102 protein-coding genes and 3 pseudogenes (2 of these 105 running past the window's edge) are annotated in these 111457 nt (G+C 64.8%); 49 read left to right on the top strand and 56 right to left on the bottom strand.

The window, feature by feature from the left end; genetic code table 11:
* A protein-coding gene (gene gcvP / locus ACVIIV_RS20025) for an aminomethyl-transferring glycine dehydrogenase (RefSeq protein WP_456745699.1) crosses the window boundary here: on the top strand, positions 1 to 1481 show its 3' portion. Its footprint begins 1402 nt before the window's first position; only the last 1481 of its 2883 coding nucleotides appear in the window; its start codon lies off the left edge, out of view; the stop codon is at positions 1479 to 1481.
* Between the two features lie 112 nt (positions 1482 to 1593).
* Here the strand turns inward: gcvP and ACVIIV_RS20020 are convergent, their stop codons facing one another.
* Both ACVIIV_RS20020 and recA read right to left on the bottom strand, forming a co-directional pair.
* Positions 1594 to 2568, bottom strand: a complete 975-nt coding sequence (locus ACVIIV_RS20020; RefSeq protein ID WP_456745698.1) for a hypothetical protein — start codon at positions 2566 to 2568, stop codon at positions 1594 to 1596.
* A 403-nt stretch (positions 2569 to 2971) separates the two neighbouring features.
* On the bottom strand, positions 2972 to 4060 hold the full coding sequence (gene recA / locus ACVIIV_RS20015) for a recombinase RecA (protein ID WP_025037325.1): 1089 nt from the start codon (positions 4058 to 4060) through the stop codon (positions 2972 to 2974).
* Between the two features lie 257 nt (positions 4061 to 4317).
* Here recA and ACVIIV_RS20010 point away from each other — a divergent pair, with 257 nt between their 5' ends.
* Complete coding sequence (locus ACVIIV_RS20010; RefSeq protein WP_456745697.1) at positions 4318 to 4488, top strand: hypothetical protein; 171 nt, start codon at positions 4318 to 4320, stop codon at positions 4486 to 4488.
* 715 nt (positions 4489 to 5203) lie between these two features.
* Here the strand turns inward: ACVIIV_RS20010 and ACVIIV_RS20005 are convergent.
* Positions 5204 to 5461 (bottom strand): DUF2798 domain-containing protein, encoded by a 258-nt coding sequence (locus ACVIIV_RS20005; protein ID WP_456745696.1) that lies wholly within the window; start codon positions 5459 to 5461, stop codon positions 5204 to 5206.
* Between the two features lie 219 nt (positions 5462 to 5680).
* Between ACVIIV_RS20005 and ACVIIV_RS20000 the strand changes: the two genes are divergently transcribed.
* Together ACVIIV_RS20000 and ACVIIV_RS19995 are read left to right on the top strand one after the other, a co-directional pair.
* Positions 5681 to 5869: a hypothetical protein gene (locus ACVIIV_RS20000; protein WP_456745695.1), complete on the top strand. Its 189-nt coding sequence runs from the start codon at positions 5681 to 5683 to the stop codon at positions 5867 to 5869.
* Between the two features lie 165 nt (positions 5870 to 6034).
* Complete coding sequence (locus ACVIIV_RS19995) at positions 6035 to 6268, top strand: DUF6894 family protein (protein WP_456745694.1); 234 nt, start codon at positions 6035 to 6037, stop codon at positions 6266 to 6268.
* Between the two features lie 125 nt (positions 6269 to 6393).
* Here ACVIIV_RS19995 and ACVIIV_RS19990 read toward each other — a convergent pair whose 3' ends face one another.
* Positions 6394 to 6648 carry a hypothetical protein gene (locus ACVIIV_RS19990; RefSeq protein WP_456745693.1) on the bottom strand — a complete coding sequence of 85 codons (255 nt, stop codon included), beginning with the start codon at positions 6646 to 6648 and terminating at the stop codon, positions 6394 to 6396.
* A gap of 106 nt (positions 6649 to 6754) precedes the next feature.
* Positions 6755 to 7051, bottom strand: coding sequence for a hypothetical protein (locus tag ACVIIV_RS19985; RefSeq protein ID WP_456745692.1), 297 nt, complete (start codon positions 7049 to 7051; stop codon positions 6755 to 6757).
* A gap of 376 nt (positions 7052 to 7427) precedes the next feature.
* Here ACVIIV_RS19985 and ACVIIV_RS19980 point away from each other — a divergent pair, with 376 nt between their 5' ends.
* Positions 7428 to 7892 (top strand): PaaI family thioesterase, encoded by a 465-nt coding sequence (locus ACVIIV_RS19980; protein WP_456745691.1) that lies wholly within the window; start codon positions 7428 to 7430, stop codon positions 7890 to 7892.
* 113 nt (positions 7893 to 8005) lie between these two features.
* On the opposite strand, the gene ACVIIV_RS19975 is transcribed toward ACVIIV_RS19980, so the two are convergent.
* Complete coding sequence (locus tag ACVIIV_RS19975; protein ID WP_456745690.1) at positions 8006 to 8299, bottom strand: HdeA family protein; 294 nt, start codon at positions 8297 to 8299, stop codon at positions 8006 to 8008.
* A 180-nt stretch (positions 8300 to 8479) separates the two neighbouring features.
* On the opposite strand from ACVIIV_RS19975, the gene ACVIIV_RS19970 reads away from it, so the two are divergent.
* Complete coding sequence (locus tag ACVIIV_RS19970; RefSeq protein ID WP_456745689.1) at positions 8480 to 8722, top strand: PilZ domain-containing protein; 243 nt, start codon at positions 8480 to 8482, stop codon at positions 8720 to 8722.
* Between the two features lie 44 nt (positions 8723 to 8766).
* Here the strand turns inward: ACVIIV_RS19970 and ACVIIV_RS19965 are convergent, their stop codons facing one another.
* Entirely contained in the window at positions 8767 to 10785 is a 2019-nt protein-coding gene (locus tag ACVIIV_RS19965; RefSeq protein WP_456748779.1) for a pyrroloquinoline quinone-dependent dehydrogenase, read from the bottom strand.
* A 31-nt stretch (positions 10786 to 10816) separates the two neighbouring features.
* Positions 10817 to 11041, bottom strand: a complete 225-nt coding sequence (locus tag ACVIIV_RS19960; RefSeq protein ID WP_456745688.1) for a hypothetical protein — start codon at positions 11039 to 11041, stop codon at positions 10817 to 10819.
* 152 nt (positions 11042 to 11193) lie between these two features.
* Between ACVIIV_RS19960 and ACVIIV_RS19955 the strand changes: the two genes are divergently transcribed.
* Complete coding sequence (locus ACVIIV_RS19955; protein WP_456745687.1) at positions 11194 to 11598, top strand: hypothetical protein; 405 nt, start codon at positions 11194 to 11196, stop codon at positions 11596 to 11598.
* A 104-nt stretch (positions 11599 to 11702) separates the two neighbouring features.
* Positions 11703 to 12038 (top strand): hypothetical protein, encoded by a 336-nt coding sequence (locus ACVIIV_RS19950; protein WP_456745686.1) that lies wholly within the window; start codon positions 11703 to 11705, stop codon positions 12036 to 12038.
* Between the two features lie 73 nt (positions 12039 to 12111).
* On the opposite strand, the gene ACVIIV_RS19945 is transcribed toward ACVIIV_RS19950, so the two are convergent.
* Positions 12112 to 12468 (bottom strand): carboxymuconolactone decarboxylase family protein, encoded by a 357-nt coding sequence (locus tag ACVIIV_RS19945; RefSeq protein WP_456745685.1) that lies wholly within the window; start codon positions 12466 to 12468, stop codon positions 12112 to 12114.
* A 181-nt stretch (positions 12469 to 12649) separates the two neighbouring features.
* On the opposite strand from ACVIIV_RS19945, the pseudogene ACVIIV_RS19940 reads away from it, so the two are divergent.
* From ACVIIV_RS19940 to ACVIIV_RS19930, 3 genes and pseudogenes are all read left to right on the top strand, one after another.
* Positions 12650 to 12883, top strand: a pseudogene (locus ACVIIV_RS19940) (ArsR/SmtB family transcription factor); the annotation flags it as partial.
* A gap of 43 nt (positions 12884 to 12926) precedes the next feature.
* Positions 12927 to 14366, top strand: coding sequence for a cytochrome c oxidase accessory protein CcoG (gene ccoG, locus ACVIIV_RS19935; protein WP_456745684.1), 1440 nt, complete (start codon positions 12927 to 12929; stop codon positions 14364 to 14366).
* A 151-nt stretch (positions 14367 to 14517) separates the two neighbouring features.
* Positions 14518 to 15687 carry a GNAT family N-acetyltransferase gene (locus ACVIIV_RS19930; protein WP_456745683.1) on the top strand — a complete coding sequence of 390 codons (1170 nt, stop codon included), beginning with the start codon at positions 14518 to 14520 and terminating at the stop codon, positions 15685 to 15687.
* A 7-nt stretch (positions 15688 to 15694) separates the two neighbouring features.
* Here the strand turns inward: ACVIIV_RS19930 and ACVIIV_RS19925 are convergent, their stop codons facing one another.
* Positions 15695 to 16360 carry a DsbA family oxidoreductase gene (locus tag ACVIIV_RS19925; protein ID WP_456745682.1) on the bottom strand — a complete coding sequence of 222 codons (666 nt, stop codon included), beginning with the start codon at positions 16358 to 16360 and terminating at the stop codon, positions 15695 to 15697.
* A gap of 169 nt (positions 16361 to 16529) precedes the next feature.
* Here ACVIIV_RS19925 and ACVIIV_RS19920 point away from each other — a divergent pair, with 169 nt between their 5' ends.
* Positions 16530 to 17330, top strand: coding sequence for a thioesterase family protein (locus tag ACVIIV_RS19920; RefSeq protein WP_456745681.1), 801 nt, complete (start codon positions 16530 to 16532; stop codon positions 17328 to 17330).
* Here the strand turns inward: ACVIIV_RS19920 and ACVIIV_RS19915 are convergent.
* The gene (locus tag ACVIIV_RS19915) at positions 17318 to 18142 is read right to left on the bottom strand and encodes a helix-turn-helix domain-containing protein (RefSeq protein WP_456745680.1); all 825 of its coding nucleotides are present in this window, start codon (positions 18140 to 18142) and stop codon (positions 17318 to 17320) included. The genes ACVIIV_RS19920 and ACVIIV_RS19915 overlap by 13 nt on opposite strands.
* 40 nt (positions 18143 to 18182) lie before the next feature.
* Positions 18183 to 19004 carry a helix-turn-helix domain-containing protein gene (locus tag ACVIIV_RS19910; protein ID WP_456745679.1) on the bottom strand — a complete coding sequence of 274 codons (822 nt, stop codon included), beginning with the start codon at positions 19002 to 19004 and terminating at the stop codon, positions 18183 to 18185.
* 101 nt (positions 19005 to 19105) lie between these two features.
* Here ACVIIV_RS19910 and ACVIIV_RS19905 point away from each other — a divergent pair, with 101 nt between their 5' ends.
* Together ACVIIV_RS19905 and ACVIIV_RS19900 are read left to right on the top strand one after the other, a co-directional pair.
* Positions 19106 to 19336, top strand: a complete 231-nt coding sequence (locus ACVIIV_RS19905) for a hypothetical protein (protein ID WP_456745678.1) — start codon at positions 19106 to 19108, stop codon at positions 19334 to 19336.
* Positions 19337 to 19373: 37 nt separating this feature from the next.
* Positions 19374 to 19772, top strand: coding sequence for a hypothetical protein (locus tag ACVIIV_RS19900; protein ID WP_456745677.1), 399 nt, complete (start codon positions 19374 to 19376; stop codon positions 19770 to 19772).
* Between the two features lie 162 nt (positions 19773 to 19934).
* Here the strand turns inward: ACVIIV_RS19900 and ACVIIV_RS19895 are convergent, their stop codons facing one another.
* On the bottom strand, positions 19935 to 20483 hold the full coding sequence (locus ACVIIV_RS19895; protein WP_456745676.1) for an SET domain-containing protein: 549 nt from the start codon (positions 20481 to 20483) through the stop codon (positions 19935 to 19937).
* 163 nt (positions 20484 to 20646) lie between these two features.
* Between ACVIIV_RS19895 and ACVIIV_RS19890 the strand changes: the two genes are divergently transcribed.
* Positions 20647 to 21252 carry a hypothetical protein gene (locus ACVIIV_RS19890; protein ID WP_456745675.1) on the top strand — a complete coding sequence of 202 codons (606 nt, stop codon included), beginning with the start codon at positions 20647 to 20649 and terminating at the stop codon, positions 21250 to 21252.
* A gap of 15 nt (positions 21253 to 21267) precedes the next feature.
* Here ACVIIV_RS19890 and ACVIIV_RS19885 read toward each other — a convergent pair whose 3' ends face one another.
* Positions 21268 to 21999 carry a TetR/AcrR family transcriptional regulator gene (locus tag ACVIIV_RS19885; protein WP_456745674.1) on the bottom strand — a complete coding sequence of 244 codons (732 nt, stop codon included), beginning with the start codon at positions 21997 to 21999 and terminating at the stop codon, positions 21268 to 21270.
* Positions 22000 to 22105: 106 nt separating this feature from the next.
* Here ACVIIV_RS19885 and ACVIIV_RS19880 point away from each other — a divergent pair, with 106 nt between their 5' ends.
* From ACVIIV_RS19880 to ACVIIV_RS19860, 5 genes are all read left to right on the top strand, one after another.
* The gene (locus ACVIIV_RS19880) at positions 22106 to 23503 is read left to right on the top strand and encodes a carotenoid oxygenase family protein (protein WP_456745673.1); all 1398 of its coding nucleotides are present in this window, start codon (positions 22106 to 22108) and stop codon (positions 23501 to 23503) included.
* A gap of 65 nt (positions 23504 to 23568) precedes the next feature.
* The gene (locus ACVIIV_RS19875) at positions 23569 to 23823 is read left to right on the top strand and encodes a hypothetical protein (RefSeq protein ID WP_456748778.1); all 255 of its coding nucleotides are present in this window, start codon (positions 23569 to 23571) and stop codon (positions 23821 to 23823) included.
* 76 nt (positions 23824 to 23899) lie between these two features.
* A complete protein-coding gene (locus tag ACVIIV_RS19870; protein ID WP_456745672.1) occupies positions 23900 to 24475 on the top strand; it encodes a hypothetical protein in 576 nt (191 codons plus the stop codon).
* Between the two features lie 12 nt (positions 24476 to 24487).
* Complete coding sequence (locus ACVIIV_RS19865; protein WP_456745671.1) at positions 24488 to 25042, top strand: inner membrane-spanning protein YciB; 555 nt, start codon at positions 24488 to 24490, stop codon at positions 25040 to 25042.
* Between the two features lie 104 nt (positions 25043 to 25146).
* The gene (locus ACVIIV_RS19860; protein WP_456745670.1) at positions 25147 to 25443 is read left to right on the top strand and encodes a hypothetical protein; all 297 of its coding nucleotides are present in this window, start codon (positions 25147 to 25149) and stop codon (positions 25441 to 25443) included.
* Positions 25444 to 25601: 158 nt separating this feature from the next.
* Here ACVIIV_RS19860 and ACVIIV_RS19855 read toward each other — a convergent pair whose 3' ends face one another.
* Positions 25602 to 27257 carry a fumarate hydratase gene (locus ACVIIV_RS19855; protein ID WP_456745669.1) on the bottom strand — a complete coding sequence of 552 codons (1656 nt, stop codon included), beginning with the start codon at positions 27255 to 27257 and terminating at the stop codon, positions 25602 to 25604.
* 211 nt (positions 27258 to 27468) lie between these two features.
* Between ACVIIV_RS19855 and ACVIIV_RS19850 the strand changes: the two genes are divergently transcribed.
* From ACVIIV_RS19850 to ACVIIV_RS19840, 3 genes are all read left to right on the top strand, one after another.
* A complete protein-coding gene (locus ACVIIV_RS19850; protein ID WP_456745668.1) occupies positions 27469 to 27942 on the top strand; it encodes a hypothetical protein in 474 nt (157 codons plus the stop codon).
* A gap of 305 nt (positions 27943 to 28247) precedes the next feature.
* The gene (locus ACVIIV_RS19845) at positions 28248 to 28421 is read left to right on the top strand and encodes a hypothetical protein (RefSeq protein ID WP_194393053.1); all 174 of its coding nucleotides are present in this window, start codon (positions 28248 to 28250) and stop codon (positions 28419 to 28421) included.
* Between the two features lie 117 nt (positions 28422 to 28538).
* Positions 28539 to 29213 (top strand): methyltransferase family protein, encoded by a 675-nt coding sequence (locus ACVIIV_RS19840; RefSeq protein WP_456745667.1) that lies wholly within the window; start codon positions 28539 to 28541, stop codon positions 29211 to 29213.
* 28 nt (positions 29214 to 29241) lie between these two features.
* Here ACVIIV_RS19840 and ACVIIV_RS19835 read toward each other — a convergent pair whose 3' ends face one another.
* From ACVIIV_RS19835 to flgB, 10 genes are all read right to left on the bottom strand, one after another.
* Positions 29242 to 29949, bottom strand: coding sequence for a glutathione S-transferase (locus ACVIIV_RS19835; protein WP_456745666.1), 708 nt, complete (start codon positions 29947 to 29949; stop codon positions 29242 to 29244).
* A gap of 200 nt (positions 29950 to 30149) precedes the next feature.
* A complete protein-coding gene (locus ACVIIV_RS19830) occupies positions 30150 to 30830 on the bottom strand; it encodes a lectin (RefSeq protein WP_456745665.1) in 681 nt (226 codons plus the stop codon).
* 144 nt (positions 30831 to 30974) lie between these two features.
* Entirely contained in the window at positions 30975 to 31988 is a 1014-nt protein-coding gene (locus ACVIIV_RS19825) for a Tim44 domain-containing protein (protein WP_456745664.1), read from the bottom strand.
* Positions 31989 to 32308: 320 nt separating this feature from the next.
* Complete coding sequence (gene cckA, locus ACVIIV_RS19820) at positions 32309 to 34891, bottom strand: cell cycle histidine kinase CckA (protein WP_456745663.1); 2583 nt, start codon at positions 34889 to 34891, stop codon at positions 32309 to 32311.
* Between the two features lie 154 nt (positions 34892 to 35045).
* The gene (flhB, locus tag ACVIIV_RS19815) at positions 35046 to 36125 is read right to left on the bottom strand and encodes a flagellar biosynthesis protein FlhB (protein WP_456745662.1); all 1080 of its coding nucleotides are present in this window, start codon (positions 36123 to 36125) and stop codon (positions 35046 to 35048) included.
* 13 nt (positions 36126 to 36138) lie between these two features.
* Positions 36139 to 36909 (bottom strand): flagellar biosynthetic protein FliR, encoded by a 771-nt coding sequence (gene fliR, locus ACVIIV_RS19810; RefSeq protein WP_027575944.1) that lies wholly within the window; start codon positions 36907 to 36909, stop codon positions 36139 to 36141.
* Positions 36910 to 36926: 17 nt separating this feature from the next.
* A complete protein-coding gene (fliQ, locus tag ACVIIV_RS19805) occupies positions 36927 to 37190 on the bottom strand; it encodes a flagellar biosynthesis protein FliQ (protein WP_011088555.1) in 264 nt (87 codons plus the stop codon).
* Between the two features lie 169 nt (positions 37191 to 37359).
* Complete coding sequence (gene fliE, locus ACVIIV_RS19800) at positions 37360 to 37668, bottom strand: flagellar hook-basal body complex protein FliE (protein WP_122402438.1); 309 nt, start codon at positions 37666 to 37668, stop codon at positions 37360 to 37362.
* Positions 37669 to 37685: 17 nt separating this feature from the next.
* A complete protein-coding gene (gene flgC, locus ACVIIV_RS19795) occupies positions 37686 to 38111 on the bottom strand; it encodes a flagellar basal body rod protein FlgC (protein WP_456745661.1) in 426 nt (141 codons plus the stop codon).
* Between the two features lie 36 nt (positions 38112 to 38147).
* Positions 38148 to 38552 (bottom strand): flagellar basal body rod protein FlgB, encoded by a 405-nt coding sequence (gene flgB / locus ACVIIV_RS19790; RefSeq protein ID WP_456745660.1) that lies wholly within the window; start codon positions 38550 to 38552, stop codon positions 38148 to 38150.
* A gap of 353 nt (positions 38553 to 38905) precedes the next feature.
* Here flgB and ACVIIV_RS19785 point away from each other — a divergent pair, with 353 nt between their 5' ends.
* Entirely contained in the window at positions 38906 to 39880 is a 975-nt protein-coding gene (locus ACVIIV_RS19785) for a flagellar biosynthetic protein FliO (RefSeq protein WP_456745659.1), read from the top strand.
* Entirely contained in the window at positions 39877 to 40635 is a 759-nt protein-coding gene (gene fliP / locus ACVIIV_RS19780) for a flagellar type III secretion system pore protein FliP (protein WP_456745658.1), read from the top strand. The genes ACVIIV_RS19785 and fliP overlap by 4 nt, the downstream gene beginning before the upstream one ends.
* Positions 40636 to 40828: 193 nt before the next feature.
* Here the strand turns inward: fliP and ACVIIV_RS19775 are convergent, their stop codons facing one another.
* The 3 genes from ACVIIV_RS19775 to ACVIIV_RS19765 form a co-directional block, all read right to left on the bottom strand.
* Positions 40829 to 44575 (bottom strand): tetratricopeptide repeat protein, encoded by a 3747-nt coding sequence (locus ACVIIV_RS19775; RefSeq protein ID WP_456748777.1) that lies wholly within the window; start codon positions 44573 to 44575, stop codon positions 40829 to 40831.
* Positions 44576 to 44807: 232 nt separating this feature from the next.
* Positions 44808 to 45659 (bottom strand): tetratricopeptide repeat protein, encoded by an 852-nt coding sequence (locus tag ACVIIV_RS19770; protein ID WP_456745657.1) that lies wholly within the window; start codon positions 45657 to 45659, stop codon positions 44808 to 44810.
* A gap of 97 nt (positions 45660 to 45756) precedes the next feature.
* A complete protein-coding gene (locus ACVIIV_RS19765; protein ID WP_456745656.1) occupies positions 45757 to 46383 on the bottom strand; it encodes a FecR family protein in 627 nt (208 codons plus the stop codon).
* 394 nt (positions 46384 to 46777) lie between these two features.
* On the opposite strand from ACVIIV_RS19765, the gene ACVIIV_RS19760 reads away from it, so the two are divergent.
* The gene (locus tag ACVIIV_RS19760) at positions 46778 to 50881 is read left to right on the top strand and encodes a VCBS domain-containing protein (protein ID WP_456745655.1); all 4104 of its coding nucleotides are present in this window, start codon (positions 46778 to 46780) and stop codon (positions 50879 to 50881) included.
* A gap of 24 nt (positions 50882 to 50905) precedes the next feature.
* Here the strand turns inward: ACVIIV_RS19760 and ACVIIV_RS19755 are convergent, their stop codons facing one another.
* The 5 genes from ACVIIV_RS19755 to fliL all read right to left on the bottom strand — a co-directional run bounded on the left by ACVIIV_RS19755 (position 50906) and on the right by fliL (position 54637).
* Positions 50906 to 51103 carry a hypothetical protein gene (locus ACVIIV_RS19755; protein ID WP_456745654.1) on the bottom strand — a complete coding sequence of 66 codons (198 nt, stop codon included), beginning with the start codon at positions 51101 to 51103 and terminating at the stop codon, positions 50906 to 50908.
* A gap of 600 nt (positions 51104 to 51703) precedes the next feature.
* A complete protein-coding gene (locus tag ACVIIV_RS19750; protein ID WP_456745653.1) occupies positions 51704 to 52465 on the bottom strand; it encodes a MotE family protein in 762 nt (253 codons plus the stop codon).
* A 9-nt stretch (positions 52466 to 52474) separates the two neighbouring features.
* Complete coding sequence (locus tag ACVIIV_RS19745; RefSeq protein WP_025037380.1) at positions 52475 to 52921, bottom strand: DUF6468 domain-containing protein; 447 nt, start codon at positions 52919 to 52921, stop codon at positions 52475 to 52477.
* On the bottom strand, positions 52918 to 54120 hold the full coding sequence (fliM, locus tag ACVIIV_RS19740) for a flagellar motor switch protein FliM (protein ID WP_456745652.1): 1203 nt from the start codon (positions 54118 to 54120) through the stop codon (positions 52918 to 52920). The genes ACVIIV_RS19745 and fliM overlap by 4 nt, the downstream gene beginning before the upstream one ends.
* A gap of 19 nt (positions 54121 to 54139) precedes the next feature.
* Complete coding sequence (fliL, locus tag ACVIIV_RS19735) at positions 54140 to 54637, bottom strand: flagellar basal body-associated protein FliL (RefSeq protein WP_456745651.1); 498 nt, start codon at positions 54635 to 54637, stop codon at positions 54140 to 54142.
* A 383-nt stretch (positions 54638 to 55020) separates the two neighbouring features.
* Between fliL and flgF the strand changes: the two genes are divergently transcribed.
* From flgF to flgH, 4 genes are read left to right on the top strand one after another with little or no spacing between them, the layout of a single operon-like run.
* A complete protein-coding gene (gene flgF, locus ACVIIV_RS19730; protein WP_456745650.1) occupies positions 55021 to 55782 on the top strand; it encodes a flagellar basal-body rod protein FlgF in 762 nt (253 codons plus the stop codon).
* Positions 55783 to 55798: 16 nt separating this feature from the next.
* Entirely contained in the window at positions 55799 to 56587 is a 789-nt protein-coding gene (gene flgG / locus ACVIIV_RS19725; RefSeq protein WP_456745649.1) for a flagellar basal-body rod protein FlgG, read from the top strand.
* A gap of 10 nt (positions 56588 to 56597) precedes the next feature.
* The gene (gene flgA, locus ACVIIV_RS19720; protein ID WP_456745648.1) at positions 56598 to 57737 is read left to right on the top strand and encodes a flagellar basal body P-ring formation chaperone FlgA; all 1140 of its coding nucleotides are present in this window, start codon (positions 56598 to 56600) and stop codon (positions 57735 to 57737) included.
* 3 nt (positions 57738 to 57740) lie between these two features.
* Positions 57741 to 58502: a flagellar basal body L-ring protein FlgH gene (gene flgH / locus ACVIIV_RS19715; RefSeq protein WP_456745647.1), complete on the top strand. Its 762-nt coding sequence runs from the start codon at positions 57741 to 57743 to the stop codon at positions 58500 to 58502.
* Positions 58503 to 58635: 133 nt separating this feature from the next.
* Here flgH and ACVIIV_RS19710 read toward each other — a convergent pair whose 3' ends face one another.
* From ACVIIV_RS19710 to ACVIIV_RS19695, 4 genes are all read right to left on the bottom strand, one after another.
* The gene (locus ACVIIV_RS19710; RefSeq protein ID WP_456745646.1) at positions 58636 to 59796 is read right to left on the bottom strand and encodes a PcfJ domain-containing protein; all 1161 of its coding nucleotides are present in this window, start codon (positions 59794 to 59796) and stop codon (positions 58636 to 58638) included.
* Between the two features lie 542 nt (positions 59797 to 60338).
* Positions 60339 to 61118 carry a 2-keto-4-pentenoate hydratase gene (locus ACVIIV_RS19705; RefSeq protein ID WP_456745645.1) on the bottom strand — a complete coding sequence of 260 codons (780 nt, stop codon included), beginning with the start codon at positions 61116 to 61118 and terminating at the stop codon, positions 60339 to 60341.
* A gap of 460 nt (positions 61119 to 61578) precedes the next feature.
* Positions 61579 to 61944 carry an RNA polymerase-binding protein DksA gene (gene dksA / locus ACVIIV_RS19700; protein WP_085966600.1) on the bottom strand — a complete coding sequence of 122 codons (366 nt, stop codon included), beginning with the start codon at positions 61942 to 61944 and terminating at the stop codon, positions 61579 to 61581.
* Between the two features lie 215 nt (positions 61945 to 62159).
* The gene (locus ACVIIV_RS19695) at positions 62160 to 62771 is read right to left on the bottom strand and encodes an NAD(P)-dependent oxidoreductase (protein WP_456745644.1); all 612 of its coding nucleotides are present in this window, start codon (positions 62769 to 62771) and stop codon (positions 62160 to 62162) included.
* A 163-nt stretch (positions 62772 to 62934) separates the two neighbouring features.
* Between ACVIIV_RS19695 and ACVIIV_RS19690 the strand changes: the two genes are divergently transcribed.
* Positions 62935 to 63306: a winged helix-turn-helix transcriptional regulator gene (locus ACVIIV_RS19690; protein WP_027552655.1), complete on the top strand. Its 372-nt coding sequence runs from the start codon at positions 62935 to 62937 to the stop codon at positions 63304 to 63306.
* A 170-nt stretch (positions 63307 to 63476) separates the two neighbouring features.
* Here the strand turns inward: ACVIIV_RS19690 and ACVIIV_RS19685 are convergent, their stop codons facing one another.
* Complete coding sequence (locus ACVIIV_RS19685) at positions 63477 to 63890, bottom strand: flagellar assembly protein FliX (RefSeq protein ID WP_456745643.1); 414 nt, start codon at positions 63888 to 63890, stop codon at positions 63477 to 63479.
* Between the two features lie 281 nt (positions 63891 to 64171).
* Here ACVIIV_RS19685 and ACVIIV_RS19680 point away from each other — a divergent pair, with 281 nt between their 5' ends.
* The 4 genes from ACVIIV_RS19680 to ACVIIV_RS19665 all read left to right on the top strand — a co-directional run bounded on the left by ACVIIV_RS19680 (position 64172) and on the right by ACVIIV_RS19665 (position 66693).
* On the top strand, positions 64172 to 65296 hold the full coding sequence (locus ACVIIV_RS19680) for a flagellar basal body P-ring protein FlgI (protein ID WP_456745642.1): 1125 nt from the start codon (positions 64172 to 64174) through the stop codon (positions 65294 to 65296).
* Positions 65296 to 65667 (top strand): flagellar assembly peptidoglycan hydrolase FlgJ, encoded by a 372-nt coding sequence (gene flgJ, locus ACVIIV_RS19675; protein WP_456745641.1) that lies wholly within the window; start codon positions 65296 to 65298, stop codon positions 65665 to 65667. Before ACVIIV_RS19680 ends, flgJ begins: the two co-directional genes overlap by 1 nt.
* 11 nt (positions 65668 to 65678) lie before the next feature.
* Complete coding sequence (locus ACVIIV_RS19670; protein WP_456745640.1) at positions 65679 to 66176, top strand: hypothetical protein; 498 nt, start codon at positions 65679 to 65681, stop codon at positions 66174 to 66176.
* A 157-nt stretch (positions 66177 to 66333) separates the two neighbouring features.
* Positions 66334 to 66693 (top strand): hypothetical protein, encoded by a 360-nt coding sequence (locus ACVIIV_RS19665; protein WP_456745639.1) that lies wholly within the window; start codon positions 66334 to 66336, stop codon positions 66691 to 66693.
* Positions 66694 to 66843: 150 nt separating this feature from the next.
* Here the strand turns inward: ACVIIV_RS19665 and flaF are convergent, their stop codons facing one another.
* The 5 genes and pseudogenes from flaF to ACVIIV_RS19640 form a co-directional block, all read right to left on the bottom strand.
* Positions 66844 to 67212, bottom strand: a complete 369-nt coding sequence (gene flaF / locus ACVIIV_RS19660; RefSeq protein WP_028181463.1) for a flagellar biosynthesis regulator FlaF — start codon at positions 67210 to 67212, stop codon at positions 66844 to 66846.
* A 291-nt stretch (positions 67213 to 67503) separates the two neighbouring features.
* The gene (locus tag ACVIIV_RS19655; RefSeq protein WP_456745638.1) at positions 67504 to 69792 is read right to left on the bottom strand and encodes a DUF1522 domain-containing protein; all 2289 of its coding nucleotides are present in this window, start codon (positions 69790 to 69792) and stop codon (positions 67504 to 67506) included.
* Between the two features lie 221 nt (positions 69793 to 70013).
* A complete protein-coding gene (locus ACVIIV_RS19650) occupies positions 70014 to 72284 on the bottom strand; it encodes a DUF1522 domain-containing protein (RefSeq protein WP_456745637.1) in 2271 nt (756 codons plus the stop codon).
* 325 nt (positions 72285 to 72609) lie between these two features.
* Entirely contained in the window at positions 72610 to 74880 is a 2271-nt protein-coding gene (locus ACVIIV_RS19645; RefSeq protein WP_456745636.1) for a DUF1522 domain-containing protein, read from the bottom strand.
* Between the two features lie 358 nt (positions 74881 to 75238).
* Positions 75239 to 77510, bottom strand: a pseudogene (locus ACVIIV_RS19640) (DUF1522 domain-containing protein).
* Between the two features lie 320 nt (positions 77511 to 77830).
* Here ACVIIV_RS19640 and flbT point away from each other — a divergent pair.
* Entirely contained in the window at positions 77831 to 78271 is a 441-nt protein-coding gene (gene flbT / locus ACVIIV_RS19635; protein WP_456745635.1) for a flagellar biosynthesis repressor FlbT, read from the top strand.
* 88 nt (positions 78272 to 78359) lie between these two features.
* On the opposite strand, the gene ACVIIV_RS19630 is transcribed toward flbT, so the two are convergent.
* The 9 genes from ACVIIV_RS19630 to ACVIIV_RS19590 form a co-directional block, all read right to left on the bottom strand.
* Positions 78360 to 79859: a pyridoxal phosphate-dependent decarboxylase family protein gene (locus tag ACVIIV_RS19630; RefSeq protein ID WP_456745634.1), complete on the bottom strand. Its 1500-nt coding sequence runs from the start codon at positions 79857 to 79859 to the stop codon at positions 78360 to 78362.
* Positions 79856 to 81109 (bottom strand): ATP-grasp domain-containing protein, encoded by a 1254-nt coding sequence (locus ACVIIV_RS19625; protein WP_456745633.1) that lies wholly within the window; start codon positions 81107 to 81109, stop codon positions 79856 to 79858. Before ACVIIV_RS19625 ends, ACVIIV_RS19630 begins: the two co-directional genes overlap by 4 nt.
* 1 nt (position 81110) lies before the next feature.
* Entirely contained in the window at positions 81111 to 82739 is a 1629-nt protein-coding gene (locus tag ACVIIV_RS19620) for a hypothetical protein (protein WP_456745632.1), read from the bottom strand.
* Positions 82740 to 82749: 10 nt separating this feature from the next.
* Entirely contained in the window at positions 82750 to 83535 is a 786-nt protein-coding gene (locus ACVIIV_RS19615; protein WP_100236769.1) for a hypothetical protein, read from the bottom strand.
* Positions 83536 to 83607: 72 nt separating this feature from the next.
* The gene (locus ACVIIV_RS19610; protein WP_456745631.1) at positions 83608 to 85491 is read right to left on the bottom strand and encodes a flagellar protein; all 1884 of its coding nucleotides are present in this window, start codon (positions 85489 to 85491) and stop codon (positions 83608 to 83610) included.
* A 21-nt stretch (positions 85492 to 85512) separates the two neighbouring features.
* Positions 85513 to 87396 carry a flagellar hook-associated protein FlgK gene (gene flgK / locus ACVIIV_RS19605; protein ID WP_456745630.1) on the bottom strand — a complete coding sequence of 628 codons (1884 nt, stop codon included), beginning with the start codon at positions 87394 to 87396 and terminating at the stop codon, positions 85513 to 85515.
* A 35-nt stretch (positions 87397 to 87431) separates the two neighbouring features.
* Positions 87432 to 89684 (bottom strand): flagellar hook-basal body complex protein, encoded by a 2253-nt coding sequence (locus ACVIIV_RS19600; protein WP_456745629.1) that lies wholly within the window; start codon positions 89682 to 89684, stop codon positions 87432 to 87434.
* Positions 89685 to 89975: 291 nt separating this feature from the next.
* Positions 89976 to 90488, bottom strand: a complete 513-nt coding sequence (gene msrB, locus ACVIIV_RS19595; protein ID WP_456745628.1) for a peptide-methionine (R)-S-oxide reductase MsrB — start codon at positions 90486 to 90488, stop codon at positions 89976 to 89978.
* Positions 90489 to 90576: 88 nt separating this feature from the next.
* Positions 90577 to 92046 carry an NAD(P)/FAD-dependent oxidoreductase gene (locus ACVIIV_RS19590; RefSeq protein ID WP_456745627.1) on the bottom strand — a complete coding sequence of 490 codons (1470 nt, stop codon included), beginning with the start codon at positions 92044 to 92046 and terminating at the stop codon, positions 90577 to 90579.
* Between the two features lie 92 nt (positions 92047 to 92138).
* On the opposite strand from ACVIIV_RS19590, the gene ACVIIV_RS19585 reads away from it, so the two are divergent.
* The 3 genes from ACVIIV_RS19585 to ACVIIV_RS19575 all read left to right on the top strand — a co-directional run bounded on the left by ACVIIV_RS19585 (position 92139) and on the right by ACVIIV_RS19575 (position 93685).
* A complete protein-coding gene (locus tag ACVIIV_RS19585) occupies positions 92139 to 92675 on the top strand; it encodes a SixA phosphatase family protein (protein ID WP_456745626.1) in 537 nt (178 codons plus the stop codon).
* 57 nt (positions 92676 to 92732) lie between these two features.
* On the top strand, positions 92733 to 93158 hold the full coding sequence (locus ACVIIV_RS19580) for a universal stress protein (RefSeq protein ID WP_456745625.1): 426 nt from the start codon (positions 92733 to 92735) through the stop codon (positions 93156 to 93158).
* A gap of 77 nt (positions 93159 to 93235) precedes the next feature.
* The gene (locus ACVIIV_RS19575) at positions 93236 to 93685 is read left to right on the top strand and encodes a hypothetical protein (protein ID WP_456745624.1); all 450 of its coding nucleotides are present in this window, start codon (positions 93236 to 93238) and stop codon (positions 93683 to 93685) included.
* 676 nt (positions 93686 to 94361) lie between these two features.
* Here the strand turns inward: ACVIIV_RS19575 and ACVIIV_RS19570 are convergent.
* Complete coding sequence (locus tag ACVIIV_RS19570; RefSeq protein ID WP_456745623.1) at positions 94362 to 94598, bottom strand: DUF1127 domain-containing protein; 237 nt, start codon at positions 94596 to 94598, stop codon at positions 94362 to 94364.
* A gap of 196 nt (positions 94599 to 94794) precedes the next feature.
* Here ACVIIV_RS19570 and ACVIIV_RS19565 point away from each other — a divergent pair, with 196 nt between their 5' ends.
* Positions 94795 to 96138 carry an aminotransferase-like domain-containing protein gene (locus tag ACVIIV_RS19565; RefSeq protein WP_456745622.1) on the top strand — a complete coding sequence of 448 codons (1344 nt, stop codon included), beginning with the start codon at positions 94795 to 94797 and terminating at the stop codon, positions 96136 to 96138.
* Positions 96139 to 96150: 12 nt separating this feature from the next.
* Here the strand turns inward: ACVIIV_RS19565 and ACVIIV_RS19560 are convergent, their stop codons facing one another.
* Positions 96151 to 96741 (bottom strand): hypothetical protein, encoded by a 591-nt coding sequence (locus ACVIIV_RS19560; RefSeq protein WP_456745621.1) that lies wholly within the window; start codon positions 96739 to 96741, stop codon positions 96151 to 96153.
* A 56-nt stretch (positions 96742 to 96797) separates the two neighbouring features.
* On the opposite strand from ACVIIV_RS19560, the gene ACVIIV_RS19555 reads away from it, so the two are divergent.
* On the top strand, positions 96798 to 97232 hold the full coding sequence (locus tag ACVIIV_RS19555; RefSeq protein ID WP_456745620.1) for a hypothetical protein: 435 nt from the start codon (positions 96798 to 96800) through the stop codon (positions 97230 to 97232).
* Between the two features lie 3 nt (positions 97233 to 97235).
* Here the strand turns inward: ACVIIV_RS19555 and ACVIIV_RS19550 are convergent, their stop codons facing one another.
* Together ACVIIV_RS19550 and ACVIIV_RS19545 are read right to left on the bottom strand one after the other, a co-directional pair.
* The gene (locus ACVIIV_RS19550) at positions 97236 to 99635 is read right to left on the bottom strand and encodes a bifunctional diguanylate cyclase/phosphodiesterase (RefSeq protein WP_456745619.1); all 2400 of its coding nucleotides are present in this window, start codon (positions 99633 to 99635) and stop codon (positions 97236 to 97238) included.
* Positions 99636 to 99850: 215 nt separating this feature from the next.
* The gene (locus tag ACVIIV_RS19545; RefSeq protein WP_456745618.1) at positions 99851 to 100357 is read right to left on the bottom strand and encodes a YciE/YciF ferroxidase family protein; all 507 of its coding nucleotides are present in this window, start codon (positions 100355 to 100357) and stop codon (positions 99851 to 99853) included.
* Between the two features lie 427 nt (positions 100358 to 100784).
* Here ACVIIV_RS19545 and ACVIIV_RS19540 point away from each other — a divergent pair, with 427 nt between their 5' ends.
* The 8 genes and pseudogenes from ACVIIV_RS19540 to garD form a co-directional block, all read left to right on the top strand.
* On the top strand, positions 100785 to 101867 hold the full coding sequence (locus tag ACVIIV_RS19540) for a lysylphosphatidylglycerol synthase transmembrane domain-containing protein (protein WP_456745617.1): 1083 nt from the start codon (positions 100785 to 100787) through the stop codon (positions 101865 to 101867).
* A 99-nt stretch (positions 101868 to 101966) separates the two neighbouring features.
* Positions 101967 to 103917 (top strand): annotated as a pseudogene (locus ACVIIV_RS19535) (hypothetical protein).
* Between the two features lie 320 nt (positions 103918 to 104237).
* Positions 104238 to 105590 (top strand): MFS transporter, encoded by a 1353-nt coding sequence (locus ACVIIV_RS19530; RefSeq protein WP_456745616.1) that lies wholly within the window; start codon positions 104238 to 104240, stop codon positions 105588 to 105590.
* 122 nt (positions 105591 to 105712) lie between these two features.
* A complete protein-coding gene (locus ACVIIV_RS19525; protein WP_456745615.1) occupies positions 105713 to 106618 on the top strand; it encodes a LysR substrate-binding domain-containing protein in 906 nt (301 codons plus the stop codon).
* A 123-nt stretch (positions 106619 to 106741) separates the two neighbouring features.
* Positions 106742 to 107686 (top strand): 5-dehydro-4-deoxyglucarate dehydratase, encoded by a 945-nt coding sequence (gene kdgD / locus ACVIIV_RS19520; RefSeq protein ID WP_456745614.1) that lies wholly within the window; start codon positions 106742 to 106744, stop codon positions 107684 to 107686.
* Positions 107687 to 107712: 26 nt separating this feature from the next.
* Positions 107713 to 109071 (top strand): glucarate dehydratase, encoded by a 1359-nt coding sequence (gene gudD, locus ACVIIV_RS19515; protein WP_456745613.1) that lies wholly within the window; start codon positions 107713 to 107715, stop codon positions 109069 to 109071.
* An 18-nt stretch (positions 109072 to 109089) separates the two neighbouring features.
* A complete protein-coding gene (locus ACVIIV_RS19510) occupies positions 109090 to 110538 on the top strand; it encodes an aldehyde dehydrogenase family protein (protein ID WP_456745612.1) in 1449 nt (482 codons plus the stop codon).
* A 122-nt stretch (positions 110539 to 110660) separates the two neighbouring features.
* On the top strand, positions 110661 to 111457 hold the 5' portion of the coding sequence (gene garD / locus ACVIIV_RS19505) for a galactarate dehydratase (RefSeq protein WP_456745611.1). 745 nt of this gene lie beyond the right edge of the window; only the first 797 of its 1542 coding nucleotides appear in the window; its start codon is at positions 110661 to 110663; its stop codon lies off the right edge, out of view.

Below are 111457 nucleotides of genomic sequence, written 5' to 3'. Positions count from 1 at the left end.
TGACCCATCCCGTCTTCCATGCGCATCGCTCGGAAACCGAGATGCTGCGCTACATGCGCAAGCTCAGTGACCGCGACCTCGCGCTCGACCGCGCCATGATCCCGCTGGGATCCTGCACCATGAAGCTGAACGCGACCACCGAGATGATGCCGCTGACCTGGCCGGAATTCGGCTCCCTGCATCCGTTCGTCCCGCGCGAGCAGGCGGCCGGCTATCACGCGCTGTTCGCGCGGCTGGAGAAGTGGCTGTGCGACATCACCGGCTATGACGCGATCTCGCTGCAGCCGAACTCGGGCGCGCAAGGCGAATATGCCGGGCTGCTCGCGATCCGCGGCTATCACGCCGCGCGCGGAGAGAGCCATCGCAAGATCTGCCTGATCCCCTCCTCCGCCCACGGCACCAACCCGGCCTCGGCCGCGATGGTCGGCATGGACGTGGTGGTGGTCGCCTGCGAGAAGAACGGCGACGTCGACGTTGGTGATCTCCGCGCCAAGGCGGAGAAGCATGCAAACGATCTCGCCGCGGTCATGATCACCTATCCCTCGACCCATGGCGTGTTCGAGGAGCACATAAGCGAGATCTGCGACATCGTGCACGGCCATGGCGGCCAGGTCTATCTCGACGGCGCCAACTTCAATGCGCAGGTCGGCCTCAGCAGGCCCGGCGATTACGGCGCCGACGTCAGCCATCTCAACCTGCACAAGACCTTCTGCATCCCGCATGGCGGTGGCGGCCCCGGCATGGGCCCGATCGGTGTCAAGGCGCATCTCGCCCCGTTCCTGCCAAGTCATCCTGGAAATCGCCACCCGGCGACGAAGGCGGATGCTCCGGTCGGTCCGGTCTCGGCCGCGCCGTTCGGCTCGGCCTCGATCCTCACCATCTCCTACATCTACATCCTGATGATGGGCGGCGAGGGCCTGAAGCGCGCCACCGAGATCGCGATCCTCAACGCCAATTACATCGCAGCGCGTCTCGATCCGCACTTCCCGGTGCTCTACAAGAACGCCAAGGGCCGCGTCGCGCATGAGTGCATCGTCGATCCGCGTCCGCTGAAGACAACGAGCGGCGTCACCGTCGATGACATCGCAAAACGCCTGATCGATTACGGCTTCCACGCCCCCACCATGAGCTTCCCGGTGCCGGGCACGTTGATGATCGAGCCGACCGAGTCGGAATCCAAGGCCGAGCTGGATCGTTTTTGCGATGCCATGATCGCGATCCGGAAAGAGATCGCCGAGGTCGAGGCCGGCCGCTTCAAGATCGAAGCCTCGCCTTTGCGCCACGCCCCGCACACCGTGCATGACATCGCCGATGACGATTGGAAGCGCGCCTACACCCGCAGCGAGGGTTGCTTCCCCGACGGCGTCTCGCGCACCGACAAATATTGGTCCCCGGTGGGCCGCGTCGACAACGTCTACGGCGATCGCAATTTGGTGTGCTCCTGCCCGCCGGTGAGCGATTACGCGGAAGCCGCGGAGTAGGAGGCAACGGAGGTTTCGTAGGGTGGGCAAAGCGGAGCGTGCCCACCACCTTTCGCCACGGTGGGCACGGCGCAAGTGCGCCTTTGCCCACCCTACAGCACTGAACACGCAGCTAAGGCGCAACCAACAATCGGCTCTCGCGATCCCATCGCCAGAGCTTTTCGTTGGTGAGCTCAGTCCCGCCCCACCAGCGTTTGATCTGGTTATGGCGCCACATGTCGTCTTCACGGGCGAGAAGTGAACGCCCGAGTTCAGTCAGCGTGAGCTTCCACTCGCTCCTGCCGAAGTAACGATCCTCATTGTCGAAGGCCGGATCGCCCAACAAGAGCGGCGGCGCCGAATACACCCCCAGTTCAAGCAAAGCGTCACGCGCGTCGTTTTCGTCGAATACATCGCGAAGCCATCTTGCATCTTCGACGAGCCTCGGGTCGGTTTGCCCGTCGTTCACACAATCCAGCAGATCCATTTCAGTTGCACCGAGTCCGGTCACGCTGTCCGGAAGCTCTTCGAGCACCGCAATCAGTGCCGATCGAAGTCTCGGCAAGATCATCAGATCCATCATCAGCAGGTCGAAACAGGGTTGTGGCGTGTCAGCCCGATAGGCGCGCCAGGCGCGGCTTGCCATCACCAAATGGTTCTCAGTCACCTTGAAGGCCGGCAGTTTCCATCTCGCGACAGACTCCGGAGCATAGTTGGCAATAGTATCGTCCGCATGCACCAGGCTCAGCTTGCTCGTGATCTCCTTATAAGGACGAATCAGGTCTAGCAGCCAGACGAGCACAAGCTGATCATTGGGCCGAGGATCGACCCATATTTCAATTGAGTCGAACTTCTCGCACAGCTCGAAGAAACCAATATCGCGCGTGCCGAAACCGTCGAGCGCACCGCTACAGACGTCATCGAGCCAATGATCGCCGGGATTGCAGTGCTTTTCCGATCGGCGCTCCAGCCCCCTCAAAAGCCGCTCGTCGGAAGGCAGTTTCCTCCAGACAAAACGCGGATAGAACCCGAGCGCGACGTTCGCAACGCCGGACTGGCGAAGTGTATCCTCCGCACGATCGTTCGTTGCCAGGATCAAATGTGACACGATTTCCTCTCGAAATGATACGCAATACAAGGACACTCTGAGCGAAGAGGTATGCACTAATCAGGCGCGATGAGTGAGAGGGCCTCGGGGTCCCACTGCCACAGCCGGTCGTTGGTCAGGTGGGTGCCGCCCCACCGGCGATCGATTCGGTTATGGCGGCAAAAGTTTTCATCGCCACCAAGGATCGCTTTGCCGAACGCGGTAAGCGACAAGCGGGATTGCTTGTACCGCTGGAGCCGGCTTGAATCGTTGTGCATCTCCAGGGAAAACGGGCCTTCGTCCAGTCCAGCGACCGCTGGCCTCTCGCATCGCGCGACAGCACAAAACAAAACGGGCACCGAAGACGTCGGCAACTCAACGTCCTCAGTGCCCGCTCCTCGCGAAAAACTGTTCGCGTTAGGTCTTACTCGTCCGCCGGCTCTTCGCCGTCGGCGTCACGCTCCGGGGTGCCGGCCAGAATCTGCTCGGCGATCAGGCCGGAGTTCTGGCGGATCGCGGTCTCGATCTTGGCGGTGATGTCGGGGTTGGCTTTCAGGAACGCTTTCGAGTTCTCGCGGCCCTGGCCGAGGCGCTGGCTGTCATAGGAGAACCAGGCGCCGGACTTCTCGACGATGCCGGCCTTGACGCCGAGATCGAGGATCTCGCCCATCTTGGAAACGCCCTCGCCGTACATGATGTCGAACTCGACCTGCTTGAAGGGCGGGGCCAGCTTGTTCTTGACCACCTTGACGCGCGTGGTGTTGCCGACCACCTCGTCGCGCTCCTTGATCGCGCCGATGCGGCGGATGTCGAGGCGGACGGAGGCGTAGAATTTCAGCGCATTGCCGCCGGTGGTGGTTTCCGGCGAGCCGTACATCACGCCGATCTTCATGCGGATCTGGTTGATGAAGATCACCATGGTGTTGGACTTGTTGATGGAGGCCGTGAGTTTGCGCAGCGCCTGGCTCATCAACCGCGCCTGCAGGCCCGGCAGCGCATCGCCCATCTCGCCCTCGAGCTCGGCCTTCGGCACCAAGGCCGCGACCGAATCGACCACCAGAACGTCGACGGCGCCAGAGCGCACCAGGGTGTCGCAGATCTCCAGCGCCTGCTCGCCGGTGTCGGGCTGCGAGATCAGGAGCTCGTCGATGTTGACGCCGAGCTTGCGGGCATAGACCGGGTCGAGCGCGTGCTCGGCGTCGATGAAGGCGCAAATGCCGCCCTTCTTCTGCGCCTCCGCCACCGTATGCAGCGCCAGCGTGGTCTTGCCCGAGGATTCCGGCCCGTAGATCTCGACGATGCGTCCCTTGGGCAGGCCGCCGATGCCGAGCGCGATATCGAGCCCGAGCGAGCCGGAGGACACCGCCTCGATGTCCATGGACCGGTCGTTCTTGCCGAGCTTCATCACCGAGCCCTTACCGAACTGGCGCTCGATCTGAGAGAGCGCGGCGGCCAGAGCTTTACTCTTGTCCATGGAAGATCCTTCGACGATACGCAGGGCAGTTGCGGACATTGGGTCGTGCTCCTTATGGCGAGGATTCGCTAGGGGGACAAACGATTGAGAGGCGGGCCGGCGATAAAACCAATGTACCCCATTTGTTCTAGGTTCGCAATATGTTCTTTTGCGGATTTGGCGGCGGCCCTCAATGCGACCGACGGCGGTCGCGCGGCCGGCGCGCCGTCATATTTCCGTAATCCTGCGGCACCGAACCTTTTCGCGGTCTCCGGCCTTCTGTGGGGATGGGACCGCAACTGTGGGGACCTTAAGTCATGACGGACAACGACACGCACCACGATGCGATCAGGCGCAATCCGCTGCTGGAGGCGGCGCGCGAGGAGATGGTGAAGTTCGAGCGCAAGGAGAACGAGTTCCGCAAGAAGGACCGTGAAGAGCGCGCCGCCGAGCTCCATCTTCCGCTGAACGAGATCAAGATCCACTAGGCGCCGCCAGGACCGGCTTTGCGGAGCGGGCTGAGGCCGCCCCGCGATGCGGCCGGCGGCGGGCGGTCCCCCCGGGCCGTGATTGCCTGATCTTGATTCGGCATCGCGGGTCGGGCATGGTCGCCAAGGCGGGCGCGCGGACGCTTCAGGTATCTAAATACTACTAGTAAGCCATGACGGATCAAGGAAATTGCCAAGCAGCCTACTGTGCATGGGGTTGTTTTCCACTTTTTTGAAGTCGCGGCGTGGGCAGTGCCACCCATCGGAGGGCACGGCCGCCATTCCCCGGGGCATACATACCCCGTCTACAGCACCGCCAGCAGCACCAGGCCGATCACCAGCACGACGAAGCCAGCCGCCGTCGCGGCGGCAAATGACCGCTCTACGTTATCCATGATGCCACCCCGTTTTCGGCGCGCCACGTTTCCCCCATGGCTGCGCCGAACGGATCAAATCTTGCCGACGGGTGTGTCCGCAGTGGTGCGAACGGATGTCGAAATTGGGACCGGTGCAGGGCCAGTCTGCGGCCTTTCGATCGCGTTCCTTCACGGCGCCCGATCCGCCCATCCGCCAGGCCAGGGCAGATCCGAACCCGCCGCCTGTCAGGCTGTCGTCAGCTGAGCCGGCTAGGGTCGCCCGGCTATGGTGTTGCAGCCCAGCACCTCAGCCTCCAATAACTCTCCGCCCCGCTTGGCTCTCCCCAGGCGGGGCTTTTTCATGCCTGCCGGCCGGCGCGCGGGTTCCTCTCGTCCTGGGTCAGGCGCAGCGAGAAGGCGCGGATCGCGGGCGCCGCCAGCAGCACGACCGGCAGCATCGCGGCCCATGCGATCAGCCACGACACCATCCAGTGCCGAATGAAGACGATCGGGCTGGCTGCGGGAAAGCTGGCGATCCCTGCCGCGATCAGCGAGGTCAGTCCGGACTGGATGACGCCGAAGACGAAATGAGAGTAGCGGCGGGGAATGCCGAGCATGAGGCGTCCATGGTTGCTTGCCGTCATCAGGCAAGCAAGGCACATGCCGTCACCTCAAGGGGCTCAGGAGTTCAGGAACTCTGTTCATGGTCGGAGAACCACGGAGTACCAGCGCCCGTCGCGTGTGATCCGCGGCCTGCGGCAGATTTTGCTTGTCTCCGGAATATTGCGACGACCAACATGTTTGCAGGCATGGAAGGTGAATCGTGGGAGGTGACCATGAATCACAGGGGCGTCGAGTTCACCGTGGCCAAGACCGCGATTCCCGGAGTCTGGCAGTGGCAGTTCCGCATCGGCGAGCAGATCAAGACCGGCAAGACCGAGACCAAGATTGACCTGCTGGCAATCCGGCGCGTGCAGCTGCGCATCGATCGGGAGCTGAAGGCGATCGAGCGAAGGACGGCCTGAACCGGCCGGGTGACATCGGTCCTGGCCGGGCGCCTCATGCGCCGCAGCACCCCACGGGGCGTGATCCGTAGCCGCCCGGAATTGATCTGACGGTGGTTTGGGATTGCACTGTGCCCGCCCAGGGGCCTTGGGGGCGAGGCATCATGCGCGCGATCGGTGCCAGCCATGCCGCTTTATTTCTTTCGAATCCGCAACGGCCGTTATTCCGGCTGCGCCGAGCAGGCGACGGAATTTGCTGATCGCAATGCGGCCTGGAAGGAGATGAGGAGTGTCTGCGCCGACATGAGCGCCGGCATTGCCCGCAAGCTCCAGGAAAATTCCGAATGGCACATGGAGCTGCTGGACGAGTCCAAGGAACCGGTGTTCCGGATCCGCATCGTTGCCGAAACCTTCGACTAAAGCGCGATGCGATTAGGATGAATCGTCATCGCGCTTTAGGTTATGTTTGAGCATGATCTTTTCGGAAAACCGCCGCACACTTTTCCGGATCATGCTCTCGCAAGGCGTTCCGGATCAGGCCAGCGTCAGTCCGCGCTGGGCAGCCGCCGCATGGTGAACTCGATGTCGCCGCCGGGCAGTTCGCGCCAGGTCTCGACCGCGCTCATATAGCCGGCCTTGGGGTAGCGGGCGAAGAAGGCCTGCGCCCTTTCCCGCGCCTCAGCGCGCGGCAGCGTGAAGGTCTCGCGCAGATAGCCGTCGCCGGCCGTCTGGGCCGGCTTGCCGGCCATCTTGCGCCGGCGCGCCATCCGCTCGGCGAGATCCCGCGGACGATCGGCCATGTCGTGCCCTCCTCTACGCGCTACGCTCAGCCAAATGTAGGGCGCTGGCCGGATCAAGAGGAGTCCCGTCCGAAAGGCGTTGTGCCGCCCCGAACGGAGCTTGCGGTCAGTTGGCCGCCGTGCCGCTCTTGGTCTTCTTCGGTGCGCTGGTTGCGGCCGATGCCTTCGGTGCCGCCGGCTGCTTCGGCGGATCGGAACGCATGCCGCCCCAGGGATCATTGGACGCCTTGGAATCCGGAATCTTCTTCAGCGTTTCCTTGTAGGCCTTTTCACGCTCGGCTTCGGCAGCCTTCTCCTCGGGGGTCTTGCCCGGCCCTTCCTGCAGCAAATTGAGATTGGGCATTTGCGCGTAGGCAGGTCCCGCCAGCACGGCCAGCACCGCGGCCAAACGGAAAAGCTTCATCGTCCACTCCTTAGATCATCCATGAGGCGCCGATCGCCCGCGCCGTGTCATCCTTGTCAGCCCCGCCGCGACCCGGGGCCGCTACGTGGGCCCGCTAGAGCCGATCCGATCTGCACGATTTGGGCGCATGCAGCCAGTCGTCCCAGATCGGACCGCATTTGGTGCACCCGCTCAGCGCGAGACCGAGCGCGGCCATGCAAAAGACGAGGACACACCGACGCAACATCATCCACCCGTACCCAAGCGAGGCATCATATCGGGCCAAGTCAGGCATTTTCAAGCCGAGGGGGCCGGCGCGAGACCGGGTGACTTTGCCGCGCCGATGCGCGCACAATGAGGGCGGAAACATCCGGCAATACAGGAGAGCGCGACAGCAATGCAGATGCAGCCAGAAGCCGAGTTCGGTCTCGCCGACGCCCGACGCATCCTCGGCGAGGTTTTTGCGCCCTGGGTCCAGGATCTCAACCTCGCGGTCGAGCGCATCGAGCATGCGCAGCCCGCAGACGTGCCGGACTGGCAACCGGGCGCGCTGCTGCGCATGCCGTTTTCGGAGCGACTGTGCCGGAACGGCGGCGTGGTCTGCGGCCAGGCCCTGATGGCGCTCGCCGACACCGCCATGGTGATCGCGATCCTCGCTGCCAATCGCGGCTACCGCCCGATGACCACGGTCGACCAGACCACGCATTTCATGCGCGCGGTCTCCTCAGTGGACGTGCTGGCGGACGCGCGCGTGGTGCGGCTCGGGCGCACCATGAGCTTTGGCCGCGTTACGCTGCTCTCCGCCGCCGACAGCAAGCCGGTCGCGATGGTGTCGAGCGCGTTCGCGATGCTGCCGGGGTGAGCGCGCTCTGAAAAGAAGAGAGCCGCGGGAAGCGCAAAGCGAAGCGCGGCTCTCGATGCAATCATGTCGCGACAGGAAACGCGATCGCGCTTCGCCTCGTCATCCCTGCGATGTTACTTGCCGAGGATCTCGTCGGCCGCGGTGACGACGCTGACGGTCGGATTCTTTCCACAATAGGAACCGAACTTCTTGGCGTTCTCGATGAAGACGTCGGTGTCGATGATCGCGTTGTCCTCGTCGCCCTTGTACCAGCCGTCCATCCAGGTCAGCACGACCGCGATGTTGTCTTCGCCGCTCTCGAGGAACTGCTTGCAGCTCATGGTCGAGAGGTCCCACTTCACGGCGTGGGCGGGCATCGATGACAGCGAGAGCGCTGCGACGAACAGAATCGAAAGCGAAGTCTTCATCAGTATCTCCATCGGCGCGTAACGCCATAAAAGAAAGGCTCGTAGGAAAGTTCGCGGAGCGGCTCTCCGCTCCAGCGTCGTAAACAAAGTCTGAAGCGCTGTGCAAGTAGCGCCAGTATTGAGTTTAGTTCAACGTAATTTTTATGCACTACTTCACAATCATCAGCAGGACTGACGCGGATGATCGAGAGGCGTGCAGCACAACGTCACCGTGTTTTCAAGGGTGGAACGATCACCTTCGAAAACAGCGGCATCCCTTGCACGGTGCGGAACATGTCGGCGGGCGGCGCGGCGATCGACCTGGACGCCCCCGTCATGTTGCCGCAATCGTTCACGCTCTCGATCGTGCGCGACGATTTCGTACGGCATTGTCGCACAGTTTGGCGCAGCGACAAGCGCGTCGGCCTCGCTTTCGTGCAATAGCACGCGCGATGTGAACGATGGTTCGCATCACATGCACAACACGATCATGATTGCTTGATACGACGACGGCGACGCCAGCGCAGGCTTGCGATCACGAGCATGATGATCGCGAGCGTGATCAATGATGAACCCGCAACGAATCGCCCGCCCGGACGATCGATCGTGTGCGACCAGAGCGACGGCGCCTCGTCCGGCCGCGCCAGGCGGAACGCAACCACGCTGTCGCCGATCGAGGTGCCGGCCTCGGAATGGCCGCCGGCGCCGATCGCGACATATTGCTCGCCCTTCCAGAGATAGGTCATGGGATTGGCGACGCCCGGCACCGGCAGCCGGCCCTGCCACAGCTCCTTGCCGCTGCGCGCATCGAAGGCGCGCAAGTAAGCATCCATCGCGCCGGTAAAGACGAGGCCGCCGGCGGTGACCGCGAGCCCGTTGACGAGCGGCGCGCCCCAGGACAGCGGCATGCCGAGCGGCGCCAGATCCTCGGTGGTGCCGACCGTCGAACGCCAGAGGATTTTTCCGCCTCTCAGATCGACCGCGACCATCTCACCCCAGGGCGGCTTGTTGCAGAGCAGCCCAAGCGGCGACGTCACCAACGCACGCGACATCGCGAACGGCGCGCCACGCTGCTGGCCGAAATCGTGGCCTGGCGGCGGATTGAATCCGGCCGCCTCGGCGCGCGGAATCAGCCTGATGAGATGAGCAGCGCGGCTGGTGTTGGCGTAGAGGATCTGGTTGACCGGGTCGAAGGCCGCGCTGCCCCAGTTCACGCCTCCGCCGGTGAATGGAAATTCAAGCGTGCCCTGCACCGAGGGCGGCGTGTACAGACCCTCGTTGCGTGCTTCGGCGAATTGACGTTCGCATGACGAACGGCCGAGGCCCGGCAATAGCGAGAGCGCATCGTCGGGCGAGATCGTCTGCGACGTCAGCGCCAGCACATGCGTCGGGAATGGCTGCGTCGGCGACAGCGCTTCGCCTTCCGCGCCGCCCTGCGGCACCGCGCGCTCTTCGACCGGCCAGACCGGCTTGCCGGTGTCGCGGTCGAGCACGAAGATAAAACCCTGCTTGGTCGGCTGGATCACGACGTCGCGCTGCCCCTCGCCGGTGTCGATGCGCGTGAGCGTCGGTTGCGCCGCCAGATCGTAATCCCAGACGTCGTGATGCACAGTCTGGAACGCCCACGCCAGCTCGCCGGTCTCGATGCGCAGCGCGATCACCGAATTGGCATGCTCATTGTTGCCCGGCCGCCTGCCGCCCCAAAAGTCCGGTGAGGGCGAGCTCGTCGGCAGAAAAACGAGCCCGCGCGTCTCGTCGACCGACATCGGCGCCCAGACATTGGCGTGGCCGGCCTCGATCCCGTCGCGCTGCAGCGGTTCGAAGCTCCAGCGCGGCTCACCGCTGCGCGCATCGAACGCGCGCACCACGCCGCTCGGAGCGTCGACGCGGCGGTTGTCGCCGATCGCGGAGCCGACCACGACGACACCGCGGCCGACAGCCGGTGGCGAGGTGATCTGGAATTCGCCGGGCCATTCCAGCCGCATACCTATCTCGAGCTTGATCTCACCGCCCTTACCGAAATCGGTACAGGGAATTCCCGTCTTCGCATCGAGCGCGATCAGGCGGACGTCGTTGGTGCCCACGAAGATCCGCGATCGGCAGACGGCATCCCGAGGTGCCCTGTCATCGATCCAGTACGTGACACCGCGGCAGACATAGCGATTGGCAGGACGCTGATTGGTAGCGATCTTGGGATCGAAGCGCCATTTCTGCGCGCCCGTGCCGGGATCGAGCGCAATCACCTCGTTGAAGGGGGAGCAGAAGATGAGGCTGTCTTCGACGAACAGCGGCGTCGCCTGGAATTTGGTCCGCCGCATCAGTTCGGGCGGGCGCGCCGTGAGATCGCCGGTGTGATATTCGAAAGCGCGGACGAGCTGCCCGACATTGTCCGGCGTGATCTGTCGCAATGCCGAAAAGCGCGAGCCGCCGACATCGCCGCCCCAGCTCTCCCAGGCGAAGCATGGCGGGGCGGCAAACAACAAGAGCCCAGCGAACAGAGCCGCGATCGGCTGGCGCGTCCGCAACGGCCGACTCGCTCTATTTGGATTTCTTGGCGGGTTCGCTCGGGCGGGCGCCGCCCCACGGGTCGTACTTGTCCTTGGGCTCAGGGATGCGCTCGAGCGCGGCCTTGTAGGCTTTCTCGTCGACCTTGGGCGTGTTGTCCGTCGGCTTGGCGCCGTCATTGGGCGGGCGCCGGCCCTGCGCCTGCGCCGAGGCCGCCGTCAGTGCCAAGACGGCGGCCGCTATGACCAGAATCCTCATCGGTGCAATCCCCCTGATGTGGGGTACCAAACTAGCCGGCTATCGCGGAATAGCAATGCCGCGGGTTCCAAGGCTTCAGCAAATCTTGATCGGCAGGGACTTCGCCGGATCGCATTCGTGCCTATCTGTTGGCCCGCAGGGGACCTCCACGGATGTTGCGGATTGTTGTTCATGCGGCGCTGCTGGCCGGCGCGCTTGCGCTCGGTGGCTGCGGCTTTGCCGACAGCCGTGCGCCGGTACCGGAGTTCATGCGCATCAAAGAGGCCGAGCAGCCGCCGCCCGAAGCGCCTCCCGACGTCAAGCGCGTGGTGCGCGAGCAGATCGACGTCGTCTTCCTCGCCACCTCCTATCCGCGCGAGGTGCACGTCGCCCCGCCCCATCGCGAGGTGCGAGGACCGGGCTGGACGGCGTGCGTCCGCGCGCAGCTCACCTCCGCGACCGGCACGTCGCTCGGTGCCCAGACCTATATCGTGACCATCAACGGCGGCAAGGTCGTGGACCGCCGGCGGGCGGAAGCCGACGACATCTGCGGGACGGAGACTTATGAGCGGATCTAGGAACCCGTCCTTGACGATGCGGTTCCGGGAAAAACCAGTATCGCGGCCGGGAACGATCGCCGCCTCCCCTTCTTGTTACCGCCGAGGGCAGTTTCGAGGAGGACATGATGAGGACGTTGACTATTGCGCTGTTGGCGGGCGTGGGTGCCTTGGCAGCCGCCTCGGGGGCCAAGGCTTCCGATATCTATACGAGCAGCGAGTACGCCAATCCGGATCTCGTCCAGCAGGTACGACTTGTCTGCGACGATTCCGGCCGCTGCTACCGCACGCGGAGCGGTTCGCGTGTGATCGTGCGCGATTCCTATAATTACATGCCGCGCGAACGCTATTACGAGCGCCGGAGCTATCATCGCGATTGGGATGACGGTCCGCGTGCCGGCGTCGGCATTCGCACACCTGGCGTCAGCGTCGGCGTGGGCGTCGGCGACGACCGCTGGTAATTGATCAAGGCCTTGATGGTCGGGACCGGACGAACATGTTCGTCCGGTCCCATCTCTATGAGACCAACCGCCGTCAGGCCGCGGCGGTTTGCTGCTGGAACTGCTCGTAGGCCGCGATCGCATCGGCGGCGTACATCAGCGACGGCCCGCCGCCCATATAGACGGCCATGCCGAGCGTCTCCTCGATCTCTTGGCGCGTTGCACCGAGCTTGACGAGCGCCTCGGTGTGAAAGCCGATGCAGCCGTCGCAATGTCCGGCAACGCCGAGCGCCAGCGCGATCAGCTCCTTGGTCTTCTTGTCCAGCGTGCCGTCACGCGTGGCAGCCTGCGCGAGTGCGGCAAATCCCTTCATGGTATCGGGAATGTCGCTCCGCAGCTTCTTCAGGTTGGCGGAGATCTGCCTGATAATCTCGGGGTAGTTCTTGTCCATGACTTACTCTTTCGCTGTGACTTCAGGTTTCGAGCGGATCGGCCGGCGTGACGAAGCGCGTCAATGACGGCAGGTGAGCGATGAAACGGGCGAGCACCATGCCGGCGCGCATTGCCGCAACGAAGATGACCGCGGAGAACGACCCGAATCCGAACGCGCGTGAGCAATCCGCCGACCTTATATGGGCAATCCCAAGCGGCTCCTGGTTCTCTGCAACATGCTGGACGGCGAAAAGTCCGTCGACGAACTCGCCGACATCGCAAGCCTATCATCGGCCGCGCTATCCCAGCATCTCGGAAAGATGCGCGCATTGAGCCTGGTCAAACCGAGGCGAGACGGCCAAACGATATACTACGGCATCGCGAGCCCCGAAGTCGGCGCAGTGCTGGAGACTCTGTACCGCCTCTTCTGCGCCAGCGAATGGGACTCTTGCTTTCGAAGGACGCGGGGAGCACAGGATGACCGACGACACCTTCATCGAGGGACCTCTCTATGAGAAGCGGAGGAAGGTCTATCCGCAGTCGGTCCATGGTCCCTTCCGCCGCATCAAATGGGCGATTCTCTGCGTCACGCTCGGGACCTATTATCTCTTGCCGTTCGTGCGCTGGAATCGCGGACCTGGCCTCCCGGACCAGGCCGTGCTGATCGACTTCCCGCATCGGCGCTTCTACTTCTTCTTCATCGAGCTGTGGCCGCAGGAGGTCTACTACTTCACCGGTCTCCTCATCATCGCGGCCATGGCACTGTTCCTGATGAACGCGGTCGCGGGGCGGCTGTGGTGCGGCTACATGTGTCCGCAAACCGTATGGACCGACCTGTTCTACGCGGTCGAGCGCTGGGTCGAAGGCGACCGGCGCCAGCGCATGCAGGGCGACAAGGAGTACTGGACATTCGGTCACATCCGGAAGGTCGCACTGAAGCACTTTCTCTGGATCATGATCGCCTGGTGGACCGGCGGCGCCTGGGTGCTCTATTTCTCCGACGCGCCGACGCTGGTGAAGGAGCTTGCCACCTTCCAGGCCCCGTTCATCGCCTATCTCTGGATCGGCATCCTCACCGCCACGACCTATGTCTTCGCCGGTCACGCCCGCGAGCAGATGTGCATCTACATGTGTCCGTGGCCGCGGATCCAGGCGGCGCTGACCGACGAATGGGCGCTCAACGTCACCTACCGACGCGACCGCGGCGAGCCGCGCATGTCGGTGAAGAAGGCGGATGCCGCGCGCGCCCACGGCGGTCCCGCCGGTGACTGCGTCGACTGCCACCAGTGCATCAATGTCTGCCCGACCGGGGTCGACATCCGCCACGGCATCCAGCTCGGCTGCATCCAGTGCGGCCTCTGCATCGACGCCTGCGACAACGTGATGCGCGAGATCGGCCGGCCCCCGGGCCTGATCGGCTACGACACCGACATCAACATGCAGCGCCGGCGCGAAGGCAAGCCGCCGATCTACCGCATCATCCGCCCGCGCACGCTGATCTATGCCGCGGCCATCGCCGTTGTGGGCACCATTATGCTCTACACTCTCGCCACGCGCGCGACCATGGACGTCAACGTGCTGCACGAGCGCAATCCCCTCTTCGTCCAGCTCTCGGATGGCGGGGTGCGCAACGACTACACCGTGCGCATCCTCAACAAGGGCGCACGGCGATCGTTTGCGCTTGAGGTGTCCGGTCTGCCGGGCGCGGTCATTCGCGTTACCGGCATCGAGGATGGCCCCAGCGGCAAGCCCATCATCGAGGTCGAGCAGGATCAGACGCGCGAGGTCAGGCTGTCGGTTCAGGTCGGGCCTGCCGATCTGCCGAAAATCTCGCACGACCTCGAGGTCACGATCACCGATACGGCCAGCGGTGGACGGGCGAGCGCCCGCGATCATTTCGTGCCGGGCGACAAGTAGAGTCTGCATCGAGCATCCGGCGCCGGATGCTCAATGAGACGTTAACATTACCGCTCGAATTGAAGCGGCGTCCCAACGGTATTTTCCATTCTTTGCGCTAACGATGGCTGCGTAACACGGGCTCAGCCCGCGTGAACGGGGACGACGGGACGTGGTCGACATCGCGCAGCAGGCAGCGATCCATCCGGCATCTGCAAAGGATGCAGGAGCCGCGCGCCCGCGCGCCCCGCTGGCGACGATCGACCCCGGCCAATGGCGCGCACTCGCGCAGCGCGCGATCGAGCCGAACGGATATTACCTGCCAGCCTGGGAGCTGGCCGTCAGTGCGACCGCGCGCGGCCGCAGCAATGCCTCGGCACTGCCCGCACTTGACGACTCTTCGGCGCGGCTGATCGGACTGATGCCAGTCATCTCGCTCTGGCGCGCCTGGAAGGTTCCCCTCCCCGCGCTGGTGAGCGCGCATCCCTACGGCACGCTGTGCAGCCCGCTGCTCGACCGCGACGCTCCGCTCGAGGCCGCCACGCGGCTGCTGCAGCAGGCGCGCGAGGCCGGCGCGCGTGCGCTCGTGCTGACCGACGTCGCGCTCGACGGCGCCGCGATGAACGCGCTTGCGCAGGTCCTGAACCGCGACGGCCTGAAGCCGCGCGTGCTGTCCTCCTACATCCGCGCCAGCCTCGATGCGACGCAGGATGCCGAGACGCTGCTGCGCGAGGCGCTCGGCACCAAGAAGCTCAAGGAGCTGCGCCGTCAGCGCCATCGCCTCGAAGAGCACGGCTCGATCGCATTCGACGTCGCACGCCGGCCCGACGAGATCGGGCCCGCACTCGAAACATTCCTGCAGCTCGAAGCCAGCGGCTGGAAAGGCAAGCGCGGCACCGCGCTGGTTCAGCATGCGGGTGATGCGGCCTTCATTCGCCGCGCCGTGCCGGGATTGGCGGAGACCGCGCAGTGCGAGATCGTCACGCTTCGCGCCGGCACGACACCGGTGGCCGCCGGCGTCGTGCTGCGCCATCAGGATCGCGCCTTCTTCTTCAAGCTCGGCATCGACGAGCGCTTCGCAAAATATTCGCCGGGCGTGCAGCTCACCCTCGAGCTCACCCGCCATCTCTGCGCCGATCCCGCCATCGCCAGCGCGGATTCCACGGCAAGCGCGGATCACCCCATGATCAACCCGATCTGGCGCGGGCGCTTCGCGGTCGGCGACGTGCTGATCCCGCTGCAGCGGCACGACCCGGTCGTGACGCTCATTCACGGAGCGCTGGTCGGCCTCAACGCCGCGCACGAGACCGCACGAACTCTGGTTCGCCGGCTCCGCAAATAAGCGAAAGCTACTCCGCCGCCTGCGCGTTGATCTCCGCCGAGACCTGGCGGATGGCGCGGGCGAGCAGGTTCGGATCCTGCGCGCCGGAGACGGCGTACTTTTGCGCAAAGACATAGGTCGGCACGCCGGAGATGCCCTTGTCGGCGGCTTCCTGCGCATCTGCCGAGACGCGCGCGACGTCCTCGTCGGTGGCAAGGCGCTTGCGCACGTCGTTGGCATCGAGGCCGATGTCGGCGGCCGCCTGCACCAGCACGTTCACGTCGGTGAGATCGCCGCCGTCGCGGAAATAGAGCTCCATCAGGCGCTGCTTCATCTCGGGTGCCTTGCCGATCGCTTCCGCCCACAGGATCAGGCGATGGCAGTCGGTCGTGTTGGGCTGGCGCGCGACCAGCTCGGGCTTGTAGACGAGCCCCTCTTCGCTCGCGGCCGCGACGACGCGCCCGGCAATGCCCTTATAGGCTTCCACCGAGCCGAACTTCTGAGTGAGATAGGCCTCGCGGCTGATGCCCTCGCGCGGCACCCAGGGATTGAGGAAGAAGGGACGGAAATTGAGCTTGACCGGAACATCGGGCACCAGCGCAAGCGCGCTCTCGATGCGGTGCTTGCCGATATAGCACCAGGGGCAGACCACGTCGGAGACGACGTCGATCTGGAGCGGTTTCAGCGTGCTCATGTCAGGCGCCTCCTTCGGGCATTCTACGGGTCGGTCGGAAGATAAGCCGAACCGGAGGCCGCGCAAGGCGCCCGTCCCGCATGGCTCACGACTTCACCTCTGCGGTTATTGTGGGACGTCTGCCCCGCCCCGATACTCGCGGCCACGATCGAACCAGCGGGAGACTGCAATGACAGCCATTTTCAAGCCGGAAGGCGATCTGTTCCGGGCCACCGAGCATGCCGGCGGTCCGTGGTCGCCGGACATGTTGCAGGGGAGCGCCACAACTGCCCTGATGGCCCGCGAGGTCGAGCATCTTGCCACCGAATCCGGCTTTGCGGTGCGGCGCCTGACCTTCGATCTGTGGCGGCCGGCGGGCCTGCGCCTGTTCAGGACCGTCACCGAGCTGCTGCGCGACGGCCGCAAGGCCAAGACATTGCAAGTGCGGCTGATGGACGGCGAGACCGAGATCGGCCGTTGCACGGCACTCCTGACGGCGCCGAGCGGAGAATCGCCGGTTGATCCCTTTGCGAGGTCCACGGCGGTCGACAAGGCGCCCGAGGCGGGCGCTCCACCGCCGGCCTTCGCGCAGAAATGGAGCCGCTATTTCCAGAACGTGTCGGTGCGCCTCATTGAGGGCGCGCTGGAGAAGCCGGGCCCGGCGGCGGCCTGGATGCGGCTCGATGCGCCGCTGGTCGAGGGCGAGCCGAACACGCCGCTCATCCAGGCCGTACAGGCCGCGGACTTTTCCAGCGGCGTCGCGCAGATCGTCGACATGCGCAGCTGGACCTTCATCAATCCCGAGATCAGCCTCTATTTCTTCCGTCCGCCGGAGGGCGAATGGATCCTGATCCGTGCCGCGACGCGCGTCGGCGCCCATGGCGCGGGCCTCACCACGGCGACACTGAGCGATCGCAACGGCCCATTTGCGGAGGTGATGCAGGCGATGAGCTTCGAGCGGCGCGACGCCGTGCAGGCTCAGGCCTCCTGAGTCGCCAGCGCGATCAGAGCGGCCTCGGATGCGGCGTCAACAGGCATGAACATCTCGACGCGAAGCTCCTGCAACGTCACGTCCTGCGGCGTGCCGAGCGTCAGGACCGCACCGATCAGGCCGATGCCGACTTCGCCCTTGCGCAAGCGCACCTCGCAGAGCGGCCCCGGCACGGCGTTATCCTCGCTCGCCGGCGCCGGAAGCTCCGGCAAGCGCATCAATTCGCGCCAGGTCGATTGCAAGGCCTCGTCGAGCGGCGCGGCCATCGCCTCATGCCGCGCCCGCGCCAGCAACGCGGCCGCAACAACGGGCCAGTTCTCGACGAACGGCTTGAGCTCGTCCGGGGCGAGGAACATGCGCATGTGATTGAGCGGCCGCTGCATGCGCTCTTGCCCAAGCAGCATGGTCATCAGGCGCGAGGCGGCGCGATTGGCCTGCATCACGTTCCAGCGCCGGTCGGTGACGATCGCCGGGAACGGCTCGTGACGACTGAGCAGAAGATCGATGGCACGCCGCGCCTCGGCAAGCTCCGGCGCCGACAGATCGCGCTCGCCATATTGCCGGGCGAAACCGCCGGCCTCGAGCAGCGCATTGCGATCACGCAACGACAGATCGAGGGCGGACGCAAGCTGCAGCAGGATGTCCCGGCTTGCCGCCGCCTTTCCGGTCTCGACATAGCTCAGATGCTTGACCGAAATGCCGGCCTCGAACGCCAACTCGGCCTGGCTCAGCGCACGGCGCATGCGCCAGCCGCGCAGGAGATCGCCGACGGGATTGGCCGGCCGCAATCGCCGGAAGGAGCGTGTGTCCATCTGCCGATTATGCGAGCGCCGCTGCGCGCTGTAAACGCCGCTATCGCAGCCCGGTCGCCATCAGCTTCAGCCGCGCGGCGGTGTGCTCGTCCGCCGGAAAGAACGTCTCCAGCGCCAGCTCCGAAAGTGTTATGTCGACTGGCGTGCCGAACACCATGGTGGTGGAGAAGAAGCTGAGGATCTCTCCGCCATGCCGCAGCTTGAAGGGGATCGCGACATTGTCGCTCGACAGCGGCGCCGAGCGCGCCGGAATGGGATAGCTCTTGAGGTCGTTATAGAGCTTGATCAATTCAGGATCGGCTGTCGCCTCGCATTGGCGGTGCAGGCGCTCCAACAGATGCCCGCACCATTCGGCGAGATTGACCGTGCGCGGCGCCAGCGCCTCGGGATGGAAGGCGAGCCTGAGCACATTGACGGGCTGGCCGAGCAGATGCTGCGGGATGCCGTCGAGCAGCGGCGCCACCATGCGGTTGGCAGAGACCAGGTTCCAGTGCCTGTCCACCGCAAGTGCGGGATTGGGCTCATGTGCTTTCAATACGAGGTCGATCGCCTGACGGGCTGATTTCAAGGCGGGATCCTCCAGCGGGCGCTGCGGAAAGGCCGGCGCGAAACCGGCGGCGACCAGCAGCACGTTGCGTTCGCGCAAGGGCACGTCGAGCCGCTCGGCAAGCCTCAACACCATATCGCGCGAGGGCGCGGCGCGGCCGGTCTCGACGAAGCTCAAATGCCGCGCCGAGATTTCGGCTTCGCCCGCGAGATCGAGCTGGCTCATGCGGCGGCGCTGCCGCCATTCGCGCAAATGATCGCCGATATGGATCGGCTGGCTGCGTTCGGCCTGGGCCGTGGATGCATGTGCGTTCATGATTAGAAACCTATCATGCGGATTTCGGCCCTTCCATTACCCGCGAGGTAATCGAATTAGGCGGTGCGGCGGCGCATCTTCGGTTGCAACAGGAGATGACCATGATCGCACTGCTGCTCTATCGGACCGTCGCAGACCACGTCTTGCCCTGGGCCATGGCATTCGCAACCCGGATGCTGGCGCGCAGTCTCAACATGCCCGAGCCGCTCGTGCATTCGACCGGCGACTATGTCGTCGCGCAGGTCATCGCCTTCGAGCACGGCGTCGGCAGGAGCCTCTGTCCGTACCGCCTCGCTCGCCTGCTCCGCGCCTGGTGGCGCGGATTGCGCTGAGTTCCACCCGAGTCCAACCCAACCAAGGAGACCCAAGATGATCGATGCATCCACCTTCCTGCGCCGCGCCCTCTTCGCCGACGCCATCTTCAGCGGCGTCGCCGCGCTCGGCTTCACCTTCGGCGCGAGCGCGTTCGCAGCGCTGTTCAACCTGCCCGAAGCGTTGCTGCGCGAGACCGGCCTGTTCCTGATCGCCTACACCGCCCTGGTCGGCTGGCTCGCGTCGCGCGCCGCGGTGCCGAAGCCGCTCGTCCTGCTGGTCGTGATCGGCAATGCGGCCTGGACCGTCGGCAGCATCGCGCTGCTGCTCTCGGGCGCGGTATCGCCGAACCTCGCCGGCGAACTCATGGTCGTCGCGCAAGCCATTGCCACCGGCGTGTTCGCCGAGCTGCAATATGTGGGATTGCGGAAGAGTGCGGGTGTGGTGGCGGCGTGAGGCCACATACTTGCTGTCGTCGCCCGGCCTTGTGCGCAATTGCGCACTGGATCGGGCGACTCAGTATTCCAGAGAAGTTCGTGGGGTACGGAGAAGCCGCGGCGTACTGGATGCCCCGGCCAAGCCAGGGCATGACAGCTGGGCTAGAGGAGCAAGCGCGGGCTACGCTCGCGCACGGCCGTTGGTCTTGCCGAGGGTGTGGCCGTTGAGCTTTTTCTTTTTGGACACCTTCGCGCCCGCCTTCTTGGCCTTGCGCGCCTTCACCGTGGCGCGTTCGGCCCGCGCCTCGGCACGCAGCTTCTTGCGCTTCTTCTCGCAGGAGTCGCACTTGCAGCCGATCGGCTTCAGATAGGCTTTGAAATAGTCGGTGCCGTAATCGTAGTTGATCTCGTCGCCCGGCTCGATGTTCCTGATGGCGCGGATATAGACCTTGCGCTCGCGCGGCCGGACATCCGATTCCGCGTTGGGGCGGCAGGAATGGTTGATGTAGCGCGCGAGGTTCTTGCGCACCGATCCGTCGATAGTCCAGCGCCCGTTGAGCTCGAACAGATATTTGTTCTCGATCTCGTCCTGCTCGGGAATCCGCGAGTCCAGGATCGGTCCGAAATAGCGGATGATCCGGGTACCCTTCTTGATCGGCTTGGTGGCGAAGAGGCCGAGCCCGGTCTTGGAGCGGCCGACGCGATAAGGTTTGTTCGAGGTGGCTGGCATGATCAGGAGAATGAGAACGCGAACGAGGCCGGATCGGCTTAAAGCGAAGCCGCTCTTCTAGAACGATTCCGCGCCGCTGTCAGGTATATCCCGACACTGTTTGAACCTTGCCCACAATCAAGACGTCTGATGGTACGGAGTTCCCACTGCATCGAAGCCGCATATGAACCGCATTACCAGCATCGGCTTGGCTGTCTTGATGACTTGCACCGGCCTGAACAGCGCCGAAGCCCAATCCGTGGGCAGCACCTACACCTCGACGGCACCAAAAGATTGCCGCCAGATCGGCAAGTCCAGCGCGCCCGACGGCAGCACCACGCGGGTGTGTCCGGGCAAGGACGGCCTGTTGGTGCTGATCGCCGAGGACGATCTTCGCGAGACCGTTTCGGTCGGTCGCAATCGCAAGCAAGCCGCCGAGGAACCGGCGGCCAAGGTCTGGTTCGCGCCGTTCAATTCCGCGGAGACCACCGTCGAGTGGCGCGCGGCCGGCGCAAAGCCGTTTGCGATCATCCAGCGCTGGCACATCGCCGACAATTCCGATCCCGACAAGCAGGGGCGGCCGAACACCAAGGCCATGCTGGTCGTAACCCGGCTGCCGCCGGGCCCGGTCTGCCACGTCGCCTATGTCGATGCGATCGCCAACCCGAACGCCAACGAGCTCGCGCGCAAGGCCGCGGACGATCTCGCCCGCGGCTTCGCTTGCGGCAAGGACGAGGTCAAGATCATCGGAACCCGCGGCCGCGCCGTCGAGCTTGCAACGATGCGCTAGGGCTCCGCGGGTCGATCAGCAGTTCGGCAGCTTCGCCGTGATGGGCGCGGTCAGCATCGCCTCCAGGAGCCGCTCGGCCGTGGTCCCTTCAGGCAGCCGCCCGAGAATATCCTTCAGCCGACCATCGAGCAGCAGCGTGGTGAAGCCGTGCACCATCGACCACGCCCGCGCGATCGCGGCGCCCTGGTTCAGCGTCAGCGCATCTTCGCTGATCTGCTCCTGCCGCATCATGCCGACCGCATTCGCAAGTCCGGCGAAGGAGGCTTCGGCCGCCTCGTGCAGCGAGGGCCTGGAATAATCAAGCCGCTCGGTGCGGAACATGATGCCGTACATGCCGGGATGAGCCTGCGCGTAGGCAACATAGGCTTTCGGGCGCGCCAGTGCATGCTCGAGCGGCGTGGAGGCCGCATTGGACGAAGCCGCCATTGCCGCGTTGAACTGGCGGAAGCCGACAGCCGCGAGCTCGCTGAGCAGCCCGGTGAGATCGCCGAAATGGTGCGTCGGCGCGGCATGCGAGACGCCGGCCTCGCGCGCCACCGCGCGCAATGTCAGGCCGGAAAGCCCGTCGCGCTCCAGCACCCGTTCGGCAGCCTGCAGCAGCGCCTCGCGCAACGCGCCATGATGATATGGCGTCTCGGTCTTCGCGCTCGCCGCGCGGCGCGAGGTGCGCGATGCAGCGGTCGACGTCGTTCTTGTTCGGGCACGCGCGCTTCGCGCCGCTTCGCCCTTGGTGTCGGTCTTGGCCATTTGCAAGCTATATGACGCAATATTGACAGTGTAAAGATTTCACTTGACCAAAGCTGCAATTGGGCCTATCCAATCTTTACGATGTAAAGATAGGGGAGGATTCGCCGTGCAGCATGACGCCATGGCCGAGCGCCGCAACAATCTCGCGCCGATCCCGTTCGAGGCCGACGCGCCCTTCCTGAAGATCGTCGGCGAATTGCCGCGCGAGCTGAACGGCACGCTCTATCGCAACGGCCCCAATCCGCAGTTCGATTCCCCCGGCGCGCACTGGTTCGTCGGCGATGGCATGCTGCACGCCTTTCATCTCGAAAACGGCCGCGCCAGCTACCGCAACCGTTGGGTCCGCACGCCGAAATGGCTCGCCGAACACGACGCCGGCCGCGCGCTGTTCGGTGGCTTCGGCCGCAAGCTGCCGGACGCCCCGGCCAAGCTCACTGACGGCGGCGTCGCCAACACCAACATCGTCTTCCATGCCGGCAAGCTGCTGGCACTCGAAGAAGCGCATCTGCCGACCGAGATCGAGCCAGGCTCACTCGCTACGCGCGGCTATCACAATTACCACGGCCGTGTTGCCGGCAGCTTCACCGCGCATCCGAAGATCGATCCCGTCACCGGCGAGCTCGTGTTCTTCGGCTACAACGCTGCGGGGCCGCTGACGCCTGCCCTCTCCTACGGATCGATCGACGCGTCCGGCAAGGCGACGCGCTTCGAACGTTTCGAGGCGCCCTATGCCAGCATGGTGCACGATTTCATCGTCACCGCGAGCCACGTGCTGTTTCCAATCCTGCCCATCACCGGCAGCATGGAGCGCGCGATGAGCGGACGGCCGCCCTATGCCTGGGAGCCGGACAAGGGCGCCTATGTCGGCGTGATGAAGCGCAGCGGCACGGCGAAGGACATCGTCTGGTTTCGTGCCGAGGCCTGCTACGTCTTCCACGTCATGAATGCGTGGGAGGACGGCGACCGCATCGTCGCCGACGTCATGCAGTTCGAGGAAGCGCCGCTGTTTCCGCATCCCGACGGCCGGCCGACGGATCCCGAGAAGTCGCGCGCCCGCCATTGCCGCTGGACCTTCGATCTCTCAGGGAATACCGACCGTTTCCAGCAAACATATCTCGACGATCTCACCGGCGAATTCCCCCGCATCGATGATCGCCGCGCCGGGCTGAAGAGCCGTCACGGCTGGTACGCCTGCGCCAATCCGAAACTGCCGATGTTCGGCGCGCTCTCAGGCATCGTCCATGTCGACGGCAACGGCCGGCGGCTCGGGCATTACCTGCTCCCTGCCGGCGACACCATCTCCGAGCCGGTGTTCGTCGAGCGGTCGAAAGATGCGGCCGAGGGCGAGGGCTGGCTGCTCGCAGTGGTCTGGCGCGCGCGGGAAAATCGCAGCGATCTCGCCGTGTTCAATGCGACCGATATCGAGGCCGGTCCAGCCGCATTGGTGCAGCTCGGTCACCGCGTGCCCGACGGCTTCCACGGCAATTGGGTGGGCGCAGCGTAGCCATCATCGTCATTCCGGGGCGCGCCACGTGGCGCGAGGCCGGGATGACGAAAAAGGAGTTTTCCATGTACATGCCCTCGATCACCGCAGGCGCGCTTGTCCTCCTCGCCCTGACCGGCGCTGCGCTCGCGTTCCAGATGATCCGGCTGCGGCGGAGCCGGCATACCGTCTTCAACGGCGGCATCTTGCTTTGCCTCGGTCTGTTAACCGCCGCCGCGCTGCCGCTCCTGCCCTGGGCGAAACTGACCGAGGAGGCATTGAACCAAGTCGTTGCGGCCCTTCATGTTTTGGAGGTCGCTTACGTCATTTTGACACTGTAAAGATTTTGCTTGACCCGACATCGCCCGCGTATTACCAATCTTTACATCGTAAAGATCGACACGACCGAGGCGGCCCATGGCGATTTTCCTGATCCTCGCGCCCTACGGCGCCTTCACCTTCCTGATGCTGGTGACGTCGGCCATGATCAGCGTGCTTGCGGCATCGGCGATCTGCCTTGCCACCGTCGCGATCGATGTCGCGCGCGAGCGTTCGGTGAAGATCCTGGCCGCGGGCTCGGCAATCGTATTCGTCGCGATCGGCCTCTATCTCGCGCTGGTCGATCCGCAGCTCGGCACGCTCGGCGTCAAGCTCTCGGTCGATATCGGCATCTTCCTGATTTCGCTCGGCTCGATCCTGGTCCGCCATCCGTTCACGCTGCAATATGCGCTTGAATCGGTGCCGGCCGAGACCGCGGCAATGCCGGGCTTTCTCCGCGCCAATTACATCATCACCGCCGCGTGGACAGCAGCAGCGCTGTTGATGGCGGCCGCCAATCTCGTGCTGCTCTACGTCCCCGGCCTGCCGCTTTGGTCGAGCCTTGCGGTCGCCTTCGCCGCCCGCAACAGTGCGATCTACTTCACAAAATGGTATCCTGAGTATCGCCAGATCAAGTACGGTACGCCCGCCCGCGCTCTTCCCGACGCCCGCTGAACAGGATCGACGATGAAGGTCGTATTTGCCCGTCTCGCCTCCGACCTCTTCTCCGTCATCGTCTTCCTGGTGGTCTATCTCGTCACCGACAACATCATCCTGGCGACCTCGGTGGCGATCGCCGGAGCGATCGCGCAGGTGATCTATGCCCGCATCAAAGGGCAGCAGCTCAACTACATGACGTATGCGAGCCTCGCGCTCGTCGTCGTGCTGGGCGCGATCACGCTGCTGACCAATGATCCGCGCTTCATGCTGGCAAAGCCCTCAATCGCGCATTTCGCGATCGGCCTCATCATGCTCAAGCGCGGCTGGATGCTGCGCTACATGCCGCCGATCGTCGCCGAGACCGTTCCGGAATATGTCACGGCTGCAGGCTATGCCTGGGCGGGGCTGATGTTCGTGATCGGCGCCGGCATGATCGTGGTCGCCTCCACGGGCGATCTGAAGCTGTGGGCGTTCTACATCACCGTGGTTGCCGGCGGCGCAAAGATCCTTGCCTTCGCCGTGCAGTATGTGGTGCTGCGGCTCGTCGTCACCAGCCGGCGGCGCGCCGCCGCCCGCGCCTAATTGCCCCATCGCAGGGTTAGGCAGGACCTGCGAGTTGGGCTATAGGCTCGCTCGGGACGGCCGCGGATCGTCGCGGACCGCCGAGATTTGTTCGGGAGACGGGAATGGCCGTAGAGGGCAACTGGAATCTGACGATGACGACGCCGATGGGCGAGCGCCAGGCAACGTTGAGCCTGAAGGCTGCGGGCGGCACGCTCACGGGCACGCAGGGCGCGGAAGGTAATACGACCGAGATCTTCGACGGCACCGTCTCCGGCGACAACGTCTCCTGGAAGGTCTCGATCACCAACCCGATGCCGCTCACGCTCGAATTCACCGGCACGGTCTCCGGCGACAGCATCAGCGGCGAGATGGGCATCGGTCCGATGGGCAGCTTCCCGTTCACGGGCGCGCGGGCTTGAGATCCGCGACGCTGTCATTCCGGGATGCGTGCGCAGCACGCAGGCCCGGAATCCATCCCTCTGCAAACCTTGGAGCCCGATGGATTCTCAGGTGCGCATTGCGCACCCTAGCTCGCGCCAAGAGGCGCGCCCCGGAATGACGGCTCTCGTATGCCGCCTCAGCCCAAATTCAACTCCTTGAAGAAGTCATTCCCCTTGTCATCGATGATGATGAAGGCCGGGAAGTCGATGACCTCGATGCGCCAGATGGCTTCCATTCCGAGCTCGGGATATTCGAGCACCTCGACCTTCTTGATGCAGTGCTCGGCGAGGTTCGCCGCGGCACCGCCGATCGAGCCGAGATAGAAGCCGCCATACTTCTTGCAGGCCTCGCGCACGGCCGGCGCGCGGTTGCCCTTGGCTACCATCACCATCGAGCCGCCGGCGGCCTGGAACTGGTCGACGAAGGAATCCATGCGGCCGGCGGTGGTCGGACCGAACGCGCCGGAGGCGTACCCCTCGGGCGTCTTGGCCGGGCCGGCGTAGTAGACCGGGTGATTCTTGAAGTAATCCGGCAGCGGCTCGCCCTTCTCCAGCCGCTCGCGCAGCTTGGCATGGGCGCTATCGCGCGCGACGATCATGGTGCCGGTCATCGAGACCCGCGTCTTGATCGGATATTTCGAGAACGTCGCCAGAATGTCCTTCATCGGCTGGTTGAGGTCGATCTTGACGACCTCGCCGCCGAGCGACTGCTCGACCTGCGGCAGGTACTGCGCCGGGTTGTGCTCGAGCTCCTCGAGATAGACGCCGTCCTTGGTGATCTTGCCCAGCACCTGGCGGTCGGCCGAGCAGGACACGCCAAGCCCGATCGGCAGCGAAGCACCGTGGCGCGGCATGCGGATCACCCGCACGTCGTGGCAGAAATATTTGCCGCCGAACTGCGCGCCGACGCCGAGCGACTGCGTCATCTTGTGAATTTCCTTTTCCATCTCGACGTCGCGGAAGGCGTTGCCGTCGGGCGAACCATGGGTCGGCAGCGCGTCGAGATAGCGGGCGGAGGCGAGCTTCACGGTCTTCATGCAGAGCTCGGCCGAGGTGCCGCCGATCACGATGGCGAGGTGATAGGGCGGGCACGCAGCGGTGCCGAGGGTCAGGATCTTTTCCTTCAGGAAGGCCAGCAGCCGGTCCTTGGTCAGCACCGAGGGCGTGGCCTGGAACAGAAAGCTCTTGTTGGCGCTGCCGCCGCCCTTCGCCATGAACATGAACTTGTAGGCATCATCGCCCTCGGCGTAGATCTCGCACTGCGCCGGCATGTTGTTGGCGGTGTTCTTCTCCTCGTACATCGAGAGCGGCGCGACCTGCGAATAGCGCAGATTGCGGCGCAGGTAAGCATCGCGCGCGCCTTCCGACAGCGCCGCCTCGTCGTCACCGTCGGTGATGACGTTGCAGCCCTTCTTGCCCATGATGATCGCGGTGCCGGTGTCCTGGCACATCGGCAGCACACCGCCGGCCGCGATATTGGCGTTCTTCAGAAAGTCCAGCGCGACGAACTTGTCGTTCGGGCTCGCCTCGCTGTCCTCCAGGATCGCGCGGAGCTGCTTCAGGTGCCCCGGGCGCAGGTAATGGTTGATGTCGCCGAAAGCAGCCTCCGACAGCGCCCGCAGCGCCTCGCGCGACACCACCAGCATGTCCTTGCCGAGGACCTTCTCCACCCTGACGCCCTCGGACGAGATCTTCTTGTAGGGCGTCTCGTCCTTGCCCAGCGGGAACAGCGGGGTGTGCTTGTAGGGCGGAACGGGCTTTGACTGGTCGGGAAAGGCGGTGGGAGCGTTCATGGGGCAAATCTCGGTGTTTTGGAGCCCTCGCGGGGCCTCGGCGTAGAAGCGTTCTAAGCGCATTTTGGCCAGAAAAGAAAGGGAGCGCTGCGCATCGGAGAGGTAGGCCGGGCTCAGGAAGGCATTGGCACAGCTCGTGGAAATGCCTTTGCCCACCCTTGCGCTTCGCGCCCGGCAACGGTTGAATGCGCGCCCTAAGGGGCTTTTCATCATGATTTTGAAACTGAACGTCCGCGGCGCGATCCTGGTCGCCGTCGCCATCACCGGCCTTGTGACCCTCACCTCGCCTGCCCGCGCCGATCGCTGTGACGACAGCGCCAAGGAGCTGGCGAACCAGATCGAGCGCCTCAAGGTGAATTTCCGCGCCGCCAACGTCGTCTATTTGACGCATCCGGCGGCCAAGGAGCTGTCGGTGGGTTGCCGCGGCGACAAATATTCCATCGAGCTCTATGCCAAGGGTGATCGCAAACCCAGGCCGGAGTTCTATGCGCTGATCGGATCGATGGCGGCGATCGTCTTCACCGTGACGAAGGACGACACCACGACGGGCGCGACACGCTGCCTGAAACGGATGGGCCTGTTGCGCGGCGACAAGATCAACATGCGCTATCGGCGGCTCAACATGGAATGCACGCGCACCAAGACGGAGGCTTCCATCGCCATCACGCGCGGCAAGGACGAATAGCCGGAGGCTCTCCTCCGCGCTTGCTGCGGGCGCAGCGCAACTGGGCCGCGACGCGGTCGGCCACGCACTCCGTCATTGCGAGCGCAGCGAAGCAATCCAGAGTCTTTCGGCGGAGGGATTCCGGATTGCTTCGCTACGCGCGCAATGACGAGGAAAAGGTCTCGTCATTTCACACAGACGGTCACGTACAGTAGCAAAAACGACCCATCCCCCCGCAAATTCCCTCGCATTTTATCAATTGCCTTGAAGGAAATTTCGCTCCTCGCAGGGCAGGCTCGATTGTTCCCATGTGTGAGGATTTGCGGATGAAGGTTTCCACCGTTGCGCCGCCGCCGATTGCGATCGTGGTACCAAACTACGACACGACCAAGCAGCAGGACGATCAGACCAAGGTCAAGGACGAGGATCCGACCTTTAAGCCGCAGCCGCCCGCGCCGTTGCCGCCGGGTCAGGGCACGCGGATCGATCAGCTCGCCTGATCAGGCTTGCCAAGGCTGAAAGTGCCCGATCCGGTCGATCGGGCTTCTGGCGCGTCCGGCCGCATCTTTGCCGGATAGCTGGACCAATATCGTGCGCCGTTCACCTGGGACCTGCGCATGATCGCACGCCTCTTGCTGCAGAACACGATCTTCACCGTCGCGATGGGCGCGCTGCTGTTCGCGTGCGCCGGAACACTGCATTGGCCGTCGGCGTGGACGTTCCTCGCCACCTCCGCGCTACTCGGCCCGCTCTGCGGCTGGTGGCTCTACCGGATCGATCCGGCGCTGCTCGCCGAACGCCTGCGACCGGTCCTGCAAAAGGATCAGCCCGCCGCCGACAAGATGTTCATGACCCTGTTCGTCGTTGCAATGCTGGCCTGGCTGGTCGTGATCGGGCTCGACCGGCGCGTTCAATCCTCCGACATGCCGGCTGCGTTGCAGGTGCTCGGCCTCGGGCTGTTCCTGGCCTCGACACTGTTCACCATGTGGGTCTTCCGCGAGAACTCGTTCGCCGCGCCCGTGGTGAAGCTGCAAACCGAACGCGCGCAGCACGTAATCTCGACCGGTCCCTACGCCTATGTCCGCCATCCCATGTATAGCGGAATGGTCCTGTTCTTCACCGGCGTGCCGTTGCTGCTGGGGTCGTGGTGGGGACTTGCGATGATGCCACTCTTCATCGCCTTGTTCGCGGTCCGCATTCCTATCGAGGAGCGCACGCTGCGCGAGGGCCTGCCGGGCTATACCGACTATGCGGCGCGGGTGCGCTACCGCCTCATCCCCGGCGTCTGGTGAGCGCGCCTCACGTTCTGCACGAAACCGGCTAGTGATCCAGCTCGCGATAGCATCGGAAGATGCCCTGCTCGTTGAAGGGAATGCGGCGCTCGCTTTCGAGATAGGCCTTGATGCAGGGCCGCGCAGCGACGCGGTCGTGGAGCCCGACAAGAGCCGGGACATCCGCTTCGAACGCCTTCATGCGCCTGGGGAAGGCATAACGCAACCCATCGACGATCTGGAATAGCGAGAGGTCGACGTAAGTCAGGCGGCGACCGGTGACATAGGTGCCGCCGCTCCCGGCGAGAAGCTGCTCGAAATAGCCGAGATATTTCGGCACGCGCTCGCCCCAGAACTCGGCGGTGCGTTTCTTTGCCGGCGCCTTCTGGTCCTCATAATAGAGCGAGGGCCCGAGTGGATGATGGGTGTCGTGGATCTCGACAACGAAGTCGGTGATGGTGAGCTGAAGCTGGTGCACCCAGAGCCTGCCGGCTTCCGTCTTCGGCGCGAGCCCATGGCGGGCGCCGAGATAGAGCAGGATGTTGGCGGTCTGGCCGATGACGAGCTTACCCGCTTTCAGGAACGGTGGCGCAAAGGGCGGCGTGCCCTTCTGCGCGTCCATCATCTTCATCATCGCAGCCGTTCCGCGCGGACCGCGCGCGACATCGACGTAAGCGGCCCCCGCCTCCTCCAGCGCCAGCCGCACATATTCGCCGCGGCCCTGGATCTCGGGCCAGTAATAGAGCTCGTATTTCATGGCAGGGTCCGTGAGCGTGGGAGCGATCGGACCAATGTAGCATGCGCCCGAAGGTTCCGTCAGCGTGAGGGCGGAACGGCCGCGCCACATACGCCGTCATTGCGAGCGTAAGCGAAGCAATCCAGAATCTTGCCGCCGAGGCATTCTGGATTGCTTCGCTACGCTCGCAATGACGAGTGGAGAGAGCTTCGCGCCTTAATTCAATTCGCCGCGAAACAATAGAGCAGGCCGTCGCCACCGGTGCTCTTCAAATCGGCCTGCGAGCAGCCGCCATCGGGACCGCGCGAGGGGTGAGAGCTGTTCCAGGACTTTGACGGCTCGTCGTCGCGCAGGCCCCGGCGATCGAAATGGCCGACCATCGCGGCACCTTGCGCGCTCGACGTCCAGTTCTTGCAGGTACGATCGTCCGGACCGGCAAACGCCGTACCGTCTGGTTGCGATCCCGTGAGGATGTCATGCCGGTTCGGCTGGTCGCCAGCACCGGTGATCCCCTCGCCCTTCTCGGTGAGCGCGGTCTGCTTGGTGAGATTGTTGGCGGGGCCGTGCAAGTCGGCAACGTCCTTGCCGATCACCGTGCCCTTGGCGTTCTGCCAGGGTCCCTTGCCGATGCGATCGCGCGCGTTGACGGCCGGCTTGCCGTCGGCGGCCTGCATCGAGAGATAGGCGCGCCAGGTCTTGCTGCCGGCGCCGGCGGCCTGAGCGAGCTTCTGGCACTGCGCATCGGCTCCCTCCAGGCCGCCGAGATCGGCGCCCTTGCCCGGGCCGTTGGAGGTCACGAAGAACGTCATGTCGGCCGACTGCGCTTGCGCGGATGGCGTCGCCAGCAAGGCCATTGCGAGCGCGAGGCCTGAAATCGTTACGGATCTCACGATGCGGATCATGTTGTCCTCCCGTTGTGCTTGTCGTTGGCCGCCTCATGTCAACCCGACGCGCGACCGCTTATTCCGATGCGGCGATGCGAGCCACCCAAAAGAAAAAGGCGCCGTGCGGGAGCACGACGCCCTGGTTTCTCATCTCGCGAGCGATCAGTTGGTCTGCTGGATCGCCGACAATTCCCAGCCGGCGCCCGGCCGGCGGGCAAACGTCCAGATCTCGGTCGCCTCGCCTGGCTGCTCGCTGCCGGCAACGATCGCGCCGGTGTTGCGATCAACCGTCTTGTCGGTGAGCGCGAAGCGCAGCGCCACCGTGGCGTACTCGGTCTCGCCTTCGCGCCAGGCTTCCGCGAGGTCGCCCTGCAGCAACTTGACGTCGGTGACCTTGTTGACCACGTTGCGCGCGCGGTTCTGGGCGAGGTCCTGCTCGAAATAAGAGACCATCTCCGGCGTCGCGAGCGTGTGCAGCTTGGCCACGTCCTCGTTGGACCAGGCGGTCTGGACCTCGCCGAGCAGGCGCTCGAACGCCTCATAGTCGTCCGGCTTGATCTCGAGCGGCGCATTGTTGGCGCCGAAGCCGAAGCCGCCAAGTCCACTGCCAATTCCACCAGCGAGGCCGCTGCGATAGTTGGTCTGCGGTCCAGGCGCTGCGCCTGCATCAGCGTTGGCATAAGCCGCCCGCGGGGCGTGACGGCGCTGCCACCACGACATTGCCAGCCGTACCACCAACACCACGAGCGCGATCTGGATGATCAGGCCGAGGATCGAGGACAGGCCGCCGAGGCCACCAAACAGGCCGCCGCCGAACAGCATGCCGAGCAGGCCTGCGCCGAGGAAGCCGGCGGCAAGGCCGCCCATGAAGCCGCCGGCGCGGCCGAACAGGCCGCCGCGCGCGGGCGCGGCCGCAGCCGAGTTCATGCCTGCACCCGGCTGGGTGTAGGTCCGGTTGAATTGCGAGGCTGACCCCGGCGCGGTGGTGGTCGACGGCGGGGCCGAATAGGAGCGCGTACCGCGCGAACCGGACGACATACCGCCACCCGCGCGGGCGTCGGCCGACGAGATCGTCAGGGCGGTCGGCAGCGCAAGCGCCAGCACGACGGCGATCGTGTTGAAGAGATTCCGGGAGCGAAGCGAGAAAGTCATGTGCGTTTCCCAAATCCCCGGCATGGGGACGTGCGCCTAAGATGGGCAGACTTCCCGAAAAGTGAAGCCGGTTTCGGAACTTGTGGCTGCGGCCCTCAGTCGCGGGGATGTGGCAAAAACCCGTATTTGGCGGGGGATTTTGCCGGTTGCGCGGCGGACCGTGGTCTCAAGTCACCGGCGGCTATACAACCGGAATTCCGCTTTTCCTCCTCGTTGGAGGCGTAACTCTCTCACCACGTCATTGCGAGGAGCCCTTTGCGACGAAGCAATCCAGGATCTTTCCACGGGAGCAGTCTGGATTGCTTCGCTTCGCTCGCAATGACGGAGAAATGCGGACGCTGCCCTCACCCCTGCTTCGTCATGGTCTCCTTCACCGCCGCAACGAGCTGGCTCAGCGTGAACGGCTTCGGCAGGAAGTCGAACTGCTGGCCTTCGGGCAGGCTCTTCTCGAAGGCGTCCTCGGCATAGCCGGAGACGAAGATGAACTTGATGTCGGGGTTCTTTTCCCGCATCGCCTTCAGCAGCGTCGGGCCGTCCATCTCGGGCATGACGACGTCGGAGACGACGAGATCGATCGCCCCGCCCTGCTCCTCCAGCACCTCCATGGCCTCGACGCCGTTCTCGGCCTCGACCACGGTGTAGCCGCGCGAGCGCAGGCCGCGAGCATTGAGCGCGCGCAGACCCTCTTCGTCCTCGACGAGAAGGATGGTGCCCTGGCCAGTGAGATCGGTGCGCGGCTTGGCCTCCGCGGCCGGCGCGGCCTCCTTCGCGGCGCCGTTGGTCGCGCTGACCACCGCCGCCGGCTGCTCGACCTGCACCTCCGGCTCGGCGATATGGCGCGGCAGGAAGATGTGGAACGAGGTGCCCTGCCCCGGCTCGGAATCGACGTAGATGAAGCCGCCGGTCTGCTTGACGATGCCGTAGACGGTGGACAGGCCGAGTCCGGTCCCCTTGCCTACTTCCTTCGTCGAGAAGAACGGCTCAAAAATCTTGTCGCGGATGTCGGCGGGAATGCCAGTGCCGGTGTCGGCGACCTCGATCCGCACATAATCCGCCGCGGGCATGCCCTTGTAGGCGAGCTTACCCGCATCGTCGCTGGTGACGTTGGCGGTACGGATGCTCAGCTTGCCGCCGTCGGGCATGGCGTCGCGCGCGTTCACCGCGAGGTTGACGATCACCTGCTCGAACTGGGAGACGTCGACCTTCACCGGCCAGAGGTCACGGCCGTGGACGAGGTCGAGCTTGACCTTCTCGCCGATCAGCCGGCGCAGCAGCATGGTGAGATCGGACAGCGCGTCGCCGAGATCGAGCACCTGCGGCCGCAGCGTCTGCCGCCGCGAGAATGCGAGCAGCTGCCGCACCAAGGTCGCGGCGCGCGTCGCGTTCTGCTTGATCTGCATGATGTCCTGGAACGACGGGTCGGTCGGCTTGTGCGCGTTCAGCAGGAAGTCGTTCGCCATCATGATGGCGGAGAGCACGTTGTTGAAGTCGTGGGCGATCCCGCCGGCGAGCTGGCCGACCGTCTCCATCTTCTGGGACTGGTTGATCTGGTTCTCCAGCGCGCGCCGCTCGGTGGTCTCGAGCATGTGCACGATGGCGGCTTCCGCCTCGTTCTCGGCCGCATCCACCGGCGTCACGAAGAACTGGCCCCAGCGCTCCTTGGCCCCTTCCAGCGCCACCTCGACCGGCGCGATGTCGGCCTTGCCTTCGGCGGCCTGGTTGATGGCCGCGATCAAAAGGTGCCGGTCGCGCGAATTGACCGCGCGGAAGATCGACTTGGAAGCGCTGTCCAGCCCCAGGGCCTGACCGAGCTTGGCGTAGCGCGCGTTGGCGCGCACCACGTTGCCGCCGCGATCGACGGTCGCGATCGCCATCGGCGTGTGGTCGAAGAAACGCATGAAGCGCACTTCGGCGGCGCGGTCGGGATCGCTGCGCTCGTCGCGGGCACGGCTGATCACGAGCGTGCGCGACGGCCCCGGCGCGCCGTCGGCGCCGAAGGCGAGCTTGTGATACAGCCGCACCGGCATGGTCTTGCCGGTGCGCATGCGCAGGTCGATGTCGAAGACTTCGGTCTTCACCTCGCCCGGCACCGCCACGATCGAGGTCAGCAGCGAGGCGCCGTCGCCGGAGACGATGTCGGTGAGCTTCAGGCCGCCCGAGCCGATCTCGGCGAGGTCGTAGTCGAGCCAGTTCGCCAGCGTCGCGTTGACATAGGCGAGTTCGCCGGCCGGATTGACCGAGAAGAAGCCGCACGGCGCGTGGTCGAGATATTCGATCGCGTGCTGGAGCTCCTGGAACACGTCCTCCTGGCGCTCGCGGTCGCGGGTGATGTCGGCGATCGACCACACCGCGTATTTCGCCTCGCGCTTGCCGGTGCCGAGCGGGCGCACGCGCATGCGCAGCCAGCGGCCCTGGTTGCCGTCATGGCCGGAGATGCGCACCTCTTCCTGCTGGCGCTTGCCCTCGCGGGCGGCCTTGAGCAGGCGGAACACCGCTTCTGAGACGTCGGGGTTGCCGATGAAGACGCGCTCCACCGGGCGCACGTCCTGCGGGCCGCTGGCGCCGGTCAGCGTCAGATAGGCCGCGTTGGAATAGACCACGTGGCCGCGCGAATCGGTCACGGCCAGCCCGTCGAATCCATGATCGGCGATCCGACCCACGACCGGATCATCGAGATTGCGGTCCGCGAAGCGGATGATGCCGGCGGCGAAGGCGAACAGGTTGAACAGGCCGACCATCGCCAGCACGGCGAGGATGCCGAGGATATAAGGCTGCGCCTGCGCGCGGCCGAGCGTCATCAGCCCGACGGCGACCGCGACGAGGCCGGCGGCCACCAGCAGCACCAGCGCAATGCTGCCCGAGCGCGGCGACGGCTCGTGCGCCGCAACGGGCTCGCGTGTGAGGTCGTGGTCGGTCTCGGCGGTCATCTCAAGCTGGCGCAGCCTGTCGGCAGAGAATCAACGCGCTACGGGGCGCGCGGGGTCCTCCCTGCCTGAATCGGACCCTGAGGTGCAAGGGCAGCAGGGGCGAAAGGTACCCTGATTCCCAGATTACGGCCATTTCCGGTACTTTTCGGGTGTTTTATCCCCGCCCGGCGCTGAATCCGCGCTTCAGCCGCATGACGTAGCCGATGACTTCGGCGACGGCATGATAGTGCTCGGTCGGGATTTCCTGGTCGATGTCGACGGTGGCGTAGAGCGCGCGCGCCAGCGGCACGTTCTCCACGATCGGAATGTCGTGCTCGCGCGCGATCTCCCGGATCTTGAAGGCGAGGTTGTCGACGCCCTTGGCGACGCAGATCGGCGCGGTCATGCCGCGCTCGTAGGACAGCGCCACCGAATAGTGGGTCGGGTTGGTGATGATCACCGAGGCCTTGGGAACCGCCGCCATCATGCGCTTCTTGGCACGCTGCTGCCGCAGCTGCCTGATCTTGCCCTTGATGTGCGGGTCGCCTTCGGACTGCTTGTACTCTTCCTTGATCTCCTGAAGCGACATCTTCTGCCGCTGGAACCAGCTGCGGTACTGGAAGAAATAGTCGGCGATGGCGACGATCGCGAGCGCCGCGACTACCGCGCCGAGCAGATGGATGGTCATGCTGGTGGTGGCGCCGAGCATGGCTGCCGGATCGAGCCTGACCATCGCCTCCATGCGATGCCGCTCCGGCCACAGGATCATGGTCATGACCACGCCGAGCAGGACCAGCTTGCCGATGCCTTTGAGAAAATTGGCAGCCGCCTGCTTGCCGAAGATGCGCTTGAAGCCGGCGCCGGGCGAGATCTTGTTGAATTTGGGTTTCAGGGATTCGGCCGACCAGACCAGGCGGTGCTGGAGCATGTTGCCGGCGATCGCCGCCAGCGCCAGCATCAAGAGGGGGACGCCGACCGCCGCGAGCACGGCAACTTCGATCTGCTGCGTCAGCGCCAGCAGAGCCTTGCCGTCGGTCTTGATCATCCAGGAATTGGCGAGCAGGTTGCGCATCGGCGTCAGCAGGCCGCTGCCGACCGAGCCCGAGAAGGTCGACACCACGAGCGTGCCACCCGCCATCATGAACCAGGTGTTGATCTCCTGGCTCTTGGCGACGTCACCACGTTCGAGCGCATCGTCGAGGCGCTTTTGCGTCGGGTCTTCTGTTTGACTTTCGGGATCGTTGTCTTCCGCCATCGATCGACCCCTGTCACTTGAGCGGCATCATCTGGTGCATGACACCGATGAAATAGTCGAGAAAGGTCCCCATCATCGCGGTGAGCACCACGGCGAGCACCAGGAAGCCTGCGAAGATCGACAGCGGCACGCCGACGAAATAGACCTGCATCTGCGGCATCAGCCGCGCCAGCACGCCTAGCCCGATGTTGAAGACGAGGCCGAACACCAGAAACGGCCCGGAGAGCTGCAAGCCGAGGCGGAACGCGGCGGCGAAGGCGCGCGTTGCCAGCGAGGCGACATCTCCGCTCGATACGGTCTCGCCCGGCGAGAAGATCGTATAGCTGTCGTTCAGCGCCGCGATCACCAGGTGGTGGCTGTCGGTGGCGAACAGCAGCGTCACCCCCAGCATGGTCAGGAAGTTGCCGACCAGCACGCCCTGCTGTCCCTGCGTCGGATCGACCGAGGTGACGAAGCCGAGCCCCATCTGCTGCGCGATCACGGATCCCGCAACCTGGAGCGCCGACAACGTCACGCGCGCGGTCGCGCCCAGCACGATGCCGATCGCGATCTCATGCAGCATCAGCACGAGCAGCGGCGCCAGCGAACCCATGTCGACCTGGTAGGCGTTGCGATGCAGCGGCAGGATGATCAGCGTGAGCAGCAGCGCGATCGACAGCTTGATCCGCGTCGGGATGTTGGTCTCGCCGAGGCCAGGCAGCAACATCACCATCGCGCCGACCCGGGCGAAGGCGAGCATGAAGGAAGCGGCGAGCGCCGGCAGCAGCGAGACGTCGATGCGCATATCGGGCGCATTGTGCCTCAGCCACCGATGATTCGCGACGAGATCCGCAGCATGTGGGCATGGAGCGAGTCGGCCATGAACGGCAGCGCCAGCAGCATCGTGGCGAAGATGGCCAGGATCTTCGGCACGTAGATCAGCGTCTGCTCCTGGATCTGCGTCAGCGCCTGGAACAGCGACACGATGACGCCGACCACGAGGCCGACCACCATCAGCGGCGACGACACGATCACGATGGTCCAGATCGCATCACGCGCGACGTCGAGGGTCTCGGGTCCGGTCATTTGCAGAATTCCTTATTCCATCTTCATCCTCGCCACCGCGGCGAGGAACGAACGCCATCTCCCCCGTCATTGCGAGCGAAGCGAAGCAATCCAGGCTGCCGCCGCGGAGAAATTCTGGATTGCTTCGCTGCGCTCGCAATGACGATCGGGGCGAGCGCCAGCGCAAAAATCAAATCGGCATCTTCATGATGTCTTCATAGGCCGCGATCACGCGGTCGCGGACCGAGACAAGCGTGGACACCGCGACGTCGGTGTCGGCGACCGCCGTCACCACGTCCATCACGTTGGCCTTGCCGGCCGCCATCGCCACCGTCTGCGCGTCGGACTTGCGCCCGGATTCCATGACGCTGCCGACGGCGTCCTTCAGCAGCGAAGCAAAGGATTGCCCGCTCGGCTCGCTGCCCTTGCCGGCGCCGCTGTTCTCCAGCACGCGGGCGAGATTGGCGTAAGCATTGGCGGCGATTGTCGGTGATGCCATGGCTTAAGATGTCCTGTTCAGCTCTTGAGGATGTCGAGCGTGCGCTGGATCATCCGGCGCGTCGCACTGATGATGTTCAGATTGGCCTCATAGGACCGCTGCGCGTCGCGCATGTCGGTCATCTCGACCACCGAGTTCACGTTGGGATACTTGACGTTGCCGCTCGCATCCGCCGCAGGATTGTTCGGCTCGTATTTGACGCGGAAGGCGGACTGGTCGGGCTTGATCCTGCCGAGCGTGACGACCTGCGCGTCGAGCGTGCGGTCGAGCGCGGAGGAGAAGGTCGGAACCTTGCGCCGATAGGGATCGCCGCCGGCAGCCTGCGCCGTCGAATCGGCATTCGCGATGTTTTCCGAGATCACCCGCATGCGCCCGGCCTGCGCGCGCAGACCGGAGGTGGCGATCGCCATCGAGCGGGCAAAGTCGCTGCTGTCATTCGCCATGATGCACCTTTCGCTCTCCTGGTTCCCCGATCACGCCTAGCCCTTGCCGATCGCGGTCTTGAGCAGGCGCAGGCTCTTCGAATAGAGCGAGGTCGCTGCCGCATAGTCCATCTGGTTGCTGGCGGCCTTCATCATCTCCTCCTCGAGATTGACGGCATTGCCCGCAGGGCGGGTCTCAAAGCCCGCATTCTTGTTCTGGTCGAATGCGGAAGCCGCGCCTGATGGCATCATGTGCGAGGCGCTGGTACGGGTCAGGGCCAGAGGCCCCATGGATCCCGTGACGGCGCCGGTCTTGTCGAGCTTCGGCTCGACCAGGTCGCGCGGCCGGAACTTGGGGGTGTCGGAATTGGAGACGTTCTCGGACAGGACGCGCTGGCGCTCCTGGTGCCACTGCATCTTGGTCCGAAGCGCCGACAGCACCGGGAGGTCGTTGATGGACATCGTCGCGGCTCCTTCCGCCCGTCACGGACCCTGAGGTCCGAAGCTAGGCAGAATTTGCCGCCTGTATGGTTAACAGCTGGTTAAGGACGCTCGTAACGCATGCCCCCGAGCGAGGCACGATCTTGCGTCCCCGTGATTCTACGCCGCGAAAAGTGGCATTAACCCAACCGTTTGGCGGCACGTGCACAGGGCAAGAAGTCGTTTTGGATCGGGCGATTCATGGGTTATTAAGAGTTGGGGACGGCAAAACTTGCCGTGGAACGTTAAGAAATCGCAGTTTTGGGGCATCGTCCGCCGGTGGTTGGTGAATCCGACCATGGGCACGAGAAAAGCGCCATTTGTCGGGGACAAGTATGCAAGGCAGCCCTATCACCTTCATCGTCGCGTTCATCGTCGTTCTGGCGTTGATCGGCGTCGCTGCTTGGCTGGTGCGCCGATTCGCCTCTAGCCGGATCGGCGCCAATACCCAGCGCGGCCGGATGCCCCGCCTCGCCGTGATCGACGCTGCCGCGGTCGACGGCCGGCGCCGCCTGGTGCTGGTCCGGCGTGACAATGTCGAGCACCTGCTGATGATCGGCGGCCCGACCGACATCGTCGTCGAGCCCAATATCGTTCGCGCCGCTCCCAGCCGCGACCAGCTGCCGCAACGTCCGAGCGCCGCCGAACCGCCGCGCCTCGCCCCCATGCCCGATGCCGCCGGCTGGGCCGACGAAGCGCCGCGCCCCGAACTGCTCGATCATCCCGAGCCGCAAATGCCCGAACCGCCGCCGCGGCCCACGCGCCCATCCTTCGCTGACGAGGTTCGCCGGCCTGCTCCTGCACTGGCCGAACGCCGCAGCGAGCCGCCCCTGGGAGGCTTTACGCCGGAGCCGATCGCGCCACGGCCGGAGCGCGAACCACGGCCCGAGCCGCTGCCGCCGCGCGTCCCCCGAGGCGAGCCGCCGCTGATGCCGCGTCCGCCGCGCGGGAGCGAGCCGATGAAGATGCCGCCAGTGCGCACCGAGCGCGCCGCTGCACCACCGCCTCCTCCGCCCGTGCCGCAGGCTCCGCCCGTTCCACCGCCAGCACCTGCTGCTGCGCCCTCGAGCGCCGAGCAGAATCTCGCCGAAATGGCGCAGCGGCTAGAGGCTGCCCTGCGCCGCCCGGCCGGCGAAACGGTCGCGCCTCCGGTTGCGCCGGAGCCGCCGCCCGCTCCCGCGCGCGCTGCACGCAGCGAGCCGCCGGCGCCACCGACCCCGCCTGCAAAGCCGGCCGCGGAAAAGACCAGCTTTGAAAATCTCGAAGACGAAATGGCCTCCCTGCTCGGCCGTCCGAAGCCGTCTTCGTGAGGTTGCCGGCCCTCCCGCGTAGAGTTGTTTTCCTTTCTATCCTGATCGGCGCGGCCTCGCTCGCGATGCCGGCGCATGCCCAGGACATCAGCATCAATCTCGGCGGCGGCGCTGGCGGCGGCGGCGTCACCGAGCGCGCCATCCAGCTGATCGCGCTGCTCACGGTGCTGTCGATCGCGCCGTCGATCCTGATCATGATGACGTCGTTCACGCGCATCGTGGTGGTGCTTTCGCTGCTGCGCACCGCGATGGGCACCGCGACCGCGCCGCCGAACTCGGTGATCATCGCGCTGGCGATGTTCCTCACCTTCTTCGTGATGGGCCCCGTGCTGCAGAAGTCCTACGACGAGGGCATCCGCCCGCTCGTCGCCAACCAGATCGGCGTCGAGGACGCGCTCCAGCGCGCCTCAGTTCCCTTGCGCGGCTTCATGCAGAAGAACGTGCGCGAGAAAGACCTCAAGCTGTTCCTGGATCTCTCCGGCGAGTCGCCGCCGGCGACGCCCGACGATCTCGCTTTACGCATTCTCGTCCCCGCCTTCATGATCTCCGAGCTGAAGCGCGCTTTCGAGATCGGCTTTTTGTTGTTCCTGCCCTTCCTGATCATCGACCTCGTCGTCGCCTCCGTGCTGATGTCGATGGGCATGATGATGCTGCCGCCGGCGACGATCTCGTTGCCGTTCAAGCTGATCTTCTTCGTGCTGGTCGACGGCTGGTCGCTGGTGGCGGGAAGCTTGGTGCAGAGTTACGGGGGGTGAGGCGGGCTTCGGGCGATGCCTGCATCCCCTCCACTCTCGGCGATCCTCACCGCTCCCTCCCGTCATTGCGAGGAGCCCTCGCGACGAAGCAATCCAGACTGCCGCAGCGGAGAGACTCTGGATTGCTTCGCTACGCTCGCAATGACGGGGGATATGGAGCCGTCAAGGGCCGCGCTTTGCGCGGTAGCCGAGCCTACCGCGTCATCTTGATCTGCCGCACGACTGGAATCGCGGGCAGCGAGCCGGTGTGCTCGGTCTCGTGCTTGGCCTGCGGCGCGCCGGGTGCGCGGGCGGTGGCGTCAGGGAAGCGTTGCTTCATCTCGCGCAGGAAGCCTTCGAGCGTATCGACGCTGGCGGCGAGCTTGGCGATCTCGGCGAATTCGGCGCTGGAGGCTGCGGCCGGCTTGCTGGCGATGTCGAAGGCGAGACGGTCGGCGCTCTCGCTCATCAGCGGCGCGTATTTCTCGCGGAAGCGCGACAGGCCGATCGAATCGTCGGCGAGCGCATAACCGACGGCGGCGCGGATGATGTCGCTCTTCTCGACCGCATTGAGCGGCTTGAAGTCGCGGAAGCGCTCGCCGTAATAGAGTTCGATCTGCTCGGCGGACTCGCGCCAGCGCCGTGCGGCCCAGAAGATATCGGAACGCAGGCGCAGCACTTCGCGCCCGGAGACGTTGGAGACGATGTCGAGCGCGAGATCGTGACGGCCGACGTCGCTCTGCGCGCGCGCCTCCAGCAGCAGGCGCTGCTGCCGGAGCTCGCCGGAGAGATCGCTGATGCGGCTCGCGCGCAGCGCGGTGATCGCCATGTCGGGCTTGCGGTTGGCGAGATAAATCATGGACAGGCGCGCGGCGACCTGGGCGCGCGCGGCGCCCTCAAGGCGATGATCGACCTGGTATTGCAGCAGCTCGGCGGCCTGGTCGAGCAGATCGATCGAGGCGAGACGGTCGGCGAGCCGGCGGATCAGCTCGTCGCCGCGGCGGCCGATCGGCGTCAGCTCGCGGAACTCGTAGAACATCCCGAGCGCCTCGACCGGCGGCAGCTCGTCACCCTTCGGTCCGAGGAATATCTGGGTGAACAGGTCGGAGGCGAGATCCTGCGCCTGACGCGAGGCTTCGGCGTTCGGCTGGAGCCTTGTCGCGGTGCGCGCGGCGGTGAGCGCGTCCCTGTAACGCCCGTTCTCGGCATAGAGCCGCGACAGCATCTGGAGCGTCTTGACCTCGATCGCGTCGCCGCGCCAGGTCATCGACAGCGTCTCGAGCTCGCGCAGCGCCTCTTCCTTGCCGATCTCGTCGCGCTTCTGACGCAATGCGACCTCGAGCTGCTTGGCCTCGGCCGCGGCCGGACGGTCGTTCGAGGCGACCGCGAATTTGTAGTCGTCAAGCGCATCCTTGTCGTGGCCGAGCGCTTCGGCGAGCCGGCCGCGCAACACGGCGAAGGCGGGTGCAGCCTCAGGCGGGACACCAACCACCTCGAGCTCGCTGCGGCGCTTGGAGGCGCCGGCATAGTCCTTCACCTCGAGCGATGCGCGCATCGCGTCCATCGTGACGATGCGCTGGATGTCGAGCGGCAAAGAGGCGATGGCGAATTCGACGTTCTTGAACTTCTCGCGCGCGTCCGCCCATTTGCCCTGGCGCGCATAGGCGAGCGCCTTCCAGAGCTGGGAATCGTGGCTGTTGCCGATCACGGGATTGGCGAGATCCTTCAGGCCCTGCGCCGGCCGGCCGATCAGGATGCTCGCGATCGCATGCATGATCAGGGCACCGCTCTCCTCCTTGTTGAGGGGATCGGTCAGCATCAATTCGGTCACGGCCTTGGCCTCGTGATACATGGCGCGCGACATGTAGAACTGCGCGAGATCGAGCCGCGGCAGCGAACGCAGCGCGGGCTCGACGGCCGAGATCGACGTCATCAGTTCGCTCTGGCGCACCATGAAGTTTTCCGACTGGCCCTTGCGCCAGCCTTCGGGGCTGAAGATCGGGCGCACCGCGGTCGGCGCCCGCTCGGCCGAGATGTCGACTGGCGACAGCGTCAATCCACCCTTCTTGCCGAGAATCACCTTGTCGGAGCCGACCTCGACACCGACCTCGTCGGAGTTCGCCCGGATCGCGATGCCGTGCGCGGATTCCAGCAGCGAGAGATCGACGAGGTCCTGTCGCTTGATGAAGCCGCGCACCGGCCGCTGCGCGGTGACGACATAGAGCGTGTCGCCGGCATCGGGATCGGTGAGCTTGTGCAGGAGTCCCGGATTGGCGAAGGGGATCGCGATATTGGCAAGCGCGGGATCGGTGATGTTGCGCGACATCATCAGCGGCAGCGGCGTCGCCTGGATCTTGTCGGCGAGCGTCAGCATCCAGTTGGTCTCCTTGCCGACCTCCTCGCTCGTCAGCGAGTAGACCAGCGGACGGGTGAGACGGATGCGTACCGCCTGCCCCTTGTCGAGCGGGATGCGGCCGACCTCGCCGATCATGGCGCCGCCCTTGCTGCGGATCGCCTCCACATCGATGGGCTTCGGCGTGTCGAACACCAGCCAGACAGTATCGCCTCGGCGGAATGCCGCCGCAGCGGTTGAAACCTGAAGCGGGAACGTGACGCGCAAGCCGTCGCTGTCGCGACGCGCATCGACACTGGCCACGGCCGGCTGCGGGGCGGCGGGCGTCTCGGCGGAGGCGGCCCTCGGGGATTCCTTGACCGGCTCCTTCGCCGCTTCCTTCACGGCCTCCTTGGGCGCTTCGGCAACCAGAGGCTTGGCGGGCGCGGGCGGGGCTTCGGCAACAACCGGCGCGGGCTTCGGGGCTTCCTTGGCTGTCTCCTTGGGCGCTTCCGCAGCGTTCGCAGCCTCAGTCGCGGGCGCCAGTGCCGGCCTCGGCGCTTCGGCGACCGGCATTGTGGCGGGCGATTCCGGCTTCGCCTCGGGCTTCACTTCAATCCTGGCTTCGCGTGCGATCGTCTCTGACGTGGGCGACGCGATCTCGCGATGGGCGTCCTTCGGCTTCTCGGCGGCCAGCTTCTCCGGCGCAGGTGCGGGTCCCTGACCGGCAGGCTTCATCTGCGCGATCGCCGCCTCGGGCGTCGCGGCCGACTTGCCCTTGTCGGGCTGGAAGGAAACGTCGACGACGTAGTTCTTCTCGTCGCGGAACGAATGCACGTCGGAATCGCCGATCAGCGCGATCTCGACATTGGTCTGGTCGATATCGGCCTTCTGCTTGATCGAGGCGACGTTCGGCGGCGCTGCGACGACCGCGTCCGCCAGATCGAAATTGAGGTTGGCGTTGAAGACGAGCGTGAGCTTCTGCTCGTTGAGCACGGAGGAGACGCCGACGCCGTCGGGCATCTCGAACACGAAGCGCACGAAGGTCGGCTGCACCGAGGCACGCACGCGGATCTGCGGACGCTTCTTGGCCTCGGCGGCGGCGCGCTGGGCGCGCAGCGCGCGCTCGGCCACGCGTGCGCGCTCGGCGAGTTCCTTGACCACGTCCATGGGCAGGCTCGGCGGCGGTCCCTTCCACCCCTCGGGCAGCAGGTCGACGAAGGTGCGCTCGCCGGCGTTCATGGTGTTGACGGTGACGCGCCGCGCCAGCGACAGGCGGATGGCGCCGCCGTCAGGGTCGCGGCGGGCAGAGTTGACGTAGTCGGGCGCGCCTTCCGGAACCCGGTCGACGGGAACATCGACGGGCCGGTCGAAACGGATGATGAGGATGGAGCCTGCGGTCGTCACCTCGGAGGGTACGTCCTCGCCGAGCTTGATGACCAGACGGGCAAAGCCGCCGCCGGCGGAGAACGTCGCCTCGCCCCTGATCGGATCGGCCGCCCGGGCCGACGCCGCAAGGCCAATCAGGAAACAGGCCGCCAGCAAGGTCGCCTTGCGGACATGACGCGACAAGCCCCGTGCCAACGCGCGGGCTCGCGACACAAATCCAGCGGCAGCCTCTCGCGCCATTGGCAGCATTTCTTCCAGTTCGGCGGTCGTGCCGGCCATGGCGCCGGCGGTGCCGTCGACTGTAGGTCTCGCCAATTAAGGACTTGTTAATGCTCTATCTTGATTTGCGTTGCGGGCAGCGCGCCGTGCCGGATCGAGCGGGGGCCGATCCGCCAGTTTTGGATTTGAGACGCAGGCGGTTAAGGAGTTGTTAACATCTGCACGACAGTGCCGTCGCGGTCGGTCAGTCCCTTCACGGCACCCCATAGCGGACAAAGTCTTCGCCGATTCCAGCGTCGATTCTTCTGGCCTCCGAGATATCGCTATTGCCGCCGTCTCTGTCGCCGAGCTTCAATCTGGCTATCCCGCGACCGTAGAGCGCGCTCGCCAGCTTGGGCGCGAACCGCAGCGCTGAGTTGTAGTCATCGATAGCCGCGGAGAGTTGTCCCATTTTCAGATTGATCAGGGCGCGCGAGTCGTATGTTGCGGCATCGTTTGCTCCCGATCGAAGCGCCATTTCGCAGTCCTCCAGCGCAGCCTGCAAAACGCCAAGGACGGCTCGGGCCCAACAGCGTCCGCTCCATGCCGCCTCCAGCTTCGGGTCAAGGCGAATTGCCTCGTCATAGTCCTGCGCTGCACGGTCGTACGCATTCCTCTTCAAGTGGGCTGCCGCACGGTTGGCAAAAGCAGCGCCATAGTTGGGGTTGAGCTTGAGCGCTTCCTCGAAAGCGCCAACAGCGAGGTCATGCGAGCCCATTCTCAGATGGACCACGCCGAGGTTGTTGAAGGCTTTCGCATAATTCGGGTTAAGCCTGGTCGCTTCGACGAAATCCTTGATCGCGCGCTCGTAGTCGGCTTTGGCGCTGTAGGCATTGCCCCTGTTGTTGTGGGCGACGGCGAAGCCGTTTGCGCTCCCCTCGCCCGCATCGATAAACGCCGTGCAGCCGTCGATCCGAGCTTCGGGCGACACGCGATCTGAGCCGTTACACAGCTCCACATTCTTGAGTGAGCTGCCCTTCTTCGGCTTCTGCGCCAAGCTCGACGAACCGGACAGCACAATGACGAGAATGAGCATCACTGCCTTGATGACACTGGCTCTTGTCATTTTCACACCAGCCGCCAAACTCCGCGAGTGAACGAAGCGCTAATCCCAGTCTATCTGCCCGGCCCGCATCACGGCGGCTTCAGATCAAGCAAACCTCTCAGCATCCCCGGCAGATGTTGAGCCTGCGATCGGCGCGTCGATCGGGCTTCGGCGTCGCGGATGTCGGCGGCTTCTTCAGGAGCTTACTTTCGCCCTCTTCGATCAGGGTCGAAAATTTGACTGACCCATCATCCGAAATCTCGATATGCGGCGTCGTGCCTCGGATCCCCAGCGTGGCGACGGGAGTATCGACCTTCATGTCACCAGTCTTGGCGACATTGCCCGCGACAAACGTGAACGTTCCCTTGGCGAGATTGAACAGGGTCGCATTGGACTTGCCGGCCGGCTCATACACATAGTGATCCAACTCAATACGGGCGTTGCTCGATAGATTGAACGAGCTGCCGTCGGTAAAGTTGATTCCGACTCGGCCATCGGCCCCGGTCAGCACCACGTCACCGAGATATACGGGATCACCGGTCTTGGCCCGGCCGGGCTCACCCGAGATATTCGCCTGAACGACCACTGCGGCCGCATGTTCGATCGTGACCGAGCCCGTGGCCGCGACCACCTTCCCGATCGGTTTCGACGACGAGCTGGTGACGGCGGGCTTGACGGAATCAATTTGGGCTTGAGCCGCACTCGGAAGAGAATTGGCGAGCGCCAAGACCAAGCCGGTCGCCAAAGCGGCTATCGTAAGTCTGCACATGATCCGCCCTTTCCGAGAAGATCCTGTCGCTATCGGCGGCTCATTTCTTGAACCGCGAAGCGCCGCCAGCATAAATAAATTCTTGTTTAATTAGTTTAATCGGCTTAATTTACCGCAACGCTACGAAAGCGCCACAAATTAAATACGTCTCGTTTGTCAATTTAATCACTTTAGCGGGAGGGATACGCCGGGAATGGCATACGCACCGCCGTCCCCCGCGCCATGCGTCTCTCTGGATCAGACTTGATGATTTCGGCGGGCAAGCCTTCGGCTGCCAGCGCCCAGGATATTTGTCCCTTGGCGAGGGCCGCCCCGAAAAGACCATGGCAGCACGCCGAGCCTGAATCGATCACCCAGGCGAGGTCGAGCCATGTTAGTTGCATCCGGCGTCCAGATTGATAATGGGGCCGCTGCGGCCCTGCCCGGCCAAATCATTGGCCATATTCATACAGCGATCGGCTGCGGCACGCTCACGCGAGCCAGTGGCGTCGCCACGCAAGCCGTAGCCGGCGCACCCGTCTACCGGGCTGACGTGATAGAGACCGATGTCGACGGACAGATCACGCTTCGCTTCATCGACGGTACTTTCTTTAACATCTTCCACGGCACTCGCGTAGCGCTGAGCGAATTCGTCTTCGACGTCGACGGCACGTCACCTACAGCCCTGTTCGACGTGACCCGAGGGAGCTTCAGTTTCGTACCGGGCCGGCTGGCAGAAACCGGGTCTCTCCAGCTGAATACACCGATTGCAGGCATCCGCGCCCGGAGTCACGCGGGCGGTTTCGGAATGCTGACGCTTGCAGCATTGACTTTCTCGGTCACGCAAAATGCCGAGGCCGCGGACCCGGATGTCACATTCCTGGATGACGACTCCATCACTTACAAAGACCTTGCGCACGGCGCATTCGAGCTCGTGACCAAGGAGCGGATCCCGCGACACATCATCGTCGATGATCCCGGCGAGACGATCGTCGTCAAGAGGGTGGGATCCACCATCAGCGTCAATCAGGTCGCGAACACGGCCGCTCGCATGGACGAGTTGCGCGCCGCGCAGCAGGACCTGCTCGCCAATCTGGAAGGACAGGGGCCACATGGCTCGAGCACGCCTCCCTTCGTCAAAAACCAGTCGCTGCAGCCGATCAATTTCATTCAGCCCGACGCGCCCGCGCTGCAAAATTTGCTGGCGCCTGTGTCACCATTCGCTATTCCCATTTTCGACCCTATACCGCCGACGCTCAGCACCGGAGCGGGGCCAACCGAGCTCGATACGGTGGTGTTTGATACATTCACTGCGACAAGCGGAATCTTCGCTGCCAGCAGCACCAGCAGCAGCGCCAAGCTGACCTTTGGCGTCATAGGAGCGACCGCCGGCGAGACGGTCCTCGGCGGAGTGACATACGATCTGTCAAAGCCAGGTCCGTACGGGACGCTCTACGTCAACAGTACGAGCGGCGCCTACACGTTCGTGCCTAACAGCGTCGCGATCAACGCGCTGAAGGCGCCCACGACCGACGGTTTCGTTATCACGGTTTCCGACGGCCTCAATTCTGCGAGTCAGACGTTCACGGTCACCATTAACGGTGTCAACGACGCTGCAATCATCTCCGGCACCACGACCGGCTCGATCATCGAGGCTGGCGGCATTGCCAATGGAACGCCCGGCACGCCGACTGCGACCGGAACTCTTTCCGATACCGACGTCGACGATCCGCCCAATACGTTCACCGCAGTGAGCTCACCAACAGCGAGCGCCGGTGGCTATGGCACCTTCACGATGACGGCTGCCGGCGTGTGGACCTACACCTTGGACAATTCGAACCTCGCAGTGCAGGCGCTCAATGCCGGCGAGACGCTGACCGACAGCTTTACGGTGACCACGATCGGAGGCACGGCCCAGGTGGTGACGATCACCATCCACGGAACCAGCGACGCGGCGATCATCTCCGGCGCGACCACCGGCGCTGTGATCGAGGCTGGCGGCATCGCCAATGCAAGCCCCGGCACGCCTACCGCGACCGGCACGCTCACCGACACCGATGTCGACACGACCGCAAATGCCTTCACGGCAATCGGCTCGCCGACGACGAGCGCCGCCGGCTACGGCACCTTCACCATGACAGCAGCCGGCGTGTGGACCTACACGCTCGACAACGCAAACAGTACGGTGCAGGCGCTCAATGCCGGCGAGATGCTGACCGACAGCTTTGCGGTGACCACTCTGGACGGAACCGCCCAAGTGGTGACGATTACCATCCGTGGCACCAACGATGCTGCCGTCATTTCCGGCACCACGACCGCTTCGGTGACCGAGGCCGGCGGCATTGCCAATGCGACACCCGGCAGCCCGAGCGCAACCGGTACGCTCTTTGCCGCCGACGTCGACAATGCGTCCAATACCTTCACCGCGGTGAGTTCGCCCAAGGCAAGCACGAATGGTTATGGCACCTTTACGCTAACCGCTACCGGCGTGTGGACCTACACGCTCGACAACGCCAGCGCGGCGGTGCAGGCGCTCAATGTCGGCGGCACGCTCACCGACAGTTTCACTGTCACAGCCCTCGACGGCACGCCGCAGGTGGTGACGGTCACCATTCACGGCAGCAACGACGCGGCCATCATTTCCGGCACCACGACCGGCTCAGTGACCGAGGCAGGAACTTTCTCGCCCGGCATTCCCATCGCGACCGGCACGCTCACCGATACAGACGTCGACAACGCGCCGAACACGTTCACCGCGGTCTCTTCGCAGACTGCGAGTGACGGCGGGTACGGCACCTTCACGATGACTGCAGCCGGCGTATGGACTTACACCCTCGACAACAACAACAGCGTGGTTCAGGCGCTCGACGTCGGCGACACCTTGACCGACACTTTCACGGTAACTGCCATCGACGGCACGACGCAGACGGTGACCGTCGCCATTCATGGCGCCAGCGACGCAGACCCCAACGATTTTGACAACCTGGCCACCGGATCCGTCGTGATCACCGATCCCCCCAACGTGTATGGAACGCCGGGGAGCGAAACCATCGCCGGCGGCGGCGACACCGGTCAGATCGTCTATGCGGGGGCCGGCAGTGATACGGTCAATGGGACCGGCAAAGCGGACGTTCTCTATAGCGGCTCCGGCAATGACACGATCAAGGGCAACGATGGGGATGACGTCATCTACGGCGGCTCGGGCAACGATACAGTCAACGGCAATAACGGCGCCGACACCATAACCGGTGGATTTGGTGCGGACCAACTCACGGGCAGCAATGGCAACGACCGTTTCGCATATTTGTTCGTAGCCGATTCCAACGCAAGCCAGTTCGACACCATCACCGACTTCGCGTCGGGCGCGGACAAGATCGACCTGACCGCCTTTGGCGCGCTTGGGTTCGCCATCTTGGCGTTGAGCTCAACCAGCACGGCCGTGCCGGCACATACGATCGCCTGGCTCTATGACAGCGCGGCGAATGAAACCATCGTGTACGTCAATCCAACGGACCAGACCCTGCACATCGGCGATTCCAGTCTGCTCGAAGTCCATTTGCAGGGCATTGCAACCATCGACGCGTCGGACTTCATCCTGGCGCCGGCGGCGGCACCTGTGATGGCGGCTGCCAGCGAGCTCACCGACCTCACCGCAACCGTGCAGAGTGATGCGGCCGACGTGATAGCGACCACTTCAGGGATCTCGGCCGATTCCGGAAGCGGCGACGGCGCGCTCCTCTCCGACGGGAGATCGACAACCCTATCAACCGAGGCGACCTACAGCCTTGATTCAAGCTGGGATCAGATTGGATGGACCGAATATTCCAGCCCCTCCAGTTCAGACGAAGTGCAAACGCTCGCAATCGAAACGCCCCGCACTGACGCGGTAGCTCCCTCAACCGGCGGACTGTCTACGATCGTGCAGCAGATGACCGCACCGACGGAGGCCAGCTTTGTCTTCGACCACTTGACGGGGCCCGACACAGCCTCGGCGGTTGGCAAAAATGGCGCGATTGCCGGAGGTGGCCAGTTGCCTGACATCGCCATCGCCGCGCTGAATTCTGCCCACAATCCCGCCGAACAGCACGCCGGGCACGGGCTTGCGCTGGGGAGCGATGCCGGCAATCACGGCGTCTCGCCCCCGGGAAACGCCGCCCCGTCGGCTCATGCCCACGGTCCTAGCAGCGGTGAAACGGCGGACACAGCGCTCAACCCAAGCCTCCTGAAGTCATCGACCGGAGGCGCCAGCCATTCGCTTGCAAGCGAGACGCAGCAACACGGCGAGTCATTCCGGTTCAAGGATAACGCTTCGCAGGGTTCACAGCACAGCGCAGTGCCGGATCATCTCTCGGACCTCGCCGGGCATCACGGCCACGCCGGAGGATTCCACGGGTCCGAACTGGCGTTCATGGCTGAACCATCTCCGCCCGATGTTGATCCGCCTCATGGGGCAAGTACAGCTCACGGCCATGTGCTGCACGATCTGATCGTGTGAGACGCCCTCAAGCCGATTGCGTTTTCAATGTTGCTTGCCGGCGCCTTCGGGCGCCGAGGAGTTCGCTTCGTCGAGAGAAAATTCATCATCGTTGCCGTCGTCGCGTTCCGGCGGCGCTGCATGCTGATGGATCAGCGCGGATCTCCACGCGGATGTCATCGCCGCTATGAGCAGCCGGTTGACGGCCTTGATGACGCGTTCTGCGGCGGACGAGTAGTTCATGACCTCCTCCTGCGCTGCCGATTGCGACTGGCCGAAGCGTAGGACGGTGCCTTGAGCGCCACTGTACGCCACTTCACACCTGCGCGCGTCAACTCATCGCAGTCCCAGAGGATGCCGGCTGCTTCGGCTGCATCCGCCACGGGACATTGATCTGCCGCCGTGACGAGTTGCTGAGCGCGCGCACTCACAACCTTCGGGGTGTTGCGGTTCGCGTGCGACTCTGAATCAGATGTGACCTCGGCGATGCGAATCGCATTGGTTAGCTTTGGGGGTAATCAATGAGCGGAGAAGCCGGTTGCATTGTGTGTAGCAGGGCAAGAGCGGTCGTAGCGATCGTTCCGATCGCCAGAGGATATGCCCTGAAAACATATGAGTGTTCCTGTTGCCATAGCACCCTGCAGCTCGTGACCCGCGTCACAAAGGCGGCGCTGATCAAGCAGCAGGTCGATATCCTCCCTCTGGCGGAGAAGCAGTTGCGCCCGCCCGTTCGCAGGGTGCAGCAGGCCTTCGCGAACTAGGCACGGAAGGCGTCTCGCTGGGCTCGAGTCGACGACCACGCGACAACGCGCAGGTCGCAACAGCACGCTTCGCCTCGAGCCCTCAATTCGGCTTTTGCGTCGGCTTGCCGTCGATCTTGGGCAGATCGACGGCCGAGGCCGATTGATCGCCGCCGCCATTGGCGCGGCGGGCCATCTCGACCGTCAGCCGCTCGGCGGCCTCCGGCGACATCAGCCCCAGGATGTCCGACATTTTTCGTGGCGCGATGGCCGAGGCGATCTCGATCAGCACGCCCATCTCGAGCCGGTCGAACACCCGCGCGGCGTCCTTGGGCTTCATGCCCTCGTACATGGTCACGAGGCCCTTCATGCGCTGGGCTTCGGCGGCCTTCTGCTCGGCCTGCGTCGCAGAGATGCGGGTCTCCACCGCCTTCATCTCCTCGACCTTGTTCTCGATGCGCTTCTCGGCCGATTTCAGCAGGCTTTCGCGAATGTCGATCTCGCGCTGGCGGGCCTCGATCTCCTGCCGTCGGGCCTGCAACCGTTCCAGGATCGCACGCTCCGAGGCCGAGACCTGCGGCTGGCCGTCCTCCACCTTGACCACGGTGCCCTCGGGCTTGGTCTCGGGCGCGGCGGGCTTGGGCGCCTCCTTCGGCGCACCATGGGTCGATCCGGTGATATCGGGGTCCTCGCGACCGGTCGGGAAATTCAGGTTCTCCTGCGCCCAGGATTTCTTGGTCTGATTGGGCTTGTAGTCGAAGACATAGCCGCCGTTGATCGCGAGGCCCGCCACCTTCAGCGTGGCGAGGCCTGCGACGGCAACCAGGACGACCGGAATGACGCGGATGTTACGAAAGGACTTCATACCCAGACTTCATGCGGCAAGGCCGTTGGATCGGCGGCGCTCGGAAAAGGCTTCGGCCGCAGCCGCGACCGCCTTTGCTGACGAGGGCTTGGCCGCGGGCGCGGCAACCGTCTCCGGATTGGTCACGGGACGCGCGGCGATCGCGATCTTGGACAGGCGCCGCACGACGTTGTCGGCCTCGCCGAGCTGCTTGTAGAGCTGGTCCGACATCTGCGTCGCGGCGGCGAGCTGGCTGCCCAGGTTCTCGTTGACGTCGCGCACGGCGAGCTTCAGCCCGCCGATCGCGCGCTCGGCGATCTCGGTCGCGGTGATCAGCTCGCCGATGACGGCCTTCAGCGAATGCTCGTCCGCCTTCAGCCGCGTCAGCCGCTTGTTGAGCATGACGCAGTAGACGATCGTCAGCATCAGCAGGATAGCCACCAGCGTTTCGATCGCCATTCCCAGGGAGTGGTTCATGGGGCCTCCATCATCTTGTTCTGCTCGTCCACCTTCTCGAACATCGCAAGTGTCGTACTTGGCTTGCGCAAGGGTTTCGTCACGCGGATCGCGACGCGGTCGCCGACCCGGCCCATCCGTCCCTCGGTCAGCGTGACGTCGCCGCAGCGCACGGTGACGTTGGCATCGGCGCGCATGTCCAGCGGCAGCGTGTCGCCGACCTTGAGCCGCATCAGCTGCTTGAGTGGAATGTCGGCCTCGTAGAGCACGGCATCGACGGCGATCTCGGCCTGCACGATCTCGGTGGCGAAATGGCCCTCCCAGACCGGGTCGCGGCCGAACTTTTCGCCCATGAACATCTGGAGCAGGACGCCCCGGATCGGCTCGATGGTCGCGTAAGGCAGCAACAGCTCGATATTGCCGCCGCGGTCTTCCATGTCGATGCGCAGGCGCACCAGGATCGCGGCGTTGGCGGGACGGCTGATCGCGGCGAAACGCGGATTGGTCTCGAGCCGGTCGATCGTGAAGGTCACCGGCGATAGCGGCCGAAACGCCTGCTCGGCGTCGGACAGCACCACCTCGACCAGCCGCTTGACCAGCTCGGTCTCGATCGTGGTGTAGGGCCGGCCCTCGATGCGGAGCTGGCTCGTGCCGCGGCGGCCGCCGAGCAGCACGTCGATCATCGAATAGATCAGGTTGGAATCGACCGTCGCCATGCCGAAGTTCTCCCACTCCTCGGCCTTGAAGACGGTGAGGACGGCAGGCAGCGGGATCGAGTTCATGTAGTCGCCGAAACGCACCGAGGTGATGCGGTCGAGCGAGACTTCGACGTTGTCCGAGGTGAAGTTGCGCAAGGACGTCGTCATCAGCCGCACCAGGCGGTCGAAGACGATTTCGAGCATCGGCAGACGCTCGTAGGAGACCATCGCCGAATCGATGATCGCGCGGATGCCGGAATGATCGTCGAGCGTGACGTCGCCGACGGTGAAGCCGAGGAGATTGTCGATCTCCTCCTGCGACAGCACCCGCTCGCCGGAATTCTTGCCATTGCCGAGATCGCGGCTGCCGTCCTCGACCATGGCCGCCCATTGCAGGGCCATGGTCTCCGATAGCTCGTTCTCGGCGGCAGCCTTTGCCGCCTCGGCGGGATCCTCGGAATCGAGCGAGGCCTCCCACTGGGCGGCAATTGCATCCTGGTCGACTTGGTCGTTGCCCGCCATGATCCTTAGTCCGTCATGCTCACTGGACCACGACTTCCTTGAACAGCACCGCGCTGACCTGGATCGGGGCGACTGCCGCGTTGACGCGCTTGGTCAGTTCCTCCTTGAGGCGGAAGATGCCCGCGGAACCGTTGAGGTCGGAGGGACGCAGTTCGCGCACATAGGTCTGGAAGATGTCGGTGACGCGCGGCATCGTCGGCTTGATCGCCTCGATCTGCTTCTCTTCCTTCAGCTCCAGCACGATCTTCAGCCGCAGATATTGCACGCGCTCGCCCGGCGCGCCGGCGAGGTTGACCATCATGTCGGGGACGTCGACGAAGGCCGGCGGCTTCGGTGGAGGCGCGGCCTCGGCGTGGTGCTCGCCCTCGCCATGACGGAAGAAGAAGAACCAGGTCGCGGCGCCGCCGCCAATGACGGCGAGCACACCGACGACCATGATAATGAGCTTGAGCTTGTTCTTCGGCGGAGCGGCTTCCGCGCCATCAGCGGCTGCGCCGCCTTCCTCATTCTCTGCCATGGTTGCCGCGCTCGTTCATCTCTCAAAGGGTCGAAAGAGCGAAGCCTCCTGGCAGACAGTGACGCGATACAAATGTCCCAGCGCAATGCGCTCCTCTTGCACGCAAACGCTACGGTAATAATGGTTAACGGAACCTTTCGATTGGGCCTCAGCTAGGAAAAATCTGCCGGGCAAACATGGCTAACAGAACCTTTCTGCCGCCCTCCCGCGCCCATCGAAAGTCGACAAGACATTGAAATTACGAAGTTTTCTTAGTTGGCACGGCTTTCGCTGAGAGAGGGCCGAGACTGAACGGTTTGGGAGAACCCGACGGTCTCGGTCACGGGGTCCGCCAAGACGCTTGGGAGAGCGAAATGGCAGATCTCACTCAGGGGAGATTTCCGATGCAGAACGCGCTTCTGATCGGCTTGTCACGGCAGATGACGTTGGAACGGCAGGTGGATGTCATCGCCAACAACGTCGCCAATGCCAACACCAACGGCTTCAAGGCCGACCATTCGCTGTTCGAGGAGTATCTCAACTCGAACGCGCGTGAGGACAATTTCATCGGTCGCGACCGCCGGGTCTCCTATGTTCAGGACCGCGGCACCTTCCGCGACGTCGGCCAGGGGCCGATGGAGCCGACCAGCAATCCGCTGGACATGGCGATCAACGGCAGTGCCTATTTCGCGGTGCAGGCCAATGGCGGCGAGCTCTATACCCGCGACGGCAAGTTCTCGCTCAACAGCACCGGCCAGCTCGTCACCGCCGACGGCAACCTCGTGCTCGGCAATGCCGGCCCGATCACCTTCCAGCCGACCGACCACGACATCAATGTCGCGCCCGACGGCACCGTCACGGTGCTCGAAGGTACGGCGCGGACCGATTCGATCCGCGGCAAGATCCGCATGGTGTCGTTCGACGATCCGGCCAAGCTGACCAAGCTCGGCGCCAATCTCTATGGCGCCGGCTCGGCAAACCAGCAGGCCGACACCAAGTCCACCTTGCAGCAGGGTTACGTCGAGAAGTCGAACGTGAATGCGGTCGGCGAGATGACCCGCATGGTCGAGGTGATGCGCAGCTACGCCGCGATCGCCAGCCTGCTGCAGCAGCAGAGCGACCTCCACAAATCGGCGATCGAAAAGCTCGCCGACGTTCCGGCCTGATTGAAGGAGAACTGACATGCAGGCGCTTCACACCGCAGCGACCGGAATGGCGGCACAGGAACTCAACGTTCAGGTGATCTCCAACAACATCGCCAACCTGCGCACCACCGGCTTCAAGAAGCAGACCGCCGCGTTCCAGGACCTGATCTACGAGCACGTCCGCCGTGTCGGCGCCCAGTCGTCGGACCAGGGCACCATCCTGCCGGTCGGCGTCGACATCGGCGGCGGCGTCAAGACTGTGGGCACGCCGCGCAGCATGACGCAGGGAACGCTGTCGCAGACCGGCAACGACCTCGATCTCGCCGTCTCGGGCGACGGCTTCTTCAAGATCCTGATGCCAGACGGTACCTTCCAGTACACCCGCGACGGCACCTTCCAGATGGACAATCAGGGCCGCATCGTCACCGCACAGGGCAACCCGGTGCAGCCGACGATCACCATTCCGAACAACGCCTCGGGCATCACGGTGAGCGAGCAGGGCCAGGTCTCGGTGACGCTGCCGGGCTCGTCGACCTCGACCATCCTCGGCCAGATCGGCGTCACGCGGTTCATCAACAAGGCGGGCCTTCAGCCCGTCGGCAACAACCAGTTCACCGAGACCCCCTCCTCCGGCACGCCGCAGGACGGCACCGCCAATTCCGAGGGTTACGGCAAGATCACGCAAGGCAGCCTGGAGCAGGCCAATATCGACGTCGTCTCGGAGATGAGCGATCTGATCGCCGCGCAACGCGCTTACGAGATGAACGCCAAGGTGATCAGCGCCGCCGACCAGATGATGCAGTCGACCACGGCGCTGTTCCGCTGAGGTGATGACGATGATCCGCGCCACCCTCGCCACGATCTCCACCCTTCTCGCGCTGGCATTGCCGGCAGCGGCCGCCGACGATTTCATCGCCTCGCCGACGCTGCGCGCAAGCGTCACCGTGACCTCGGACGTGGTGCGGATCGGCGATCTCATCGACAACGCCGGATCGGCCGCACTGATCCCGGTCTACCGCTCGCCCGATCTCGGCACCACCGGCACGCTGACGGTCGGCCAGGTACTCTCGGTGCTGCGGGCCAAACAGGTGATCGGCGTCATGACCGGCGACATCAAGGAGGTTCAGGTCACCCGCCTCGCCCGCACGCTCGCGAGCAAGGATATCGAAAACGCGGTCGCCGCGGCGCTCGAGCGCCGCTTCGGCCTCGGAGAAGCCGCCAACATCACCGTCACGTTCGACCGCAGCGTCGCCGAGATGCGGCTGGACGCCTCCAACAGCGGCGCGCTGCAGCCGGTCGCAACCCGCTTTGATGCCCGCAGCGGCCGTTTCGACATCGCCTTCGAGATTGCCAACGATAGCAACTCTGCGCCGACCAAGCTGCGCTTCACCGGCACCGCGATCGAGATGGTGGAAGTGGCCGTGCTGACCCGCGACGTCGACCGCGCCGAGCTCCTGAAATCCTCCGACGTCTCGCTCGAGCGCCGGCCGAAGGCCGAGGTCACCGGCGAGCCCGCCTCGCGCGACCGCAGCATTGGCATGCAGCTGCGCCGGCCGATGCGGGCAGGCACGCCGATCCGCGCCGCCGACATCGTCAGACCCGACTTCGTCGTGCGCGATCAGGCCGTCACCATCATCTACCAGGTACCCGGCCTCTATCTCACCACGCGCGGCAAGGCGATCGAGAGCGGCGCCGAGGGCGACACCGTCAGCGTGCTCAATCTGCAGTCCAAGCGCACGCTGACCGGCACCGTCACCGGCCGCGGCCAGGTCACAGTCCAGGGCGCCAGCCAGTCCGCGCCGATGGCGCCCGCACTCGAGCAGACCTCCTCGCTCAAGCGTGACGACGTGCCCGCACCCGTCGACACTGCAGCCCTCGTCCGGAACCTGATCCAGACCCCCGCGTCGCCGGCTCAAGTCGCACAAGTCCAGATCCCGCAAGCCCGCGTCTCGCTAGCTCCAGCCAAGCCAGAGTAAGTCATGTCCCCGTTCAGTTCGGCTTCCCGTCTTCGTCGCATCGCGATCTCTGCCTTGCTGCTGGCCTCTTGCGCACTGGGCGGCTGCTCCTCGATCGACCGCCTGTCGCAGATCGGCGAGCAGCCGAAGCTGTCGGCGATCGACAATCCGACGACGCAGCCCGGCTACAAGCCGGTGCAGATGCCGATGCCGAAGCCGGAGGTCGCCTCCTACAATCCGAACTCGCTCTGGCGTAACGGCAGCCGCGCCTTCTTCAAGGACCAGCGCGCCCGCCAGGTCGGCGATCTCCTGACCGTGACCGTGAACATCACCGACAAGGCCAACATCGAGAACGACACCTCGCGCAGCCGCACCAACAAGGAAGATTCAGGAATCACAAACTTCATTGGCGCCCAAACGATCACCCAGGCCAACAAGATCCTGCCGGGCCGGGTCCTGACCGCCGACTCGACCTCGTCGAGCGAAGGCAAGGGCAGTGTCGACCGCAAGGAAGCCCTGCAGACCAACGTCGCCGCCGTGGTGACCCAGGTGCTGCCGAACGGCAATCTGGTCGTCGAAGGCAAGCAGGAGATCCGCGTCAACTTCGAAATTCGCGAGCTGATCGTCGCCGGCATCGTGCGCCCTGAGGACATTCAGAGCGACAACACCATCGACTCCACCAAGATCGCCCAGGCCCGCATCGCCTATGGCGGCCGCGGCCAGATCACCGACGTGCAGCAGCCGCGCTACGGCCAGCAGGTCATGGACGTGCTGCTGCCCTTCTAACCTTCTCCCGAGCTCCCACATCGTGTTCGCGAACCTAGGCGCGAACGACGGTGTACGACGCGGCCTTCGGTAGCTCCCCTGCCGGAGGCCGCATGTATTTTGCCTGCGCCGCCGCAAGCGGCGCAGGCTTCTTCTAGAGCAGTTCGATCCCGCGTGCTTGCGCCCACCGCTCGAGGATCTTGCACTCCTCGGAATGCGGTACACGGTTTGCGAACCCACGAACCTGGACCGCCCGAGCGCGGCGATCAAGCTCGATGGTCAGCAACCGATCTGGAGCACCCGCAGCGCGGCGGCGCAGCGACCAGATCGACGCCTGCCCGGCGATGCATTTGGAGGCGTAGCTGGCGACGCAGTGGCGCATGCTCCGCGTCTCAGCCACGAGATCGGCCGCGGTACGCAATTGAACCACGACGTACTCCTCCCGCTTGCCTCGAACCTTGGACGATGGGCTCCATGACCAGTCCGCGATCGCGGCCCCCGGCCAGCTGTCATCGATGGGGCCTTGTGCCGCCCCACGCGCACGGTTCTGCGCAGCCTCCGCGCGACGGCGTGCAGCCTCGATGCGAGCGATCGCTTCGAGATCGTGATGCCATTCGCGCATCAGCCGGCCAAGCGAAGCCAGCGAGCGCCCCTTGAGGCTGAACGCCGGATCACGCCGGTGGCAAGCTGCGAGGTAATCATGGAGATCGTCCATCTCGTCGACCGAGGTTGGATGCGCGCAGAAGAAGCGCACCACCTCGCGCCAGAAGCCATGCTCCGCGCGGCGCGTATGCGCGATCCTCGAGCGCGCGATCTGCATCGCAACGCCGGCATCGTTCGCGTAGGTTCGCGCGATCGCCTGCCAGATCGCAGCCTCGAAGCCGACGTTCCCTAAGCGATTGAGGAACGCATGGACCTCCTTGCGAGACAGCCACGCGCTGGCACCGGCGCCGTAGAGCGAACCGCCACCGGCCGCCACGACATACCATCGCTTGCGCAACATGATCTCGTCGCGGCTCAGTCCCGCGCTATCGATCCAGATCTGCTCCAGATGCTCGGCGACAGGATAGCGCGCAAAGAGATAGCGGGCGGCACCAAGACGAAGACGCGCGGCGTCGCGAGTCTTCAGCTGCGGCTTCCAGGCCGAAGCGTCGCGCACGACGTCCGCCTCGAAGCCACGCCTGGCCTCTTTGATCGCGTTCTTGAAATCCGGTGGAGGACGCGTCCGCTGCGACACATGCCGCAACGAAAACTCGTAGGCTTCAACCCGCGCGCGCTCGGCCTGCTGCCGGCGCTGAATCAATGACTGGGCCATTGTCGTTCAACATGATTGGATGACTGTCAGCCGGACGCACTGAGAGCGTCGGCACGGAGCGTGTCGATCGCCACAAAGTACTCACGGCTGGTCTCCTCATTGTTGAACGCGCAGGTTGAATGGGATGGAGCTCATATACTCGATTGCCGGCGGGTGCAAGATGTCTTTGTCTGATGGCTTCAGAAGCGGCACCTCACGAGAGAGGCTCGCGACATTTTAGCAACGCTGCTGCCTCAATCTCTGCCATTGCGAGCCAAGCGAAGCAATCCAGACTGCGGCCGCGGAAAGATTCTGGATTGCTTCGCGACGCTCGCAACGACGTGGATGAGGCACAGTATTCCAGCCACTCCCACTGTCATCGTCCGCGAAGGCGGACGATCCAGTACTCCGGGACATTCGTGGTTGTACTGATGCAGCGCGGCGTACTGGATTCCCCGCCTGCCGCCTTCGCTAAAGCTTCGGCGCCCCTGGACCTCAACCCTGGCGAAGCCTTGGCGTAGCCGGGTCGCGGGGAATGACTACGGCGAGTGCCGGTGCACCCCTCACGTAAACTTCGCCTCCACCACGCCCAGCCCATCCAGCTCCATCCGCACCTTGTCGCCGGCCTTCAGCCACAGCGTCTTGACCAGGCTGCCCGTCAGGACGAGCTGCCCGGCGTGCAGGCCCTTGCCCTCGGCGGCGAGATGGTTGGCGAGCCAGGCGAGTGCGTTGTGGGGATGGCCGAGCACGTCGGCGCCGGTGCCGTGGCTGACCTCCTCGCCGTTGACGATGGCGCGGCCCTTGACGGCCTTCAGGTCAGGCACCGACGAGCGCGGAACCGAGGGACCCAGCACGCAGCCGGCGGCGAAGAAATCGTCAGCGATCAACGTCGGCGCGCCCATCGTCTCCCACTTCACGTAGCGGTCGTCGACGATCTCGATCGCGGGATGATAGGCCTCGACCGCCTCGCCGACCCATTCGGCCGTGAACGGCGCCTCGCCGGCGGCAAGGTCGCGCTTCAGCCGCACCGCGATCTCGCATTCGACGCCGACCCGGACATAGTTGGAGGTGGCGAGCTTGGCGCCGCTGTCATGAACGCCCTTCTGGAACACGCCGCCGCCGCAGGGGTGAGGGATTCCGATATAATCCTGCATCACCTGGCTGGTGCAGCCGATCTTGTAGCCGACGAGCGGGCCGACATGCGGCAGCAGGAGATCGTGCAGGGCGCGCTGGACCTGATAGCCCTCGGCTTCATCCGCGGGGGGACGTTCCAGCGCCGCGAGCGGCGCATGGTTTCGGCGCGCCAGCGCGATCGCCTTTGCGGCTTCGAGAGTCTTGTCCATTGGCGCCGCCTCCCACGCTACGCAGTCGAAGGCGGCACTTCAGCATCCCCGCTCCGCCCTGACAAGCGCGGCCAGCCGGAAGACTACCGCCTCCTGCCCGCGTTTAAGGAAATATTGAGTGGGTGGAGGCTTTAATGGAGCCGCGCCCCGGCAGCTCTCGCAAAATGCGCACGAGGCACGATTACAGCAATGCTTGATGCAGCTGGATCAACGTCTCAACTCCAGAGTCGATCTCATTGATGCGACTCGCGAAATCCCTCGCACCTGAAGTGAAGGCTGTTTCTCATCCGAACTCACGTGAGCTCGGAGCAATCGGATCTAGCCCGTTGATAGCGATTCACTTTTCGCGATCGCGCTCTCGCGTTGATGGCGCGTGGCAAGCCACAGGCAAAATCCAAGCACGGCGCCAAACGGCGCCTTGCGTCCAAAAACAAAGAGCCGCAACTCTGCGGCTCGGGCTCTATTCGTCGCGATAAACCTTCTCGCGTTTCTCGTGGCGCTCCTGCGCTTCCACCGAGAGCGTCGCGATGGGCCGGGCCTCGAGCCGCTTCAACGAGATCGGCTCCCCGGTTTCCTCGCAATAGCCGTAGGTGTTGTCCTCGATGCGCTGGAGCGCGGCGTCGATCTTGGCGATCAACTTGCGCTGGCGGTCGCGGGCGCGGAGTTCGATGGCGCGGTCGGTTTCGGACGAGGCCCGATCGGCGAGATCGGGGTGGTTCACGTTCTCCTCCTGCAGAGCTTGCAGGGTGAGCTTTGACTCTTTGAGGATCTCATCCTTCCAGGCAAGGAGCTTCAAACGGAAGTACTCCTTCTGCCGGTCGTTCATGAAAGGCTCTTTGTCGGTCGGTCGGTAGTTTTTCAACTTTTCCAAGGGCGGCCTATCTTTTTAAGCAACGACTCGCGAACGGAACGGGGTCCGTTGAGCCGGGCCTTATATAGTGGCCTCCCGTGACAGACAATATTTCCCTCACCGCCCAGTCATCGCCCCCAAGCCCTTGCACAGGAAGGTTTATCCTAGAGGGCTCGGAGGCGGCTGGCGGCTTAATAGCCGACCGTAAAGCGCTGCATCAGATGGGCCGGCCGTTCGATCTCGTCAGCCAGCGCGATGGCGTAGTCGGCGAAGGTGATCCAGCTCTTGCCGTTCGCATCTGCGAGAAGCTGGTCGGTCCCAAGCCGGAACTTGCCCGTGCGTTCCCCCTCGACGAACAGCGCCGACGGCGAGATGAAGGTCCAGTTCAGGTCCTTTTCCTGCCGCAGCAGGTCCAGGAAGGCCGAGCCTGCCTCCGCCTCAGCCTTGTATTGGGCTGGAAAATTGGGCGTCGTGACCAGCTTCACGCCTGGGGCAACCTCAAGGCTCCCGGCGCCGCCGACCACGAGGTAGCGACCCACCTTGGAGTCCTTCGCCGCACCGATCAGCTTGAGCGGGTCGCTAGCCAGGAAGTGCACGGAACTCACGGCGACCTCGTGCCCGGCCCACAGCGTGGCGAGGCCGGCCTGGTCGAGCACATCCCCCCTGGTCGGCGTGACGTTCGGCAGGGCTGCGATCTTGTCGGGGTTCCGGGCGATGGCGGTGACGCTATGGCCGCGGCGCGACAGTTCCTTGGTGATCTCCGACCCGGCCCGGCCCGAGGCGCCGGCGACTGCGATCTTCATGGAAGGCTCCTTTGCTTCTGTAGTAACCAGTAGTTACTAGATATCGCAAAGAATGCTGGTGTTAAGAGAGCACTTTGTGCTTACCTGATTACGCAAAGGTAACCTGGACGCGTACAGCCGTCACGCGTACCGCCCGCGACGAGATGGATTCCGAGGACCGATGATGAAGCCCGACGTCTACGCAGCGAACTGCCCCACCCGCCAAATCCTCGATCGCGTCGGCGACAAATGGGCGGTGCTGATCCTCTTGCTCCTGCGCGAGGAGCCGATGCGCTTCAATCAGTTGCGCCGCACGATTGAAGGCATCTCGCAGAAGATGCTGAGCCAGGTTCTCAAGTCGCTTGAACGCGACGGCCTGATCAAGCGCCACGCCATCGCGACGGTGCCTGTGACGGTGGAGTATTCGATCACGCAGCTCGGGCTGACGCTGGCGGCGGCGGTCGATCCCTTACGCGATTGGGCCGAGCAGAATCTGAAAGACGTGCTCGCCGCCCAGCGTCGCTACGACGCGCAGCAGAAGGAGGAAGCGGCGTAGGCCTGCGAAGGACGCTTACGGGATTTCCGTCATCCTGAGGCGCGAGTGGTGCGATGCAAAGCATCGCGCCGGGAGCCTCGAAGGATGTACGGCCGAGATGCGGCCGGGCCGTCGTCCTTCGAGGCTCGTCCTGCTATGCAGGACGAGCGCCTCAGGATGACGGATGACTCTTACCCCCGCCCGGCCTTCGCCAGCTCGACCTCGACGCGCAGCTCGATCTCGGACAGCACCGCATCGAGACCAGCATCGCCCGAGGACGATTTCAAATTCGCCGCGGCATCGCGCAGCCGCATCACCGTCGAGGCGTCGAGATTGCCGGACAAGAGCCCCATCTTGAGGTCGTCGAGCACGTCGAGTGCAGTTCTGCCGCGAGCGACCGAGCGCTTGCGGCGCTCGACCGGATCCTCCTCGACGCCCTGCAATGCCAGCAGCGCATCGATGTTGGCGGTGGCCTTCGGTGCAGCAGCGCTCCGCGTCTCCTGCGCCGATGAGGTGTCGGGCAGCACGAAGGTGCCGGAGCCGGTCCGCCTGGCTTGGCTGGCTGGCGTTCCAAGCGTGGTGCCGTTCGGTCCGTAGATGCGCATCGGAGGCAATCCGGGTGATCGATGCCTCACCTTCGCTGTCTTATGGTTAACGGCGCGTAAACGGCCCGGCAAAATCTGCCGACAGGCGGCAGTTTCGCTCCTCAGGACGAACGCCGGCTGACATCGGTCGAAACAGATTTATTCAACCTATTCAGCCACCTGCCCCGCTGCGCCGGGTTGGCACAGTGCTCGCAAGGAAAGCGCCGGACCAGCTCGTCATGGGAGTGTCGTGCAGGTCTTGTCGATTTGAGGAGCCTTTTTAGGGCCTTGGGGAGCAGAGGATGCCAGCCGTTCGTTGGGTGAGGATTGTTGGGGTGGCCTGCGCCGCGCTGTCAGCGCTGGCGCTCTCGGTCACGTCAGCGGCTGCGACCTCGCGCATCAAGGATCTCGCCAACATCGAGGGCGTGCGGCAGAACCAGCTCATCGGCTATGGCCTCGTCGTCGGCCTGAACGGCACCGGCGACACGCTCAACAACATCCCCTTCACCAAGCAGTCGCTGCAGGCGATGCTCGAGCGCATGGGCGTCAACATCCGCGGCGCCACCATCCGCACCGGCAACGTCGCCGCCGTAATGGTCACAGGCAACCTGCCGGCCTTCGCCACCCAGGGCACGCGCATGGACGTTACCGTCTCCGCGCTCGGCGATGCCAAGAATCTCCAGGGCGGCACCCTGCTGGTCACTCCCCTGCTCGGCGCCGACGGCAATGTCTACGCGGTGGCGCAGGGCTCGCTCGCGATCTCCGGCTTCCAGGCCGAGGGCGAGGCGGCCAAGATCGTGCGCGGCGTTCCGACCGTTGGACGCATCGCCAACGGTGCCATCATCGAGCGCGAGATCGAGTTCGCGCTCAATCGGCTGCCGAACGTGCGCCTGGCGCTGCGCAACGCCGACTTCACCACCGCCAAGCGCATCGCAGCCGCGGTCAACGACTATCTCGGCGTCAAGACCGCCGAGCCGATCGATCCCTCGACGGTGCAGCTGTCGATCCCGCCGGAGTTCAAGGGCAACGTCGTCGCCTTCCTCACCGAGATCGAGCAGCTGCAGGTCGACCCCGATCTGGCCGCCAAGATCATCATCGACGAACGGAGCGGCATCATCGTGATGGGCCGCGACGTCCGCGTCGCCACCGTCGCTGTGGCACAGGGCAACCTCACCGTCACGATCTCCGAGAGCCCGCAGGTCAGCCAGCCCAACCCGCTGTCGCGCGGCCGCACCGTGGTCGCGCCGCGCAGCAGCGTCACCGTCAGCGAAGACGGCAAGAAGCTGGCGCTCGTCAAGGACGGCGTCTCGCTCCAGCAGCTCGTCGACGGCCTCAACGGCCTCGGCATCGGTCCCCGCGACATGATCAGCATCCTCCAGGCGATCAAGGCCGCCGGCGCCATCGAAGCCGACATCGAGGTGATGTGATGCAGACCGGCGCGATCAACACCCCGCGCGTCGCCACCTCCCCGGCTTTCTCGGTCGAGAGCCGCAACGGCCGGCCGGACTTCGAGCTCGCCGCCGCACTCCAAAAGGTCTCGCCGCAGCAACAGGCCAAGGCGCAGAAGACCGCCACCGATTTCGAGGCGATGTTCCTCAACAGCATGTTCTCGCAGATGACCTCGGGCCTGAAGGGCGAAGGCCCGTTCGGCGATACGCCCGGCACCGGCGTGTGGCGCTCGATGCTGACCGAGCAATATTCCAAGAACTTCGCCAACGCCGGCGGCGTCGGCGTCGCCACCGAAGTCTACCGCACGCTCATCCTGCAGCAGGCGAAAACCACTCTTCGTACGGCATAAGGTCAAACGAGATGAACCATTTCAACGCCTCACGTCAGCCGATGCAAGCCCAGCGTCCGAACACCGCGCCCGGCAGCACCGAGGCGCGCAAGCTCGCCGAGGACCTGATGGATGCGATGAGCGCGCTGCTCGGACTGATCGAGCGCGAGACCGAGCTCGTTCGCGCCGGCAAGGTCCGCGAGGCGATGACGCTCGAGAGCAGGAAGCAGGAGCTGTCGCGCAATTACGTCGACGCCGTCAGCCAGTTGAAGGCAAACCAGGCCCAGCTCGCGAAATCCGCGCCGGAGCTGCTTTCGACGCTGCATCGCCACCACGATGCGTTTCGCGCGATGCTCCAGGTCAATCTCACCGTGCTCGCGACCGCGCACGCGGTCTCCGAGAGCGTCGTGCGCGGCGTCAACGCCGAGATCCAGAAGCGCAACGTGCCGAATACCTATACAGCCGCGGGGCGTCGCGCAGCTCCGGGTCCGCGCCACATCACCCCGCTCGCGGTCAGCCGCTCGCTCTGAGCGCGCAGGAACAAGCGAGAATTTTATGAAAAGTTGCGCGGCAATAGCGTCGCGCGGTTAGGCACGTTTCCTTACCGGGTCTTCAAACCTGGTGTTCCATGGTTGCGCGATTAGAGGGGTTGGGATTTGACTCACGTTAGGCAACCAGGAGGCTGCCATGAGTACAGATTTCAGCATCAGGCCGGTGGGGATCCCGGCCCCCATTCAGATCGTGACGACGTCCAATGCGGCGGCGAACGAGGCTGTGCAAACCGATCTTCCGGTGAGCCAGACGGTCGCCGCGGCCGACACGAACGCGCCCGTACGCAATGATTTGCCGAACCACGACAACATCTCGCGCCAAATCGTATTCGATCAGGCGGCCGCATCCTTTGTCTTTCAGGTCGTCAACGACAAGACCGACACGGTGGTGAACCAGTTCCCGGACGAAGCGATGCTGCGCCGGCGCGCCTATTTCCATGCCCTGGATATGAAGTCCGAGCCTTCGCGCCCGCTCAGCACGGACGTCAGCGCCTGACGACTGAGTGTCGCACGTCGCAACGGCGGATCGACATCAGCCAAGCCGGCCGCAAGATCGATGACGAAGTTGTCGATCTGCGCCCTCACCGGCATCCGTCAGCGTGAACTGGTCCGCGGTCGACAAATGCTCGACCACGACAGCTCTCCGTCACGGCCGTCCGGACAGACCTGCGGCGATGTTGCGGTTGATCTCGATCAGCGGACGGAAGTGATCGAACTGCGGGCTCATCTGCAACGCAGCAGTCTGGCTCAGCACGAACACGCTGATGTTGGCGATCTTCTGCCGGACATCGATCGGCTGCGGATTGGTGTCACGCATCGCCTCGCTCAAGAAGATGGTCCAGAGCTTGCGGTTGAACATCAGGGCCTGCATGGTCTGCTCGCTGAGCGGATCGGCGTTGTTCACCGCGTCCTGGAGCTTGTTGGCGGCCTTGAGCAGGGTCTGCGCCTCGATGTCGCGGGGAGATGCGGTGGTCGTTGCAACACGCGCATAAGCCGAGGCAGCGGAATTCGACATCAATCACATCCTGGACGTTACCTAGCGCGTTGGACGCGCTTAAGGATTTCTTTCCCAACCCTAGGCAGCACCGCTTAAGATTTGCTTACGTGTGTGCTTGGAAGCGCTCCGGACAATTACGGGGCGCGGAGCTCTTCGTCGGCACAACGCTAGATGCACGCACGCACGATGTAAACTCGCTGACGTGATGCGCATCGATCTCAGCTAATCTTGTCTTAGCGATCTCCCTCAAAAGAACGACGGAGCGTTAGCCCCGCCGCGAGATCTCGAGTAGCGAACTTGCGCTGCGAATTAGCGGAGCAGCTGCAGCACGCTCTGTTGCGACTGGTTGGCCAGCGACAGCGCGGAGACCGCGATCGACTGGCGAGTCGAAAGCGCCTGGCTGTTCGCCGCTTCCTCGTTGGTGTCGGCGAGCGTCAGGTTGGACGAGCCGGTCTGCAGCACGTTGATCAAGTTCTTGGAGAAGTCCTGACGCACCTGCACGATCGACAGATTCGAACCGAGCGTGGAGCCTTCCGAGCGCAACGTGCTCGAGGCCGCATTCAGGCTGGCCAGCACCTTGTTGGTGGCGCCGTTGTCGATGAAGTCGACGCCGTTGACGAGATTGCTGAGACCGAGGCCGGCCGCATTGAACACCACGCCGTTGATGCTCAGCGTGGAGCTGCCGGTCTCGTTGAAGACGAGCTTCAGCGTGTCGCCGTTGAGCAGGTTGACGCCGTTGAAGGAGGAGTCCTGCGACGTCGTGTCGATCTGGGCCAGAATGTTGTTGAACTGGTTGACCAGGTTGGAGCGCGCGGTCTGCGCCACAGGATCCTGAACCGGCGGCTGCGCGGTGGTGAAGGCCAGAACACCGGTGATCGTGCCGCCGACGGCGCCGCCCGCGATCGTCGAACCCAGCGTCGAAGAGGCGTATTCGTTGACGGTGGTCACCGTCAGCACACCGTTGGCATCGATCGTCGCCGTCAGGTGGTTGGCCTGCAGCTGCGCGTTGAGCTGGTCCAGCGTCTTGACGGTGCCGTTGGTGCCGTCGCCGAACGTGACGTTCACCGGGGTACCGCCGTTGAACGAGGTGAAGGTCAGCGTCTTGCCGCTGATGCCGCCGACGCCGGAGGTGCGGGCCGCAGTGAAGGCGGTCGCCGTTCCCGTGTTGCCGCTGAGACCGAAGGCGCTGAGCGCATTGCCGGTGCCGGTGATCGAGAGATCGGCGTTGATGCCGGTGGAGAGCGCAAGCTGGCCGCTGCTGTTGACCGAGGACGGGATCTGGCCCGCGCTGGTCGACAGCGTCGCCGCGCCGTTGAAGAGGCTGGCCGTCTTCACCCCGGTCGCAAGGTCGACCGCGTTGAGCAGGTCGGTCAGCGTCGCGCTCTGGATGTAGACGGTCGAGTTGCCGTTGCCGTCGGTGACGATGTTGCCGCTGACGCCGCCCGAGGTGACGCTCGCCGCCGATTGCGGCGTCTGCGCGTTCTTGAAGGTGATGGTGTGGCCGTCGATGTTCAGCGTCGAGCCGTCCTGAACGAGGGTGCCGAGCGAACCCGCTGTGGTCGACCGGGCTGCCGTGACGTTGGCATTGCCGGCGCCGGTTGCGGACGTCAGGCCGAGCGCCTTGAGGAAGTCGGCCTTTCCGGTCACGCTCAGATCGGCGCCGGTCGAGCTCTTCAGCGTGACCTGGCCGCCCGTGATGGATGATGCCACCTGAAGCGTGCCGACGGGACCGGCCGAGCCGCTGACTGAGATAGTCGCGGCGCCGGCGCTGATCGTCGCGCTCTTGACGCCGCTGGCGAGGTCGATCGCGCTCAGCAGGTCGTTGACGTTGCCGGTGGGGGCGGCGGCCGTGCCCATGTAGACGATCGAGTTGCCGTTGCCGTCGGTGGCGATGTGGCCGCTGGCGTCCAGGCCCCAGCCGGTCGCCTGCGTCGCGGGCGCAGCGCCCGTCCGGAAGGTAATGGTCTTGCCGTTGACGGTGATCGAATCGCCGTCGGCCGGCGACGAGCCGAGGGTGCTGGCCGCCGTGGTGCCGATCAGCGTCGCGGTACCGGTCAGTGCAGTGGTGCCGTCGGCCGCATTGGCGACAGCGCCGGTCAGCGTGCCCGCAGTCGAGCCCAACGATGCACCGAGCGTGGCGGCGGCCGTCACCGGCGTCACGCCACCGGGTGCGCCGGTGTAGAGCACGTTGCTGTTCGCGGTCGCGCTTGCATACGAGGTCGTGCCGCGCAGATCAGCCGGCGTGGCACCGGGTATCGTGGTCGAGACGTTGGATTTGGTGGAGTAGCCGACCGTGGTCTGCAGCGCCTGGTTGGCGATCGATTTCGCGCTGTCGATCAGCTTTTGCAGCGAGGTGATGCCGGTGTTGGCGGCCTGGAGCACCTGCACACCGTTGTTGATGCCGTCGAGCAGGTTGCTGATGTCGCTCGCCCGGTTGTCCAACCCCTGCGCCGTGAAGAAGTTGGTGGGATTGTCGAGCGCCGTGTTGACCTTCTTGCCGGTCGACAACCGCTCCTGCGTCGTGGCCAGCAAGTCGGCCGTCGACTGCAGCGACAACAGGTTCTGGCGAACGGACGCCGAGAGAACGATGTTGGACATTGGCGAGTCTTCCTCTTGAACCGGATACGAATCGGCCGCGCGGTCTGGAAAGCGGGGCTTTTGTCCAGTTCTAGGAGGTGTCCTTTAAAGTATGGTTAACGCCGGTTTAAGCGATAGGGTTAATGGCCGGTGAACGCGCTCTGCCCGCTTCCAAACGCAAAAAGGAGCGGCGGGGCAAATGGCCCCGTCGCTCGATTTTTATTAGCGATTTCAGTCGCTTATTAGCGGAGCAGCTGGAGCACGCTCTGCTGCGATTGGTTGGCCAGCGACAGCGCGGAGACGGCGATCGACTGGCGGGTCGACAGCGCCTGGCTGTTGGCCGCCTCGACGTTGGTGTCGGCCAGGGTCAGGTTGGACGAGCCGGTCTGCAGCACGTTGATCAGGTTCTTGTTGAAGTCCTGACGGATCTGCACCACCGAGAGGTTCGAGCCGAGGCTGGATGCTTCCGATCGCAGCGTGCTCGACGCGGCGTTCAGATTGGTCAGCACCCTGTTGGCGGCGGCGTTGTCGATGAAGTCGACACCAACCGTCAGCGCGGCGAGGCCGAGACCCTTGGAGTTGTAGGTCACGCCGGTGATGTTCAGGCTCGACTTGCCGGTCTCGTCGAACACCAGCTTCAGCTGATCGCCGTTCAAGAGGTTGACACCGTTGAACGAGGAGTCCTGCGCGGTCGTGTCGATCTGGTTCAGGATGTTATTGTACTGAGACACCAGGTTCGCACGGGCCGTCTGGGCGACCGCATCCTGGACGGGGGTGGAAGCCGTCGAGAACGTCAGCGCCGACGTGAGCGTACCGCCGATCGCACCGCCCGCTGCGGTCGAGCCGAGCGTCGAGGAGGCATAGTCGTTGGATGCGGTGATCGTCAGCAGGCCGTTGGCGTCGATCGTCGCGGACAGGTTGTTGGCCTGCAGCTTCGCGTTGAGCTGATCCAGCGTCTTGACCGTGCCGTTGGTGCCGTCGCCGAAGGTGACGTCAACCGCGGTGCCGCCGTTGAAGGAGGTGAAGGTCAAGCTCTTGCCGCTGATGCCGCCGATGCCGGAGGTGCGCGCCGCCGAGAACGCCGTGGCGTTGCCGGTATTGCCCGAAAGGCCAAACACCGCCAGCGCATTGCCGGTCCCGGTGATCGACAGGTCGGCGTTGATGCCGGTCGAGAGCTGCAGCTGGCCGCTGGTGTTGATCGACGACTTGCTCTGGCCGGTTGCGGTATTCAGTGTCGCCACGCCGTTGGCCGCAATCGACGCGGTCTGCACGCCGGTGGCCAGATCGATCGCGTTCAGCACGTCGGCGACGTTGCCGGCCTGGAGATAGACCGTCGAGTTGCCGTTGCCGTCGGTGATGACGTTGCCGCTCTTGCCAAAGCCGGTCGGAATGGCCGGCGCACCCGCCGAGCCCGGAACCGGCGCGTTCTTGAAGGTGATGACGTGGCCGTCGACATTCAGGGATGCGCCATCCGAAATCAGCGATCCCAGCGAGCTCGCGCTCGTCGTGCGGTTGACGCTCAGCGACGCATTGCCGCCGCCAGTCGCGCCGGAGAGGCCCAGCGCCTTCAGCAGGTCGGCCTTGCCCGTCAGCGACAGATCCGCACCCGTCGAGCTCTTCAGCGCCACGATACCTGCGGCAATCGAGGAGGGTGTCTGGCCCGCGCTGGTCGCAATCGTCGCCAACCCGCTCGCGATGACCGAGGTGCCCACGCCGCTGGCGAGATCGATCGCGGTCAGGAGGTCGTTGACCGTCGCAGCCGGAGTGCCGGCGGTGCCGAGATAGACGGTGGTGTTGCCGTTGCCGTCAGTCACGAGATTGCCGCTGAGGCCTGAGCCTGCCGGAACTGCGCTGGCAAGCGGCGCCGAGCCGGAGCGGAAGGTGATGGTCTTGCCGTTCACCGTCAGCGTGTCGCCGTCAGCAGGAGCCGAGCCGATCTTCGTCGCGGCGGTGGTGCCGATCAGGGTCATAGTGCCGGTGACGGCGGTCGTGCCGTCGGCAGCGTTCACGGCCACCGTGTTCGAGAAGGTGCCCTGGGTTGCGCCGAGCGTCGTAGTCGCAATGGCCGCGGTCACACCGCCCGCCGTGCCGTTATACAGCACGTTGCTGTAGGCGGTCGCGCTTGCATAGGAGGTCGTGCCGCGCAGGTCGGCCGCGGTCGCACCCGCGATCGTGGTGGAGACGTTCGACTTGGTGGAGTAGCCGACGGTGGTCTGCAGCGCCTGGTTGGCGATCGACTTGGCGCTGTCGATCAGCTTCTGCAGCGAGGTCAGGCCGGTGTTGGCAGCCTGCAGCACCTGCACGCCGTTGGCGATGCCGTCGAGCAGGTTGTTGATGTCGCTGGCGCGGTTGTCGAGCGACTGTGCAGTGAAGAAGTTGGTGGGATTGTCCAGGGCCGAGTTGACGCTCTTGCCGGTCGACAGACGATTCTGTGTGGTGGCGAGAAGATCAGCGGTGGACTGGAGCGAGAGCAGGTTCTGACGAACCGACGCAGAGAGAACAATACCGGACATGACTCTTACCCTTCTGGCTTACGCGTCTTCGTTCGATCGCTTCGGATCGAGTGACGGGCACAGCCTGCGCGGACATGGCTAACAAAGGGTGAAACGAGTCTCGCCGGGATAAGCGCCGGTTCACCATAAACGCGCGGAAGGCGCGCGGGGCATCGGCAATCCGCCTGAAATGATTGGCGTTTCTCTGCGCTTACGCTCCATTAACCATAACCGCTGGTTACTTTTTCGGACGTGACGCCTGCCCTCGCGAAACGTCGAGCGACGATAAAAAAGCGGCGGGGCCGAAGCCCCGCCGCCGGATCTTGCTTGCGATGTCGTCCGCGATTTAGCGGAGCAGCTGGAGCACGCTCTGCTGCGACTGGTTGGCCAGCGACAGCGCGGAGACCGCGATCGACTGGCGGGTCGACAGCGCCTGGCTGTTGGCCGCCTCGACATTGGTGTCGGCCAGGGTCAGGTTGGACGAGCCGGTCTGCAGCACGTTGATCAGGTTCTTGTTGAAGTCCTGACGCACCTGCACGATGGTCAGGTTCGAACCCAGAGCGGAGGCTTCCGAGCGCAGCGTGCTCGAGGCCGTGTTCAGGTTGGTCAGCACCTTGTTGGTGGCAGCGTTGTCGATGAAGTCGACACCGCTGGTCAGCGCAGCAAGGCCCAGGCCCTTGGAGTTGTAGGTCACGCCGGTGATGCTCAGGCTCGACTTGGCGGTTTCGTCGAACACCAGCTTGAGCTGGTCGCCGTTCAAGAGGTTGACACCGTTGAACGAGGAGTCCTGTGCGGTCGAGTCGATCTGCTGGAGGATGTTGTTGTACTGAGAGACCAGGTTCGCACGCGAGGTCTGCGCGACGACGTCCTGGACGGGGGTGGAAGCCGTCGAGAAGGTCAGCGACGAGGTCAGCGTGCCGCCGATCGCACCACCTGCGGCGCTCGAACCGATGGTCGAGGACGCGTAGTCGTTGGTGGTCGAGATCGTCAGCAGGCCGTTGGCGTCGATCGTCGCGGACAGGTTGTTGGCCTGAAGCTTCGAGTTGAGCTGATCGAGCGTCTTGACCGTGCCGTTGGTGCCGTCGCCGAAGGTGACGTCAACCGCGGTGCCGCCGTTGAAGGAGGTGAAGGTCAAGGTCTTGCCGCTGATGCCGCCGATGCCGGAGGTGCGCGCCGCCGAGAACGCGGTGGCGGTGCCGGTGTTGCCGGCAAGGCCAAGCGCATTCAGCGCGTTGCCGGTGCCGGTGATCGCCAGGTCGGCATTGATGCCGGTCGAGAGCTTGAGCTGGCCGGAGGCGTTGATCGACGAGGCGATCTGGCCGGAGGCGGCCGCAAGCGTCGCGGCACCGTTGGCGGCAATGGTGGCGGTCTGCACGCCGGTGGCAAGGTCGATCGCGTTGAGCACGTCGGAGACATTGCCGGCCTGGAGGTAGACCGTCGAGTTGCCGTTGCCGTCGGTGATCACGTTGCCGCTCTTGCCGAAGCCGGTCGGGATCGCCGGGGCGTTGGCCGAGCCCGGGACCGGCGCGTTCTTGAAGGTGATGACCTTACCGTTGACGTTCAGCGTCGAACCGTCCGTGATCAGAGCGCCCAGCGAGGCCGAGCTGGTCGTGCGGGTCGCCGTCGCCGTGGCGTTGCCGCCACCCGTTGCGGTGGTCAGACCCAGCGACTTGAGCAGGTCGGCCTTGCCCGTCACGGACACATCCGCACCCGCCGAGCTCTTCAGCGTCACGATGCCTGCGGTCATCGACGACGGCGTCGCAGCGGAGGCAGCGCCGATGGTCGCAGCACCGTTGGTGATCGTCGAGGTCTGCACGCCGCTGGCGAGGTCGATTGCGGTCAGCACGTCATTGACGGTCGCAGCCGGGGTGCCGGCGGTGCCGAGATAGACGGTGGTGTTGCCGCTGCCGTCGGTCACGAGGTTGCCGCTGACGCCCGAGCCGGTCGGGACCGCGGCTGCCAAGGGGGCCGAGCCGGAACGGAAGGTGATGGTCTTGCCGTTCACCGTCAGCGTGTCGCCGTCGGCGGGAGCCGTGCTGATCTTCGAGGCGGCGGTGGTGCCGATCAGGGTCATCGTGCCGGTGACGGCGGTCGTGCCGTCGGCGGCGTTCACGGCCACCGTGTTCGAGAACGTGCCCTGGGTCGCGCCGAGCGTCGTCGTGCCGGTCGCAGCGGTGGTGCCGCCGGCAGCGCCGCTGTACAGCACGTTGCTGAGCGCGGTGTTGCTGGCATAGGACGTCGTGCCGCGCAGGTCGGCCGCGGTCGCACCCGAGATCGTGGTGGAGACGTTGGACTTGGTGGAATAACCGACCGTGGTCTGCAGCGCCTGGTTGGCGATCGACTTGGCGCTGTCGATCAGCTTCTGCAGCGAGGTGATGCCGGTGTTGGCGGCCTGCAGCACCTGCACGCCATTGGCGATGCCGTCGAGCAGGTTGTTGATGTCGCTGGCGCGGTTGTCGAGCGACTGTGCCGTGAAGAAGTTGGTGGGATTGTCGAGAGCCGAGTTGACGCTCTTGCCGGTCGACAGACGGCTTTGCGTGGTGGCGAGAAGGTCAGCGGTGGACTGGAGAGAAAGGAGGTTCTGACGAACCGACGAAGAGAGAACGATACCGGACATTGAGTGTTACCCTTCTGGTACGCAACGCAACAAAACTTCGATTAGGATTAATCGATGCCGGGACGGTGAACGCAGACGGCTAACAAAGCATAAAGCGCGTCGCGCCAAGCCTTGCGCGGATTCACCATACGGCAGCGTAACGCTCAGTCGAGCTCCCGCATATCGCCCTGATAAGACGGCGCTTTCTTGCCCAAGGGGGAGGCATTTGCCACTCGTCAACCATAACTGAGAGTACGCAATTGCTGCATCCAAATGCGGCGTTCCCGTCTTGGCGAGCGGCACAGGGATGCCGGTACAAAAGCAAAGCGGCGGGGCCGAAGCCCCGCCGCCGGATCCTGCTTGCGATGTCGTCCGCGATTTAGCGGAGCAGCTGGAGCACGCTCTGCTGCGACTGGTTGGCCAGCGACAGCGCGGAGACCGCGATCGACTGGCGGGTCGACAGCGCCTGGCTGTTGGCCGCCTCGACATTGGTGTCGGCCAGGGTCAGGTTGGACGAGCCGGTCTGCAGCACGTTGATCAGGCTCTTGTTGAAGTCCTGACGCACCTGCACCACCGAGAGGTTCGAACCGAGGCTCGAAGCCTCCGAGCGCAGCGTGCTCGACGCAGCGTTCAGGTTGGTGAGCACCTTGTTGGTGGCAGCGTTGTCGATGAAGTCGACACCGCTGGTCAGCGCAGCAAGGCCCAGGCCCTTGGAGTTGTAGGTCACGCCGGTGATGCTGAGGTTCGACTTGCCGGTTTCGTCGAACACCAGCTTGAGCTGGTCGCCGTTCAAGAGGTTGACGCCGTTGAACGAGGAGTCCTGAGCGGTCGTGTCGATCTGGTTCAGGATGTTGTTGTACTGAGAGACCAGGTTCGCACGCGAGGTCTGCGCGACGACGTCCTGGACGGGGGTGGAAGCCGTCGAGAAGGTCAGCGACGAGGTCAGCGTGCCGCCGATCGCACCACCTGCGGCGCTCGAACCGATGGTCGAGGACGCGTAGTCGTTGGTGGTCGAGATCGTCAGCAGGCCGTTGGCGTCGATCGTCGCGGACAGGTTGTTGGCCTGAAGCTTCGAGTTGAGCTGATCGAGCGTCTTGACCGTGCCGTTGGTGCCGTCGCCGAAGGTGACGTCAACCGCGGTGCCGCCGTTGAAGGAGGTGAAGGTCAAGGTCTTGCCGCTGATGCCGCCGATGCCGGAGGTGCGCGCCGCCGAGAACGCGGTGGCGGTGCCGGTGTTGCCGGCAAGGCCAAGCGCATTCAGCGCGTTGCCGGTGCCGGTGATCGCCAGGTCGGCATTGATGCCGGTCGAGAGCTTGAGCTGGCCGGAGGCGTTGATCGACGAGGCGATCTGGCCGGAGGCGGCCGCAAGCGTCGCGGCACCGTTGGCGGCAATGGTGGCGGTCTGCACGCCGGTGGCAAGGTCGATCGCGTTGAGCACGTCGGAGACATTGCCGGCCTGGAGGTAGACCGTCGAGTTGCCGTTGCCGTCGGTGATCACGTTGCCGCTCTTGCCGAAGCCGGTCGGGATCGCCGGGGCGTTGGCCGAGCCCGGGACCCGGCGCGTTCTTGAAGGTGATGACCTTACCGTTGACGTTCAGCGTCGAACCGTCCGTGATCAGAGCGCCCAGCGAGGCCGAGCTGGTCGTGCGGGTCGCCGTCGCCGTGGCGTTGCCGCCACCCGTTGCGGTGGTCAGACCCAGCGACTTGAGCAGGTCGGCCTTGCCCGTCACGGACACATCCGCACCCGCCGAGCTCTTCAGCGTCACGATGCCTGCGGTCATCGACGACGGCGTCGCAGCGGAGGCAGCGCCGATGGTCGCAGCACCGTTGGTGATCGTCGAGGTCTGCACGCCGCTGGCGAGGTCGATCGCGGTCAGCACGTCATTGACGGTCGCAGCCGGGGTGCCGGCGGTGCCGAGATAGACGGTGGTGTTGCCGCTGCCGTCGGTCACGAGATTGCCGCTGACGCCCGAGCCGGTCGGGACCGCGGCGGCAAGTGGCGCCGAGCCGGCACGGAAGGTGATGGTCTTGCCGTTCACCGTCAGCGTGTCGCCGTCGGCGGGGGCTGTGCCGATCTTCGTGGCGGCGGTGGTGCCGATCAGGGTCATGGTGCCCGTCACAGCGGTGGTGCCGTCGGCGGCGTTCACGGCGACCGTGTTCGAGTACGTGCCCTGGGTCGCGCCGAGGGTCGTCGTGCCGGTCGCAGCGGTGGTGCCGCCGGCAGCGCCGCTATACAGCACGTTGCTGAGCGCGGTGTTGCTGGCATAGGACGTCGTGCCGCGCAGGTCGGCCGCGGTCGCACCCGAGATCGTGGTGGAGACGTTCGACTTGGTGGAATAACCGACCGTGGTCTGCAGCGCCTGGTTGGCGATCGACTTGGCGCTGTCGATCAGCTTCTGCAGCGAGGTGATGCCGGTGTTGGCAGCCTGGAGCACCTGAACGCCGTTGGCGATGCCGTCGAGCAGGTTGTTGATGTCGCTGGCGCGGTTGTCGAGCGACTGGGCCGTGAAGAAGTTGGTGGGATTGTCGAGAGCCGAGTTGACGCTCTTGCCGGTCGACAGGCGGTTCTGCGTGGTGGCGAGCAGATCGGCGGTGGACTGGAGGGAGAGCAGGTTCTGACGAACCGACGAGGAGAGAACGATACCGGACATGACTCTGTTACCTTTCTGGTAAACGACGCTACTGTTACGCGTCTGCTTGGATCGAGATTGACCCAGCGACCGCCGGACCGTGGCGTCGAGACTTCTAACGAAACATGAAATGAAACCCGTGCTTTTGCTGGCTCGCGCATGATTCGGGTGTGGGAGCTGCGCGCACCGCCGCACCGCCGCACGCGTATCGCTTTGACAATGTTGAGCTTTTTGGCGCGAACGTCAGGGATTTACAGCTCGTTAACTAATTACAGGCGAGAATCAGGCCTTGATGAGCCGCAACGAACGCTCGGTTACGAAAGCGTTGATGGAGAACAGGCATGGCCCTCAAGGTCGAGCTCAGACCGCACGAACGCATCATCGTCGGTAACTGCGTGATTACCAACACGGACCAGCGCGCCCGCCTCCTGATCGACGGCGACAACGTGCCGATCCTGCGCGAGCGCGACATCCTCACGCCGGAGACCGCCGATACGCCCGCCAAGCTCGTCTATCTGGCGGTCCAGCTCATGTACATCTCGCCGGATCCGCAGACCCAGCACGGCACCTATTTCAACCTGGTGCGCGACATCGTCACCGCGGTGCCGAGCTCCTGGCCGATCATCGAAGGCATCAACAACAACATCCTGAACGGCGACCTCTACCGGGCGCTGAAGGACGCCCGCAAGCTGATTGCCTATGAAGAGAAGCTGCGGGATCAGTACGCGGCCTCGCATCCCAAGGCGGAAGCGGACAAAGCCGACGTGAGCTCCGCCGCCTGACCATACACTTTCGCGTACCCAGGCCGCGCGAACGATAACGGCCCCGGATCGCCTCCGGGGCCGTCGTCGTTTCAGGCATGCATCAATGCTACTGCGCCGCGAGCGGCGGCGCCTCGACCTCGATCAGTCCGCCGCTGCTCCGCCGTCCGCCGAACTCCAGCACGGCCGCAACCAGCGTATCGATGTCCGCCTCCTCGGTACGGTGATTGACGATCGCGGCGCGGATCGCAAACCTGCCGTCCAGCGTCGTGCTCGACGGCGCCGCGACGCCGGACTCCTGGACGTCGGCGACGATCTCGCGATTGACCGCATCATCGGCACGGTAGCGGAAGCAGACGATATTGAGGTTGACCGGCGCCAGCAATTCCAGCCGAGGTTCGGCCAGCACGCGCGCCTCGAGATATTTTGCGAGCGCGCAGCTTCGCGCGATCGCCGCACCAAGCCGATCGGTGCCGAACGTCTTCAGCGTGAACCAGGTCTTCAGCGCACGGAAGCCGCGCGACAGATCGGGGCCGAGATCGCAGGGCCAGACCGCGCCCGCTGCAAGCCCCCTCGCCTCGCGACGCAGATAGGCCGCCGGCTGCACAAAGGCCTGCCGATGCTGCTCGCCGTCGCGCACCAGCAGGAAGCCTGCATCGTAAGGCACCTGCCCCCATTTGTGGAAGTCGAGTGCAATGGAATCCGCGAGCTCGATGCCACCGAGCAGCGGCGCAAGCTCGGGTGACAGGATCGCGAGCGCACCGAAAGCGCCGTCGACGTGAAACCAGATTCCTTCCTCGCGGCACAGCTCGGCAATTGCCCTGAGATCGTCGATCGCGCCGATATCGACCGTGCCGGCGGATGCGACCACCAGGAAAGGCTTGAAGCCGACCTCGCGATCGACAGCGATCTGCGCGCGCAGCGCGGCAACGTCGACGCGATGATCGGCATCGACATCGATCTTGCGCAACGCATCGGTGCCGAGCCCGGCAACGTCCATCGCCCTGGAGACGCAGCCATGCGCAGCCTGCGACGTGTAGGCCGTGAGCAGCGCACCGTCATTGCCGATGCCGTGCTGCCGCGCCAGCGTGCCGAGGGCGCTCGTACGCGCCACCAGCACTGCCATCAGATTGGCCATGGACGTGCCCGTGACGAAGATGCCGCTCGCGCTGTCGGGAAAGAGGAACAGTCGGCGCATCCAGTCGACGACCTGGCGCTCGACCTCGATCGGCATGTGGTCGCGCCCGCCGAGATTGGCGTTGAGGCCTGCCGCAAGCATGTCCGCGAGCATGCCGACTGCGCTGCCGCCGCCATGCACCCAGCCCATGAAGCCGGGATGGACGTTGCCGGTCGCATAGGGCGCGACATGCTCGGAGAATTCGCGATAGACCTCGGCGAGCTCGCGCGGCTCGCGCGGCACGTCGGCCCTGAATGCCGCACGGACGTCATCGGGGATCGGCCGCCAGACGGGGCGCACCCGAACGTTGGCAATGCCGTCGATCGTCTCATCCAGCATGCGATGGGCCAGCGCGCGAAATTCGCTCCAGTCCTGCGGATCGAGCGAAGTACTCGTGATAGAGCTTTGCGTGTTGCGGATGATCTCGTTCATGCTGCGCTCTCCCTGCCCATCTTTGCACGCCGCGACAGCATCGCCGTGAACGCGGCAAAGATCTTGCGCATCTGCGGCGGCTTGTAAGGAAACACGGCTGGCGAATCCATGTTGTGCACGACGGCGGTGTTGTCGGCCTCGAACACCAGCAGCTCGCCCTTCTCGTTCTCGGCGCAATCGACGATGAAATAGTCGAGCCCGACGCGCCGGCTCATCTCGTCGAGCGCGCTTCTATGGCGAGCGGCGAAGGCGTGGTCGAAGTCGCGCATGAAGACGGCTTCCTCGGCCCGCTTCTCCTCGCTGAATGCCATGTAGGCGTTGAGATACCAGATGTCCCAGCGGTCGGCGATCGCCATGTGGCACGCGTAAGGCTCGCCGTCGACCATGGCGAGACGATATTTGCGGTAGAGTCCGTCGGGGCTCACATAGTCGACGAAGCGCGCGACGAAGAAGTCCTGCTCTTTCCGCTCGGCGAGATAGGCCGCGAGCGCCGCCGCATCATCGAGCTTCGCGAGCCCGACGCCGGCATGCGAGCCGCGCGGCCGCGCGATGATCGGAAAATGCAATTCGGCCGCGATGTCCCCGCAGGCGATCTGCCCTCGCGAAAGATCGGACAATTGCGCGCGCGTCGCGTGGATGGTGGCGGGAATGTCCAGACCCGGCACACCAGCCAGCAGCCGATGCAGCTTGTCGCGATCGAGATTGCCGATGCGATCGGGGCGGTTGAGCAGCGGCCGCGGCCAGTGCGGCGCGGCCTTTTCGATCAGGGCGAGCGCCTCACGGCATTCCTCCGAATCGGACGCGACCACGATGGCGACGTCGTGCTCGGGCAAGGTTTCCGGCAGACCGACGCCCTTGACCACATAGAGGGTCAGCAGCTCGACGTCGGAGCCTTCGAGCAGGAAGTCGATCGGCGTGTTGCCGCCCATGTCGATGTCGGCTGCAAGCGCGAGCACGCGCAAGCCCGGCTTCGGGGCGGTGCTGGGCGTACGGAACAGTTGATGAAAGGTCAGCACCTCGGATTGGATCGCAAGCCCCTGATCCTTGTCGCCCAGAAGCTGAGTGATCAACGACAGATCCAGCCCTTCGCCCGCGAGCGCCGTCCCCGCCGCGATCCGCGCCACGAGCTGGTTGCGCAATGGATGCAGATCGACGCCTTCGAAAGCCTGGCGCGTCAGCTGCGCAAAGCCGATGCGGTCGGCATAGTTCGCCGCGGTCAAGCCGATCGGCGCGGAAACTGGATGCTGCATCTCACACCTCGAATGCAGACTTGATCGGCGCGGCCGCGGCTGCGCCACGGCCGAGCAGCAGCTCGATCTTCACCAGGACATGGGCGATGCGGTCGAGAACGCGCTGCACATTGCGCCGCGCCTCCGCCCTGTCCGGCGACCAGGCCTCCGTCACGAGCCGTGCGCCGACGCAGAGTCGCAACACGGCCTGCGGCGTCCCGTCCTGCCGCTCCAGCCGGACCGGCTGGCCAATCAGACAGCGCTGCGCGGCGACGTCGCGGTCGGCTGCGCTGCCGCCGATCTCCTCGCTCATGTCACGCGCCAGCGCGCGATGAACGGCGCCGGTCTCGGCAATCGAGACCGGCTTGCCGTCGCGCAGCAGCGTGAACGGAAAGATGGTGCGTTGCGCGAACTCCTCGTCGTCCACCCCCGCCATCTTGGTCGCCGCTGGAACAGGGCAAAGCGAGGCCGACAACGCGATCATGCTGTCGATGCCGGCAGCAAGCTCGGCGAGCATCCCGGCGCGGAAAGCCCCGGGCACGGCGTAGTAGCTGCCGATCTCGGCCAGCGCCGCCTCCCAGCGCAGCCATTGACCGAAATTCGGACGGCGTTCGAAGCGCGAACGCAGCGCCGTCCAGCCCATCGGCCAATCGCAATGGCCGGCGTAATCGAAGATTCCAGGCGCGATCCCCTCGATCCGGTCGAGCGAGCGCGAGAGGCCCTTCGGCACCAGCAGCGCACCGGAGAAGGCAGGCCCGCCGAAGAATTTCGAGCCGCTGATCAGCACCATATAGCCGCGGTCGAGATAAGAGCGCAGCTGGCGGCGACCGAGCCTGGCCTGGCAGGCGTCGACGACGATCTGGACCTTGCGCGGCCAGCGCCGCGCGATCTCGTCGAGGCACGCCGCGCTCGGCGCGCGCCAGCCGAGCTTCGAGGAATCCATGATCTGGAGCAGCACGGGCGCACCTTGCGCGATCGTGGCCTCGACCGCATGCAGCACCGCCTCATCGGCATCCGCCCGCATGGCGATCCCCGGCGCGGCTTCGCACAATGGCAACGCAAGACTTGCGCCGGCGAGCCCGGCAACCGCACCGTCCTTGCGAACCGCAATGCCGCTCGCCGTCATTGAGCTGAAATGGTGCCCGCGGGCGGTATGGATCGTCCCGCTGCCAGTCTGGTCGGCGCCGACCATGATCGTCACCGGCCGCGCGCCGAGTATCGTGCGCGCCAGGAACAGGGCGTGGAGCTGGGAGTCCGTGCCGGACGGCGAGAACACCACGTCGACGCGCGGCGAGAGCTGGAGATGGCCGCGCAGCTCGTCGCGCATGTCCTCGCAGCGTGCATCGAAGGCGACCTCGACCTCGTCGAACAGGCACTTGTGCATCAGCTCTTCGCGCGCCAGCGCGGCACGGTCATAGGCCGCCTGCGAGATCGTCGACGCGGTCGAGGAGGCGAAATTCCAGACCTCCGGCTCCGGCGAGGCCGCGCAGCCATAGGCGTTGACGCGGTCGTTCGGATCGAGCGCGAGCCGCGGATCTCCGCCGGAGACCAGCAGCGTGTCGAGCGGCGTGAAGAGATCGCGCAGGCGATAGCGCGAGCCGCCGTCGGACGCGCGTTCCGGTTCCGACAGACGGGATGCGCCGGTGCTCATCCCGGACCGCTCACGCCGCGGCATCGGCCGCCGCTGCAGGCACGGCTGCGAATTGCGAGGCGATGTCGCCGCGGAACACCGACGGCCCGACGTGATCGAGCGAGCTCTGGATGTCGGCCCAGATCTCGCCGCCGATATCGGTCCAGCGCTTGCAGAAGGCGAAGTCCTCGGACAGATACGTGCCGGTTGCCGGATCGATCATGCATTCGAACAGCGCGAACCGGTTCGGGCTCGCGACAAGCGTATCGTGCGAATGCTCGCGGAAGAATTGCAGGCTCGCATAGTCCGGGTGGCGGCACATCGCCTCCAGCACGTGGCGCCGGATCATCAGGAAACCCGTGCCCGCATAGCGCACGCGGGTGAACCCGTTGACCACCACAATGCGGTCGGGATCCTCGATCTCGAGCACGTAGTCGAGTGAGGCGGCCGGCACGTCGGCCCGACCTGACTGGATCGCACGCGCGGCCTTGTCCCAATTGACCCGCTTGATCGGATAGCAGCCGGCGACGACGTCCGCGCCGCATTCGATCAGGCGGAACACCTGCTCCGGCTTGAAGCCGATATCGGCATCGATGAACAGGAAATGCGTCGCTCTGGGATCGTCCAGAAACATCGCGACCAGGTTGGCCCGCGCCCGCGTGATCAGCGCGTCGCCGTCGCGCAAATGCACCTTGAGCTCGAGATTGGACATGCCGTGCACGGCGCGCTGGAGCGCGAAGATCGAGCTCGCATAGATGCTCGACACCTGCCCGCCGAAGCAAGGCGTCGCCACCACCAACTGCATCTTGTCCGACATCGACCGCTCCGCCCCCGCTGCAATCCTCACCAAGAGGTAAACAGGCATGGTTAACGGCGTCTTAACGCGGCCTTACAGGAACTTGACGAGCGAAAGCTGCGCGAGGTTCGAGGTGACCTGGTAGGACGCCTGCAGCGCGTTCTGGAGCGCCAGAATCTCGCTCGCAACCTGGTCCGGCGAGGCCGATTCGGCTTGGTCGATAATGGTCTGGAGCTGCGCCTTGGCCTGGGTCTGGCGCGTGGTCGCATCCTTCATCGTGTTCTGGGCCATCGCGATATCGGTCTGGATGTCCTCGATGCGCTGCTGGCCGGGCTGCTGGGTAAGCGCCTGCGTCACCCGCAGGCTCAGCGCCGAGACCTGCCCGCCCGAATATTGCCCTGTCGGCGAGGTCGAGAAGGTCCCGAACACCGCGATCGCCTGCAATTGCCGGCGGATCGCATCCTCGTTCGCCTGGGCGCCATATTGCACCGTAATGGCATCGTCGACCCGCGCCATCGCGGTCGAGCGCGGCGAGCCGGGCCCGTCATTGCCCAGGTACCATTTCACGGTGGTGGCGGATCCGTTCACCAGCGTGGTTGCCGAGCTCGCCGGCGACGAGCCGACGCGCAGCGGCGGCTGCGTGGCGGTCACCGGCGTCGAGCCGAACCCGAGCGCGGTCAGCGCGCCGGTGTTCGACGTTGTGATGTTGAGGCTCGCCGCATCGTCGGTGTTGATCGTGATCGAGCCGCCATGAACCGTCGAGGGCTTCGACGTCCCCGTGATCTGGTCGATCTTGCTGAGCAAGGTCTGGATGCTGTCGGTGACGTTGAGCTGGTTGCCGGTCGCACCCGAGCTGACGAAGGTCAGCGTGGTGCCGTTGACGGTGATGGTGTCGCCCGCGACGAAGCCCGGCGAGATCGAGTCCGAGGGGCTGGCGCCCGATAGCGCCGTCGCGCCGGTCACGGGAGCCGGCGGCGCCGCCTGGTTGTTGACCGGCGTGCCGATGGCCGAGCTCGCGGTGTTGAAGAAATTGTCGCCCGCGGTTACGGCAGACGCGGCCGCCAGCGAGGTGTTGGCGAGCTTCTGAATCGCGGTGTTCAGCGCCGTGTTGAGGTTCGCGGCGGTGTTGTTCGGATTGACGGGGGTGCTTGCGTCGATCGCGAAGCTGCCGAGCGGCGTCGGCGTTGCCGTCGAGGCGGTCAGGTCGATCTGCTCGGTCGTGCCGTCCGGCAGGGTGAACTGGACGCTCAGCTTGTCGCCGTTGTTCGGGTTGACGCCGTTGAGATCGACCGAGAACGACACCGGCGAGCCGCTCGGACCGGTGACGGTCGCGCCCGTCAGCGTCGAGGACACCGCCTTGATCTTGAGCCCGAACGGCGAGCCCGCGACGTCTTCCGATACCTGCACCGAGCTCGGCGTCGGCTGCGTCTGCACCAGGCGGCCCATGCCGTTGGCGCCTAAGTCGGCGGCCTGGCGCTCCGCCATGACGGTCTTGAAGCCGGCCTGCGTCGTGGTGCCGTTGATGATGTCGCCGGCATCCGCGACCGACTGCGTGTTGACGGCCGTTCCGGAGAACAGATAGCGGCTGCCGGTCTGCGTGTTGAGGACGCCGACCATCGAGCCGAACTGGGCGGCGGCGGTGTTCTGCGCGACGGTCTGGCCGTTGACGTTGAGATCCTGCGCGGTAGAGGCCGAGCCGGTCTGCACCGTGCTGCGGATCTTCGTCAGCGACTGCAGCGCGGTGTTGGCCAGGTTGATGCTGACGTTGACGTTGGTGATCGTGTCGGTATAGGCGGCGATGTTGGAGAGCTGCGCGCGCCCGGCGATCGCAAAGCCCTCGTTGGTGCCCATGCCGGAATAGTTCTGCGACAGCTTGCCGGTCGAAAGCTGCGTCGACAGGTCGGTGAGCTGCTGATTGATGTTGCGGATCTGCGCGCCGAGAACCGACGAAGAGTAGTTGATGCTGCTGATCGACATGTTTCAGAGCCCTATTACTGTTTACAATTGAGCCTGGATCAACGTGTTCATCATGCTCTGCACCACCGACATGACGTGGGCGTTGGCGGCATAGGCATTCTGAAGCTGGATCAGGTTCGACATCTCCGAGTCCAGATTGACTTTGGAGGTCGAGTCGAACTTGGCCTGGAGCGTCGAGACCACGACGCTCTGGCCCTGCTGGAGCTGGGTCGCCTGGGTCGCGGCGTTGGCCTGGACGCTCAGGAACTGCTGGAGGTAGTTCGAGACGCTGCCGGTGAAAGGCTGGCTCGCCGAGCCGAGGCCGCTCTGCGGCGAATAGGAAAACACCGCACTGGTGAGCTGCGAATACAGATAGTCCGAACGTGTGGTGTCGCCCGAAGGCGTCACCGGCGACGTGTTGTAGACCGACAGCCGGGTCGGATCGGAGACCAGCTGGGTGTTCACGGCGATGCGCCCGGCAAGCCCGGTCATCTGCGAGCCGGACGCCGTGATCGCGCCGGTGTAGAGCGCCTGCCCGCCGTCGGTGAACAGCGGCAGCTGCGGATTGCCCGAGGTCAGCGACGAGATCGTCTTGGTGGTCGAGGCCGAATTGACCTTGGCAAGGCCGGTGTTGTCGTCGGTCACCCGCAGCGTCGTGGCGGTCGCCGGCGACGGGGCGGCGGAGAACGACAGATGCGTGCCCGACAGCGCGGTGTTGAGCGCAGAGGCGATCGCGCCCATGCCGGCGGAGAAGTTGACGCCGATCCGCATCGGGTTGGCGTTCGTCTCGTTCTGGAGCGGCAGCGCGGCCGGGTCGGTCACGTTGACGAGCGTGATCTGGCGCTGCGTATTGGTCGCCGTGTCCGTATAGGTGATGTTGACCGTGTTGCCCGGCAGCGCACCAGCCAGCTCGAGATCGAAGCCGGCCGGCGGGCCGGAGACCGTGCTGCCCGCCGTGGTCTTGTCCGACAGCGCGCTCGCCATCGTCGCGGCGAGCTGGTCGATCTGGTTCTGCGCCTGCACCAGCGTCTGGTCGCGCAGCTTCAGGTCGGCCGCGATCTGGCCGGACGACACCACGTTGTTGGCGACGACGTCGACCTGCGAGCCGTTCGGCAGCTTGATGTTGAACGCGCCGACCCCGGACTTGGCCGGATCGATGTTGTAGAGCGAGGTCGCCGACAGCGCGCCGGCGGAGGCAAAGGAGAATTCCGAGGCGAGCCCGGCGCCGACCAGCTGAATGCCGGTCGTGGTGTAGATGTTGGCCTGGTTCGAACCGTCAGTGGTGACGCGGACGTCGACATATTTCGACAGCGTGTTGATGGCCTGGTCACGCTGGTCCATCAGCGTGGCGGCCGAGGGATCGTTGGCCGACAAGCCCTGGAGCTTGGTGTTGATCTCCGCGATCTGCTTCATCGCCGCATTGGCAGCTTGCGCCGAGTTGCCGAGATCCTGCTCGACGTTGGAGCGCAGCGACTGGATGCCCTTGGTGGTGACGTTGAGCTGCGTGGCCAGCGCCTGCGCGGCGCCGAGCGCAACGGTCTGCGCCGACGACGCGCCCGAGCTGGTCGAGAGCGCCTGGAGCGCCGTGGTGAATTTGTTGAGCGCGCTTTCGAGCGTCCCGGCATTGCCAGGGGTGCCATAGACATTCTGAAGCTGCTTCAGGATGTTGGCCATCTGGTCGGCGTAACCGCTGCCGCCGGTCTCGGTCCGCAGCTGGTTCTGTACGAAGGTATCGAGCTCGCGGCTGACGCCGGTCGTCATCGCCGTCGAGCCGAACTCGCCGGTGGTGACCTCGATCTGGTTCGGCGTCTGGACGACGTAACCCGGCGTCTGCGCATTTGCGACGTTCGAGGAGACGATCGAGAGCGCGGCCTGGTTGGCACGCAGGCCGCTCATCGCACTGGCGAGGGCTGAACTCAAACCCATATCACTGACCCGCCTTTGGTTACGTTACGCGCCGATCAGCGCAACACGTTCAAGAGGTCCTGCACCATCGAATTCGCGGTCGTGATCACCTTGGTGTTGGCCGAATAGGCCTGCTGGGTCACGATCAGCTTGGTGAATTCGTCGGCGATGTCGGTGTTGGATCCCTCCAGCGACGAGCCGCTGATGGTGCCCGAGGCGCCGTCGATCGCGTCTCCCGACTGTTCAGTCGCGGCATAGGCGCCGCCGTCCATCGCCTTGAGGTAGTTGGTGCCGTTGAAATGCGACAGCTGCACCTGCGCGAGGTTGAGGTTCTGGCCGTTCGAGAAGGTGCCGACCACGACGCCATTGTTGTTGACGGCGACCGAACGGAGCTGACCGGCGGCATAGCCGTTCTGGGTGATGGTGTTGATGGTCACCGCGCCGCTAGTGCTGGCATATTGCGTCAGCCCGCCCGAGGAGATGTTGAAGGCGACCGAGCCGAGCGACTGGCCGCTGACGGTGACGTTGTTGATGGTGATGCCCGAACCGCTCGGCGAGGTCAGCGAGCCGTCGGCAGCAAAGGTGAAGGTCTGCCCGGTGTTGACCCAGCCGACCGTGGTGCCGGTCGCATTCGGATCGGTCTGATAGAACAGGTTCCAGCTGTCGGTATGCCCGGCGCCGAGCGATGCGCTGTCGGTCTTGGCCCAGCGCAATTGCAGGTTCACCGGCGTGCCGGCGGCGTTGTAGGCGGTCACCGCGCCGCCGCTGATCGATTCCTTCGTGAAAGTAGCAATGTCATTGCCGATCACGCCGCCGGTGCCGGCCGTGCCGCCACCGTCGCGATTCCTGGTGATCGTCGAGGTGAAGCCGAGCGCCGAGAAGGCCGCGCTGTTGGAGCTGGACACCGTCAGGTTCGAGACGGTGCCGGTGTTGAGCGTGATCACGCCGCCGCTGCTGACCGACGACCCCGAGGCGCCGGAGAGCGCGTCGATCTTGCCGAGCAGGGTCGTGACGTTGTCGGTGACGTTGATCTGGTTCGGTCCCGAGGCGCCCGAGTTCATGAAGGTCAGGGTCTGACCGTTGACGGTGATGGTCTCGCCTGCGGAGAAGCCGGATGTGAGCACCTGGGCGCCACCGGCGGTCGCAGTGCCGCTCAGCACCGTCGCGCCCGAGATCGCCGGCGAGGACAGCACGTTGCCGCCGCGCGTCACGCTGCTGATGCCAAGGGCGGTAGCGGCCGTGCCGCTGCCAATCGCGACGTCGGTGCCGGTGCCGGTGGCGATCTGGATATTGCCACTGACCGAGAGCGACGCGGTGACGCCGGCGCCGCCAGCAGTCTGGATCGCGTTCAGGATGTCGGCCACGGTCGCCGTGGTGCCCGCACCGAGGCCGATCGTGGTGTTGCTGCCGACGGTGGAGACCGTGGTGCCGCCGTTGAAGGTGATGGTGTTGCCGTTGATGGTCAGCGTCTGGCCGCTCAGCGCCGTCAGAATGCTGGAGGCGAGATGCGTGCCGGCGGCATTGTCGAGCGACGTGGTCGTCGAGGCGACAGCCGAGGAATTGTTCTGGAGCGCAACCGTACCCGTGGCCGTCGTCGACGAGTAGGCCGAACGGACGTTGCCGGTTGCGGCAGCGCCCGAAACCGTTGCGTTGGCGTAGGGCGCGGGCGGCGTGCCGACCGGCAGCGGGTTGGCCGCGAAATCGGACGGGTTCAGACCGCCGGCCGCGAGCAAAGTGCCGGTCGAGGCCGTGGTTTTCGCCACCGTGTTCGGCTGGGTCGGCAGGTTCGCCGCGTACTGGATCGAGGTGGTCGCCTGCGCCGGAATGAAGTTGTTCTGGAATTGCAGGACGTTCGCCACGCTGCCGGTCGGGTTGCCGGTCTTCGGGTCGACTGTGACGCCCATCAGGTAATAGCCGGCGCCGTTGACCAGATTGCCGTTGGCATTGAGCTGGAAGTCGCCACGCCTGGTGTAGTAGGTCACGCCGGTGAACACCGGCACGTTGTCGACGACGCCGCTCGCCTTCTGGATCGAGAAGAAACCGTCGCCGGTGATCGCCATGTTGGTGGCGACGGTGGAGGATGAGATCGTTCCCTGCGTGGTGATGGTGGCCTTCGCGTTGGCCGTCACGCCGCCTGCGACCTGCTTGCTCGGGACCGATGAGTCGGGAATGAGGTCGACGAAGCTGGTGCCGATGCCCTTGTAACCGGTGGTGGATGAGTTCGCGATGTTGCCGGAAATGTTCTGCAGCGCGAAGGATTGCGCCTGCAGGCCACCCACCGAGGTGTTCATTGCATCGAAGATACCCATAACTTTGTCTCCAAATCCGATCTCGGCGGCCGGTCGACCATGGCCGCAATCGGAAAGAGACGTCGCAAGGCCTATGCCAATGCGGGTATCTTCAGCAAATCAATGACTTAGACAAACAGGCCCCGGTCGGATGACCGGGGCACAATTGCCGGGCCGGCAACAATTGCCGGGCCGAAATCGTCGTTCCGGAGCGATGCGAAGCATCGAATTCTGGTGCGCAATTGCGCACCTGAGAACCTCGAGATTCCGGATTCGATGCTGACGCATCGCTCCGGAATGACTCCGGCGAACCTACGTCGCCGACGCCGCAGCCGGGTGGAAGACCAGCCCGAAACCGTCGATGCAGTAGCGCAAGCCGGTCGGCTTCGGACCATCGTCGAAGACATGGCCGAGGTGGCCGCCGCATCGGCGGCAATGCACCTCGGTGCGCACCATGCCGTAGGTGCGGTCCTCGGTCTTGCCGACATTGCCCTCGATCGGCGCATAGAAGCTCGGCCAGCCCGTCCCGCTTTCGAACTTGGTCTCGGACGCGAACAGCGGCAGATCGCAGCCGGCGCAGGAGAAGATGCCCTTGCGGTGCTCCTTCAAGAGCGGGCTGGAGCCGGGCCGCTCGGTGCCGTGGTTGCGCAGGATCTCGTATTGCTGCGGCGTGAGCTGGGCACGCCATTCGGCCTCGGTCTTCACAATCTCGAACTTTTCCGCGGCCTTCTCGCCAGCCTCGGCGGGGGATGCTCTCAGCCAGCGGAAGGCCGAAAGGCCGAACAGGCCGGCGACAGTCGTGAGCAGGATGCGGCGGTCAAACATGTCATTCTCCGTGCGCGGGAAGTCCACGCCCTGAGATACGGGCTTCTGTCGGCCGACGTTACACGTTCGGGCGGGATTTTTCGCGGGCTTATTGCGGGACGTCGGCGTCCTGCGCGGCAGGTTCCGCAGCCTGTTTCACACCTTGGGCCGCATATTCCGGTGCAGGCGCCGGCCGCGGCCGCACACCGGGCGGCGGACGGCGCGGCCCGGTGCCGGCAGCGCGGTTTGCCTCGGCGAGACGGGCCTCGCGCTCCCTGTCCTTGATCCTGGCACGTTCGCGGTAGCGGGCCAGCGAGCCAGCGGCGGCGGAACTCGCCCTGCTCCAGATGCCGACCAATTGGCCGGCAACGCGGCCGGTCGCCCCGCCCGCCCAGACCAGCTCGAACGGTGAGAACAGCTTCCAGCGCTCATCGCCCCACAAAATGCTGCGCGCGATCATCTGTCCGGCCATGGCCGACGTATTCATGCCCTGGCGGCCGAACCCACTCGCCACCCATAGACCTTTGCGCAGCTGGCCGATCTGCGGCATACCGTGCACGGTCTGGCCGGTGGCGCCGCCGAACATCTCGGTGATCTCGACATCGCCGAGTTCGGGGAAGATCGTGCGGATCCGCCGCCTGACGGCGCCGGCGAAGCGCTGCGGCCGCGCCGCCCAGGTGGTCTCCGGGCTCTCCCACATCAGCCGGTCGCCGTCGACGATCCGGAAATGGTCGACGCCATCGGAATCCATCACCGATCCCTTGAAGGCGATGATCTCATGCAGGCGCTCGCCGAGCGGCGCGGTAATGCCGGCATAGCGCCAGACCGGCAGCAGCGTCTCCGAAAGGCGCTTCAAGGGCGCGCCGAGATGGATGTTGCCGGCGAGCACGATGTGGGTCGCGCGCAGCCGCGCCGATGGCGTGACGATGCGCTTGCGGATGCCGGAATGATCGATGCTGACCACCGGCGTATCCTCGAAGATGCGGGCGCCTGCCCGCCGCGCCAGCGCCGCCAGGCCGTGCACATATTTGCGGCCGTCTACCCGGAACGCTTTGGGGTAATACACGCCGTGGAAGTAGCGATCGGTCCTGAGCATCTCGCGGACGCGATCGACCTGCCAGCCCTCGACCTCGGTGTCGAAATCCTCATGCAGCATCTGCAACCGGTTGATCAGCCGGTCGCCGGTGTCGACGTTGGAGACTTCCAGCACGCCGTCGCGAAGGCCGATTCCCGGCATGTTCTCTTCCGTGGCATTGGCACGGACGAACTCGGCGCCCTCCTTCGACAGCGCCCACAATTCGCGGGCGTCCTCGAAACCGATGCGCTCGATCAGGTCGGTGAGCGGCAGCGCAAAGCCCGGCATCACGGTGCCGATCTGGTTGCCGGAGGCGTTCCAGCCGATATGGCGGCCCTCGAGCACTGCGACACTGGCCCCGAGCCGGGCCGCTTCCAGCGCGATGGAAAGCCCGGCGAGCCCCGCACCGATCACGCAGACGTCGGCGTCGAGATCGAACGACAGCCGCGCGCGGTCGCGAAAGCCGGCTTCTTCCTGGGGCACGCTTGTGAAAGTCTCGCTCATGGCGTTTCTTAGGATACCCACCCGGCGCTTGTCACCTTGTCCTCAACCGGCGCCTGTAGATTATCCTGGACCCGTAACGATTCGAGAATGCCATGCGCCGTTTGATGCTGCTGCGTCACGCCAAGACCGAGACCGACGCACCGAGCGGCCGTGACCAGGACCGCCGGCTCGACGAGCGCGGCCACAAGGATGCCGCGCAGATGGGCGACTGGATCGCCTCCCATCCACCGTTCCCCGATACCGTGCTGGTGTCGCACGCCGTGCGAGCCCGGCAGACCTGGGACATCGCCTGGGAGGCGATGAGGGACCGCGTCCCCGCGCCGCAGGTCGAGGTCCTGCCGGAGCTCTATGGCGCCGGTGCCGCCGAGATCCTGGAAGCCATTCGCACTGCAACCGCCCCGGCCGCCCCAAAGCGGTTGCTGCTGATCGGCCACAATCCCGGCATGCACGAGGTCGCCCTGATGCTGATCGGCGGCGGCGATCCCGATGGCGCCAAGGCGCTCGGCCACAACCTGCCCACAGCGGGGCTTGCGATCTTCGACTTTGACGTCAAGGATTGGGAGGACGTGGCCTACCGCCGCGGCAAGCTGGTGCTGTTCGTCAGCCCCAAGCTGCTTCGATCGGGCTAGAGACGCGCGGGCGCCGTCTCGACCGGTTGATCCAGCCTGGTTCACAGGGAGGCGCAGATGTTCAAGTCCATCCTCGTGCCCATCGACCTCGCCGACACCGATCTGGCCAAGCCGGCGATCGCGACCGCGGCGACGTTGTCGCAGACCTGGAGCGGCATGGTGCGCCTGCTCAACGTGCTGCCGATGACACCGGTGATGCTGGCCGAATATGTCCCGGCCGATTTCGACGAGCAGCAGCGCCAGACCTCGGAAGAAGCGCTTGCCATCGTCGCGCGCGAATCCGGCATCGAGCCTTCCCGCATATCGAGCGTGGTGCGCCAGGGCGGCATCTATCACGAGATCCTGGAGGAAGCCGCGCACATGAAGGCCGACCTGATCGTCATGACCTCGCACCGGCCGGCGATGCGCACCTATTTCCTCGGCTCCAACGCGGGGCACGTCGTGCGCTACGCCAAATGCTCGGTGCTGGTGGTGAGGCACTGAGTGTCGTCATAGCAGACTCCGCTCTCGTGCCCCGGACGCTGCGCAGCACGAAGTGATGCGCTGCAGAGCCGGGGCCCATGGCCGCTCGCGCCGCGAATCCCGGATATCGCTCCGCTCATCCGGGCTACAAGACCCTGTATCGCCCGTCGGGCAAAACACCCAAAGCATCGGTCAAGACGCTTCGTCAAAAATATTCCACTTTACCGAAATTCGGAAACGGCATTTGTGTCGCCGCAACCCGGCCCAAGGAAGAGGGGCGTATCGCGATCGTCACGAACGCGGGCTGGGCGGCGGTGGACGCGGGTCACGTCGGCGCGAAGGGTTTTGCAGGGCGGGCAACCGTGAGCAAGGGCCTCGCGCACACGACCGGTGTGACTGGCGTACGGCAAAATCGTGTGGTCCTGGCGCCCGGGGTCTGTGCGCCAAGTCTTGCGGTGATGTGTGTTGCCCGACCGGGCACGCGCATCAGCCATCCGCAAGGCGACGGGGGCAATAGTGCATCGCTCCCCGGGGAGAGCGCGACATAAGCCGTCAAACCACTGCGCAGGGAAGGCTGGGATGTCCTGGCTTCACCTGTATGCCGCTGTGCAGATTTTCTGACTGCAAACCTCGCACAGTGGACCGCGGGTGCCAGCCGGCTCCCGGCCTTCCCTGCGCCCTCTTTCAGTTGAGGGTGAGATGACGGAAGCAAAGCTCGGGCGAAATGAGCCGCGAGGATGCGAAGGTGTGTCGATTGTTGGGAAATCAATACCTATGCCGCGAGCACCAATCTATGACCGTCACACTGAGGTGCTCTCCATGCGACGCAACGCGTCGCGTGGGGAGCCTCGAAGGGCGACGCCCGGCTGCATCTCGGCCGTTCATCCTTCGAGGCTCGGCCTGCGATGCGTCCGCATCGCACGCCTCGCACCTCAGGATGACGGTGGGTACTGCCTCCGCAGAAAGACTTTGGATTGCTTCGCGGAGCCTGTCATCGGGCCGCGCTTCGCGCGGACCCGTTGGCTCGCAATGACGATGTTGAGACAGTTGCGCGCAACAACTTCGCTCTCGTGCCCCGGACGCAGCGCAGCGTCTCTTCGACGATGCGCTGCAGAGCCGGGCCCCATGCATCAGCGAGTGCGGTCGCTGGGTCCCGGCTCTGCGCAGCAGCGTTTCACGCTGCAGCGCGTCCGGGACACGCGAGGAACGCGCAGTCGAAGGAGATCACAGATACCGCGACAGCTCGGTCTTGAACTGCCCGTACACCGCGTCCTCGATCTGGCTGCGCGTGATGCCGATGTCGCGCAGGGCGCGGTCGTCGAGCTCGTTCAGCGTCTTGACGGCGGAGCGGCGCTCCAGGCGGTTGAACAGTGCAGAGACGCCATGGGCGAGCGCAGTGAAAAATCCGCCCGACGAGGATGGGCGTAAGCTCCGCCCGGCAGTTTGCGAGATCGTGGTCATTTTTCTTCTCCGGCCTGTCGTCCCGCGCGGCGAAGCCGATGCCGTTGGCGCGGACGCTTGTGGGCGCCTGCACCTCATTTGCCGTCGGATTGCTCTCGCTCCCCTCGGCTCAATCGCGGAACTTGATGGACTTGATGGAACTTAAATGCTCCAGTACACTCCTCGGAGCAAGTAAAACATTGCTCTCGGTGCAATAATGTCCAAGTTCGAGTACGTGAAGCTTGCCGATGCCATTGCGGCCGATATCACTAACGGCACGTTAAGGCCCGGCGACCGGCTGCCGCCGCAGCGCAATTTTGCCTATGACCGTGGCATCGCGGTCTCGACCGCGAGCCGGGTTTATACCGAATTGCTCCGACGCGGGCTCGTGGTCGGCGAAGTCGGGCGCGGCACGTTCATCTCCGGCGACGTCAGGCGTCCCGTCCAAACGATGAGCGAGCCTGTCGAGGCGCGCGTCAATTTCGAGATCAATTATCCGCTATTGCCGCAGCAATGGGCGATGATCGCCAAGAGCCTTGCGGGGCTCGAGCGCATCGACGCGCTCGAATCCGCGCTGCGCGTTTCGACCAGCACCGGCACGAAGAGTGCGCGCGTCGCTGCCGCCGCCTATCTCGCGCGCAAGGATTTTGCGCCTCAGCCCGAGCAGATCTTCTTCACCGCCAACGGCAAGCAATCGCTCGCGGCCGCGCTCGCGGCACTCGTTCCGACCGGTGGCCGCTGCGGTGTCGAGGCGCTGACCTATCCTTACGTCAAGAGCATCGCCGCGCGGCTCGGTGTGACGCTGGTCCCGATTCCGATGGACGAATTCGGCGCGCGACCCGACGCCATCCAGAAGGCGCATCGCGAGGCCCACCTGTCGGCGCTGTATCTGCAGCCCATCATCCAGAATCCGCTCGGCGTCACCATGAACGCGGCGCGGCGCGCCGACATCATGCGCGTTGCCGAAAAGCTCGATCTCACCATCATCGAGGACGCCGTCTACGGCTTCCTTGCCGACGACACGCCGCTGGCCGCGCTCGGGCCCGACCGCTGCATCGTGATCGACAGCCTATCCAAGAAGGTCGCGCCGGGCCTTGCGCTCGGCATCCTGGTCGCGCCGCCTCACTTACGCGAAAGCGTGATGAGCGCGGTCCGCACCGGTGGCTGGATCGCCTCCGGCCACGCGCTGGCGGCCGGACAGCGGCTGATGGCCGACGGCACCGTCGCCGAGCTGACGCGTCTGAAGCGCATCGACGCCGCGCGGCGCCAGCAGACCGCCGCGAGGCTCTTGGCCGGCTACCAGCTCGCCGCCGATCCGCGCTCCTATCATCTCTGGCTGACGCTGCCGACGCACTGGCGCTCGCAGACCTTCGTCGCCGCAGCAGCAAGGCGGGGCATCGCGCTGACACCGTCCTCGACCTTCGCGATCGCGCATGGTCACGCGCCGAACGCGGTGCGGCTCGCCCTCGCCCCGCCTTCGCCCGAGCAGCTCGATTCCGGCCTGCGCACGATCGTGTCGCTGCTCGGCACCAAGGAAGAGGATTTTGACTCGACAGAGTAGCGTGCGGCGAAGCTAAGGCAGCAAGGTCTTCGGCACGCAATCAAGACTATAGCTCCGCGGCTGGTTGCGCCGGACGAAGCCACCGACCTGCCAGGCGAACAGCGCGGCAAAGCCGAGGATGAACAGCACGCCGGCGAATTCACCGATCAGAAGCGCGCGGATCAACAGCCCGGCCATCGCCACAGTCAGCACCGCGAGCAATGCCAGCACCGCCGCATAGGTCTTGCGACCGAGACCTGCGGTCAATTCGGCGCGGCTGCCCGCTTTCGCCATCCGCGCATGGAGCTCGATGAGAAAATCGCGAAAGCCGCTGTCCTGCGGCGCCATCAGGGCCGCGGTCTGCCAGCTCGTCGACAGGATCGCGATGCGGCCGCCGCCGGCGCGGCTGACATCGGCGCGAAAGCGGTGCTGCTGCATCGATACGGGGCGGAACGACAGCCGGATCGCCGAGATCTCGTCGTAGCGCCACAGGCCCGAGCGTCCGGCGATGTGCCAGGACAATCCCTCCTCCGTCAGCTCGAAGCGATGCGCCGAGCCGATCAGCGAGGCCTTGTAGGCGTAGCTCGTGGCCGAACCAGCTTCAGCTCCCCGCATATCGACCATTGATCCCGTTCGCGATCGGCTTGCGCGATCGCCTCCAGCCATCCTACAAGCGGGGCATGGCTGAGACGACCTTTTTTCCGCGCCGCCTGATTCTCGGCGCCGCAATGATCTCCGGCGTGTTGCTCGCGCTCGCGGTGCACATGCTGGGCGCGCGCTACGGTCTCGACCTCGGCGGCCTCTGGCGTCCCAACACGCATGAGTTCATCCCCGCGGGCGCCGCGATCGCCTGGTGGCTGATCGCCACGGTCGGCTTCTCCGGCGGCTATTTCACGGCGAGCTTGATGCAGAGCGCCGTCTCCGGCCAGATCCCGCAGCGGATGCGGCAGTTCCTGATCGCGGTCGGCGTGCTCTTGCTTGCGGGGGCGGGCCAGGCGGCCTCGGCGCCGAGCCCGATCCCGACCGTCTCGGGCGTGCTCGCCGGGCTTGCCGCCCTGTGCCTCGGTGCCGTGATGGCGTTCTGCGGCGCGCATTTCGCGCTGCGCCGCGGCTAATCCTTACGCCGACGCGCGCAGCCGCGGGCGGTCCAGCATCATCGCCACGTCGGACGCCGGCCGCGGCTTGCTGAACAGATAACCCTGCGCCTGAGTGCAGCCTTCGCGCCGGAGCAGCTCGAGCTGCACGTCGTTCTCGACGCCTTCCGCCGTGGTGACGATGCCGAGGCTGCGGCCGAGGCCGGTCACCGCGCGGATGATCGCCATGGAATCCTCGCGCGTCGCCAGCTCCGACACGAAGGAGCGGTCGATCTTGATCTTGTCGAACGGGAAGCTGCGCAGATAGCTCAGCGACGAATAGCCGGTGCCGAAATCGTCGAGCGAGATCCGCACGCCCATGGCGCGCAGCTCGTGGAGGGTCGTGAGCGTCGCCTCGCTGTTCTGGAGCAGCACCGATTCGGTGATCTCGAGCTCGAGACGGCGCGCATCAAGCCCCGAGGTGGCCAGCGCTTCGGTCACGGACGCGATCAGGTTCGGGCTCTTGAACTGCACCGGCGATAAATTGACGGCGACATCGACGTCGTCGGGCCAAGTGGCTGCGTCGGTGCAGGCGGAGCGCAGCACGAACTCACCGAGCTGAACGATCAGCCCGGTCTCCTCGGCGAGCGGAATGAAGCTGATGGGCGCGATCAGCCCGCGTTGCGGATGGTTCCAGCGCAACAGCGCCTCGAAGGCAACCACACGACCGCTGGCGACGTCACGGATCGGCTGATAATAAACCTGAAACTCGTTGCGTTGCAGCGCCGCGCGCAGATCCATTTCCAACAGGCGCCGCGCTTGAGCGCGCGCATCCATGCCAGTCTCGAAGAAGCGATAGGTGCCGCGGCCATCCGCCTTGGCGCGGTAGAGCGCAAGATCGGCGTTCTTCAACAGCTCGTCGGGATTGCTGCCGTCCTGCGGCGACAGTGAGATGCCGATCGAAACACCGATCACGATCTGATGGTCGTCGATTTCGTAAGGCGCCGAGATCACCTCGACGAGGCGGCCGGCAAGGGACCTCGCAGCGGTCTCCTCGGAACGTCCGATCTGGACCACCGCGAACTCGTCGCCACCGAGCCGCGCCACGGTGTCGTTCTCGCCGACGGTGGCCTGCAGCCTGCGGCCGACCTCCTTGAGCAGCGCATCGCCGATGGGATGGCCGAGCGAGTCGTTGATGTCCTTGAAGTGATCGAGATCGAGACAGAGCACAGCGAGCTGGTCGCCCGACTTGGTCCGACGCAGCCCCTGCTCGAGCTCTTCGTGGAACAGCACCCGGTTCGGCAGGCTGGTCAGCGCGTCATGGCGGGCCATGTGCGATATCTTGGCCTGCGCCTCCAGCCATTCGGTAATGTCCTCGAAAGTCGCAACCCAGCCGCCGCCCTGCATCGGCTGGTTGACGACCCGGATGGAGCGGCCGAACCGGTTGACGACGTCGGTCGTGGTGCGGCCCTCGCGTGCGTCGGCGATGAGGCGCGCGAAGAATTCATCGGCGTCGCCCTGCCACTGGCCCTTGGCCTGCTCTTCCCTGAGCACGTCGACCAGCAGCCTGCCGGTGAGCAGGATGTCGGTACGACGGAGCATCGCGGCATAGCGCTCGTTGAACAGGATGATCTTGCCGTCGGCATCGAACATGCACAGTCCCTGCGACATGTTCTCCAGCGCGCTGTCCAACACGATCTGCTGGCGGCCCAATTCGCCCTTGGCGCGGCGGTCGAGCAGCGCGGCCACGAGCGCAATCGCGATGATCGCGACGGCGGCGCTGGCGGTGAGGAAGGACAGCGAGGCCGGCGGGATGGAGAGCCCGCTGATCGCGAGCGTCGGGTCCGGCGTCAGCAGCACCGCGCCCATCGCGGTGAAATGATGCGAGACGATGGCGACCGTCAGCAGGCTGGTCGCCGTCAGCGCATGCGAGAGGTCGTCGCGCCGGGCGGCAATGAACAATGCGAAAGCAGCAAAGACGATTCCGAACAGCACCGAGGCGGCAACCGTGCTTCCGATCCAATGCACCCGTGCCGGCATCTCCAGCGCCGCCATGCCGGTGTAATGCATCGCCGCGACACCCGTGCCGACGATGGCGCCGCCGAGAACGATCCACACCGGGCGCGATGACGATACGGCGATGCTCAGCCCCACGAAGGTCACGGAGATCGCAAGCACCAACGAGAGAATTGTCACCGGGATGTTGTAGGCGCCGGCGCCGCCCGGCCCGTAGGCAAGCATCGCGATGAAATGCGTCGCCCAGATGCCGCATCCGCTGACGGCCGCATCGAGGGCAATCCAGGCCAGACGCCCGGGGCCGTGCGTGGCGCGTGCGCGCTGAAACAGGCTGATCGCCGCGGCGCTGGCGAGCAGACACACGGCGCCGCCAAGCGCGACGAGTCGCCAATCATGCTCGTCGGTGAGACAGTAGAGAACTTGATACATTGCCGGCCCCTATCGACCGGCACTTGAGCCGACAGTGGTGGACGATCGGTAACCGGCTACAAGCCTGTTCGGGGATTGGTGAATGGAAGATGTGTGTGATCACTCACATTGTTCATCCTCGCGCCGGCGCACCGAGGCCGATCATGCCGGCCGGATGCCCCCGCCAAACAGCGCGCCGCGCGGACCACCGCGCGGCGCGTGTCAGCCAAACGTCGTCAGCTCGCCGCGCGCAGATTCACCTTGCTCTCAGCGAGCGTCGTCAGCTTCTTGTCGGTCGCCTTTTCTTCCTCGAGCGTCTTGGCGAGCACCGCCGCACAATCGTTGCGGCCGAGCTGCTTGGCCCAGGCGATCAGGCTGCCATAGCGGACGATCTCGTAATGTTCGGCGGCCTGGGCCGCATTGATCAGCGCCGCATCCAGCACCGCCTTGTCCGCAACCTCACCGGCGGTCTCGTCGGCTTCCTCGATGATGCCGTCGATGGCCGGGCAGTCGACCGCCTTCACGGCGACGCCGTGCATCTTGAACACTTCCTCGAGTCGTGCGACGTGCTGGTTGGTTTCCTCAAGGTGCGTCAAAAAGCCCTGTTTCAGCTGCGGATCTGTGGCCCTGCTTGCCATTTTCGGCAGCGCCTTGGTGAGCTGCTGCTCGGCATAATAGATGTCCTGGAGCTGATGCACGAACAGATCGTTCATGGTCTTGATGTCCTTTGTGAACAGTCCCATCGTTCCGATCCTCCTCGGGTCTTGGGAACACGGAGGCGCCGGCTTGGACGAAAAGCCGGATATTCCGCCATGCTCGATTGCTGATGGAGCCTAACGAGCACGCGGCATCGACGTTCCAAAAGGGCCAGGTACCCGCTTGCGCTGGAACAATGCGGACGGCGCCAGGATTCGAAATCATGTGCCACATTAAAGCCGCGAGCGGAGTCGGCTTCACGACTCATATGCTTAACGCGCAGCCGATATGAACCGCATATGACAAAAGTGGCCAATCCAACGCAGAACCTATTGTTGTCAAGGGCTGCACAAGCCGGTGTTTTTGCCTTAAATGAGCTGGATCATGTCTAGCGATCGATGCTTGCCTTTGGCCGTGGTCGCGCCCGACTGGCCAATCCGGCCGGGTCGGTGTTGCCCCCTGCCGGGAGGATGAATGCACGGACTGCTGCCCGCGCTGAAACGCGGCTTCAAGAGATGGATCGGCTGGCGACGGCTCGGCATTGCCGCAAGCGTCTTCATCATCGCCTTCGCGATCACCACGCTGGTGCGGACCCTCAAGGGCATCGATACCGGGGTCATCCTGACCGCATTGACCGAGATTCCCCGCGGCAACATCGGGCTGGCGGCGGTCTGCGTATTCTTTGCGTTCTGTACGCTGACCTTCTACGACTTTTTTGCACTGCGAACGATCGGCAAGAAGCACGTGCCCTATCGCATCGCGGCGCTCTCCAGCTTCACGTCCTATTCGATCGGCCACAACATCGGCGCCACCGTCTTCACCGGCGGAGCGATCCGTTTCCGGATCTATTCGGACTACGGGCTGAATGCGATCGACGTCGCGAAGATCTGCTTCCTGTCGGGCCTGACCTTCTGGCTCGGTAACATCTTCGTGCTCTCGATCGGCATGGCCATCCATCCGGATGCGGCCTCCTCGATGGATCAGCTCCCCTCGTCGCTCAACCGGTTGATCGCGCTCGGCGGCCTCGCATCGATCGGCGCTTATCTGGTCTGGCTCTGCATGGGCGAGAAGCGCCGCGAACTCGGCCAGAAGGGCTGGAAGGTGGTGCTGCCCTCGGCGCCGCTGACCTTGGTGCAGATCCTGATCGGCGTCGTCGATCTCGGCTTCTGCGCCACGGCGATGTACCTCTTGATGCCGTCCAACCCGCCGATCGACTTCATGTCGCTCGCGGTCGTGTTCATCCTGGCGACCCTGATCGGCTTTGCCAGCCACGCCCCCGGCTCGATCGGCGTGTTCGATGCCGCCATGCTGGTGGCGCTGCCCCAGTTCGGCCGCGAGGAGCTTCTGGCCACGCTGCTGGTGTTCCGCATTCTCTATTTCGTGATCCCGTTCGGCCTGGCCATCTCCATCATGGGCACGCGCGAGCTCTGGATGAATGTGGTCGCGCCGTGGCAGGAGCGGCGGCGGCTGGCGGAAGCCTGCGCGCAGGCCAACCTGCCCAAGGAGGTGACGCCGATGGAGCGCGAGCGGCTGCTGCGGCAGGCCAGCAAGCGCTGAGCCGCCTAAGGCGTCCCGGAAATCATCAGGCAAAGGTTGCAGGCCGAGGCGCAATCCTCTCTTATTTCCGCCTCAACTTTGCCGTTGAAGACGCGGGCCATGATCACCGTATTCCTTCGCACCCTCTCGGCAGGCGCCGTGCTGCTTGCCGGCATCCTGACTGCTTTGCCCGAGCGCGCCGCCGCGCAGGACGCCGGCACCATGCAGATTTCCTGGGAGGTGCGTAACCGCTTCCGGCTGTTCCGTGAGGAGCGCGACTTCCTGCTCCATGTCGAGAACGCGCGTAACCGCAGCATCCTTGCCGCCGAACAATCGCTGGAGCTCCAGAGCGAGGGCCGCGGCTGGGCCCGCAATATGGTCAACCGCCTGTGCATCGACCTCCAGGGCCGGGTCAACCAGCCTTGCACCCGCGACAACGTCAAAGAGAACTACATTACACCGATCGACCATCCGGTGACGGTACGCCTGACCGGCGCGGTGCCGGTCGGCGCCACCTGCGCCTGGTCGTTCGACGACGGCGACGGACCGCAAGCCTCGACCTTCGACTGCGCCGAGCCGATCAATTTGCGCGTCCGCTACGGCAAGCAGACGGTTGCGACCGTCGATGTCTCCGCCGGCTCGGACCCGACCCAGCGTGTCCAGACCGAGATCCAGGTCCGCGACATCTTCGTCGCCGGCCTCGGGGACAGCATCGCCTCCGGCGAGGGCAATCCGGACCGGCCGCTGGCACTGTCGGACGAAGGTTTTTGCTTCCGCTCCTATCTCGGCACCGCAGGCGCGCAGTATTACCGGCCGAGCCGCCACGGCTTCAAGGGCGGCCGCGCCTGCGAGGCGCCGGATACGCTCGCCAACTGGCAACGCTACAGCGCGCTCTGGTTCAACGCGCCCTGCCACCGCTCGCTGTACAGCTACCAGACGCGCACCGCGCTGGCGCTCGCGGTGCGCTACACCCACATCGCCGTGACCTACCTGCCGCTCGCCTGCACCGGAGCCAGCATTGGCGACGGGCTGCTCGGCTCGCAGCGCGCCCGCGAATGCCCGCCCGGCAAAGACCGGCGTCTGCAACACCAGCGTGACCGCCCAGGTCGCCGAGCTGCGCGAAGCACTCACCGCGGCAAAGAAACGCCAGCCCGAGCGCACGCTCGATCTCGTGCTGCTGTCGGTCGGCGCCAACGACGTCTATTTCTCCGGCCTGGTCGCCGACGTCATCGTCGACACCGCGACCGAACGGGCGCTGTTCCGCCGCTCCGGCGTGATGGCCGGCGTTGATGATTCCCGCGACGCGCTACAGCGCGAGCTGCCGCAGAACTTCGTCAAGCTGCGCGAGGCGCTGAAGCCTCTCGTCGGAGGCGACCTCTCGCATGTGGTCTATGTCTCCTACGCCAATCCTGCGCTCGCCGACGGCGGCGTGCCCTGCCGTGGCGGCCGTGCCGGCTTCGACATCCACCCGTCGTTCAACGCCGATCCGCAGCGCCTCGCCCGCATCTCCACCTTCGTCGACACCGAATTCCTGCCGCAGCTGAAGGGGCTCGCCACCTGCACCCGCGGCGCGCTGTGCCGCGATCCCGAGGCCGACCGCATGACCTTCGTCGACGCGCACCAGGCCGCGTTCGCCGACCACGGCTTCTGCGCCCATTCGGGCAACGATCCCGAATTCGACCGCAGCTGCTTTGCCGAGAACGGCCAGAGCTTCAATCCTGATATCGTCAGCGCGGCGAGCCAACCGATGCTGTGCGGCCGCGGCGCCTCGGAATATCGCGCCTACCTGCCTCGCGCGCGCTGGATCCGCGACGCCAATGACAGCTATTTCGCGGCGATGACCTATCCGCAAGGCTTGCCGGCGGCGAGCCAGCCGACCGACATCCACGACGCGACCTGGGGCGTGCTCTCCGCCGTCTATGGCGGCGCCGTGCACCCGAGCGCCGAAGGTCATGCCGCGATGGCGGATGCGGCGCTGCCGGCCGCGAGCGCCGTGCTCGGGCTCGATGCGGTGCCGCCGAACGTGACGCGGGGATTTCTGCCGCAGTTGCCGCCGAGCGCGCAGCAGTAGGCCGCGCTGCCTCGACACTTTCGGTGTCATCGCCCACGCAGGCGGGCGATCCAGTACGCCGTGACAGCAGTGATTGAATCGCGAGCCCGCGGCGTACTGGATTCCCCGCCTTCGCGGGGAATGACAGCGGTGTGGGCGGCATCATCTCGCGTATCACCACTGCTCGCAGATTCTCGTTACGCCAACATCGTTCCCTCCACCTGCCGTTCCATCAATCCAAAAACGGCATCGATCGATACTCCCTTGAACTTGGACACTTTGCCGCGCGCGCCTCTAGGAGTCGCCTTGAGGAAACGTTTCGAGTTCTAAGGAGGCGCGTGATGAGCGCAGTAGTGTCCGCAGCGGACGTGAGGAGGTCTCGCGTCAGGCTGTTCATCGTGACCATGTTGTTCCTGGTCACCACCGTGAATTATGCCGACCGCGCCACACTCTCGATCGCGGGTCCCGCGCTCTCGAAAGAGCTGCATCTCGATCCCGTCGCCATGGGCTGGATCTTCTCGGCCTTCGGCTGGTCCTACGTCGTGGCGCAGGTGCCGGGCGGCTGGCTGCTCGACCGCTACGGCTCGCGCCTCGTCTATGCCTTCAGCATCATCATCTGGTCGCTGTTCACGCTGATGCAGGGCTGGGTCGGCTTTCTCAGCGCCGGCGCTGCCGTCGTCGTGCTGTTCGCGCTTCGCCTCCTTGTCGGGGTCGCGGAAGCACCGTCCTTTCCCGCCAACGCCCGCATCGTCGCGGCCTGGTTTCCGGGCAATGAGCGCGGCACCGCATCGGCCTTCTTCAACTCCGGTCAGTACTTCGCCACCGTGATCTTCGCGCCGCTGATGGGCTGGATTGCGCACGCTTACGGCTGGCGCTTCGTGTTTTTCGTGATGGGCGCGCTCGGCATCGTGATGGGCCTCGTCTGGCTCAAGACCATCTATGGCCCGAAGGAGCATCCTTCGATCAACGACGCCGAGTTCGACTACATCAAGGACGGCGGCGCGCTGGTCGATCTCGACGCGCCCAAGGACGATCAACTGCGCGAGCGTGCGCCCGAGGCCGGCTCCGGCTGGGACCACATCCGCCAGTTGCTTTCCAACCGCATGATGCTCGGCGTCTATCTCGGCCAGTACTGCATCAACACGCTGACCTATTTCTTCCTGACCTGGTTTCCGGTCTACCTCGTCAAGGAGCGCGGCCTGTCGATCCTGCAAGCCGGCTTCGTCGCGACGCTGCCCGCGCTGTGCGGCTTCATCGGAGGCGTGCTCGGCGGCATCATCTCCGACGCGATCCTGCGCAGAACCGGCTCGCTGACCATGGCGCGCAAGATCCCGATCGTCGGCGGCATGCTGCTGTCGATGTCGATCATCGCCTGCAACTATGTCGAGGGACAGGCGCTGGTGGTCGGCTTCATGGCGCTCGCCTTCTTCGGCAAGGGCATCGGCGCGCTCGGCTGGGCGGTGGTCTCCGACACCTCCCCCAAGGAAGCCGGTGGCGTCTCCGGCGGCCTGTTCAACACCTTCGGCAACCTCTCCTCGATCACCACCCCGATCGTGATCGGCTACATCCTGGCCGCGACCGGCTCGTTCAACGGCGCGCTGGTGTTCGTCGGGCTCAACGCGCTGGTGGCGGCGTTCGCTTATCTCGCCATCGTCGGCAAGATCGAGCGGGTGACGCTCAAACGTTCCTCCTGAGAGCTCCCATGGGAGCTCGACCAGGCAACTCAACGGCGGCTTCACGGCCGCCGTCTTTGTTTTGGGGATGATCGATGCTAGAAGTGCCAGGGAAACGCCTTATCCATCTAAGGCATGTATCGATGTTCGACCTCAACCAGCTCCGCTGTTTCGTCACGGTGGCGGAGGAATTGCATTTCGGCCGCGCCGCCGCGCGGCTCAACATGACCCAGCCGCCGCTATCCCGGCAGATCCAGGTGCTCGAGCACATCATCGACGCGCCTCTGCTCGAGCGCACCAGCCGCTCGGTACGCCTGACCGCGGCGGGACGCAGCTTCCTGCCGGAGGCGAGGCGCATCCTCAAGCTTGCCGAAAGCGCCTCGCAGGTCGCCCGCCGCATCGCGCTCGGCAAGACCGGCTCGCTGAAGATCGGCTTCACCGCGGCCGCCGCCTACGGTTTCCTGCCGGAGCTCGTCGCCGCCTGCCGCGCCAAATTGCCGGAGGTCGATTTCTCGTTGAAGGAGATGGTGTCAGGCGACCAGTTCGAGGCGCTGACATCAGGCCAGATCGACGCCGGCCTGCTGAGGCCGCCGATCGCGCGGCCCGAGCTTGCCAGCCGCCGCGTCGTCGCCGAGCCCCTGCTCGCAGCGATCCCGAAGAAGCATCCGCTCGCGAATGCCGACAGCATCACCATCAAGGATTTCGACGACCAGCCGTTCGTGATGTACTCGCCCTATGAGAGCCGCTACTTCCACGACCTCTTGGTGGCGCTGTTCACCCGCGCCGACGTGCTGCCGCGCTACGTTCAGCATCTCAGCCAGATCCACTCGATCCTCGCGATGGTGCGCGCCGGCCTCGGCCTTGCCATCGTGCCGGCAGCGGCCGCGAGCCTGAAGATCTCCGACGTGCGGCTGCGCCCGCTGAAGTTGCGCACCCGGGTGCCCGTCGAGCTATTCATGGTGTGGCGGCGCGAGGACGAGAATCCGCTGCTGTCGGCGCTGGTCAAAATCGCCGGCGAATTGTCCTCCGCGGAGCTGACGGAGGATTGATGCTCAATCCGCATCGGTCGATATAGGCTTTGGCTTGGACGCGCATCGAACGGTCTCCTAAACCACGGCGCATGGACGCGCAGGCTTGCGTCCTCCACAACACGCACGAAGGGAGCAGCGCCCGTGAGCAAGATGACCCCGCAGGAAATGGCCCAGAAGATCGGATCGGGCCTCCTGTCCTTCCCCGTCACGCCGTTTAGGGCGGACTACTCCTTCGACGAAGCGACCTACCGCGCCAACATGGACTGGCTGTGCGGCTACGACGTTGCAGGTCTCTTCGCCGCCGGCGGCACCGGCGAGTTCTTCTCGCTGACGCCATCGGAGGTTCCGCAGATCGTGAAGGTCGCCGTCGACGAGACCAAGGGCCGCGTGCCCGTGCTCGCAGGCACCGGCTACGGCACCGCGATCGCCCGCGAGATCGCTGTTGGTGCCGAGGAGGCCGGCGCCGACGGCCTGCTGCTGCTGCCGCCCTATCTCACCCATTCCGAGCAGGAAGGCCTTGCTGCCCATGTCGAGGCGGTCTGTGCCTCCGTCAAGATCGGCGTCATCGTCTACAACCGCGACAACGCCATCCTTCAGCCCGATACGCTCGCGCGCCTTGCCGAGCGCTGCCCGAACCTCGTCGGCTACAAGGACGGCATCGGCGACATCGAGCTGATGACTCGCGTCTACACCAAGCTCGGCGACCGCCTCACCTATGTCGGCGGCCTGCCGACTGCGGAGACCTTCGCGCTGCCCTATCTCGACATGGGCGTGACGACCTATTCCTCGGCCGTGTTCAACTTCGTGCCGGAATTCGCCACCAATTTCTACGCTGCCGTGCGCAAGCGCGACCATGAGACCATCCATGCCGGCCTGAAGAACTTCATCCTGCCGCTGATCGCGATCCGCAATCGCAAGAAGGGTTATGCGGTCTCGATCATCAAGGCCGGCATGAAGGTGATCGGCCGCGATTCCGGCCCGGTCCGTCCGCCGCTGACCGATCTCACCGAGCACGAGATCGCGGAGCTGACCGCGCTGGTGAAGAAGCTGCCTGCCATCCGATCGTCACAACAGGCGGCAGAATAAGGCCAGTAAACAGGGAGGAGCGTGCGATGGCCCCGACTGAGATTTTAGGCGCGTCAGTCGCTGGCGCACCGGTTGTCACGGCGATGCAGGTGATCCCGGTCGCAGGCCGCGACAGCATGCTCCTCAACCTCAGCGGCGCGCATGCGCCGTTCTTCACCCGCAACATCATCATCCTTACCGACAATGCCGGTCACACCGGCGTCGGCGAGGTGCCGGGCGGGCAGAAGATCTGGCAGACCCTTCAGGACGCGCGCGATCTCGTGATCGGCAAGACCATCGGCGCGATGAACAACATCCTGGCCGACGTCCGCACCGCCTTCGCCGACCGCGACGCGGGTGGCCGCGGCAAGCAGACCTTTGACCTGCGGGTGATGATCCACGCGGTCACCGCGATCGAATCCGCCCTCCTCGACCTGCTCGGCCAGCATCTCAACCTGCCGGTCGCCGCCCTGCTCGGCGAAGGCCAGCAGCGCAAGCACGTCGAGACGCTCGGCTATCTCTTCTTCGTCGGCGATATCAGCAAGTCGAAGCTCGACTATGTCGCAGGCGAGACCGGCAAGGCGGAATGGTTCAACCTCCGCCACAAGGAGGCGATGACGCCCGAGACCGTTGTGCGGCTCGCGGAGGCCACCCACAACCATTACGGCTTTGCCGATTTCAAGCTCAAGGGCGGCGTGCTCCGCGGCGAGCAGGAGATCGAGGCCGTCACCGCCATTGCAAAGCGTTTCCCGAACGCGCGCGTCACGCTCGACCCGAACGGCGCCTGGTCGCTCGACGAGGCGATCAGCCTCTGCAAGGACATGCACGGCACCCTCGCCTATGCCGAGGATCCTTGCGGCGCGGAGGCCGGCTTCTCCGGCCGCGAGATCATGGCCGAGTTCCGCCGCGCCACCGGCCTGCCGACCGCGACCAACATGATCGCGACCGACTGGCGGCAGCTCTCCCATGCGCTGCGCCTCGGCGCGGTGGACATTCCGCTGGCCGATCCCCATTTCTGGACCATGCAAGGCTCGGTGCGCGTCGCCCAGACCTGCCGTGACAACGGCCTGACCTGGGGCTCGCACTCCAACAACCATTTCGACGTTTCGCTGGCCATGTTCACCCATGTCGGCGCCGCCGCCCCCGGCAAGGTCACCGCGATCGACACCCACTGGATCTGGCAGGACGGCCAGGCCCTGACGAAAGAGCCGCTCCAGATCAGGGGCGGCAAGATCGCCGTGCCTGACAGGCCGGGCCTCGGCATCGAGATCGACCGCGCCGCCATCGAGGCCGCGCATGAGCTCTACAAGAAGCATGGACTTGGCGCCCGGGATGACGCTATTGCCATGCAGGACCTGATCCCCGGCTGGACCTTCGACGACAAGCGTCCCTGCCTCGTTCGTTAAAATACTCTGGAGGAAACGATGACTGCGATCCTGAAGAACTTCATCGGCGGCGAATGGGTCGACGGCTCCGGCGTCACCAGGAACATCAACCCCTCCAACACCAACGACATGGTCGGCGAATACGCCAAGGCCGACAAGGCGCAGACCGAGAAGGCGATCGCCGCCGCAAAGGCCGCGTTCCCCGCCTGGGCGCGCTCGACGCCGCAGGAGCGCTATGACGCGCTGAACAAGATTTCTGGCGAGATCCTCTCCCGCAAGGAAGAGCTCGGCCGCCTGCTCGCCCGTGAGGAAGGCAAGACGCTGCCGGAAGGTATCGGCGAGGTCGCGCGTGCCGGCCAGATCTTTGCGTTCTTCGCCGGCGAAGCGCTGCGCCTGATCGGCGAGAAGGGCGCCTCGGTCCGTCCCGGCCTCGACGTCGAGCTTACCCGTGAGCCGGTCGGCGTCGTCGGCATGATCACGCCCTGGAATTTCCCGATCGCGATCCCGGCCTGGAAGATCGCCCCGGCGCTCTGCTACGGCAACACGGTGGTGTTCAAGCCGGCCGAGTTGGTGCCTGGCTCTGGACATGCGCTGGCCGAGATCATCACCCGTTCCGGCATTCCCGCCGGCGTGTTCAACCTCGTGGTCGGCTCCGGCTCGGTGGTCGGCCAGACCCTGCTTGACCACCCCGACGTGGCTGCGATCTCCTTCACCGGCTCGGTGCAGACGGGGCGCAAGATCGCGCAGGCCTGTGTGCTCTCGACCCCGATGAAGAAGTTCCAGCTCGAGATGGGCGGCAAGAATCCGCTGGTCGTGCTCGACGACGCCGACCTCAAGACCGCGGTCGAGGTCGCCGTCAACGGCGCCTATTTCTCGACCGGCCAGCGCTGCACCGCCTCCTCCCGCCTGATCGTCACGGAGGGCATCCACGACCGCTTCGTCGCGGCGATGGCCGAGCGGCTGAAGGGCCTGTCGGTGGACGACGCGCTCAAGGCCGGCGTGCATATCGGGCCCGTGGTCGACCAGAACCAGCTCGACCAGGACCTGCGCTACATCAAGATCGGCCAGGACGAAGGCGCCAAGCTCGCCTTCGGCGGCGAGTTGCTCAAGCGCGAGAACCCCGGTCACTATTTGCAGCCGGCACTGTTCACCGAAGCCAACAACAACATGCGCATCGCGCGCGAGGAGATTTTTGGCCCCGTCGCCGCGGTCATCCGCGCCAAGAACTACGAAGAAGCGCTCGCCATCTCCAACGACACCGAGTTCGGCCTCGCCTCCGGCATCTGCACCACCAGCCTGAAATACGCCTCGCACTACAAGCGCAACAGCGAGTCCGGCATGGTGATGGTCAACCTGCCGACCGCCGGCGTCGACTATCACGTGCCGTTCGGCGGCCGGAAAGGCTCGAGCTACGGCGCCCGCGAGCAGGGCTCCTATGCGCGCGAGTTCTACACCACGGTGAAGACGGCTTATACGTTCCCGGGCTGATCACGGGAAAGATATCGTAGGGTGGGCAAAGCGAAGCGTGCCCACCACTTACGTTCGATGAGAAGCACGGTGGGCGCGGCGCGATGCGCCTTTGCCCACCTACGGCTTCGGAGCAAGCGCATATGGACCAGGACGTCGCAGCGAAAGAGCAGCCCCGCTACATCAAACTTAACGAGCGCGACAATGTCGCGATCGTGGTCAATGATTTCGGGCTTCCCGCCGGCTCCCGCTTCGCCAGCGGGTTGACGCTGCGTGCCTTCGTGCCGCAGGGACACAAGACCGCGCTGGTCGACATCGCGGAAGGCGAACCGATCATCCGTTATGGCGAGATCATCGGCTACGCGCTCTCGCCGATCCTGGTCGGCGAATGGGTCGACGAAGCGCGCATCCGCATGCCGGAGGCCCCTGCCCTCGACAAGCTCGAGATCTCCACCGCCGTGCCCGCGCCGCTGCCACCGCTCGAAGGTTTCACCTTCGAGGGCTACCGCAATCCGGACGGATCGGTCGGCACCAAGAACATCCTCGGCATCTCCTCCTCCGTGCAATGCGTCAAGGGCACGATGGAATATGCGGTGAAGCGCATCCGTGCCGAGCTGCTGCCGAAGTACCCCAACGTCGACGATGTCGTGCCGCTGACGCACGCCTATGGCTGCGGCGTCGCCATCACCGCGCCCGACGCGGTGGTGCCGATCCGCACCCTGCAGAACCTCGCGCTGAACCCGAATTTCGGCGGCGAGATCCTGGTCGTCGGCCTCGGCTGCGAGAAGCTCGCGCCCGAGCGCCTGGTGCCGGAAGGTATCAGCGATGCCATCGTCCGCATGCAGGACGAAGCCTTCGACGGCTTCGGTGCCATCGTCGATGCGATCATGACCCAGGCGGAAGCGCGGATGAAGGTGCTCAACACCCGCAAGCGAGAGAC

The sequence above is a fragment of the Bradyrhizobium sp. USDA 4354 genome, from assembly GCF_054060315.1.
This window is presented reverse-complemented; position numbering and strand designations above follow the sequence as displayed.

What these genes read in the sequence shown, in the direction of transcription:
- recA (WP_025037325.1), bottom strand. Translation starts at nt 4,060, where the DNA reads ATGTCCGCAACTGCCCTGCGTATCGTCGAAGGATCTTCCATGGACAAG.
- ACVIIV_RS20010 (WP_456745697.1), top strand. Translation starts at nt 4,318, where the DNA reads ATGACGGACAACGACACGCACCACGATGCGATCAGGCGCAATCCGCTG.
- ACVIIV_RS20005 (WP_456745696.1), bottom strand. Translation starts at nt 5,461, where the DNA reads ATGCTCGGCATTCCCCGCCGCTACTCTCATTTCGTCTTCGGCGTCATC.
- ACVIIV_RS20000 (WP_456745695.1), top strand. Translation starts at nt 5,681, where the DNA reads ATGAATCACAGGGGCGTCGAGTTCACCGTGGCCAAGACCGCGATTCCC.
- ACVIIV_RS19995 (WP_456745694.1), top strand. Translation starts at nt 6,035, where the DNA reads ATGCCGCTTTATTTCTTTCGAATCCGCAACGGCCGTTATTCCGGCTGC.
- ACVIIV_RS19990 (WP_456745693.1), bottom strand. Translation starts at nt 6,648, where the DNA reads ATGGCCGATCGTCCGCGGGATCTCGCCGAGCGGATGGCGCGCCGGCGC.
- ACVIIV_RS19985 (WP_456745692.1), bottom strand. Translation starts at nt 7,051, where the DNA reads ATGAAGCTTTTCCGTTTGGCCGCGGTGCTGGCCGTGCTGGCGGGACCT.
- ACVIIV_RS19980 (WP_456745691.1), top strand. Translation starts at nt 7,428, where the DNA reads ATGCAGATGCAGCCAGAAGCCGAGTTCGGTCTCGCCGACGCCCGACGC.
- ACVIIV_RS19975 (WP_456745690.1), bottom strand. Translation starts at nt 8,299, where the DNA reads ATGAAGACTTCGCTTTCGATTCTGTTCGTCGCAGCGCTCTCGCTGTCA.
- ACVIIV_RS19970 (WP_456745689.1), top strand. Translation starts at nt 8,480, where the DNA reads ATGATCGAGAGGCGTGCAGCACAACGTCACCGTGTTTTCAAGGGTGGA.
- ACVIIV_RS19960 (WP_456745688.1), bottom strand. Translation starts at nt 11,041, where the DNA reads ATGAGGATTCTGGTCATAGCGGCCGCCGTCTTGGCACTGACGGCGGCC.
- ACVIIV_RS19955 (WP_456745687.1), top strand. Translation starts at nt 11,194, where the DNA reads ATGTTGCGGATTGTTGTTCATGCGGCGCTGCTGGCCGGCGCGCTTGCG.
- ACVIIV_RS19950 (WP_456745686.1), top strand. Translation starts at nt 11,703, where the DNA reads ATGATGAGGACGTTGACTATTGCGCTGTTGGCGGGCGTGGGTGCCTTG.
- ACVIIV_RS19945 (WP_456745685.1), bottom strand. Translation starts at nt 12,468, where the DNA reads ATGGACAAGAACTACCCCGAGATTATCAGGCAGATCTCCGCCAACCTG.
- ccoG (WP_456745684.1), top strand. Translation starts at nt 12,927, where the DNA reads ATGACCGACGACACCTTCATCGAGGGACCTCTCTATGAGAAGCGGAGG.
- ACVIIV_RS19925 (WP_456745682.1), bottom strand. Translation starts at nt 16,360, where the DNA reads ATGAGCACGCTGAAACCGCTCCAGATCGACGTCGTCTCCGACGTGGTC.
- ACVIIV_RS19920 (WP_456745681.1), top strand. Translation starts at nt 16,530, where the DNA reads ATGACAGCCATTTTCAAGCCGGAAGGCGATCTGTTCCGGGCCACCGAG.
- ACVIIV_RS19915 (WP_456745680.1), bottom strand. Translation starts at nt 18,142, where the DNA reads ATGGACACACGCTCCTTCCGGCGATTGCGGCCGGCCAATCCCGTCGGC.
- ACVIIV_RS19910 (WP_456745679.1), bottom strand. Translation starts at nt 19,004, where the DNA reads ATGAACGCACATGCATCCACGGCCCAGGCCGAACGCAGCCAGCCGATC.
- ACVIIV_RS19905 (WP_456745678.1), top strand. Translation starts at nt 19,106, where the DNA reads ATGATCGCACTGCTGCTCTATCGGACCGTCGCAGACCACGTCTTGCCC.
- ACVIIV_RS19900 (WP_456745677.1), top strand. Translation starts at nt 19,374, where the DNA reads ATGATCGATGCATCCACCTTCCTGCGCCGCGCCCTCTTCGCCGACGCC.
- ACVIIV_RS19895 (WP_456745676.1), bottom strand. Translation starts at nt 20,483, where the DNA reads ATGCCAGCCACCTCGAACAAACCTTATCGCGTCGGCCGCTCCAAGACC.
- ACVIIV_RS19890 (WP_456745675.1), top strand. Translation starts at nt 20,647, where the DNA reads ATGAACCGCATTACCAGCATCGGCTTGGCTGTCTTGATGACTTGCACC.
- ACVIIV_RS19885 (WP_456745674.1), bottom strand. Translation starts at nt 21,999, where the DNA reads ATGGCCAAGACCGACACCAAGGGCGAAGCGGCGCGAAGCGCGCGTGCC.
- ACVIIV_RS19875 (WP_456748778.1), top strand. Translation starts at nt 23,569, where the DNA reads ATGTACATGCCCTCGATCACCGCAGGCGCGCTTGTCCTCCTCGCCCTG.
- ACVIIV_RS19870 (WP_456745672.1), top strand. Translation starts at nt 23,900, where the DNA reads ATGGCGATTTTCCTGATCCTCGCGCCCTACGGCGCCTTCACCTTCCTG.
- ACVIIV_RS19865 (WP_456745671.1), top strand. Translation starts at nt 24,488, where the DNA reads ATGAAGGTCGTATTTGCCCGTCTCGCCTCCGACCTCTTCTCCGTCATC.
- ACVIIV_RS19860 (WP_456745670.1), top strand. Translation starts at nt 25,147, where the DNA reads ATGGCCGTAGAGGGCAACTGGAATCTGACGATGACGACGCCGATGGGC.
- ACVIIV_RS19855 (WP_456745669.1), bottom strand. Translation starts at nt 27,257, where the DNA reads ATGAACGCTCCCACCGCCTTTCCCGACCAGTCAAAGCCCGTTCCGCCC.
- ACVIIV_RS19850 (WP_456745668.1), top strand. Translation starts at nt 27,469, where the DNA reads ATGATTTTGAAACTGAACGTCCGCGGCGCGATCCTGGTCGCCGTCGCC.
- ACVIIV_RS19845 (WP_194393053.1), top strand. Translation starts at nt 28,248, where the DNA reads ATGAAGGTTTCCACCGTTGCGCCGCCGCCGATTGCGATCGTGGTACCA.
- ACVIIV_RS19840 (WP_456745667.1), top strand. Translation starts at nt 28,539, where the DNA reads ATGATCGCACGCCTCTTGCTGCAGAACACGATCTTCACCGTCGCGATG.
- ACVIIV_RS19835 (WP_456745666.1), bottom strand. Translation starts at nt 29,949, where the DNA reads ATGAAATACGAGCTCTATTACTGGCCCGAGATCCAGGGCCGCGGCGAA.
- ACVIIV_RS19830 (WP_456745665.1), bottom strand. Translation starts at nt 30,830, where the DNA reads ATGATCCGCATCGTGAGATCCGTAACGATTTCAGGCCTCGCGCTCGCA.
- ACVIIV_RS19825 (WP_456745664.1), bottom strand. Translation starts at nt 31,988, where the DNA reads ATGCCGGGGATTTGGGAAACGCACATGACTTTCTCGCTTCGCTCCCGG.
- cckA (WP_456745663.1), bottom strand. Translation starts at nt 34,891, where the DNA reads ATGACCGCCGAGACCGACCACGACCTCACACGCGAGCCCGTTGCGGCG.
- flhB (WP_456745662.1), bottom strand. Translation starts at nt 36,125, where the DNA reads ATGGCGGAAGACAACGATCCCGAAAGTCAAACAGAAGACCCGACGCAA.
- fliR (WP_027575944.1), bottom strand. Translation starts at nt 36,909, where the DNA reads ATGCGCATCGACGTCTCGCTGCTGCCGGCGCTCGCCGCTTCCTTCATG.
- fliQ (WP_011088555.1), bottom strand. Translation starts at nt 37,190, where the DNA reads ATGACCGGACCCGAGACCCTCGACGTCGCGCGTGATGCGATCTGGACC.
- fliE (WP_122402438.1), bottom strand. Translation starts at nt 37,668, where the DNA reads ATGGCATCACCGACAATCGCCGCCAATGCTTACGCCAATCTCGCCCGC.
- flgC (WP_456745661.1), bottom strand. Translation starts at nt 38,111, where the DNA reads ATGGCGAATGACAGCAGCGACTTTGCCCGCTCGATGGCGATCGCCACC.
- flgB (WP_456745660.1), bottom strand. Translation starts at nt 38,552, where the DNA reads ATGTCCATCAACGACCTCCCGGTGCTGTCGGCGCTTCGGACCAAGATG.
- ACVIIV_RS19785 (WP_456745659.1), top strand. Translation starts at nt 38,906, where the DNA reads ATGCAAGGCAGCCCTATCACCTTCATCGTCGCGTTCATCGTCGTTCTG.
- ACVIIV_RS19775 (WP_456748777.1), bottom strand. Translation starts at nt 44,575, where the DNA reads ATGGCGCGAGAGGCTGCCGCTGGATTTGTGTCGCGAGCCCGCGCGTTG.
- ACVIIV_RS19770 (WP_456745657.1), bottom strand. Translation starts at nt 45,659, where the DNA reads ATGACAAGAGCCAGTGTCATCAAGGCAGTGATGCTCATTCTCGTCATT.
- ACVIIV_RS19760 (WP_456745655.1), top strand. Translation starts at nt 46,778, where the DNA reads ATGTTAGTTGCATCCGGCGTCCAGATTGATAATGGGGCCGCTGCGGCC.
- ACVIIV_RS19755 (WP_456745654.1), bottom strand. Translation starts at nt 51,103, where the DNA reads ATGAACTACTCGTCCGCCGCAGAACGCGTCATCAAGGCCGTCAACCGG.
- ACVIIV_RS19750 (WP_456745653.1), bottom strand. Translation starts at nt 52,465, where the DNA reads ATGAAGTCCTTTCGTAACATCCGCGTCATTCCGGTCGTCCTGGTTGCC.
- ACVIIV_RS19745 (WP_025037380.1), bottom strand. Translation starts at nt 52,921, where the DNA reads ATGAACCACTCCCTGGGAATGGCGATCGAAACGCTGGTGGCTATCCTG.
- fliM (WP_456745652.1), bottom strand. Translation starts at nt 54,120, where the DNA reads ATGGCGGGCAACGACCAAGTCGACCAGGATGCAATTGCCGCCCAGTGG.
- fliL (WP_456745651.1), bottom strand. Translation starts at nt 54,637, where the DNA reads ATGGCAGAGAATGAGGAAGGCGGCGCAGCCGCTGATGGCGCGGAAGCC.
- flgF (WP_456745650.1), top strand. Translation starts at nt 55,021, where the DNA reads ATGCAGAACGCGCTTCTGATCGGCTTGTCACGGCAGATGACGTTGGAA.
- flgG (WP_456745649.1), top strand. Translation starts at nt 55,799, where the DNA reads ATGCAGGCGCTTCACACCGCAGCGACCGGAATGGCGGCACAGGAACTC.
- flgA (WP_456745648.1), top strand. Translation starts at nt 56,598, where the DNA reads ATGATCCGCGCCACCCTCGCCACGATCTCCACCCTTCTCGCGCTGGCA.
- flgH (WP_456745647.1), top strand. Translation starts at nt 57,741, where the DNA reads ATGTCCCCGTTCAGTTCGGCTTCCCGTCTTCGTCGCATCGCGATCTCT.
- ACVIIV_RS19710 (WP_456745646.1), bottom strand. Translation starts at nt 59,796, where the DNA reads ATGGCCCAGTCATTGATTCAGCGCCGGCAGCAGGCCGAGCGCGCGCGG.
- ACVIIV_RS19705 (WP_456745645.1), bottom strand. Translation starts at nt 61,118, where the DNA reads ATGGACAAGACTCTCGAAGCCGCAAAGGCGATCGCGCTGGCGCGCCGA.
- dksA (WP_085966600.1), bottom strand. Translation starts at nt 61,944, where the DNA reads ATGAACGACCGGCAGAAGGAGTACTTCCGTTTGAAGCTCCTTGCCTGG.
- ACVIIV_RS19695 (WP_456745644.1), bottom strand. Translation starts at nt 62,771, where the DNA reads ATGAAGATCGCAGTCGCCGGCGCCTCGGGCCGGGCCGGGTCGGAGATC.
- ACVIIV_RS19690 (WP_027552655.1), top strand. Translation starts at nt 62,935, where the DNA reads ATGAAGCCCGACGTCTACGCAGCGAACTGCCCCACCCGCCAAATCCTC.
- ACVIIV_RS19685 (WP_456745643.1), bottom strand. Translation starts at nt 63,890, where the DNA reads ATGCGCATCTACGGACCGAACGGCACCACGCTTGGAACGCCAGCCAGC.
- ACVIIV_RS19680 (WP_456745642.1), top strand. Translation starts at nt 64,172, where the DNA reads ATGCCAGCCGTTCGTTGGGTGAGGATTGTTGGGGTGGCCTGCGCCGCG.
- flgJ (WP_456745641.1), top strand. Translation starts at nt 65,296, where the DNA reads ATGCAGACCGGCGCGATCAACACCCCGCGCGTCGCCACCTCCCCGGCT.
- ACVIIV_RS19670 (WP_456745640.1), top strand. Translation starts at nt 65,679, where the DNA reads ATGAACCATTTCAACGCCTCACGTCAGCCGATGCAAGCCCAGCGTCCG.
- ACVIIV_RS19665 (WP_456745639.1), top strand. Translation starts at nt 66,334, where the DNA reads ATGAGTACAGATTTCAGCATCAGGCCGGTGGGGATCCCGGCCCCCATT.
- flaF (WP_028181463.1), bottom strand. Translation starts at nt 67,212, where the DNA reads ATGTCGAATTCCGCTGCCTCGGCTTATGCGCGTGTTGCAACGACCACC.
- ACVIIV_RS19655 (WP_456745638.1), bottom strand. Translation starts at nt 69,792, where the DNA reads ATGTCCAACATCGTTCTCTCGGCGTCCGTTCGCCAGAACCTGTTGTCG.
- ACVIIV_RS19650 (WP_456745637.1), bottom strand. Translation starts at nt 72,284, where the DNA reads ATGTCCGGTATTGTTCTCTCTGCGTCGGTTCGTCAGAACCTGCTCTCG.
- ACVIIV_RS19645 (WP_456745636.1), bottom strand. Translation starts at nt 74,880, where the DNA reads ATGTCCGGTATCGTTCTCTCTTCGTCGGTTCGTCAGAACCTCCTTTCT.
- flbT (WP_456745635.1), top strand. Translation starts at nt 77,831, where the DNA reads ATGGCCCTCAAGGTCGAGCTCAGACCGCACGAACGCATCATCGTCGGT.
- ACVIIV_RS19630 (WP_456745634.1), bottom strand. Translation starts at nt 79,859, where the DNA reads ATGAACGAGATCATCCGCAACACGCAAAGCTCTATCACGAGTACTTCG.
- ACVIIV_RS19625 (WP_456745633.1), bottom strand. Translation starts at nt 81,109, where the DNA reads ATGCAGCATCCAGTTTCCGCGCCGATCGGCTTGACCGCGGCGAACTAT.
- ACVIIV_RS19620 (WP_456745632.1), bottom strand. Translation starts at nt 82,739, where the DNA reads ATGAGCACCGGCGCATCCCGTCTGTCGGAACCGGAACGCGCGTCCGAC.
- ACVIIV_RS19615 (WP_100236769.1), bottom strand. Translation starts at nt 83,535, where the DNA reads ATGTCGGACAAGATGCAGTTGGTGGTGGCGACGCCTTGCTTCGGCGGG.
- ACVIIV_RS19610 (WP_456745631.1), bottom strand. Translation starts at nt 85,491, where the DNA reads ATGTCGATCAGCAGCATCAACTACTCTTCGTCGGTTCTCGGCGCGCAG.
- flgK (WP_456745630.1), bottom strand. Translation starts at nt 87,396, where the DNA reads ATGGGTTTGAGTTCAGCCCTCGCCAGTGCGATGAGCGGCCTGCGTGCC.
- ACVIIV_RS19600 (WP_456745629.1), bottom strand. Translation starts at nt 89,684, where the DNA reads ATGGGTATCTTCGATGCAATGAACACCTCGGTGGGTGGCCTGCAGGCG.
- msrB (WP_456745628.1), bottom strand. Translation starts at nt 90,488, where the DNA reads ATGTTTGACCGCCGCATCCTGCTCACGACTGTCGCCGGCCTGTTCGGC.
- ACVIIV_RS19590 (WP_456745627.1), bottom strand. Translation starts at nt 92,046, where the DNA reads ATGAGCGAGACTTTCACAAGCGTGCCCCAGGAAGAAGCCGGCTTTCGC.
- ACVIIV_RS19585 (WP_456745626.1), top strand. Translation starts at nt 92,139, where the DNA reads ATGCGCCGTTTGATGCTGCTGCGTCACGCCAAGACCGAGACCGACGCA.
- ACVIIV_RS19580 (WP_456745625.1), top strand. Translation starts at nt 92,733, where the DNA reads ATGTTCAAGTCCATCCTCGTGCCCATCGACCTCGCCGACACCGATCTG.
- ACVIIV_RS19575 (WP_456745624.1), top strand. Translation starts at nt 93,236, where the DNA reads ATGGCCGCTCGCGCCGCGAATCCCGGATATCGCTCCGCTCATCCGGGC.
- ACVIIV_RS19570 (WP_456745623.1), bottom strand. Translation starts at nt 94,598, where the DNA reads ATGACCACGATCTCGCAAACTGCCGGGCGGAGCTTACGCCCATCCTCG.
- ACVIIV_RS19565 (WP_456745622.1), top strand. Translation starts at nt 94,795, where the DNA reads ATGTCCAAGTTCGAGTACGTGAAGCTTGCCGATGCCATTGCGGCCGAT.
- ACVIIV_RS19560 (WP_456745621.1), bottom strand. Translation starts at nt 96,741, where the DNA reads ATGGTCGATATGCGGGGAGCTGAAGCTGGTTCGGCCACGAGCTACGCC.
- ACVIIV_RS19555 (WP_456745620.1), top strand. Translation starts at nt 96,798, where the DNA reads ATGGCTGAGACGACCTTTTTTCCGCGCCGCCTGATTCTCGGCGCCGCA.
- ACVIIV_RS19550 (WP_456745619.1), bottom strand. Translation starts at nt 99,635, where the DNA reads ATGTATCAAGTTCTCTACTGTCTCACCGACGAGCATGATTGGCGACTC.
- ACVIIV_RS19545 (WP_456745618.1), bottom strand. Translation starts at nt 100,357, where the DNA reads ATGGGACTGTTCACAAAGGACATCAAGACCATGAACGATCTGTTCGTG.
- ACVIIV_RS19540 (WP_456745617.1), top strand. Translation starts at nt 100,785, where the DNA reads ATGCACGGACTGCTGCCCGCGCTGAAACGCGGCTTCAAGAGATGGATC.
- ACVIIV_RS19530 (WP_456745616.1), top strand. Translation starts at nt 104,238, where the DNA reads ATGAGCGCAGTAGTGTCCGCAGCGGACGTGAGGAGGTCTCGCGTCAGG.
- ACVIIV_RS19525 (WP_456745615.1), top strand. Translation starts at nt 105,713, where the DNA reads ATGTTCGACCTCAACCAGCTCCGCTGTTTCGTCACGGTGGCGGAGGAA.
- gudD (WP_456745613.1), top strand. Translation starts at nt 107,713, where the DNA reads ATGGCCCCGACTGAGATTTTAGGCGCGTCAGTCGCTGGCGCACCGGTT.
- ACVIIV_RS19510 (WP_456745612.1), top strand. Translation starts at nt 109,090, where the DNA reads ATGACTGCGATCCTGAAGAACTTCATCGGCGGCGAATGGGTCGACGGC.